Source organism: Burkholderia sp. MSh2 (assembly GCF_000731655.1).
Classification (GTDB): Bacteria; Pseudomonadota; Gammaproteobacteria; order Burkholderiales; family Burkholderiaceae; genus Burkholderia; species Burkholderia paludis.
Map to the genome: position 1 here is coordinate 1 of NZ_JPGM01000013.1, position 113,968 is coordinate 113,968.

103 protein-coding genes and 3 pseudogenes (1 of these 106 cut by a window edge) are annotated in these 113,968 nt (G+C 67.0%); 53 read left to right on the plus strand and 53 right to left on the minus strand.

Translation table 11 applies throughout. From position 1 onward, the window contains the following. Positions 1 to 216: 216 nt before the first annotated feature. Complete coding sequence (locus GQ57_RS41505) at positions 217 to 2,571, minus strand: tetratricopeptide repeat protein (protein WP_152603227.1); 2,355 nt, start codon at positions 2,569 to 2,571, stop codon at positions 217 to 219. A 373-nt stretch (positions 2,572 to 2,944) separates the two neighbouring features. On the opposite strand from GQ57_RS41505, the gene GQ57_RS09850 reads away from it, so the two are divergent. Continuing rightward, entirely contained in the window at positions 2,945 to 3,643 is a 699-nt protein-coding gene (locus GQ57_RS09850; protein ID WP_200880656.1) for a nucleotidyltransferase domain-containing protein, read from the plus strand. 189 nt (positions 3,644 to 3,832) lie between these two features. Here the strand turns inward: GQ57_RS09850 and GQ57_RS09855 are convergent, their stop codons facing one another. Beyond that, positions 3,833 to 4,537, minus strand: coding sequence for a glutathione S-transferase N-terminal domain-containing protein (locus tag GQ57_RS09855; protein WP_031400825.1), 705 nt, complete (start codon positions 4,535 to 4,537; stop codon positions 3,833 to 3,835). 384 nt (positions 4,538 to 4,921) lie between these two features. Between GQ57_RS09855 and GQ57_RS09860 the strand changes: the two genes are divergently transcribed. The 6 genes from GQ57_RS09860 to GQ57_RS09885 all read left to right on the plus strand — a co-directional run bounded on the left by GQ57_RS09860 (position 4,922) and on the right by GQ57_RS09885 (position 10,149). Further along, positions 4,922 to 6,088, plus strand: a complete 1,167-nt coding sequence (locus tag GQ57_RS09860; RefSeq protein WP_034197757.1) for an extracellular solute-binding protein — start codon at positions 4,922 to 4,924, stop codon at positions 6,086 to 6,088. A 49-nt stretch (positions 6,089 to 6,137) separates the two neighbouring features. After that, complete coding sequence (locus GQ57_RS09865) at positions 6,138 to 7,217, plus strand: ABC transporter ATP-binding protein (RefSeq protein WP_034197758.1); 1,080 nt, start codon at positions 6,138 to 6,140, stop codon at positions 7,215 to 7,217. Positions 7,218 to 7,257: 40 nt separating this feature from the next. Next, positions 7,258 to 8,127: an ABC transporter permease gene (locus GQ57_RS09870; RefSeq protein ID WP_031400822.1), complete on the plus strand. Its 870-nt coding sequence runs from the start codon at positions 7,258 to 7,260 to the stop codon at positions 8,125 to 8,127. Further along, entirely contained in the window at positions 8,127 to 9,050 is a 924-nt protein-coding gene (locus GQ57_RS09875) for an ABC transporter permease (protein WP_034197759.1), read from the plus strand. The genes GQ57_RS09870 and GQ57_RS09875 overlap by 1 nt, the downstream gene beginning before the upstream one ends. A 165-nt stretch (positions 9,051 to 9,215) precedes the next feature. Continuing rightward, entirely contained in the window at positions 9,216 to 9,653 is a 438-nt protein-coding gene (locus tag GQ57_RS09880; protein WP_031400820.1) for a hypothetical protein, read from the plus strand. 283 nt (positions 9,654 to 9,936) lie between these two features. After that, entirely contained in the window at positions 9,937 to 10,149 is a 213-nt protein-coding gene (locus GQ57_RS09885) for a hypothetical protein (RefSeq protein ID WP_031400819.1), read from the plus strand. 174 nt (positions 10,150 to 10,323) lie between these two features. On the opposite strand, the gene prfH is transcribed toward GQ57_RS09885, so the two are convergent. Continuing rightward, on the minus strand, positions 10,324 to 10,938 hold the full coding sequence (prfH, locus tag GQ57_RS09890; RefSeq protein WP_034197760.1) for a peptide chain release factor H: 615 nt from the start codon (positions 10,936 to 10,938) through the stop codon (positions 10,324 to 10,326). Beyond that, on the minus strand, positions 10,932 to 12,080 hold the full coding sequence (locus tag GQ57_RS09895; RefSeq protein WP_034197761.1) for an RNA ligase RtcB family protein: 1,149 nt from the start codon (positions 12,078 to 12,080) through the stop codon (positions 10,932 to 10,934). The genes prfH and GQ57_RS09895 overlap by 7 nt, the downstream gene beginning before the upstream one ends. A 733-nt stretch (positions 12,081 to 12,813) precedes the next feature. On the opposite strand from GQ57_RS09895, the gene GQ57_RS09900 reads away from it, so the two are divergent. Together GQ57_RS09900 and GQ57_RS09905 are read left to right on the plus strand one after the other, a co-directional pair. Then, on the plus strand, positions 12,814 to 13,683 hold the full coding sequence (locus GQ57_RS09900; RefSeq protein WP_034197762.1) for an RNA ligase family protein: 870 nt from the start codon (positions 12,814 to 12,816) through the stop codon (positions 13,681 to 13,683). A 40-nt stretch (positions 13,684 to 13,723) separates the two neighbouring features. After that, positions 13,724 to 14,857, plus strand: a complete 1,134-nt coding sequence (locus tag GQ57_RS09905) for an AAA family ATPase (protein WP_034197763.1) — start codon at positions 13,724 to 13,726, stop codon at positions 14,855 to 14,857. 152 nt (positions 14,858 to 15,009) lie between these two features. Here GQ57_RS09905 and GQ57_RS09910 read toward each other — a convergent pair whose 3' ends face one another. Then, entirely contained in the window at positions 15,010 to 17,079 is a 2,070-nt protein-coding gene (locus GQ57_RS09910; protein WP_031400814.1) for a putative bifunctional diguanylate cyclase/phosphodiesterase, read from the minus strand. A gap of 411 nt (positions 17,080 to 17,490) precedes the next feature. On the opposite strand from GQ57_RS09910, the gene GQ57_RS09915 reads away from it, so the two are divergent. The 6 genes from GQ57_RS09915 (at position 17,491) to GQ57_RS09935 (ending at position 22,327) form a co-directional block, all read left to right on the plus strand. Next, positions 17,491 to 18,417, plus strand: a complete 927-nt coding sequence (locus GQ57_RS09915; protein WP_031400813.1) for a LysR family transcriptional regulator — start codon at positions 17,491 to 17,493, stop codon at positions 18,415 to 18,417. A 278-nt stretch (positions 18,418 to 18,695) separates the two neighbouring features. Continuing rightward, positions 18,696 to 19,952 (plus strand): MFS transporter, encoded by a 1,257-nt coding sequence (locus GQ57_RS09920; protein ID WP_034197764.1) that lies wholly within the window; start codon positions 18,696 to 18,698, stop codon positions 19,950 to 19,952. A gap of 22 nt (positions 19,953 to 19,974) precedes the next feature. Further along, positions 19,975 to 21,075, plus strand: a complete 1,101-nt coding sequence (locus tag GQ57_RS09925) for an NAD(P)H-dependent flavin oxidoreductase (protein WP_031400811.1) — start codon at positions 19,975 to 19,977, stop codon at positions 21,073 to 21,075. 176 nt (positions 21,076 to 21,251) lie between these two features. Further along, positions 21,252 to 21,623, plus strand: coding sequence for a GFA family protein (locus GQ57_RS09930; RefSeq protein ID WP_034197765.1), 372 nt, complete (start codon positions 21,252 to 21,254; stop codon positions 21,621 to 21,623). After that, positions 21,620 to 21,748: a hypothetical protein gene (locus tag GQ57_RS44140; protein WP_268810870.1), complete on the plus strand. Its 129-nt coding sequence runs from the start codon at positions 21,620 to 21,622 to the stop codon at positions 21,746 to 21,748. The genes GQ57_RS09930 and GQ57_RS44140 overlap by 4 nt, the downstream gene beginning before the upstream one ends. Before the next feature lie 126 nt (positions 21,749 to 21,874). Further along, positions 21,875 to 22,327 (plus strand): MarR family winged helix-turn-helix transcriptional regulator, encoded by a 453-nt coding sequence (locus GQ57_RS09935; RefSeq protein WP_034197818.1) that lies wholly within the window; start codon positions 21,875 to 21,877, stop codon positions 22,325 to 22,327. Positions 22,328 to 22,375: 48 nt separating this feature from the next. On the opposite strand, the gene GQ57_RS09940 is transcribed toward GQ57_RS09935, so the two are convergent. The 7 genes from GQ57_RS09940 to GQ57_RS09965 all read right to left on the minus strand — a co-directional run bounded on the left by GQ57_RS09940 (position 22,376) and on the right by GQ57_RS09965 (position 26,880). Beyond that, the gene (locus GQ57_RS09940) at positions 22,376 to 23,092 is read right to left on the minus strand and encodes a GNAT family N-acetyltransferase (protein ID WP_034197766.1); all 717 of its coding nucleotides are present in this window, start codon (positions 23,090 to 23,092) and stop codon (positions 22,376 to 22,378) included. Between the two features lie 126 nt (positions 23,093 to 23,218). Continuing rightward, the gene (locus GQ57_RS09945) at positions 23,219 to 24,625 is read right to left on the minus strand and encodes a hypothetical protein (protein ID WP_235215044.1); all 1,407 of its coding nucleotides are present in this window, start codon (positions 24,623 to 24,625) and stop codon (positions 23,219 to 23,221) included. A gap of 27 nt (positions 24,626 to 24,652) precedes the next feature. Next, entirely contained in the window at positions 24,653 to 24,937 is a 285-nt protein-coding gene (locus GQ57_RS41510) for a Tn3 family transposase (protein ID WP_152601832.1), read from the minus strand. A gap of 56 nt (positions 24,938 to 24,993) precedes the next feature. After that, on the minus strand, positions 24,994 to 25,320 hold the full coding sequence (locus tag GQ57_RS09950; protein ID WP_034197819.1) for a DUF4148 domain-containing protein: 327 nt from the start codon (positions 25,318 to 25,320) through the stop codon (positions 24,994 to 24,996). A 68-nt stretch (positions 25,321 to 25,388) separates the two neighbouring features. Continuing rightward, a complete protein-coding gene (locus GQ57_RS09955; RefSeq protein WP_031400805.1) occupies positions 25,389 to 25,721 on the minus strand; it encodes a DUF4148 domain-containing protein in 333 nt (110 codons plus the stop codon). 58 nt (positions 25,722 to 25,779) lie between these two features. Next, complete coding sequence (locus GQ57_RS09960; protein WP_031400804.1) at positions 25,780 to 26,199, minus strand: organic hydroperoxide resistance protein; 420 nt, start codon at positions 26,197 to 26,199, stop codon at positions 25,780 to 25,782. 216 nt (positions 26,200 to 26,415) lie between these two features. After that, entirely contained in the window at positions 26,416 to 26,880 is a 465-nt protein-coding gene (locus GQ57_RS09965; protein WP_034197768.1) for a RidA family protein, read from the minus strand. Between the two features lie 213 nt (positions 26,881 to 27,093). Here GQ57_RS09965 and GQ57_RS09970 point away from each other — a divergent pair, with 213 nt between their 5' ends. Further along, positions 27,094 to 28,059 carry a LysR family transcriptional regulator gene (locus tag GQ57_RS09970; RefSeq protein WP_031400802.1) on the plus strand — a complete coding sequence of 322 codons (966 nt, stop codon included), beginning with the start codon at positions 27,094 to 27,096 and terminating at the stop codon, positions 28,057 to 28,059. A gap of 30 nt (positions 28,060 to 28,089) precedes the next feature. Here GQ57_RS09970 and GQ57_RS09975 read toward each other — a convergent pair whose 3' ends face one another. Then, positions 28,090 to 28,797, minus strand: coding sequence for an SDR family NAD(P)-dependent oxidoreductase (locus GQ57_RS09975; protein WP_031400801.1), 708 nt, complete (start codon positions 28,795 to 28,797; stop codon positions 28,090 to 28,092). Positions 28,798 to 29,164: 367 nt separating this feature from the next. Here GQ57_RS09975 and GQ57_RS09980 point away from each other — a divergent pair, with 367 nt between their 5' ends. Further along, a complete protein-coding gene (locus GQ57_RS09980) occupies positions 29,165 to 29,854 on the plus strand; it encodes a response regulator transcription factor (RefSeq protein WP_031400800.1) in 690 nt (229 codons plus the stop codon). 15 nt (positions 29,855 to 29,869) lie between these two features. On the opposite strand, the gene GQ57_RS44245 is transcribed toward GQ57_RS09980, so the two are convergent. The 11 genes and pseudogenes from GQ57_RS44245 to GQ57_RS43030 all read right to left on the minus strand — a co-directional run bounded on the left by GQ57_RS44245 (position 29,870) and on the right by GQ57_RS43030 (position 41,449). Further along, a complete protein-coding gene (locus GQ57_RS44245) occupies positions 29,870 to 30,409 on the minus strand; it encodes a serine O-acetyltransferase (protein ID WP_031400799.1) in 540 nt (179 codons plus the stop codon). 10 nt (positions 30,410 to 30,419) lie between these two features. Then, a complete protein-coding gene (locus tag GQ57_RS09990) occupies positions 30,420 to 31,484 on the minus strand; it encodes a glycosyltransferase family 2 protein (RefSeq protein WP_200880657.1) in 1,065 nt (354 codons plus the stop codon). Continuing rightward, positions 31,481 to 32,671: a glycosyltransferase family 2 protein gene (locus GQ57_RS09995; RefSeq protein ID WP_034197769.1), complete on the minus strand. Its 1,191-nt coding sequence runs from the start codon at positions 32,669 to 32,671 to the stop codon at positions 31,481 to 31,483. The genes GQ57_RS09990 and GQ57_RS09995 overlap by 4 nt, the downstream gene beginning before the upstream one ends. Next, positions 32,661 to 33,299 (minus strand): acyltransferase, encoded by a 639-nt coding sequence (locus GQ57_RS10000; RefSeq protein WP_052001202.1) that lies wholly within the window; start codon positions 33,297 to 33,299, stop codon positions 32,661 to 32,663. Before GQ57_RS10000 ends, GQ57_RS09995 begins: the two co-directional genes overlap by 11 nt. After that, positions 33,299 to 34,573 (minus strand): glycosyltransferase, encoded by a 1,275-nt coding sequence (locus GQ57_RS10005; RefSeq protein WP_052001204.1) that lies wholly within the window; start codon positions 34,571 to 34,573, stop codon positions 33,299 to 33,301. The genes GQ57_RS10000 and GQ57_RS10005 overlap by 1 nt, the downstream gene beginning before the upstream one ends. Positions 34,574 to 34,665: 92 nt before the next feature. Beyond that, entirely contained in the window at positions 34,666 to 35,979 is a 1,314-nt protein-coding gene (locus GQ57_RS10010) for a glycosyltransferase family 4 protein (protein ID WP_063934564.1), read from the minus strand. Between the two features lie 38 nt (positions 35,980 to 36,017). Continuing rightward, a pseudogene (locus GQ57_RS44340) lies at positions 36,018 to 36,152 on the minus strand (DapH/DapD/GlmU-related protein); the annotation flags it as partial. Between the two features lie 413 nt (positions 36,153 to 36,565). After that, the gene (locus tag GQ57_RS10020) at positions 36,566 to 37,606 is read right to left on the minus strand and encodes a glycosyltransferase (RefSeq protein WP_052001208.1); all 1,041 of its coding nucleotides are present in this window, start codon (positions 37,604 to 37,606) and stop codon (positions 36,566 to 36,568) included. Continuing rightward, positions 37,603 to 38,646, minus strand: a complete 1,044-nt coding sequence (locus GQ57_RS10025) for a glycosyltransferase family 4 protein (RefSeq protein ID WP_052001210.1) — start codon at positions 38,644 to 38,646, stop codon at positions 37,603 to 37,605. The genes GQ57_RS10020 and GQ57_RS10025 overlap by 4 nt, the downstream gene beginning before the upstream one ends. A 174-nt stretch (positions 38,647 to 38,820) precedes the next feature. Continuing rightward, a complete protein-coding gene (locus GQ57_RS10030) occupies positions 38,821 to 39,837 on the minus strand; it encodes a polysaccharide biosynthesis/export family protein (RefSeq protein ID WP_052001212.1) in 1,017 nt (338 codons plus the stop codon). Beyond that, entirely contained in the window at positions 39,830 to 41,449 is a 1,620-nt protein-coding gene (locus GQ57_RS43030) for a lipopolysaccharide biosynthesis protein (protein ID WP_034197770.1), read from the minus strand. Before GQ57_RS43030 ends, GQ57_RS10030 begins: the two co-directional genes overlap by 8 nt. A gap of 153 nt (positions 41,450 to 41,602) precedes the next feature. Between GQ57_RS43030 and GQ57_RS43035 the strand changes: the two genes are divergently transcribed. Then, positions 41,603 to 43,006, plus strand: a complete 1,404-nt coding sequence (locus tag GQ57_RS43035; protein WP_052001214.1) for an O-antigen ligase family protein — start codon at positions 41,603 to 41,605, stop codon at positions 43,004 to 43,006. A gap of 89 nt (positions 43,007 to 43,095) precedes the next feature. Here GQ57_RS43035 and GQ57_RS10045 read toward each other — a convergent pair whose 3' ends face one another. The 7 genes from GQ57_RS10045 to GQ57_RS10075 form a co-directional block, all read right to left on the minus strand. Beyond that, on the minus strand, positions 43,096 to 45,270 hold the full coding sequence (locus GQ57_RS10045; protein WP_034197771.1) for a hypothetical protein: 2,175 nt from the start codon (positions 45,268 to 45,270) through the stop codon (positions 43,096 to 43,098). After that, positions 45,243 to 45,968 carry a glycosyltransferase family 25 protein gene (locus GQ57_RS10050; protein ID WP_031400787.1) on the minus strand — a complete coding sequence of 242 codons (726 nt, stop codon included), beginning with the start codon at positions 45,966 to 45,968 and terminating at the stop codon, positions 45,243 to 45,245. The genes GQ57_RS10045 and GQ57_RS10050 overlap by 28 nt, the downstream gene beginning before the upstream one ends. 51 nt (positions 45,969 to 46,019) lie before the next feature. Then, entirely contained in the window at positions 46,020 to 48,167 is a 2,148-nt protein-coding gene (locus GQ57_RS10055) for a GumC family protein (RefSeq protein ID WP_034197772.1), read from the minus strand. Between the two features lie 16 nt (positions 48,168 to 48,183). Then, positions 48,184 to 48,522, minus strand: coding sequence for an STAS domain-containing protein (locus GQ57_RS10060; RefSeq protein WP_031400785.1), 339 nt, complete (start codon positions 48,520 to 48,522; stop codon positions 48,184 to 48,186). 115 nt (positions 48,523 to 48,637) lie between these two features. After that, positions 48,638 to 48,976: an Hpt domain-containing protein gene (locus GQ57_RS10065; RefSeq protein WP_034197773.1), complete on the minus strand. Its 339-nt coding sequence runs from the start codon at positions 48,974 to 48,976 to the stop codon at positions 48,638 to 48,640. After that, on the minus strand, positions 48,951 to 49,358 hold the full coding sequence (locus GQ57_RS10070; RefSeq protein ID WP_034197774.1) for a response regulator: 408 nt from the start codon (positions 49,356 to 49,358) through the stop codon (positions 48,951 to 48,953). The genes GQ57_RS10065 and GQ57_RS10070 overlap by 26 nt, the downstream gene beginning before the upstream one ends. Then, positions 49,355 to 51,202 (minus strand): response regulator, encoded by a 1,848-nt coding sequence (locus tag GQ57_RS10075; RefSeq protein ID WP_034197775.1) that lies wholly within the window; start codon positions 51,200 to 51,202, stop codon positions 49,355 to 49,357. Before GQ57_RS10075 ends, GQ57_RS10070 begins: the two co-directional genes overlap by 4 nt. Before the next feature lie 216 nt (positions 51,203 to 51,418). Here GQ57_RS10075 and GQ57_RS10080 point away from each other — a divergent pair, with 216 nt between their 5' ends. The 7 genes and pseudogenes from GQ57_RS10080 to GQ57_RS10110 all read left to right on the plus strand — a co-directional run bounded on the left by GQ57_RS10080 (position 51,419) and on the right by GQ57_RS10110 (position 58,960). Beyond that, positions 51,419 to 52,117, plus strand: coding sequence for a sugar transferase (locus GQ57_RS10080; protein ID WP_052001216.1), 699 nt, complete (start codon positions 51,419 to 51,421; stop codon positions 52,115 to 52,117). Between the two features lie 77 nt (positions 52,118 to 52,194). Then, positions 52,195 to 55,017: a WecB/TagA/CpsF family glycosyltransferase gene (locus tag GQ57_RS38145; RefSeq protein WP_052001217.1), complete on the plus strand. Its 2,823-nt coding sequence runs from the start codon at positions 52,195 to 52,197 to the stop codon at positions 55,015 to 55,017. 42 nt (positions 55,018 to 55,059) lie between these two features. Continuing rightward, a pseudogene (galU, locus tag GQ57_RS10090) lies at positions 55,060 to 55,911 on the plus strand (UTP--glucose-1-phosphate uridylyltransferase GalU); the annotation flags it as partial. Positions 55,912 to 56,385: 474 nt separating this feature from the next. Continuing rightward, a complete protein-coding gene (locus tag GQ57_RS10095) occupies positions 56,386 to 57,567 on the plus strand; it encodes a PP2C family protein-serine/threonine phosphatase (RefSeq protein WP_034197776.1) in 1,182 nt (393 codons plus the stop codon). 40 nt (positions 57,568 to 57,607) lie between these two features. Then, positions 57,608 to 57,943 (plus strand): STAS domain-containing protein, encoded by a 336-nt coding sequence (locus tag GQ57_RS10100; protein ID WP_034197777.1) that lies wholly within the window; start codon positions 57,608 to 57,610, stop codon positions 57,941 to 57,943. Between the two features lie 31 nt (positions 57,944 to 57,974). Beyond that, positions 57,975 to 58,487, plus strand: coding sequence for an ATP-binding protein (locus GQ57_RS10105; RefSeq protein WP_160257516.1), 513 nt, complete (start codon positions 57,975 to 57,977; stop codon positions 58,485 to 58,487). After that, positions 58,484 to 58,960: a globin gene (locus GQ57_RS10110; protein WP_052001219.1), complete on the plus strand. Its 477-nt coding sequence runs from the start codon at positions 58,484 to 58,486 to the stop codon at positions 58,958 to 58,960. Before GQ57_RS10105 ends, GQ57_RS10110 begins: the two co-directional genes overlap by 4 nt. A gap of 21 nt (positions 58,961 to 58,981) precedes the next feature. Here the strand turns inward: GQ57_RS10110 and GQ57_RS38150 are convergent, their stop codons facing one another. The 4 genes from GQ57_RS38150 to GQ57_RS10130 form a co-directional block, all read right to left on the minus strand. After that, on the minus strand, positions 58,982 to 62,848 hold the full coding sequence (locus GQ57_RS38150; RefSeq protein WP_081896636.1) for a CHASE domain-containing protein: 3,867 nt from the start codon (positions 62,846 to 62,848) through the stop codon (positions 58,982 to 58,984). 719 nt (positions 62,849 to 63,567) lie between these two features. Beyond that, positions 63,568 to 64,131, minus strand: coding sequence for a shikimate kinase (locus tag GQ57_RS10120; protein ID WP_052001222.1), 564 nt, complete (start codon positions 64,129 to 64,131; stop codon positions 63,568 to 63,570). Next, positions 64,128 to 64,775, minus strand: coding sequence for a hypothetical protein (locus GQ57_RS10125; RefSeq protein WP_031400772.1), 648 nt, complete (start codon positions 64,773 to 64,775; stop codon positions 64,128 to 64,130). Before GQ57_RS10125 ends, GQ57_RS10120 begins: the two co-directional genes overlap by 4 nt. A gap of 28 nt (positions 64,776 to 64,803) precedes the next feature. After that, a complete protein-coding gene (locus GQ57_RS10130) occupies positions 64,804 to 65,214 on the minus strand; it encodes an acyl-CoA thioesterase (RefSeq protein WP_031400771.1) in 411 nt (136 codons plus the stop codon). Between the two features lie 399 nt (positions 65,215 to 65,613). Here GQ57_RS10130 and GQ57_RS10135 point away from each other — a divergent pair, with 399 nt between their 5' ends. Beyond that, the gene (locus GQ57_RS10135) at positions 65,614 to 66,708 is read left to right on the plus strand and encodes a 3-deoxy-7-phosphoheptulonate synthase (RefSeq protein ID WP_063934565.1); all 1,095 of its coding nucleotides are present in this window, start codon (positions 65,614 to 65,616) and stop codon (positions 66,706 to 66,708) included. 19 nt (positions 66,709 to 66,727) lie between these two features. On the opposite strand, the gene GQ57_RS10140 is transcribed toward GQ57_RS10135, so the two are convergent. Both GQ57_RS10140 and GQ57_RS10145 read right to left on the minus strand, forming a co-directional pair. Further along, positions 66,728 to 68,095: a glutamate--cysteine ligase gene (locus GQ57_RS10140; protein WP_031400769.1), complete on the minus strand. Its 1,368-nt coding sequence runs from the start codon at positions 68,093 to 68,095 to the stop codon at positions 66,728 to 66,730. A 125-nt stretch (positions 68,096 to 68,220) separates the two neighbouring features. Next, complete coding sequence (locus GQ57_RS10145; protein WP_031400768.1) at positions 68,221 to 69,057, minus strand: AraC family transcriptional regulator; 837 nt, start codon at positions 69,055 to 69,057, stop codon at positions 68,221 to 68,223. 154 nt (positions 69,058 to 69,211) lie between these two features. Here GQ57_RS10145 and GQ57_RS10150 point away from each other — a divergent pair, with 154 nt between their 5' ends. The 5 genes from GQ57_RS10150 to GQ57_RS10170 all read left to right on the plus strand — a co-directional run bounded on the left by GQ57_RS10150 (position 69,212) and on the right by GQ57_RS10170 (position 74,900). Further along, positions 69,212 to 70,660 (plus strand): efflux transporter outer membrane subunit, encoded by a 1,449-nt coding sequence (locus GQ57_RS10150; protein WP_034197779.1) that lies wholly within the window; start codon positions 69,212 to 69,214, stop codon positions 70,658 to 70,660. Between the two features lie 8 nt (positions 70,661 to 70,668). Beyond that, positions 70,669 to 72,054 (plus strand): HlyD family efflux transporter periplasmic adaptor subunit, encoded by a 1,386-nt coding sequence (locus GQ57_RS10155; protein WP_034197780.1) that lies wholly within the window; start codon positions 70,669 to 70,671, stop codon positions 72,052 to 72,054. Further along, complete coding sequence (locus GQ57_RS10160) at positions 72,051 to 73,589, plus strand: DHA2 family efflux MFS transporter permease subunit (protein WP_031400765.1); 1,539 nt, start codon at positions 72,051 to 72,053, stop codon at positions 73,587 to 73,589. The genes GQ57_RS10155 and GQ57_RS10160 overlap by 4 nt, the downstream gene beginning before the upstream one ends. A gap of 59 nt (positions 73,590 to 73,648) precedes the next feature. Continuing rightward, positions 73,649 to 74,080, plus strand: coding sequence for a hypothetical protein (locus GQ57_RS10165; RefSeq protein ID WP_031400764.1), 432 nt, complete (start codon positions 73,649 to 73,651; stop codon positions 74,078 to 74,080). 85 nt (positions 74,081 to 74,165) lie between these two features. Then, positions 74,166 to 74,900 carry a helix-turn-helix transcriptional regulator gene (locus tag GQ57_RS10170; RefSeq protein WP_160257517.1) on the plus strand — a complete coding sequence of 245 codons (735 nt, stop codon included), beginning with the start codon at positions 74,166 to 74,168 and terminating at the stop codon, positions 74,898 to 74,900. Here the strand turns inward: GQ57_RS10170 and GQ57_RS10175 are convergent. The 8 genes from GQ57_RS10175 to GQ57_RS10210 form a co-directional block, all read right to left on the minus strand. Further along, positions 74,823 to 75,605: a glutamine amidotransferase gene (locus GQ57_RS10175; RefSeq protein ID WP_052001228.1), complete on the minus strand. Its 783-nt coding sequence runs from the start codon at positions 75,603 to 75,605 to the stop codon at positions 74,823 to 74,825. The two genes, GQ57_RS10170 and GQ57_RS10175, sit on opposite strands and share 78 nt — an antisense overlap. Positions 75,606 to 75,644: 39 nt before the next feature. Next, a complete protein-coding gene (locus tag GQ57_RS10180; RefSeq protein WP_031400761.1) occupies positions 75,645 to 76,289 on the minus strand; it encodes a glutathione S-transferase family protein in 645 nt (214 codons plus the stop codon). After that, entirely contained in the window at positions 76,283 to 77,464 is a 1,182-nt protein-coding gene (metC, locus tag GQ57_RS10185; RefSeq protein WP_052001229.1) for a cystathionine beta-lyase, read from the minus strand. Before metC ends, GQ57_RS10180 begins: the two co-directional genes overlap by 7 nt. Positions 77,465 to 77,511: 47 nt before the next feature. After that, complete coding sequence (locus tag GQ57_RS10190; protein WP_031400759.1) at positions 77,512 to 78,165, minus strand: pyridoxine/pyridoxamine 5'-phosphate oxidase; 654 nt, start codon at positions 78,163 to 78,165, stop codon at positions 77,512 to 77,514. Between the two features lie 8 nt (positions 78,166 to 78,173). Then, positions 78,174 to 79,076: an HpcH/HpaI aldolase/citrate lyase family protein gene (locus GQ57_RS10195; protein ID WP_031400758.1), complete on the minus strand. Its 903-nt coding sequence runs from the start codon at positions 79,074 to 79,076 to the stop codon at positions 78,174 to 78,176. A 49-nt stretch (positions 79,077 to 79,125) separates the two neighbouring features. After that, a complete protein-coding gene (locus GQ57_RS10200; protein WP_034197781.1) occupies positions 79,126 to 80,265 on the minus strand; it encodes an acyl-CoA dehydrogenase family protein in 1,140 nt (379 codons plus the stop codon). A 293-nt stretch (positions 80,266 to 80,558) separates the two neighbouring features. Continuing rightward, complete coding sequence (locus GQ57_RS10205) at positions 80,559 to 81,035, minus strand: AAA family ATPase (RefSeq protein WP_034197782.1); 477 nt, start codon at positions 81,033 to 81,035, stop codon at positions 80,559 to 80,561. A 33-nt stretch (positions 81,036 to 81,068) separates the two neighbouring features. Beyond that, complete coding sequence (locus GQ57_RS10210) at positions 81,069 to 81,989, minus strand: LysR family transcriptional regulator (protein ID WP_034197835.1); 921 nt, start codon at positions 81,987 to 81,989, stop codon at positions 81,069 to 81,071. Positions 81,990 to 82,138: 149 nt separating this feature from the next. Between GQ57_RS10210 and GQ57_RS10215 the strand changes: the two genes are divergently transcribed. Beyond that, positions 82,139 to 83,707 (plus strand): MFS transporter, encoded by a 1,569-nt coding sequence (locus GQ57_RS10215; protein WP_052001231.1) that lies wholly within the window; start codon positions 82,139 to 82,141, stop codon positions 83,705 to 83,707. Positions 83,708 to 83,796: 89 nt separating this feature from the next. On the opposite strand, the gene GQ57_RS10220 is transcribed toward GQ57_RS10215, so the two are convergent. Next, entirely contained in the window at positions 83,797 to 84,258 is a 462-nt protein-coding gene (locus GQ57_RS10220; protein WP_235212738.1) for a RidA family protein, read from the minus strand. A 216-nt stretch (positions 84,259 to 84,474) separates the two neighbouring features. On the opposite strand from GQ57_RS10220, the gene GQ57_RS10225 reads away from it, so the two are divergent. Continuing rightward, positions 84,475 to 85,398, plus strand: coding sequence for a LysR substrate-binding domain-containing protein (locus GQ57_RS10225; protein ID WP_152603230.1), 924 nt, complete (start codon positions 84,475 to 84,477; stop codon positions 85,396 to 85,398). Positions 85,399 to 85,447: 49 nt separating this feature from the next. On the opposite strand, the gene GQ57_RS10230 is transcribed toward GQ57_RS10225, so the two are convergent. After that, on the minus strand, positions 85,448 to 86,605 hold the full coding sequence (locus GQ57_RS10230; protein WP_034197784.1) for a pyridoxal phosphate-dependent aminotransferase: 1,158 nt from the start codon (positions 86,603 to 86,605) through the stop codon (positions 85,448 to 85,450). A gap of 32 nt (positions 86,606 to 86,637) precedes the next feature. On the opposite strand from GQ57_RS10230, the gene GQ57_RS10235 reads away from it, so the two are divergent. The 3 genes from GQ57_RS10235 (at position 86,638) to GQ57_RS10240 (ending at position 89,420) form a co-directional block, all read left to right on the plus strand. Continuing rightward, a complete protein-coding gene (locus tag GQ57_RS10235; RefSeq protein WP_052007304.1) occupies positions 86,638 to 87,306 on the plus strand; it encodes a GntR family transcriptional regulator in 669 nt (222 codons plus the stop codon). Positions 87,307 to 87,597: 291 nt separating this feature from the next. Next, complete coding sequence (locus tag GQ57_RS44345) at positions 87,598 to 87,744, plus strand: hypothetical protein (RefSeq protein WP_174923065.1); 147 nt, start codon at positions 87,598 to 87,600, stop codon at positions 87,742 to 87,744. A gap of 509 nt (positions 87,745 to 88,253) precedes the next feature. Beyond that, positions 88,254 to 89,420, plus strand: a complete 1,167-nt coding sequence (locus tag GQ57_RS10240; RefSeq protein ID WP_031400749.1) for a porin — start codon at positions 88,254 to 88,256, stop codon at positions 89,418 to 89,420. 181 nt (positions 89,421 to 89,601) lie between these two features. Here the strand turns inward: GQ57_RS10240 and GQ57_RS10245 are convergent. Both GQ57_RS10245 and GQ57_RS10250 read right to left on the minus strand, forming a co-directional pair. After that, a pseudogene (locus GQ57_RS10245) lies at positions 89,602 to 90,290 on the minus strand (helix-turn-helix domain-containing protein); the annotation flags it as partial. 204 nt (positions 90,291 to 90,494) lie between these two features. Next, entirely contained in the window at positions 90,495 to 91,985 is a 1,491-nt protein-coding gene (locus tag GQ57_RS10250; protein ID WP_034197785.1) for an ISNCY family transposase, read from the minus strand. On the opposite strand from GQ57_RS10250, the gene GQ57_RS43660 reads away from it, so the two are divergent. The 8 genes from GQ57_RS43660 (at position 91,963) to GQ57_RS10280 (ending at position 101,111) form a co-directional block, all read left to right on the plus strand. Next, positions 91,963 to 92,460, plus strand: a complete 498-nt coding sequence (locus tag GQ57_RS43660; protein ID WP_235215046.1) for an H-NS histone family protein — start codon at positions 91,963 to 91,965, stop codon at positions 92,458 to 92,460. The two genes, GQ57_RS10250 and GQ57_RS43660, sit on opposite strands and share 23 nt — an antisense overlap. A 492-nt stretch (positions 92,461 to 92,952) precedes the next feature. Beyond that, positions 92,953 to 93,213 (plus strand): hypothetical protein, encoded by a 261-nt coding sequence (locus GQ57_RS41530; RefSeq protein ID WP_152603231.1) that lies wholly within the window; start codon positions 92,953 to 92,955, stop codon positions 93,211 to 93,213. Between the two features lie 66 nt (positions 93,214 to 93,279). Then, positions 93,280 to 96,066, plus strand: coding sequence for a type VI secretion system Vgr family protein (locus GQ57_RS10260; protein ID WP_034197787.1), 2,787 nt, complete (start codon positions 93,280 to 93,282; stop codon positions 96,064 to 96,066). Between the two features lie 21 nt (positions 96,067 to 96,087). Beyond that, on the plus strand, positions 96,088 to 98,289 hold the full coding sequence (locus GQ57_RS10265) for a T6SS effector phospholipase Tle3 domain-containing protein (RefSeq protein WP_052001237.1): 2,202 nt from the start codon (positions 96,088 to 96,090) through the stop codon (positions 98,287 to 98,289). Further along, positions 98,286 to 99,776, plus strand: a complete 1,491-nt coding sequence (locus GQ57_RS10270; RefSeq protein WP_034197788.1) for a hypothetical protein — start codon at positions 98,286 to 98,288, stop codon at positions 99,774 to 99,776. Before GQ57_RS10265 ends, GQ57_RS10270 begins: the two co-directional genes overlap by 4 nt. Before the next feature lie 138 nt (positions 99,777 to 99,914). Continuing rightward, positions 99,915 to 100,127, plus strand: coding sequence for a hypothetical protein (locus GQ57_RS10275; protein ID WP_031401719.1), 213 nt, complete (start codon positions 99,915 to 99,917; stop codon positions 100,125 to 100,127). Between the two features lie 72 nt (positions 100,128 to 100,199). Then, positions 100,200 to 100,457, plus strand: coding sequence for a PAAR domain-containing protein (locus GQ57_RS39110; protein ID WP_075123041.1), 258 nt, complete (start codon positions 100,200 to 100,202; stop codon positions 100,455 to 100,457). A 108-nt stretch (positions 100,458 to 100,565) separates the two neighbouring features. Next, positions 100,566 to 101,111 (plus strand): DUF4303 domain-containing protein, encoded by a 546-nt coding sequence (locus GQ57_RS10280; RefSeq protein WP_034197789.1) that lies wholly within the window; start codon positions 100,566 to 100,568, stop codon positions 101,109 to 101,111. 68 nt (positions 101,112 to 101,179) lie between these two features. Here the strand turns inward: GQ57_RS10280 and GQ57_RS39115 are convergent, their stop codons facing one another. After that, on the minus strand, positions 101,180 to 101,464 hold the full coding sequence (locus GQ57_RS39115) for a hypothetical protein (RefSeq protein WP_081896639.1): 285 nt from the start codon (positions 101,462 to 101,464) through the stop codon (positions 101,180 to 101,182). Between the two features lie 720 nt (positions 101,465 to 102,184). After that, positions 102,185 to 103,054, minus strand: a complete 870-nt coding sequence (locus tag GQ57_RS10285) for a S66 peptidase family protein (protein ID WP_031401721.1) — start codon at positions 103,052 to 103,054, stop codon at positions 102,185 to 102,187. 320 nt (positions 103,055 to 103,374) lie between these two features. Between GQ57_RS10285 and GQ57_RS10290 the strand changes: the two genes are divergently transcribed. Beyond that, on the plus strand, positions 103,375 to 103,902 hold the full coding sequence (locus tag GQ57_RS10290) for a hypothetical protein (RefSeq protein WP_063934566.1): 528 nt from the start codon (positions 103,375 to 103,377) through the stop codon (positions 103,900 to 103,902). 138 nt (positions 103,903 to 104,040) lie between these two features. Here GQ57_RS10290 and GQ57_RS10295 read toward each other — a convergent pair whose 3' ends face one another. Further along, on the minus strand, positions 104,041 to 104,823 hold the full coding sequence (locus GQ57_RS10295) for an AraC family transcriptional regulator (RefSeq protein WP_052001239.1): 783 nt from the start codon (positions 104,821 to 104,823) through the stop codon (positions 104,041 to 104,043). A gap of 105 nt (positions 104,824 to 104,928) precedes the next feature. Between GQ57_RS10295 and GQ57_RS10300 the strand changes: the two genes are divergently transcribed. The 7 genes from GQ57_RS10300 (at position 104,929) to GQ57_RS10330 (ending at position 112,461) form a co-directional block, all read left to right on the plus strand. Then, positions 104,929 to 105,705 (plus strand): cyclase family protein, encoded by a 777-nt coding sequence (locus tag GQ57_RS10300; RefSeq protein ID WP_034197790.1) that lies wholly within the window; start codon positions 104,929 to 104,931, stop codon positions 105,703 to 105,705. A gap of 54 nt (positions 105,706 to 105,759) precedes the next feature. Beyond that, a complete protein-coding gene (locus GQ57_RS10305; protein ID WP_031401725.1) occupies positions 105,760 to 106,278 on the plus strand; it encodes a carboxymuconolactone decarboxylase family protein in 519 nt (172 codons plus the stop codon). Between the two features lie 16 nt (positions 106,279 to 106,294). After that, entirely contained in the window at positions 106,295 to 107,332 is a 1,038-nt protein-coding gene (locus tag GQ57_RS10310) for an SMP-30/gluconolactonase/LRE family protein (RefSeq protein WP_034197791.1), read from the plus strand. Between the two features lie 373 nt (positions 107,333 to 107,705). After that, the gene (locus tag GQ57_RS10315) at positions 107,706 to 108,218 is read left to right on the plus strand and encodes a GlcG/HbpS family heme-binding protein (RefSeq protein WP_031401727.1); all 513 of its coding nucleotides are present in this window, start codon (positions 107,706 to 107,708) and stop codon (positions 108,216 to 108,218) included. 484 nt (positions 108,219 to 108,702) lie between these two features. Next, positions 108,703 to 109,293, plus strand: a complete 591-nt coding sequence (locus GQ57_RS10320; protein ID WP_052001241.1) for a sugar dehydrogenase complex small subunit — start codon at positions 108,703 to 108,705, stop codon at positions 109,291 to 109,293. A gap of 5 nt (positions 109,294 to 109,298) precedes the next feature. Then, entirely contained in the window at positions 109,299 to 110,951 is a 1,653-nt protein-coding gene (locus GQ57_RS10325) for a GMC family oxidoreductase (RefSeq protein ID WP_031401729.1), read from the plus strand. A 4-nt stretch (positions 110,952 to 110,955) separates the two neighbouring features. Beyond that, the gene (locus GQ57_RS10330; RefSeq protein WP_034197792.1) at positions 110,956 to 112,461 is read left to right on the plus strand and encodes a cytochrome c; all 1,506 of its coding nucleotides are present in this window, start codon (positions 110,956 to 110,958) and stop codon (positions 112,459 to 112,461) included. 218 nt (positions 112,462 to 112,679) lie between these two features. Here GQ57_RS10330 and GQ57_RS10335 read toward each other — a convergent pair whose 3' ends face one another. Next, a complete protein-coding gene (locus GQ57_RS10335) occupies positions 112,680 to 113,345 on the minus strand; it encodes a glutathione S-transferase family protein (RefSeq protein ID WP_321029206.1) in 666 nt (221 codons plus the stop codon). 88 nt (positions 113,346 to 113,433) lie between these two features. Between GQ57_RS10335 and ftrA the strand changes: the two genes are divergently transcribed. After that, a protein-coding gene (gene ftrA / locus GQ57_RS10340; protein WP_425321988.1) for a transcriptional regulator FtrA crosses the window boundary here: on the plus strand, positions 113,434 to 113,968 show its 5' portion. Its footprint extends 443 nt past the window's final position; 535 of the gene's 978 nt are visible here — the first part of the coding sequence; its start codon is at positions 113,434 to 113,436; the stop codon falls past the right edge of the window.

Consider the following 113,968-nt stretch of genomic DNA (forward strand, 5'->3'; position numbering starts at 1 on the left):
GGACGGGGGGACGGAAGGGGCGGACGGGAAGTAACGTCGCCGAATGCGTCACGCAAACGCACGCTGTGGGCAAAAACCAGGTTCTTCGTGGATTTTCGTGGACGTCGCTTGCGGACCCTCTCCGGACGCCGAACGATGCCTCACCTCTTCGGCAGCTTTTAAGCTCAAGCGGCCGTTCGGCTGGGAAGGTAGCCGAACGCGCCCAAGGCCGTCCCTTTATTCTTTAAAGCGATCGCGTAGATAGCGCAAACGCCCTTCAAGTAGTCGAATTTCCTCTTGAAGCCGGACATCCTTCACATTGGATTGCAGATAATTCTTCAGTGTGTTGATCTCTTTTTCAGCCAATCCTAACTGCCTCGGACGAGCTTTCAGGTATGCCCACGCACGTTGCATAGAGCATCGAACTGACGCGATACCGAACTGTTGAGCTTTTGCAAGAGACGTTTCACATTCCCGCACCAGTCCTAGCCTAGCCTCGATGAGGCCCCGCGTATACCAGACTTCCCCCTCGCTAGGCAACAATTCAACAGCCTTCTGCGCCTGATGGAGAGCCGCCTCGTTATCGCGAGCATCATGAGACAAGAAGAAGGCGAACCGATTAAGCAACCATCCATTGGTACTATCGGTCATCACTGCTGCATCGTATAAGCGTCTGGCTTCCACGAGGTCGCCTTCTTGTCGTGCCCTATGAGCTGCTTTCGCTTGTGGAGTTCGGAATGCCTGAGGAAAGCGGTCACCGGAGAATCGCTGCGCCTTTTGTACAAAAGCAGAATAGTCAGCGCGCGCCTTTGCAATTTCTTCCGTGTTGGGACTCTTCGCTCCAGCTGAGGTCATTACTTGCTTGTCGCGGGCATATTCGAGAAAATTCTTTGAGAAAGCAATCTGCAAGGAACCCTGTACGTTAATCATGGAGGCGATACCCCCAGATTCTTGTAGCGCCGCCTCGGCAATCTGCGCAGATACACCGGCTACGTCCGCGCAGATTTTCAACGACTGATCGTCGTGCACGTCTCCAACCCGAGTCATAAGCAACAAAAGGCGGCGGACGTCCTGACTAAGACGGGCCCACGCGTCGGAAAATAGGAACTCCCCAAGATCTTTGCGGAGCATCGTCGCTACCTGCGAAGCGGCTTGATCTATCTTCTTTAATGCTGGATCGACCAATGCATTTGCAAACGCGGCGAGAACAATAGGCCGCCGCTCAAGCTTTTTTACGGACTCGAGGATGTCGGTATCGCTGGCTTTCTTGACAATTTTAATATTTAACTTTTCAGCGCGATCGCGCAAAAAGGCAAGGGCCTCGCGCTCCGTGAGAATATCCACGGCGACAGGATATGCCTCAATTTGCTCCCAACGCCGAGACGTGAGCATGACTCGGCCGACGCGCCTGGATATTTCCTGCAATTCTTTGCGCAGAACGGCACGTTCCTCCTCGCTTTCGATAAGTGTTTCTGCATTGTCAATTACAATTAAAATCTCTTTTCTTTCTAATTTTAATTCTGATTTAATCTTTGACTGTAAGTTTATCGCCGCCTGCGGAACATTGAATCGATAGAAATCCGTCGACGGATATTTTCCGAAAAATAGAATATGCAAGTGCGCCAAGAGCTCTAAAAGATGTGGCTGACCAGCTGCAATGGGCTCAAGGCCATTCAGCCCCCATTGCCAGCGCTTTGCCGTGTAGAACAAGATCATTTGCGGCCGCCAGTCTACGTCCACTTCTTCGTCCAGAACCCGATGTAGGAATTCAAGAGCCAATGTGGTTTTCCCGTAGCCCCCATCACCATGAATCAGGCACGCACGTGAATCGATGTCATTTATCCAATCCTTAAGTTCAATTAACTGAGGATCGCGGCCAGTGAATGAGTCTGTTGTGCGATCGGGAAGATAGACAAACGGTTCCCACGAATTATTCCAAATTATCGGTGCAGGCAGAGAGCGACCGGTCACATTACTGAATGGGTTGGCCGCCTCATAATTGAACTCTGCTCTCGAATCCCCATCCTTGGCGATTTGACAGAAGGCTCTCACGCGCTCTGTACCTAGAAGTTTAATGCGGCGAATCAGGGCGGGTTGGCCAGCCCACCCCCTGATGAAGTCCAAGCGAAGTCGAAGTCGATCTGGTCCAATCGCCGCCTGCACCCCGTCATCGGCGAGAATCGGCGTGACATCCGCAAGACCATCAATTACAAACCGCAATGCATCGAGTTCGACATCTCGCGCATAGCCACCAACGAGTCCATGTCCTTCTGCGCCGTTGTTTCGGATCGAGACGATCCCGCGCATCAGTCCCAATAGTGTCCGAGGTTGATCGCCGCAGATTTGCTCCGCAGGCCTGCCGTGCGCGGAAGTAGCCAGGATACGCGCAACACCGACCCAGCCTAGCTGTTCAGCGGAAATCAGAAGGGCTTCTAAGGCGTCAACTAACGAACCATCCGCAGGCGCTCGCAGCGCATCAAGGATAACTTGATCGGGTTGAAATTCGATGGCAGGTTGTTGCTGGGAAATCCATTCAAGCAATCCGTAGTCAATTTGTTGCAGAAGCAGGCGAATGCAAGAAATTATTCGCACCCTACATTCCACGTCTGACTTACATTGCTCAATCTCCAAAAACATACTATCAAAGTGATTTTTCATAGCCAGAAATATTAAAATATACCGATTTAATCCATTAAATTCTAAGGACGATAATTCGGCATTTCCTATAGTAGTTTAGGGTTGATCTTCAAGCAGACTGCTTAGATGCCGGTAAATGTTAAGATTTCTCGTGTGAAAACGCAACCAAGCATAGCGGTAACTATATGTTTTGGAGAAGGGCTTTGCGAGCAGCAACCCGTCGGCGTCGTCAAGCGAATGTCCGTTGTCCGGACGAGGCAGCCGCACGAATGTCCAGACGACGACCGAGACGATTGGCTCTTCCTGGCCGCTCACGGCCTCATGCCACATGCATAAGCCGCCTGCATTTCTGAACCATGCGCGCCGATTGCCTTGTGAGAAAATCCGAAGCTCCGAAGCAAAAGGTCGCTCCAAAACGATGAACACTCAAGCGGACATACCGGACCAGGAAGCATGGAATGCGTGGCAACCGGCTGAACTGGCTCAACGGTTGAGCGGTATAGGTTTGCCTTGGTGCGTCGCAGGTGGATGGGCCCTCGATCTTTGGCACGGCGCACAGACTCGCGAACATAGCGATCTGGAATTCACAATATTGCGAGAGAATTTCAGCAGCTTTCGTCGGGCGTTCAGTGACTTGGAGTTCTACACTGCCCACGCTGGCGTGGTCGCAAGTCTGCCGGCAGACCAGCATCCGCCAGCAGAGGTTATGCAATTCTGGGGTTTTGACCGCGCTTTGGAATGTTGGCGAATCGATATGATGATCGAGCCGGGAACCAACGAATTCTGGGCCTACAAGAGAGATCCATCGTTCAAGCGACCTCGCGCCGAAATGGTGATGAGAACCGCTGACGACATCCCTTATCTGAACCCTTCCGCCGTACTTCTTTTCAAGGCTAGGGATCCGCGCCCCAAAGACCAGCAAGATTTCCAGAGAGCGTTGCACAAACTGCCGGTTATCGAACGCGCCTGGCTGAAAGATTGCCTCGATGTCCTCCACCCCGGGAATGAATGGGCGCGAGCGCTGTAACGCGCTACCTACCGTCTTGCCGTGAGGATTGTCGACGATCCGGCCATGTGCTTCGACTGTCCGAACACCGACGGTCTTCCCAGTCTTCCCTGAAAAATCGCAATTCCCCCCAAAAAACCCGCCGCACAATGCGGCGGGCGGTTCAAGTCCACAGACCGCGGGCCGCACAGCGTGCGCCCACGTAACCAGTCAGCCCCGCGCCGGAATGTTGAGCCCACGCGCAACAGCCGGGCGTGCAACGAACGCGTCGAGCACGCGCGCGACGTTGCGGAATTCGCTGAAACCGACCAGGTCGCCCGCTTCATAAAAGCCGACGAGGTTGCGCACCCACGGGAAGATCGCGATATCGGCGATCGTGTAGGTATCGCCCATCATCCACTGGCGGTTCGCGAGATGCGCATCGAGCACGCCGAGCAGGCGCTTCGACTCGTCGACGTAGCGGTCGCGCGGGCGCTTGTCCTCGTAGTCGCGGCCGGCGAACTTGTGGAAGAAGCCGACCTGGCCGAACATCGGCCCGATGCCGCCCATCTGGAACATCACCCACTGGATCGTCTCGTAGCGGCCTGCTAGATCCTTCGGGATCAGTTGGCCCGTCTTGTCCGCGAGATAGATCAGGATCGCGCCCGATTCGAACAGCGGCAGCGGCTTGCCGCCGGGGCCGTCCGGATCGACGATCGCCGGGATCTTGTTGTTCGGGTTCAGCGACAGGAATTCGGGCGACAGCTGGTCGTTCGTGTCGAAGCGCACGAGGTGCGGCTCGTACGGCAGGCCGGTTTCCTCGAGCATGATCGACACCTTGACGCCGTTCGGCGTCGGCAGCGAGTAGAGCTGGAGACGGTCAGGGTGCTGGGCCGGCCACTTTTGCGTGATCGGGAAGGCGGACAGGTCGGGCATGAAGGTTCGCTCGTCGAAGAGGATGATCCGCGCAGCGCCGGGCCGGCGCGCGCCAAGACGCCCACTGTAGCCGATCGCCGCGATGGGTGCAGGCGGCGCCCGCATCCGGACGTCGTGCCGCGGCCCGTCCGGGGCGGCCGGCGCGCCCGCGCCAAGCGCGGCCGGCGGCCCGCTCGCCGACATACGATGTCCTAACACGCGTGGCGCGACGGCGCGCGCCTGCTTCCGGAATGCGTTCTGCGCGCCGAGTCGCGAAATCCTGGAAGGTTTTTGTCAGGGAAAGTCCTGCCCCGCGCGCCACGGTTTTTTGTTGACCGACATCGTATAACGCCGTCATGATTTCCTGAAAAGAACGGTCCCGTCCACCGACCGAAGTGAGGAGACATGAACGCCACCCCGATCGCTCGCCATGTCCGCCGGATCGCACTCGCACTGGGTTTCGCGCTGTCGGCCGCGACAGCCGCCGCCGCGCCCGTATCGCTGAACATCGTGGATGTCGCGGGCAACCTGCAGCTCACGCAGAAGGCGATCGAAGCCTTCCGGGACAAAAATCCGAACCTCGTGTCGAACGTCACGTTCACGAACGCGCCCGCGCCGCAACTGCCGGGCAAGATCAAGGCGATGCAGGCGGCGGGGCGCGCCGACATCGACCTCGTGCTGACGGGCACCGACGCACTGGCCGCCGGCATCGAGCAGAACCTGTGGCTGAAGCTCCTGCCCGACAACGCGGCCGCGTTGCCCGGCGTGCTCGACCGATACGCGCCGGGCCCGCGCAAGATGCAGGAACTCGCCCAGGGTTTCGGCCTTGAAGTCGCCTACATGCCCGCCGGCCCGCTGCTCGAATACAACCCCGCGAAGGTCGGCAACCCGCCGAGGACGCCCGAGCAGCTGCTCGCGTGGTGCAAGGCGCACCCGGACAAGCTGATCTACGCGCGCCCGGCCAATTCGGGCCCCGGCCGCACGTTCCTGATGGGGCTGCCGTACGTGCTTGGCGACCGGAATCCTCAGGATCCGATCAACGGCTGGGACAAGACCTGGGCGTTCCTCAAGGCGCTGAACGACTGCATTCCTTACTACCCGGGCGGCACGTCGGCGGTGATGAAGGAGCTCGGCGAGGGCACCCGCGACATGACCGTGACCGTCACGGGCTGGGATCTCAATCCGCGCGCGCTCGGCATCGTGCCGGCCGAGTTCCGGGTCCAGGCATTCGACAACATGACGTGGGTCAACGATGCGCACTACATGGTGATCCCGAAGGGCGTGTCGAAGGAAAAGCTCGACGTGCTGTTCAAGCTGATGAACTTCCTGCTGGAACCGGCGCAGCAGGCGATGACCTACGACGACGGCTACTTCTATCCGGGCCCGGCCGTGAAGGGCGTGACGCTCGAGATGGCGCCCGCGCACAGCCAGGAAGTGATCCGCAAGTTCGGCCGCCCCGAATACGCGAAGCTGCTCGCCGAGCGCCCGCACGTGCAGCCGCTCGGCGCGCAGGCGATGGTCGCCGCGTTCCAGAAATGGGATCGCGAGATCGGTTCGCAGAAGTCGAAGTAACGCATGGACCGGCGGGCGCCGTCGCGCCCGCGCCGACGGAGTTCGTGGAATGAAGCACGGTTTCGAACGGCTGCGGCTCGACGACGTGTGCCGCAGTTTCACCAATGCGCAGGGCGTGCCGGTCGCCGCGCTGAGCGGGCTCGATCTCGAGATCCGGCGCGGCGAGTTCATCGCGCTGCTCGGCCCGTCGGGCTGCGGCAAGTCGACCGCGCTGAACTGCATCGCGGGGCTGCAACCGCTGACGCACGGCGGCATCTGGCTCGACGACACGCGCATCGACGTGCTGCCGCCCGAGCGTCGCGGCTTCGGGATGGTGTTCCAGAACTATGCGCTGTTTCCGCACATGTCGGTGCTCGACAACGTCGGCTTCGGCCTCAGGATGCGCGGCGTGTCGAAGCAGGAAACGCGGCGGCGCGCGCAGCAGGCGCTCGAACGCGTGCAGCTCGTCGGGCACGAGGGCAAGCTGCCGGCGCAGTTGTCGGGCGGCCAGCAGCAGCGCGTCGCGATTGCACGCGCGATCGTGATCGAGCCGCCGCTCGTGCTGATGGACGAGCCGCTGTCGAACCTCGACACGAAGCTGCGCATCGAGATGCGCGCCGAGATCCGCCGCATTCACACGCAGCTCGAACGCGCGACGATCTACGTGACGCACGACCAGGACGAGGCGCTGTCGATGGCCGATCGCATCGTCGTGATGAAGGCGGGCGTCGTGCAGCAGGTCGCGACGCCGAAGGACGTCTACACGCGCCCGCGCAACCTCCATGTCGCGCGTTTCATGGGGTATCGCAACGTGTTGCCGTTCACGCTCGAAGGGACGGCCGGCGACCGCGTGAGCGTCGCTGCGGGCGGCGTGCGCCTCGCGGGGGTGCCGATGGCCGGCTTCGACACGAAGGACGTCATGGTGGCGCTGCGCCCCGACGACATCGAGCGCGCCGGCGATGCGGGCGACAACGCGTTCGACGCGACGATCGAGACGATCGAGTACGGCGGCCGCGATTCGCTGATCCACGCGGCGACGCCGTTCGGGCCGATCTGGGCGCGGGTCGCCGGCGAATGCGCGGCAGGCGAGCGGCTGCGGCTGCGCGTCGCGCCGTCGCGCACGCTCGTCTATGCGGGAGAGCCCGAATGAACGGCCCGATCGCCGCGCCGTCACGCCGGGCGACGGCCGCATGAGCACGCTCGCCCGCGGCACGCCGCGCGACGCGAAGGCCTGGCTCGTCATGCCGGCGCTCGCGTTCATCGTCGCGCTGTTCGTCTATCCGTTCGCGTACGGGCTCGTGCTGTCGTTCCGGCCGACGAACGGCGGCGGCGCGCTTGCGAACTACGTGCAGTTCTTCACCGACACCGCGATGTGGCCGACCGTGCTGGTCACGCTGAAGCTCGCCGTGCCGGCGACGCTGCTCAACGTCGGCGTCGCGCTGCCCGTCGCGTTCGCGCTGCGTCGCCATTCGCCGTACCAGAAGCTCGTCACGACGCTGCTGGTGATTCCGGTCACGCTCGGCACGGTGCTCGTCGCCGACGGGATGCTCACGTACTTCGGGCCGAACGGCTGGTTCCCGCAGGCGTTGCAGGGGCTGCACCTGTACACCGGCGAAGTGCGCCTGACGCACAACTACTGGGGCGTGCTGCTGTCGCTGATCGTGTCGGGCTTTCCGTTCGCGTTCCTGCTGATGCTGTCGTACATCAGCGGCATCGACCCGACGCTCGCGCGCGCGGCGGCGACGCTCGGCGCGAGCCCGTGGCAGCAGTTCCGCCGGATCTACCTGCCGCTGCTCGTGCCGGGGCTCACGATGGCCGCCTGCCTGTCGTTCGTGCAGGCGTTCTCGGTATTCCCGTCGGCCGTGCTGCTCGGCGCGCCGGCCGGCCCCACGCGCGTGATCTCGATCGCGGCGGCGGAAGCCGCGTTCGAAAGCTACGACTATTCGCTCGCATCGGCGATCGCGATCGTGATGGGTTTCGTGCAGTTGCTGGCGGTCGCGTCGATGCTCGGCGCGCGCCGCTTCTTCTATACCGGCGCGGTGACGGGAGGCAAGGGCTGATGGCGACCGACCGTCGCGCCGCGCGCGCATGGCCGCCGAAGCACGACGCGCCCGATGCGCACCCCGTCGACGCCACGCGACCGCGTCGCGCGGGAGGCCGTCTCGCCGGCCGCGCGTGGCAGGCGCTGGTCTGGGGGCTGATGGCGTTGTTCCTGCTGAACGTGATGCTGCTGATCGCGACCGTCGCGGTGAACTCGATCGCGACGCGCTGGTTCGGCACGCCGCTGCCGCAGGGCTTCACGCTGCATTGGTATGCCAAGGCGTGGGAGGACTTCCAGCTCGCGAGCGTGCTGTGGGTGACCGTCGAGGTCGTCGGCGCGGTCGTGCTGCTGTCGATCGCGCTCGGCGTGCCGGCCGCGTACGCGCTGGCGCGGGTGCGGTTCCGCGGCAAGCGCGTCGCGCTGCTGGTGTTCCTGCTGCCGCTGATGGTGCCGCCCGTCACGTACGGAATTCCGATGGCGACCGTGATGTACAAGGTCGGGCTCGCGGGCACGCTGCCCGGCGTGATCCTCGCGAATCTCGTGCCGGCGCTGCCGTTCGTGATCCTCGTGATGACGCCGTTCATCGAGCAGATCGATCCGGATCTCGAGGCCGCCGCGCGCGTCTTCGGCGCGAACACGTGGCGCTATTTCTTCCACGTGCTGCTGCCGCTGCTGGTGCCCGGCATGCTCGCGGCGGGGCTGCTCGTGCTGGTGCGCACGATCGGGATGTTCGAGCTGACGTTCTTCACGGCGGGCCCGAGCACGCAGACGCTCGTCGTCGCGCTGTATTACGCGGTGTTCTCCACCGGCGTGCGCGCGCCGCAGTCGATCGACGCGATGGCGATGATCTACATGGCCATCACGCTTGCGTGGGTCGTGATCGCGCTGCGGTTCGTGAGCCCGACGCAGCTCGTGAGCCGCGTGAAGCAGGACCGTCAATAGGCGCCGACGCCACGGCAGGGCGCGGGGCGCCGTGCAATAGCCGGTTACAAATGGATACCGCGAACGGCCCGCGGACGTTGCAGACTACGCGGCGTAGCGGCCCGGCGAACGCGTTCACGCGGATCGCCGCGCGCCACCCGACGTTCACCCGATCGACGAATCTCCATGAAGTTTCAAACGCTGCTGACACTCGGCTGTGCCTCGACGCTGCTGGCCGCCTGCAACCTGTTCCACGACGGCCCCGGCTCGAGCGACGTCGACGCCGCCGTGCGCCGCGCGCTCGAAGCGGAAAACCACGGCGGCCTGAACGCGCTGTTCGGCCAGCCGTTGCCGGTATCGGCCGACGTCGTGTCGGCGAAGCCCGACGGCGACTGCAGGAAGCTCGGCGAGCGCACGTACGCGTGCGATGTCGTGGTGACGTGGCGCAATGCCGACTACGCGCCGTCGCGCGCGAACCTGACGTTCGTGCAGGCCGCCGACGGCTCGTGGCAGACGTCGGGCGTCGACGCGGCGATCGTGACGGGCACCGCGAAGTCGCTGATCGACCGGATCGGCAAGGCCTGGCCCGGCAACGCGGCGAGCAGCGCGTCGGCGCCGCAGTGACGCACGGGCGGCGAGGTCCGCGCCGTTTCCCCCGGATCTGCGGTCCGCGCTTCTCGGCGCATGGCCGCCACGCCGGTTCCAGCCCTCGATGTTTGACGGCATACCGAGCAGGTGCGACGCCGCAGGGCAGGTGGCGGGCGGCGCACGGTCGGACAGGGATGTACATAAAAGGGCGCGAGCACCAGGCCCGGCCCGAATCGAAGACATGCTCGGTATGCGGGCCGCGTTATAGGGAAAACCCTTATTTCACGCTATAATCACGGCCTGAGTGATAGGTCGAACCATGCCTGAACGTTTCCAAACCCTTGAAAAATTTGTGTTTTCCCTCGTCGTGATGTCCGCTGTCGTGTGCTCGGCATTCCTCGCGTACGAGCGTCACCCCGAGATCAAGATCGCCCTGCACGAAGGCGAAGCGTTGATGCGCGAGAGCGCCCGGTATTCGGTCATCTGCTCGCCGTCCAAGGTCGATCCTTGCGTCGAGATGTCCGCTTACTGAGATTCACGCACCGAGATTCACGCCGGGTCGCCGGCACAGCAGTCCCGAATTCGATCGGCCCCGCTTCGAGCAATCGAGCGGGGCCTTTCCGTTGATGCGGGTGAAACGCCGTCCGTCGGCATGCGTGCGGCCTGAGCGCCGGTTCAACCTCTACCGGCGCTCAGGCCCGCACGCTCAATCGGCCGGCACGAACGCCGGCCCGTGAAACACGCGCACCGGGTTGCCGCGCTCCAGCTCGAAATGCTGCATGCGCCGCTGCCGGCGCGCATCCGATGCGTGGCGGTCGGCTTCCTCCTGCAGCCGCACCTGCAGCAACTGCAACGCCAGACGCCGGTTCGCGTGCTGGCTGCGCTCGCTTTCCACGCGCACCGACAGGCCGGTCGCAACGTGGGTCGCGCGAATCGCGGAGCTCGTCTTGTTCACGTGCTGGCCGCCCGGCCCGCGGGCGCGCATCGCCTCGAACCGCACGTCGCCGTACGGCAGCGGCTGCGCGTCGGCGCAGCGCGTGACGCCGACGAACCAGTTCTTGCGCGGATGACGCAGCCGGTACGGGCTCGCGCAAACCCATTGCAGCGTCCCGGCCCAGCGGTCCGCGAGCGACGGCGCATCGGCGCCGTCGAGATCGAGCAGCACCGAGCGCAGCGTGCCGGGCCGTTCGCCCGGCTGCATGTCGAGCACCGTGACGACGATGCGCCGCGCGTCGGCTTCCGCCTGCAGGCGCCGCAACGCGTGGGCCGCGGCAAGCTGGCACTCCAGCGGGCCGTGCGCGGACGAAATCTGCATCAGCATCGGCCGCCCTCCCCGGAAGTCTTGTAGGTCAGCACCGGCGCGAGCCGCGCCAGCCGGTGCAGCAGGCCGGCGTCCTCGAGCGCGTCGACGACGCTGTCGATCGGCTTGTAGGCCTGCGGCGCTTCCTCGTACAGCAGTTCGCGGTCTTCGCAGACGACGTGGCTGCCGAGCGGCGTGCGCGTGAGCTGCGCCGGCGTGAAGCGCCGTTCGAGGCGGCCCCTGCAGTCGCCGCGCGCCCACTTGCGGCCCGCGCCGTGGGCGAGCGATGCGAGGCTGGCCGCATCGTCGGGTCGCACCGGCGCGACGAGGTAGCTGTAGTCGCCGCGCGAACCCGGAATGACGACCGGCCCCGCGTCGGCCGGCGTCGCACCTTTGCGATGCAGCCAGCCGGGCTCGCCGTCGACGCTCGCGCGGCTCACCAGGTTGTGGTTCACGTCGAGCACGCAGCGGCCGTCGCTGCGCCAGCGCGCCAGCATCCGCCGCGCGATCAGGTCGCGATTCGCGACCGCGTAGCGCAACGCCGCATCGTGACGCGCGAGGTACGCCGCGCACGCGGCATCCGTGTCGTCGAGCCCGTTGTAACCGTGCTCGTGCATGTGCTGCTCGAGGATCGACTGGCCGAAGCCGCGCGACCCGCTGTGCACGAGCAGCAGCAGGCGGTCGCGATCGAGGCCGAGCGCCGCGACGGCGTCGTCGTCGTACACCGCGTCGATCCGCTGCGCCTCGGCGAAATGGTTGCCGCTGCCGATCGTTCCGAGCGACGCCGCGAACGCGTGATCCGCGAAACCGGCCGCCGCGATGCACGGCTGCCAGCTGGCGTCGGGCGTGGCGTCGATCGAGCCGAGCCGGCTCGCGAGCTTCGACGCGCTGACGCGCCGCGCATCGAGCGCGGTTTGCCACAGCGCCATCCCGCAGCCGATGTCGCCGCCGATCAGCGCCGGGTACAGCCGGCCCGTCGAGAAGAATGCGGCGCCGACCGGGAAGCCGCGTCCGGGATGAAGATCGGGCATGCCGGCGACGCGCCGCATGCCGGGGAGGGTGGCAGCGTGTTCGAGCTGCCGGACTGCTTCACCTTCGATCCAGGTGGTGGCGCAAGCGCACAGTGTGATGCGCTCGGCCAGGTATTGCATGGAATTGCCCATGGAGGTTTCCGTTCGATGAAAAGGAAGAACGGCGGGCCATGGCGCGGGCAACGCCTGCTGGCGCTGCCCGACATCGGAAGTCGGGAGGAGGGCGGCACGACCGGATCGGAACGACCCGGCTCATCGCCGTGACGGCGATGCGTGGTGCTGCTTGGCGTGAACGCTGAAACGAACGCGAAAGACCCGAACTACGACCCGCGACGGGAGGAGTGCTGGCGTGACGTCATGTTTTTTTCTCCTTGCGAGTGAGGGGTTGATCGGAATGGCGGCGACTCTAGCATGCCCGCAACGGGCGCCGCAAGCCGGCAGCGCGGCATTGCCGATCGAATCGTCGTGCGATGTGGCAAAAAACATACAAACAGGAGTCCATATCATTTCCGTATCGACGGCGTGCGTGGCGCACCGCGACAGGCGTTCGGCCCGCACGGACTGCCGCCATGGCGAGGTCCGGCCGCGCTTGACAGCGCACAGGCCGTTTCGTAGCATCCGCCTGCTTCATCCCTGAACCCTCATCGAACCGGTGATCCAAGTGCCCGCAACGATTCGTCCCTTCGCCTGATACGCCGACGACTGCCGTCCCGGCCGCGTGCCGTCCTGCCCGTTCCCGTTCCCGTTGCCTCGCGGCGCCGGAGCGTCGAGCGCGGGGCCGCGCCCGGACACGCACTGACACCGCAACGCACCCCTGACCGTTCGTTCACGTCGTCGGCTTTTTCCCTGTTTCCGGAGAAAGACCATGACGCTGGATTTCCGCGCCTACACGCAATCGCTCGACCTCGCCCGCTATCCGCGCACGCCGCACCTCGAAGGCTCGCGCCTGCAGGACGGCGACGCAGGTCACGGCCACGTTCCCTATCGCACCCTGGCGGGCGCGCATGTCGTCGTCGAGGAAAAGCTCGACGGCGCGAACACGGGCATCAGCTTCAGCCCGGCGGGCGAGCTGCTGCTGCAGTCGCGCGGCCACTATCTGGCCGGCGGCGGCCGCGAGCGGCAGTTCGGCTTCGTGAAGACCTGGGCGGCCGCCCATGCCGGCTGGCTGCTCGACCGCCTCGGCGATCGCTACGTGATGTACGGCGAGACGATGACCAAGAAGCACGCGGTGTTCTACGACGCGCTGCCGCATCACTTCTTCGAATTCGACGTGTTCGACCGCGCGACCGGCCGTTTCCTGTCGACACCCGCGCGGCGGGCGCTGCTCGCCGACGGGCCGGTGCTGTCGGTGCCCGTGCTGCATGAAGGCATCGCGCCGGCGCGGCTGGCCGACCTGAAGGCGCTGCTTGGCCCGTCGCTCGCGAGAACGCCGGACTGGCGCCGCGCATTCGAGGCCACCGTGCGCCGGCAGGGATTCGACCTCGCGCGCGCCTGGCAGCAGTGCGACAAATCGGAGCGTGCCGAAGGGCTCTACGTGAAGGTCGAGACCGGCGACACGACAACCGCGCGCCTGAAATGGGTACGCCGCGATTTCGTGCAGGCCATCCTCGACGCCGAGCGCCACCACTCGGAGCAGCCGTTCATCCCGAACCTGCTCGCACCGGGCGTCGACCTGTATGCGCCGCGCCCGACGCTCACATGGGCGACGCTCGCCGCGGCGCGCCCGACGCAATGAACGCGAAACGGTTAAATCCATTTCGGCAGGAGTCCAGATCATGAGATACGAACATCTGCAGGCGCTGGTGCCTGCACCCGGCGGGCAGCCGGACTATCGCGCGTGCCTCGCGGCATTTCCCGCGCTCGAACACGCGAAAACGACACCGCAGGAGCCCGCGCATCATCGCGAAGGCGACGTGTGGACGCATACGACGATGGTGATCGAAGCGCTGCTGGCGCTGCCGGCTTACCAGGCCGCGCCGCGTGCCGACCGGGAAATCGTGTTTCTCGCCGCGCTGCTGCACGACATCGCCAAGGCCGGCACGACGCGCGTCGATCCCGTGACCGGCGCGATCGGTCATCCCGGCCACTCGCGCCAGGGCGCGATCGATGCGCGCATCGCGCTGTGGGACGCCGGCGTGCCGTTCGCGGTGCGCGAGGCGGTCTGCCGGATGATCGCCGTGCATCAGGTGCCGTTCTTCGCGATCGGCGGGTCGCGCCGCGGCACGCCCGAGTTCATCGCCCGCGAACTGTCGTGGCAGGTCGACATTCCGCTGCTGTGCCTGCTCGCCGAAGCGGACATGCGCGGCCGCATCTGCGACGACGCGCAGCGCGTGCTCGACGACATCGAGCTGTTCCGCGAACTGGCGCGCGAGGAGGGCTGTTACGGCCGCCCGCGCGCGTTTGCCGACGCGCACACCGCGCTCAGCTACTTCCGCGGCGCGGACGTGCATCCCGACTATCCGCTGTTCCGCACGCCGGGCTCGCAGGTGATCGTGATGTCGGGGCTGCCGGCATCGGGCAAGAACACGTGGGTCGCGCGGCATCACCCGGATCTGCCGGTCGTGTCGTTCGACGATGCGCGCGATGCGCTCGGGCTGCGCCACGGGCAGAACGAGGGCGCGGTCGCGCACCGGGCGGTCGACGCCGCGAAGGCGCTGCTGCGCGACCGGCGGCCGTTCGTGTGGAATGCGACGAACCTGTCGCCGCTGATGCGCAAGAAGACGCTCGACCTGCTGTATGCGTACGGCGCCGACGTGACGCTCGTCTACCTCGAACAGCCGCGCGCGGAACTGTTGCGGCGCAACGCGCGGCGCGACACGTCGCTGACGAACCGCGCACTCGAGGCGATGCTGCTGCGCTGGGATCTGCCGTTGCCGACCGAGGCGCATGCGGTGCGGTACGAAGTCTGATCCGGCATCGCGCCCGCCCGCGCCGGTGAGCCGCGGCGTACCGGCTCGCCGCATGTCGGCCGGCAACGGGCCATTGCAAACCGGGCCGTCGAAGCACGGCCCCGCGCCGGTGCGGCCGGGAATCGCCCGGAACCGGAACGGGTTCCGCTCGCCTAGGCCGCCGGTCGCGCCGCCGCCGCGGTGAAGTGCTCCGCCGGCATCGGGCGGCCGAGCAGGTAGCCCTGCAGCGAATCGCAACCGAGCTGCGTCAGGAACTGCTGCTGGGCGACGGTCTCGACACCCTCGGCGACGATCTTCAGATTGAGCGTCTGGCCGAGCGCGATGATCGCGGAAACGATCGCGGCGTCTTCCGTATCCTGCGCGAGTTCGCTGACGAAGCCGCGATCGATCTTCAGTTCGCTGGCCGGCAGCCGCTTGAGATACAGCAGGCTCGAATAACCCGTGCCGAAGTCGTCGATCGAAATCCGCACGCCCATGGCGTGAATCTGCTCCAGGATGCGCAGGCTCGTGTCGGCGTTGCGCATCGCGGTCGATTCCGTGATCTCCAGCGTCAGGCAGCCCGGCTCCAGCGCATGGCGCTCGAGCGCCTCGCGCACGCTTTGCACGAGACGCTCGTGGTTGAACTGCAGCGCGGACAGGTTGACCGCGACATTCCAGCCCACGTGCCCGGCATCGCGCCACACGCGCATCTGGCGGCACGCCTCGTTGAGCACCCACGAGCCGATCGGCACGATCAAGCCGGTCTTTTCCGCCAGCGGGATGAACTGCGCCGGCGAGATCATCCCGCGAGCCGGATGCATCCAGCGCACGAGCGCCTCGACGCCGACGATCGGGCCATCCGGCGCCTCGAACTTGGGCTGGTAATGGAGCATCAGTTCGCCGCGCTCGATCGCGAAACGCAAGTCCTGGACGAGTTGCAACTGCTCGTGCACGTTCGCGTTCATCGACGCCTCGAAGAAGCAGTAGGCGTTGCGGCCGCTTGCCTTCGCGTGATACATCGCGGCGTCGGCATTGGTCAGGAGATCCTGTTGCCGCGTGCCGTTGAACGGGTAGAGCGCAATGCCGATGCTGGTCGACACGCGCAACGTGTGATTGGCCACGTCGAACGGCTGCTGGATCGCCCCGATGAGCTTCTCCGCGATCGCCGCGGCATCGGCCGGATCGCCGACGTTCGCAACCAGGACGAACTCGTCGCCGCCGACCCGCGCGACCGTGTCCTGCGCGCGGACGGTCTCCTCGATACGACGCGACACCTGCACCAGCAACTGGTCGCCGATGTGGTGGCCGTATGCGTCGTTGACGGCCTTGAAGCCGTCGAGATCCATGAACATCAGCGCGAAGCTTGCCTCCGCGCGGCTGGCCGTCTGGATCGCCTGATCGATGCGGTCCGCCAGCAGCAGGCGATTGGGAAGCCGGGTGAGGTTGTCGTGCAGCGCCAGGTAGGTCAGGTCCCGGTTGGCGTCGGCGAGCGAATTGGCCAGCACGGAGGTCCGCGCCTCGAGGCGCAGGTCCAGCACCGACACCAGCAGCGCGATGGCCAGCACCGCCAGCGTCACGATGATGATCAGGAGTGCCAGCCAGCCGTTGTCGACGCCGGTGCGGGCCGCCCCGCACACGCTGCCCACCGGAAATTGCGCGGCCGCCATCGCGGTGTAGTGCAGGCCGACGATCGCGATCGCCATCACGACCGCCGCGCCCATGCGGACGATCCAGGCCGTCGACGTGTGGCGACGCAGCATGAACGCCATCCACAGCGCGGCCCCCGCCGCGACGATCGCGATCAGGATCGACAGGCCGAAGATGGCCGGGATGTATCGAATGCCGGGCGACATGTCCATTGCGGCCATGCCCGTGTAGTGCATGCCCGCGACGCCGGCCCCCATCAGCAACGCGCCGCCGAAGAGGCGCGGCCAGGGCAGCGTGTCCTGGGCGATCAGCCATAGCGCGAACGCGGACGACGCGATGGCGATCAGCAGCGACAGCACCGTAATGACCGGGTCGTAGCCGAGCGGGATCGGGAGCGTGAAGGCCAGCATGCCGATGAAGTGCGTCGACCAGATCCCGGTGCCCATCGCGAATGCGCCGCCGGCGAGCCACCAGTGCGCCGCGCGCCCGCGTGCGGTCGCGACCCGGCCGGCGATGTCCAGCGCGGTATACGACGCGAGGACCGCGACCAGGACCGATAACAGAACCAGTAGGGGATTGTGGCTGCTGGTGAGCATCAATGGATTTCGTTCATTTTTGAGGCGGCGGTTCCGCCCGGCGGCAACCGGGTGAGCGGTGCGGCGTCAGCCTGCGAGAAGGATCGGGATGCCGCTATATCGGCGGCCCGCCCGGACGACTTTAACCGGGCGCGGCCGTGATCTTACTGGCGAAACCGGAGGGTACGCGAAAAATCCGGCCGCGGCGCATGACGCCGGCGTCGATGCCGCGCGCAACGTTTGCGGACGGGCAATCCGCGGCCCGGCTGTCGCGCTGCCGCGACAGGCGCCGCCGTGCGCGATGCCGGCGGGGAGCGGGTGCCGCCGCGGCGAGCCCGGCCTGCCTCGGCCCGGCAGCCCGTTCGCGTACGGTAGACTGCACGCTCGCCAGCCTGCCGCTCCGTATATAACTACCCGCCCCGTACACACGCCATGGATCGAATCGATGCGATGAAGGTGTTCGTCGCCACGCTGGACGAGGGCAGCCTTGCCGGCGCGAGCCGGCGGCTTGGCCGGTCGCCGGCGGCAGTCAGTCGCGCGATCGCGTTTCTCGAGGAGCACACCGGCACCGCGCTGCTGTACCGGACCACCCGGACGATCCGGCTGAGCGAGGCCGGCGAACGCTACGCGGCCGCGTGCCGCCGCATCCTGTCCGATCTCGAGGAAGCCGACATGCTGGTCGCCGACGAACGCTCGGCGCCGCGCGGCATGCTGACGGTCACCGCGCCGGTCGCCGCGGGCGAGGACGTGCTGCGCGCGCTGCTCGACGCATTCATCGAACGCCATCCGGCCGTATCGATCCGCCTGCAGTTGCTCGACCGCCCCGTCAGCCTGATCGACGAAGGAATGGACGTCGCGCTGCGGATCGCACACCTGACCGATTCGACGCTGGTCGCGATTCCGGTCGGCGCGGTGCGGCGGGTCGTCGTGGCGTCGCCCGACTACCTGGCGAAGCATCCGGCGATCGTCGCGCCGGCCGATCTCGCGCAGCACCAGATCATCTCGATGACGCACTTCGGGCTCGATTCGTGGAGCTTCCCGCCGTCCGGGCCAGCCGCGTTGCCGCAGGTCGTCCAGTTCGCGCCGCGCTTCATCGTCAACACGATCCGTGGCGCGGTCGCGTCGGCCGTCGCCGGACACGGCGTCACGCGGCTCTTTTCATATCACGTCGCGGAGCCGGTGCGGGACGGCACGCTGCGAATCGTGCTGCGCGACAGCGAGCATGCGCCGCTGCCGATCCATCTTGTCACGCCCTACGGTCGCCTTTCTGTTCCGAAGGTGCGCGCCTTCGTCGATTTCGCGGCGCCGCGCCTGCGCGAGCACTTCGCGCGGCTGGCGGCCATCACCGACGCCGATTGAATCGACTTGCGGAAGAATGGCTTTCGTACGATGGCAATTCTCCCGGGAATCGATTCAATCTAGACTTCCTTCAACCCTCGGATGCGCGTCGCGTCCGTTCAACGAATGGAGGTCGACATGCAACAAGCGCTTCCCGGCCAGCCCCGCGCACACGCGTTCGACGTAACGTATCGCGCGATATCCGGCCCCGGCTTCGCCCGTCTCGTATCCATGCCGCAGCCCGCGATCGTTGTCGCGCGCGCGGTTTCCGCGTCGATGGCCGCGGCGGAGGGCGCATGATGAGCACGATCTCGCCCGCCACGCCCGCGGCACTGGCCGCGCGGCCCGTCGCCAGCTACGCCGAACGCAACACCCGCTACTGGCGGCGCAACCTCGCCGTGTGCGTGTTCGGTTCGTTCACGACCCTCGTCAGCCTGAGCATGCTGCTGCCGTTCCTGCCGCTGTACGTGCGCCAACTCGGCGTCGACGCGCAGTCGGCCGTGATCCAGTGGTCGGGCATCGCGTTCGGCGCGACCTTTCTCGGCACGGCCGTCACCGCGCCGCTGTGGGGCCGCCTCGCGGACCGCTTCGGACGCAAGCCGATGCTCGTGCGCGCGGCGATCGGGATGGCGATCGTGATGTCGTTGATCGGCCTCGCGCACAACGTGGTCGAACTCGTCGCGCTGCGGTTGATCGCGGGGCTCGTCGGCGGGTACGCGTCGGCGTCGACCGTGATGGTCGGCACGCAGGCGCCGCGCGAACGCGCGGGCTGGGCGCTCGGCATCCTGTCGACCGGCGCGCTCGCCGGCAATCTGGTCGGGCCGCTCGTCGGCGGATTGCTGCCGGGCTGGGTCGGCATACGCGGCACGTTCTTCGCCGGCGGCGCGATGATCGCCGTCGCCGCGCTGCTGACGATCTTCGTCGTGAAGGAAGACTTCCACCCGGACACCGACGCGAAGACGCGCACCCCGGGCGCCGCGGCCGGGACGCCGCACCGCACGGATCGCGCCGCGGTCGCCGCGCTGCTGGTGACGGCGATGATGGTGCTGCTCGCGAACATGTCGATCGAGCCGATCATCACCGTCTATATCGGCGGCCTCGGGGTCGGCGGCGACCATCTGGCGCGCGTCGCCGGTGTCGTGATGGCGTGTTCGGCGCTCGGCAGCATGCTGACCGCCGCGCGGCTCGGCGCGCTGGCCGACCGGATCGGCAGCTGGAACGTGATCGTCGGTTGCCTGTTGCTGACCGCGCTCGCGATGGTGCCGCAGGCGTTCGTCACGCACTGGTGGCAGCTTGCCGCGCTGCGCGTGTTGATGGGCATGACGCTGGCGGGGTTGCTGCCGTCGATCGGCAAGCTCGTGCGGCAATCGGTCGACGAGCGCGCGACCGGGCAGATGCTGGGCTACCTGCAGTCCGCGCAGTTCAGCGGGCAGGTGATCGGCCCGGTGATCGGCGGGCAGATCGGCGTCGCGCTCGGGCTGCATTCGGTGTTCTTCGTGACGGGCGCGCTGCTGGCGGCCTGCGCGGGGCTCGCGCACTGGGTGCACCGCCGCTAGACTCTTTCAGGAGATCCGCACCATGAAACCCTCGACCGACAACCGGACGCTGCTGCGCACCCTCGGCCTGCGCGCCCCGATCGTCCAGGCGCCGATGGCCGGCGTCAGCACGCCGGCGCTGGCCGCCGCCGTGTCGAATGCCGGCGGGCTCGGCTCGCTCGGCGTCGGCGCGACGAACGCCGACGGCGCGCGCAAGTTGATCCGCGACACGCGCGCGCTCACCGGCCGGCCGTTCAACATCAACGTGTTCTGCCACCGGCCGGCGCGCGCCGACCCGGCCGTCGAACGCGCGTGGCTCGACTGGCTCGCGCCCGCGTTCCGTGCATACGGCGCGACGCCGCCCGCGGCGCTGTCGGAGATCTATACGAGTTTCGTCGCGGACGACGCGATGCAGGCGATGCTCGTCGAAGAACAGCCGGCCGTCGTCAGCTTCCATTTCGGACTGCCGTCCGCGAACGTGATCGCCGCGCTGAAGCAGGCGGGCGTCACGCTGTTCGCGACCGCGACGAATCTCGACGAGGCGCGGCAGATCGCGGCCGCCGGCGTCGACGCGATCGTCGCGCAGGGCATCGAGGCCGGCGGCCATCGCGGCGTGTTCGACTCGACCGCGCACGACGATCGTCTCGGCACGTTCGCGTTGACGCGCCTGATCGTGCGCGAATGCGCGCTGCCCGTGATCGCCGCCGGCGGCATCATGGACGGCGCGGGGATCGCCGCCGCGCTCGCGCTCGGCGCGCAGGCCGCCCAGCTCGGCACCGCGTTCGTCGCGTGCACGGAAGCATCGATCGACGACGGCTATCGCCGCGCGCTCCTTGGCGACGCGGCAGGCCGCACGACGTTCACCGCCGCGATCTCGGGCAGGGTCGCGCGCGGCATCGCCAACCGGCTGACCGCACTCGGCGACGACCCGCATGCGCCGGCCACGCCCGCCTATCCGATCGCGTACGACGCGGGCAAGGCGCTGCATGCGGCCGCGAAGGCGCACGGCGAATTCGGCTACGGCGCGCAATGGGCCGGGCAGGCGGCGCCGCTCGTTCGCGCGCTGCCGGCCGCCGAGCTGTTCGCCACGCTCGAACGTGAAACGCGCGCGGCTATCGGGCAGATGCAGTACGGGCCGGACTGATTGCGCGGGCGGCAGGAACGCGCGAAGGGGCTCGCCGGCGGCGAGACGGACGTGCGCCGCCCGTCGCCGATCTTGTCTCGTACCGTATCTGCACGGGCGGCGGATACGGGGCGATACAACAGCCCTGCGCGAGTTCGCTATAAAGCAGAGGTAGCTGCTTCCGGAGCGAGCCCGTCATGTCCACCACCTGGTTCAAAAAGTCCTGTCACGGCGGGGCCGTCAGATTCGAAGTCCGAACGGCCGGCGCACCGGCGGTGCGCTGCAATGGCGGCCCGTACCGCCGGCGCGACGCGCCGATGAACCCGACGTTCACCGCCGCCGGCCTGACAATCGCCGAAGGAGAGGGCGCACTCACGTGCTACCGCTTCAGCACGCGTACCGTGCGTCACCCCTTCAGCGGCCGTTGCGGCAGCCATCCGTTCCACCGGATACGCAAGAATGGGGCATGCCGGCGCGTCAACCTCGGCTGCGTCGGCGGCCTCGATCCGCAGGCGCTCGACGCGACGGTCGCCGACGGCGCAAGCCTTTCGATCGTGGAGGGCGCATGAAACGCTGGCTGATGATCCTGCTCTTTGCCGCGGGCGGCCTCGCGACCGAAATCGCGCATCCGGTGCAGTGCTCGCTGCTGTCGGTGAGCCGCGCGCAGACCGGCAAGCGTCGCACAAGGGACTGACGGCACGCGGGCTGCCTCGCGCCATCCCGGGTGGTTCACCACCGTCGATTACCATGCTTCCGATAAGATCGCATGCGATCTATAATGCGCAGATGGGCGACCGATCTGCGTCGCCGGAGGACGTTCATGAAACCGACCGAAACCCCATCCGCCGCGCCGAAGCTGTCCGAGTTCCTGTGCTTCGCGATCTACTCGACGAACCTCGCGTTCGGGAAGGCCTACAAGCCGATCCTCGACGAGCTCGGCCTCACGTACACGCAGTACATCACGATCATCGCGCTGTGGGAGCAGGACAACCAGACGGTCGGCCAGCTCGGCGAAAAGCTGTTCCTCGAGTCCAATACGCTGACGCCGATCCTGAAGAAGCTCGAGGCAATGGGCTACCTGGAACGGCACCGCGATCCGTCGGACGAGCGTCAGGTGCTCGTCAGCCTGACCAGGAGCGGCCGCCGCGTGCGCGAGAAGGGGCTCGACATGAACCTGGTCGAAGCCACCGGGTTGAAGCCGGACGAATTCGCGAAGATGCAGAAGGCGATCGTCACGCTGCGCGGCAACCTGATCGAATCGACCGAAACGTAAACACCCGGACGGACGGCGGCCGGCCCGGGCATCGCGCCGGCCGCGCCGTCATGCGTGCCCGTCGTCCAGCACCAGCAGCTGCATCTCGCGGCGGACCGTGAAACCGAGCGCGAGATACCGGTCGATCGCCACCTGATTCGACGTGAGGACGTGCAGGAAGGGCGTTTCCGCGCGTTCGGCGAGCGTCGCGATCAACGACCGGATCAGCCGCGCCGCGAGCCCCTGGCGCCGGAACGCGGCATCCACGCACACGGCGCTGATTTCCGTATATCCGTCGACCTGCATCCGCTCGCCGGCCATCGCGGCCAGCCGGCCTTCGTGACGCACGCCGATATAACGGCCCAGTTCGAACGTGCGCGGGCCGAACGGGCCCGGCTGCGCGGCGGCGGTCAGCGCGAGCATGTCGGGCACATCGGTTTCGCCGAGCGTGACGTGCGCCGACGCATCAGCCGGCTCGGGCGTCCCTTGCCAGATCATTTGAAACAATGCCGCGCGCCGGACGACCGACCAGCCCGCCGGCGGCTCGATTGCGTCCGGCGTGACCAGCGCCGCCGGGCCGTGCGCGGCGATCAGCTCACGTAGCGCGGCAAACGATGCCGGGCTCGTGTCCTCGATGGCGGCAAACGGCGCGACGTCTGTCGGAAACCGCAACGCGCGGTCGTCGCCGAGCGCAAAACGGCGCTGCCTGCCCGAGAGGGCGTGCCAGACCACGCGGTCGAGCACGTGCGCACCGTCTGCGGCGTTTGCGGTCGTGGCGTCCGACATCGATTGCTCCTCGATTGAAAAATGGAGTGTCGCACATCATAAAGGCGACTTCAGGATACGGAAAACAAGGCATGTCACGCCGTCGAGGCCCGACAGAAACTCGGGTGAGCGAGCCATGCCGTGCGGTCAGGGGCGCTGCAGCAACCACGCCGCGATGTTCGGGACGACGGAGTTCCAATCACCTTCTCGGGTTTGCCTGAGCACGGTCACGTCGCTTATCCACGGGCTGGTGGTTCCCGTGCTGCCCCAACGCCAATCGCCGGAAGTATTGACGGGTACGCAAGTCGGGATACCGATCATCGCTGCGAGGTTGGCCACTGACGAATCCACGGCAATCACTGCGTCGAGCTGTGCAATACAGGCCGCCGTATCGTCAAAATGCCAAATGCCGGGCAGATAGCGACTCATGTTGCCTACTGGCGTGCCGGCCGCTGCTTCCACAATGGGGTGATGCAGGTTGACGAAATGCACGCGATTGGCCACGTCAGGATTCGTCACGAGCCAGTTCACCGCATCGAGTGGCAGGCTGCGGCGCGCGGCCCAATACCGTTGGCTGCTGTTCAGTTCAGGTTGATGCCGTTGATAGCAGTCCCAGAACAGACCCACCAGCATTTTCCCTGGATGCTGCGTGCGGACTTGCAGTGCCCATGCCTCGGCGTCTCGCTGTTTCAAGGCCGGCGCGTGGATGTAGGGCTGGAAACGGTATTCGGATCGCGCCATCTGCCCGGCTTTCAACAACGGCAGGTGTAGCAGCGTGGCGTACAGATGCGGCGCGAACGCTTCCACATGCGCCTGAATGTCGTCGGGTAAAGCATCGCACAACCCTAATGGACGCGGTGCGCTGACGACCTCGCAATCCGGCAGGGTCGCCTGCATGAGGGCAAGAATCTGCGGGTCACACGTCATCATCACGCTCGCGCCCGCTTCGAGCCAGTCGGTCACGCATGCGGCGAGGAGGAAGTTGTCGCCGAAGCCCAACTGATGCGTGATCAGCACGCGCTTGCCGCTCAGGTCCGTTTCCCCGCTCCACACGGGAATGCCGGTTGGGCAATAGCTACCCGCCGAGCCGGGATCTCCATTGCGCATCAACCAGTGACTGAAACCGCGCGGCTCTCCTGCCTTGAGCATCGCCTCGCCCATCAGGTGTTCGGCGTGCGCGGCGAGCGCGGAATTGTCGGGGGCGGCCTCTCGGCGGGCCTGTTCCAGCAGCGGGACCGCCCGCACGAGATCGCCGGCCATCATCAGGCTGTAGCCGCAACGCAACGGGTGAAGTGCCGGTTCGCTCGCACACAGCGGGTCGGACTCCCATGCTTCGGCAGCCTCGACGTGCCGTCCCAGCAAATTCAGCGTAAATGCGCGTATCGCGATAAACCCGGAGTTGCATGGATCGAGCGCAAGCGCACGATCGGCCCAAAAGAGCAGTTCGTTTTCGCGTTTGAGCGCAAGCAGTGTCTCGCAGATGTCGCGTACGACAGCGACATCTTCCGGATTATTCGCATATCGGGTTTCCAAAGCGAGCAGTTGCTGATTCATGTCAACGGTCATCGTAAGGCCTCGACTTCAGAAAAGCGGGGCAATTGCGCACTGTCCCTGTCGCGCTTCGGGCAGCGGGCGTAGCGATCGAAACTTGCCGGAATGAAGCTTCTGGCCGTGCTTCCATATGTAGTTTCCGGCCAGGTTGATGTGCTCCCGGCCGAGCGGTGACAGGTATGGTAACAGTGCAATATCTGGCGCCGTGCCCCGTGCGCGCATCGGCTGAATTGCCCGCTCGAAATCGACCGTGTTCCACGGCGCGATTGCGTGCGGTACACCTCGGGCGATCCTGAATAGAAAAGCGCATACGATTTCATCGCATGCGCTTTATTTGACGAATGTACGCAACTGGCTCCGTTGCGTCATCCTCAATGACCGAAGTAGATCGAGCGTTCAGCCACGCGCGTCGCCGGCCGGCCGCCCGACTGCGTGGCAGGCGCGGCCTCGCGGCCGTAACCGGACGCCGACGCATCGGCGGCCACCGCGTCGTTCGCATGAATGCGCGTCAATGCGGCCTGCAGGTCGTCCGGGTAGTGCGGATCGTTTGCACGGCCCGGCCGGTAGCCGGCCTGTTCGAGCTGCACGAGTTCGGCGCGCACTTGCGCGCGGGACACGACGGCCGCATCGGCAAACGCCGGGGCGGCAGCGGAAGCGGAAACGGCCACGAGAAGGGCGGCGATCAATCGGGTTTTCATCATTTGCCTCGACAGAATGGAAACGGGAATAAAAAAGGAATCGGTGCACACCTACCGGCACGCGGCGTTCAGTGACCGAAGTACACCGAGCGCTCGGCCACGCTGACCATGTGCCGGCGGCCGGATTGCGACGCGCCGTTGCCGGTGCCGCCGTAGCCGGAATCCGGCACGCCGGCCACGAGCGGGCCGCCGGCCTGGGCCTGGGCCTGGGCCAGCGCGGCCCGCAGATCGTCCGGATAGGTCGCATCCGTGGCGCGATTCAGCGGGTATCCGGCCTGTTGAAGCCGGGCCAGTTCGGCGCGCACCTGCGCACGCGTCACGGTGGTCTCGCCGGCGAACGCCGGTGCGACAGCGGAAGCCGAGACGGCGACGAGCAGGGCAGCGATCAGTTGAGCTTTCATGATTCACCTCGACAGGAAAGAAACCGGGCAGGCGGCGCTGGGCCGCCCGACACCCCGTTCAGACAATACGGATTTCGACGTCGATGTTGCCGCGCGTCGCCTTCGAATACGGGCAGGTCTGGTGCGCGGCATCGACGATGCGTTGTGCGACGTCGCGCTCGAGCCCCGGCACGCTCACGTTCAGCCGGGCCTGCAGGAAGTACGCGTTGCCGCCGGTGCCGAGATCGACTTCGGCGTCGACCGCGAGATCGGCCGGCAACGTCACCTTCGCGGCACGCGCCGCAAGCTGCATCGCGCCGATGAAGCAGGCCGACCAGCCGGCCGCGAACAGCTGTTCGGGGTTGGTGCCGTTGCCGGCGCTGCCCGGCGACGACAGCTGGATGTCCAGGCGGCCGTCGGAACTGCGCGCCGAGCCGTCGCGGCCGCCGGAAGTCGTATGCGTCTTGCCCGTGTACAGCACTTTTTCGATCTTGCTCATCATTTGCTCCTTGGGTTGGCAGGTTTGAATCCTATGCGATTAGATCGCATGCGATGGAGTTTCGTCGACGGAAGCGCCTGAGTCAATCGCATTCGATTAAATCGCACACGAATTTTGTATTTCAATGTATCTGAAACAGTCGTCGCCTTGCGGGACAAGGCCGTCCGGCACTCGTCCGCCGGCAGCGGGGGGCCGCCCGTCCGGGCGGCCGATCGGTCACGCCGCGTCGATCTCCGCGATCACGACGAGGATCACGGCCGCGTCGGCGGGCAACTGGCGCTGCGAGAACGCCGAGCGCGCATGTCCCGCCTTGTCGCCGAGCACGGCCGCGAACAGATCGGACGCGCCGTCGAGCACGGCCGGTTGGCCGTAGAAGCCGTCGGCCGAGCTCACGTGCCCCTCGACGCGCACGATCTTGCGCAGGCGTCCGAATCCGCCCAGGTGCCTGCGGATCTGCGCGAGCACGTTCAGCGCCGCGAGCCGGGCGGCCTCGCGGCCTTCGTCGACGCTCAACTGTTCGCCGACGCGGCCGGTATGGGCGACCTTGCCGTCGACGAGCGGGAGTTGTCCGGACACGAACAGCAGGTTGCCGGCCTCGCTCACGGCCGTATAGCTGCCGAGCGGGTTCGGCGGTTCGGGTAACGCGAGGCCGAGTTCGGCCAGCTTCTGTTCGATGCTCATGTCGTTCTCCTGGCGGGAAAGGGAATCGGATAATCGGTGCTGCCTGTCGGTCACTGTAGTCATGCGGGCAGGGCCGGTAAATGTCGGCCGTGCAATTGATTCTCGACACCGTGTAACGAATCGCGCGACGCGCCCGCTGGTTTCCCGCGCGAGATTCATGCACACTCGTTGCTTCATCGCGCGCGCCACATCCGAGCCGGCAGGAGCCGCCCCATGCAACGACAATTCGACGATCTGCTGCTGGGCAGCATCGAGCTGTTCTGTCTCGCCGCCGAACTCGGCAGCTTCACGCTGGCGGCCAATGCGGCAGGCGTCACGCCGGCCGCGGTCAGCCGGTCGGTGGCGCGGCTCGAGGAGCGCCTCGGCGTGCGGCTGTTCGTGCGCACGACCCGGCAGATCCGGCTGACCGATTCCGGCCGGCGCTATTTCGAACAGTGCCGCGACGCGCTGTCGCAACTCGTCGACGCGGAACGCGAGGCGACCGGCCAGCAGGCGACGCCCGCCGGCCTGCTGCGGATCAGCATGCCGACGCCCTACGGGCACTATCGCGTGCTGCCGCTGCTGCCGGCGTTTCGCGAGCGGTATCCGGACGTGCGCATCGAAACCCACCTGAGCAACCGCAACATCGACTTCGCCGAGGAAGGCTACGATCTCGCGATCCGCGGCCGTGCGCCGGCCGATTCGAACCTGGTCGCGCGCAGCCTGGAGGACGCCGAACTCGTGGTCGTCGCGACGCCCGGCTACCTGAAGCGCGCGGGCACGCCGACCGCCATCGACGATCTGCATGCGCACGAGTGCATCCAGTTCGAGCTGCCGAGCAGCGGGCGGCCGATTCCGTGGCTGTTCGCCGACGGCACGCACGACATCGACGTCGCGACGACCGGCAGCTACGGCACGTCGGGCGACGTGCTCGCCGGCGTGACGCTCGCGCGAAGCGGCGCGGGCCTGTTCCAGACCTACCGCTTCATCGTCGAGCAGGATCTGCGCGCCGGCACGCTCGTGGAAGTGCTGCCCGGCCTGGGGGGCCGGTCGCGACCGTTCATGCTGCTGTACCCGCATGCGCGCTTCCTGTCGTCGCGCGTGCGCGTGTTCGTCGACTTTCTCGTCGAACACCTGGCGCACCCGCCGGCCGCGCCCGCGGGCCGGGCACGGCCCCGGCGAGCGGGCGCATCGCGCTAGGTGCGGCGCGCGCCCGTCCGGCGCCGAGGCTCAATGCCCGGCGCTCTGGCCGCCGTCGACATGCAGGATCTCGCCGGTGACGAACGGCGCCGAATCCAGATAGAGAATCGCATCGACGATGTCGCTCATCTCGCCCATGCGGCCGACCGGGTGCAGCGACGCGAGCGTCGCATGCGTCTCGGGCGCATGCATCGGCGACTTGATGACGCCGGGCGACACCGCGTTCACGCGAATGCCGGCCTTCGCATACTCGATCGCGAGCGACTTCGTCGCCGCATTCAGGCCGCCCTTCGTCAGCGATGCGAGCACCGACGGCACGTTGCTGTTCGCGTGATCGGTCAGGCTCGTCGTGATGCTGACCACGTGACCGCCGCCGTGTTTCTGCATGGCCTCGATCGCATGCTGCGTGACGTGAAAGAAGCCGCTCAGGTTGACGCCGGTGACCTGTGCGTAGTCGTCCGCGGTGTACTGCGTGAACGGCTTCGCGACGAAGATGCCGGCGTTGTTGACGAGCGTGTCGACGCGGCCGAAATGTTCGATCGCCGCATCGACCACGCGGCGCGCGACGGCCGGATCGCCGATATCGCCCGCGACGGTGACGAGATCGGGATCGTTCGACGGGCCGATCGAACGGGACGTCGCGACGACGCGATGGCCGCGGGCCCGGAAGGCCTTGACCGTTTCCGCGCCGATGCCTTGCGATGCGCCGGTGACGATGATGACTTTGGATGCACTCATGACATGCCTCGATAGGTGAATGGTTTTCGGCTTCGGTGCCGACCGGATCGATGAATCCGATGGGCTCACTGTAGGCGTGCCGGGCGCAATCTCGAACACCCGCCGTGGAGCAACAGTCTTGCGTCGCGGGAACAAATGCGGGGAGGGGCGGCGGCCTGCGGGACGACATGCGGGACGCCGGCCGCGGGGCTGGTTTGCGTAGCGCTCGAAGGGCGTGCGCACGGCAAGAGGATCTTTATTGTTTGAGGTTCGTATGCTAGCGTGATTGAGCCGGTTCGAATTTCATCGAAGAACGATACGGAATCGGCAACGATCTTCAGCGGCACGTCGCCGAATCGTCGGCTCCGTGAATTCCGGGGACTCCGTCATGCTCATTGCCGTCTTGGAAGATGATCAGGATCAACGCGACCTGCTGATGCTCTGGCTCGAGCAAGGCGGGCATCGCGCGCTGGGCTTCGGCACGGCGCAGGACTTGTTCGAAGGCATCAGGCGCGATCCCTTCAGCCTGTTCGTCGTCGACTGGGAACTGCCGGACGCATCCGGCGGCGACGTCATCCAGTGGGTGCGCAACCACCTGGGATGGGAAGTGCCGCTGATCGTCCTGACGGTGCGTGACGACGAGCAAACCGTGCTCGCCGCGCTGAAGGCGGGCGCCGACGACTACGTGGTCAAGCCCGCGCGATCCGCCGAGCTGCTGGCCCGCATCGGCACGGTTGCCCGCAGGTACGGCGTGGGCAGCATCGCGCCGCTGCAACTGGGCGTCTATACGATCGACATTCAGCGGGTGTCGCTCTCCGTTGCCGGCAATCCGGTCGACCTCACGCAGAAGGAATTCGACCTGGCCGCCTACATGTTCCAGAACCCGGGGAAGCTGCTGTCGCGCGACCACCTGCTCAATCGCATCTGGGGCGTGAATGCCGACGTCGATACGCGCACCATCGACACGCACGTGAGCCGCCTGCGCAAGAAGCTGCTGCTCGACGGCACGCACGGCTGGAAGGTCGTCCCGGTCTACGGCTTCGGCTATCGCTGCGTGCATCTCGACGATCCGGCCTGACGTACCGCGCGATCGTCAGCCCTCGTCGACGGCCATGAGGGGCGCGTCCGCCCGCATGCGCCGCTGCCGGATGGTGGCCGGCACGCCCGCGGCGAGCGCATTCGGCGGCACGTCGTCGAGCACCACGGCGTTCGCCCCGATCACCGCGCCGTCGCCGATCCGCACCGGGCCGAGGATCTTCGCGCCCGCGCCGATGTCCACGCCGTTCCCGACGACCGGTGCGCCGCGCGTGCCGCGATGGCGCAGGCCGAGCGTCACGCCGTGGCGGATCACGACGTCGTCGCCGATCACCGTGTCGCCGCTGATCACGATGCCCCCGAAATGCTCGATCAGCAGACGCCTGCCGACGACCGTTTCGCAAGGCAGGTCGATGCCGGTCAGGATCTGGCTCGCGATCTTGCCGAACTTGTAGAGCAGCGACAGCGGGCGTCGCAGCAGGCGCGGCCGCACGCGGTAGCGCCAGCGCCCGAAACGGTACACCGCCATCACCCAGAGCCCCTGCCGCCAGATGTCGCGCTCGTAGGTGCGCCAGTCCTCGCGCAGATTGTCGAACATGGCCGCCTCCTTACCACGGGGTCGGCGGCGAGACGCGGCCGCCCATCGTTTCGCGCCACGCGCGCTGGAGCAGGTCGGCCTGCCGGCGCGCGTCCAGCACCTTGTTCCGCCGCCCGGGGCCGTCCGCGCCCCGCGCATGACGCCACGCGCGCAATGCGTGCCAGCCCAGTTCCGCCCGATTGGCCAGCCAGGCGGCAGACAGGCCGTGATGCTTGCGGTAGTAGAGCATGGCGCTGCGCATGCGCCAGAGCGTCAGTTGCGCGCCGGCGCCGGAAAACGCTTCGCCGGTCGACCGGGTGACGCTGCGGGCCGATACGCCGCCGACATGCCGCACGACGAGGTCGGGCCAGTAGCACACCTCGAAGCCGCGCTGCTTGACGCGCCGGCACAGATCGACCTCCTCGTAATACAGGAAGAACCGTTCGTCGAAGCCGCCGAGCCGGCAGAACAGGTCGCGACGAATCAGCGCGAAGGCGCCGGGCACCCAGTCGACGCAGGCCGGCGCGGCGGGATCGCACCAGGTCCGGTCCGCGCGGCCGAAGAATCGCGAGCGCGGGTATCGGGCCGACAGGCCGCTGACGGCCAGCGCGTCGTTCAGGACCGACGGGAACATGCGGGCCGACGGCTGATCGCCGCCGTCGCCGCCGGTCAGGCGTGCGCCGGCCACGCCGACGTCCGGGCGCGCCTGCATGCGCGCGACGCCGGCCCGCACCGCGCCGGGGGCCGGCTCCGCGTCGGGATTGAGCAGCAGCAGCAGCGCGCCGTCGGCGTGGCGGGCCGCCAGGTTGTTGCCGGCGGCGAACCCGAGATTGCGCGGGCTGCGCACGAGCGTCACCCACGGATGCCGCTGTTCGACCAGGTCGGCCGTGCCATCGGCGGAGGCGTTGTCCAGCACGATCACCTGCCAGTCGTCCCGGTCGGCGTCGGCGCGCAACGCATCCAGCTGCGCGCCGATCTCGCCGGCCGAGTTATAGGTGACGATCAGGATCGACAGCGCGCGGCGGCTCGGCGGGCACGCGAATCCGGAAGCGGTGTCGGCACAGCCCGTGCCGCGGGTCGAGATGGCAGTCATCATTGCGGGTCTCCTGCTTGGGGGCCGCGCGGCGTGCGAACCCACGCGGCGGTTCCGCGTGCGCACCGGAGCGCATGCGGCAATCCGGTCAACGACCAGGCGAGATGGAGCGGCAGCCGCAGCAGCGCGAGCCAGTGGCGCCGCGACGCGCGGCCGGCGCGCATCGCGACGGCGACATGCAGCGCGACGATGCCGAGCATCGCGAAGCCGCTCGCCGACACCGCCGCCACGGGCCACGCGGCCGCGACCGCAACGACCGCGACGAACCACGTCAGCGGCGGCAGCAGCAAGTCGCCCAGCGCATCGATGCAGCGCCACCGGCCGGCGGCGACGGCCCGCAGGCACGGCAGCCACTGCGCGCGCAACAAGGCCAGCCGGCCGCCCGTCCAGCGCGCGCGCTGCGTCGACGCGGCGCGCCGGTCCGGCGCGACCGGCGCGCGCACGGTGGCCTCGTCGACCCATTCGACCCGCCGGCCGGCCTTCAGCAGGCGGACGTGGTAATCGACGTCCTCGACGATCGACGTCGAGTCGTACGGCACATGCGCGAGCGTCTCGCGGCTCAACGCAAAGCCGTTGCCGAGCACGCCGGCCGAGCATCCCAGCCGGGCGCGGCCGCGCGGGCGCACGAGGTTCCAGCCGAACCACGCGACCTCGGCCAGCGCGCCATGCGTGCGCATCGGAGCGCCGCCGGCCCGCACCGCGAGGTAACGGCACTGCAGCGCCTGCGCACCGCGCCGGATCGCCGCGCGCACGGCATCGAGCGAAGCGCGATCGAAGCGGCTGTCGGCGTCGATCACGAGAAACCAGTCGAACGCCGGCAGGTTCGCAAACGCGAAGCGCAGCGCGTAGCCTTTGCCGCGCCGCTGCGAATCGCGGCGTTCGAGGACGTCGACGCCCGCCCGTGCGGCGACGAGCGCGGTGTCGTCGGTGCAGTTGTCGGCGACGACGACGATCGTGCAGGCGGCGTCGCCGGCCGCCGCCTCGCGCAGGCTCGCCAGCGTCGCGCCGAGCCCGGCCGCTTCGTCGTGCGCCGGCACGACGATCGCCAGACGCGCGGCCGGTGCGTGCGTTCGGGCATCCGGCGTACGCCGGCGCGCGGGCAGCATCGCCGCGACGGTCAGCACGAGCAGGTAGAGCGCGCCGGGCGCCAGCAGCGCGACCAGCCCGAATCCCGCGATGTCAATGAGCATGGCCGTCTCCCGTTGCGCTTGCGCCGGAGAAGAAATGCGCGATGCGCATCGCGTCGATCACGGGCGTCGTATGCGGTCCGCATGCAGGGAGGCCGCCCCACAGGGCGTGCCACGGCAACGCCGCCGTTTCGCGCTGCAAGCGCTCGACGAGGGCGTCGACCGTACCGATCTGGCGCGCGGGAATGCCGCCGACGATGACGCCGGACGGAACGTCGCGCGTGACCAGCGAGCCGGCCGCGACGATCGTGTCGGCGCCGATCCGCACACCGGGCATCACGATCGCCTGATGCCCGACGAACACGTTGTCGCCGATGTCGATGCCGCCGACCTTGTCGAGCTTCACGCCGTAGGCCGTCGCGAGCATCGTGACCACGCCGTCGTGGCCGAACAGCGTGCAGCCGGACAGGTGCACGTTGCGGCCGAGCCGGACGTAAGGCGGATCGGTCACGACGACGTTGGTCTGGACGACGCATGCGTCGCCCATCGCGTACAGCCCGCCGTGGCGCCGCAGGTAGCGCGCCCACGCGATGCCGTCGGGCCGCGCCATGCGTTTCCACCACGCGACGCCGATGCCGTGCTCGATCGCGAGATGGCCGAGCAGGCGGTCAAGCCAGGTGCGCAGGTTCATCATTGCTCTCCTTTCGATGCCGATGCGCCGCGCGCTTGCGGCAAGGTTGCGAACAGCGACGCGAGCCGCGCCACGTTCCGCTCGAGGTCGAACGCGTCGACCAGGCGTTGCCGGCCGGCCGCGGCAAAGCGCCGCCGGGCGTCCGGGTCGTCGAGCAGCGCGCCGATGCACGCGGCCAGCGCGTCGACGTCGCCGGGCGCTGCAAGCAGGCCGTTCGTGCCGTCCTCGATCAGTTCGGGAATCCCGTTGACGGGGCAGGAGATGCACGGCACGCCGGCCGACATCGCTTCCATCAGCACGACCGGAATGCCTTCGGCGAGGCTTGGCAGCACGAACGCATCGGCTGCGGCGAATGCCGCGCGCACTTCGGTTTCGTTCAGCGCGCCCGCGAAGCGGACGCAGCCGTCGAGACCGAGCCGCCGCGCGTGCTCGCGCAGGCTGGCTTCGTCGCCGCCCTGGCCCACGAGCGTCAGGTGGATGTCGCGGCCTTGCGCACGCACGCGGGCGCAGGCTTCCAGCAGCACGTGCTGGCCTTTCGCCGCCGTCAGCCGGCCGACGCACAGCAGCCGCGTCGCCGTGCCGCGGGCCGGCGCGCCGGCGTCGGCGTGCAACGCGACGCCCAGCCGGCACACCTGCAGCTTGCGCCATTGCGCGGGGTCCGACAGCCGCATGAGCTGGCTCCGCGCGAACTGGCTGATGCAGACCACCAGATCGGCGGTGCGGACCTTGGTGCGCAGATGCTGGCCTTCGACGTCGTCGAATTCGTCCGGGCCGTGCACGGTCAGCGACAGGCCCACGGGCGCGATCGCGCGGGCCAGCACGCCGACGCTGGCGCCCGCCGTCGCGAAGTGCACGTGCAGGTGACGCAGGCCGGCGCCGTCCATCCAGCGCACGACCATCATCGCCTCGGCGAGATAGGCCAGCGCATACAGGCGGCGCACGCCGCGCCCGAGCGTCAGGCTCCGGGCGAACGCGCGCAGGCAGCCGGCGGGATGCCGGCGCAGGCAGTGGAGCAGGGCGCGCCCGGCGCCGGCCACGCCGTCGCGCTTCACGTAGTAGGTCGCGTCCGCTTCCGCGCGCTCGCTGTCGGTCATGCGCGCGTCCGGGCGGTCCGGCGCATTGACGGACGCCACCGCGACCGTTGCGCCGAGCCGGCGCAGCGCGAGCACCTCGCGCAGGATGAACGTATGCGAGACGGCCGGATAGCGGCTCACGAGGTAGGCGAGCCGCAGGGCGGACGCTTCCGGACAATCAGGGACGGGCAAGGGTTGCATGATCGGTCACGGTTCGGGCTGGCGATGACTGCATTACAGACGAGAACGCCCGCGCATCTGTGACGGGAGTGCAAACTGTGGCGGCACGCCCGTCAGACCGCGAGCGGCGCCGGCCGCGTGCCGCGCGCGGCCGCTTCGGGCGCGTGGGACAGCCGGTCGTACACCTGCTCGGCGGCGGCGATCCGGGCGTCCCACGTATGCCGGTCGACGATGCGCTGCCGCGCGAAAATGCCGCGCCAGCGCCATGCGTCGGCACGCTGCGCGCAGTCCCGCAACGCATCGGCCAGCCCGTCGATCGCGCTGTTCGGGCCGTCGAACGGGATGCAGCGGCCGACTTCGTCGTCGACGATCTCCGCCGGCCCGCCGAAATCCAGCCCGATCACCGGGCGCTCGCAGGCCATCGCCTCAAACAGGACGGCGCCGCCCGATTCCCGCACCGACGGCAGGCAGAACACGTGGCAATCGTGCATCGCGCGCGCCACGTCCTCGTGGCCGAGGTTGCCGGCGAACCGAACCTGGGCGGCCAGCCCGAGCCGCCGCGCCAGCGCTTCCCACGGCCCGCGCATCGGCCCGTCGCCGGCGACCGTGAGGCGCGTGCGTATGCCGTCGGCGTTCAGCCGGTGCATCGCGTGCAGCAGCAGGTCCAGCGCCTTGACCGGGACGAGCCGGCCCGCGAACGTGATCGCGAGCGGTTCGTCCGGCCCCGGCCGGGGCAACGGCGCGCCGGGCGTGAAGCACGCGAGATCGACCGCGTTTTCCAGCATCGGGATGCAGCGATGGCGATGCTGCGCCGGCACGGCCGCCGCGGTCGCGCGGGTGGCCACGAGCAGCGCGTCGGTGTGCGCGATCGAGCCGAGCATGCGGTCGAGCCCCTTCAGCAGGTCGCGCACCCGCCAGAGCCAGCGGGACTCCTGCCGCAGCACGTGGCCGAAGCCGGGCGGATCGCCCAGGCCGCAATTGAGCGGACCGCGCACCAGCGGCAGCCCCAGCCGATGCAGCACGGTCGGCGCGGAGAGCGTCACCGGGGTGACGACGTGGGCAACCGCCCACGGCAGCCGGCCGTCGTGGCGTCGGGCGATCCGGCGCGCGGTGCGCAACGCGGCGCGGTCGAACGCGAAGTAGTCGCATTGCGACACCAGGAACACGCTGTGCTCGCTGCGCGGGAACAGGCGCCGCGCGATGCCGTAGAGCGGCCGGGCCAGCCATTCGGTGTCGATGTAGTGAACCTCGGCACCGTCGGGCAGCGGTCCCGCCGCGTCGATCGCGGGCCGGTTGCGCACGTGCGTGAGCAGCGTGACGGGCCGCACCCGCGCGAGACCGGTCAGCCATTCCCAGCCGATCCGGGACACCGAGCCCATGCCGGGGCCGCATTGATACGCAACGAGAAGAATCGGAGCCTGCTTCATGATGCCTCCGCGAGGACAGTGGAATGGAGCCGGCGTGCCGGCACGCCGGCGACGACCGTGCCGGCCGCGACGTCGCGGGTCACGACCGCGTTCGCGCCGACGACCGCGCCGTCGCCGATCGACACGCCCGGCAGGATCGTCACGCCGCGCCCGATCCATACCTCGCGTCCGATCCGTATCGGCGACGCGACGTGCGACGCGTCGCGCAGGCAGTGCGTGCCCCGGCCGTGATTGGCGTCGCGGATGCTGGTGTATTCGCCCACCATCGTCCCGGCGCCGATTTCGATTGCCGCGCGCGCCGCGAGGTGCACGCCGCGCGACAGGACGACCCTGTCGCCGAGCGCGATGCGCCCGGCATCGCGGGTTTCCCAGTACTGGCCCGGGTACAGGTAGAGCGAGCGGCCGAGCGCGATGCTGCGGGTGCCGTGCAGCTCGGGGCAGCCTTCGACGACGACCGATGCGTCGATCCCGCCGGGCAGCGCCGCATGCAGCCGGGCGAACGACCACAGGCGGCGCAGCCGCCCGCCCGGGCCGGCGATGAAGGTGGCGATCGGCGCGAGCAGCCGCGCGGCCAGCAATTTGAGGTTCACGATGCCTCCCGGTTGACGTGTCCGGCATCGGCGCCCTTGTACTGCGGAGCGGCGGCCGACCGACCGGCCCGCGCGGCGCGCCGGTAGCGCCACTGGCCGACGAGAATCGGAACCTGCTGGAAATGGGCGTGCAGCGCGTACAGCAGCGCGAGCTTCCAGTCGCGCGCCTTCCAGTACGCGCGCGACGCCGAGCGCAGCCAGATCGCGGCGCCCAGCGCGGCCAGCACGAGCGCGGCGGGCGGCGCGACGGCCAGCACGGCGGCCCACGCGAAGGGCGCGGCCAGCACGAGTGCGCCATGCACGCGGTTGCGCCGGGCCTCGCGACGCCACAGCGGGTCGCTGCTGCCCGCATAGCGCGCCGACACCTGCGCATAGGCCAGCCCCGCGCGCAGCGCCCGCTGCCAGTACTGGCCGAATCGCGTGATCGCGAGATCGTGCCGCGTCATCGGCGCATCGACATGCAGGATGCGCCACCCGCCGGCGCGGACGCGGCGGCACAGTTCCGGCTCCTCGCCCGCGTCGAACGTCTCGTCGAACCCGCCGGTTTCCGCCAGCGCCGCGCGCCGGAACAGCACGTCGCCGCCGCAGTAGTCCGTTTCGCCCGGCGCGTAGATCCAGTCGAGATCGAGCACGGCCGTGTAGAGCGACTGCCGGGGCGCGATTTCCCGGCGGTGCCCCCAGACCGCGGCATACGGGCCCGAATCCAGCTGCGCCAGCGCGTGAAGCGGAAACGCCGGGTCGAGCACCGTATCGCCGTCGAGAAACAGCACGGTATCCGCGACCGCCGCTCGCCAGCCGGCGTTGCGTCCGGCCGCCGCGTTGCGATGCGCGCCGCCTGCCTGCAGGACGCGCGCGCCGGCGCGCCGTGCGAGTGCGTCGCTGTCGTCGGTCGATGCGGAATCGACGTAGATCAGTTCGTACGACACGTGGCGCCAGTCCGCCGCATGCACGCTGTCGAGGCAGCGGCGCAGACGCTCGCCCTCGTTGCGGCCGATCACGACGACCGATACGTCGTATGAGGTCGGGGCGCGGTTCATGCCCAGGCTCCCAGCAGGGACAGGTAGCGCCGCGTCTGGCGCGCCGGGGCGAAGCGCCCGGCGAGCGTGGCGCGCGCGGCGTCCGCGACGCCGTTGAGCAGGGCGGCGGGCGCGTCATGCAGGCGCTGCAGCGCGCGGGCCAGCGCCGCCGCATCGTTCGCGGCGAAGTGAAAACCTGTTTCGCAGTCCTGCACGAGTGCGCCGGCGCCGCCCGCGTTGGGCACCAGCACCGGCACGCCGGCCGCGAACGCCTCGAGTATCGCGAGGCCGAACGGCTCTTCCGCGCAGGTATGCACGAGCAGGTCGGCTTCGCGCAGACGTGCGCTCGCATCGGGCGCGAAGCCGTGGAAACGGACGTTCGGCAGGTCGGCCACCGATTCGCGCAGCAGCGTGTGCTCTTCGCCACTGCCGTAGATGTCGAAGTGCATGTCGGCGAGCGCGGGCGTCCGGCGCACGGCGTTCACGAGCAGCCCGACGCGCTTGATGCGGTCGAGCCGGCTCAGCACGACGACGCGCCGCACCCCGGCCTGCGCGAAGGCCGGGCGGCCGCCATCCGGCTGCGCGTCGATGAAATTCTCGATCACGGTCACGCGGCCGGGCGGGACGCCGTGCGCGGCGAGACGCTCGCGCACGAACCCGGACACGGCGACGAACCGGACGTCGAACGGCAGCAGCAGGCGCTTGCGGCCGTAGCTCAGGCGCTCGTCGGTGCCGCCGTGGACGACATGGACATGGGTCGTCGGGCAGCCGCTCAGCCATTGCATCGCGATGGCGACGAGCGTATGCGACAGGCCGGTGGCCGCCACCACGCACGCCCGGTGCGTCCGGCCGGTGCGCCACAGGAACCGCGCGAGTTCGGCCGGCGTTCCGGCGCGGACGGTGCGCAGCCCGTGCGCCCGCGCATGATCGTGCACCGGCCCGGCCGGCGCCACGATCGTCCGGTCGAAGCAGCCCTCGAGCGCGGCCAGCGTGCGCACGGCCATGCGCTCGGTGCCGAACAGCTGCCCGCTGTGCAGGATGTAGACAAGCGGCGTTGCCATGACGGGTCTCCTTTGCTGGAACGTGAGACCCATTTGACTGCAGCGTGCACGGCAGATCGTGACGCGACTGTAAAACCGTCCGCCGCGATGCGGCCCGGCCGCATCCATGCGGGCGAGCGCCTGCGCGACGGACATGCCGGCGCGCAGGCGCTCGTCGAATCCGGCGCGACGCGCCTACTTGAGCAGCGCGCCGACCGTGATCATCGTCAAGCCGGATGCGAGCTGCCGCATCACGTAGCCGAAATCGGCGATCCCGCTCTTGGGCACGTAGATCACGTCGCCTTCCTCGAGCGCGAAGTTGACGCTGTGGTCCGCCGTGAGCAGGCTGCGCAGCGGCACGCGTTGCACCGCATGCGTGCCGGGCCGGTAGATGCCGATCTCGTCGGGCGCCGCGTCCTCGCCGGGGCCGCCCGCCTGCGCGAGCGCGTCGAGCAGCGACATGTTCGGCGTGAGCCGGTACGCGCCCGGCTTGCCCACTTCGCCCATCACGTAGACGAGCGTGTCGAACGAATCCGGGATGTAGACGAGGTCGCCCGGATGCAGCCGGAGGTTCTGCGCCATGTCGCCCTGGGTCAGCAGGCGCTTCAGGTCGATCCAGATCAGTCGCTCGCGGCCGCGGAAGATCGCGCAGCGCGTGAGCGTCGCCTGCTTGTCGATGACCGGCAGCGCGCCGGCGCGCGCCAGCGCTTCCAGCACGGTCGGCGCGTGCTCGAACTGCAGCGTCCCCGGGTTCTGGACGCGGCCGAGCACCGTGATCCGGTTCGACGTGTATTGTTCGATGCCCACGGTCACCGACGGCGCGCTGTAGTACTTCAGCAGCGCGTCGCGAATCCGCGCCGCGGCGCCTTCGCGCGTGTCGTCGGCGACCTTCAGGCTGCCGGCGAGCGGCAGCGTGACGCGGCCGTCGGGGCCGACCGTGTAGCGCGCCGTCAGCTCAGCGCGACCCCATACGTTCACGCTGAGGACGTCGCCTTCGCCGATGCGCTGCACGGCATCGGCCGGCGCGTCGAGGCGCGCCAGCTCGTCGTCGCTCGGGAACTCGATATGGTCGGCCTTGCTGGCGGGCTTGAAGACGGCGTCGGCGCCGGCGGTGGGCACGGTCGGCATCACGGACTGGCACGCGACCAGCGCGACGGACGCGGCGGCGGCCAGGAACCATGCGGCAACGCGACGGGTATGCGATTCAGTCATGAGCGGTCTCCGAAAGCGGGCGGGTCGGGCGCCACCGGCCGCCCATGCGGGCGAGCAACGGACGCAGGCGGGCCGTGCAGGCCGCGCGTTGCGCGGGACAGAGGATCCAGCGCCACGCGATCGCGCAGGCGGCCGGCAGGTAGAGCAGCCCGGCCGGCACGAGGTGCGCGAGCGCGGCGAACCGGCCCGGCTGCGCCGCCAGCGGCCAGAGCCGCGCGAGTGCCGCGATGCCGCCGGCCGCAACGTAGGGCAGGGCGTACGGCAACGCATACAGGCGGATCATGCCGCGGACTTCGCCGGTGAGCCGCCGGTGGCTGACGAACAGGTAGATCGCGGCCGCGGACATGCCGGATACCGCCAGCGCGCGGGCGAGCAGCACCGGCGAGACCGGCACGGTGAGCGCCAGCGCCACCGGCCCGAGCGCGAGGCCGGTCAGCCGCAGCGCGTGATAGACATACTCGTTGGACAGCTTGCCCAGGCCGCGATACACCGACGACGCGGGGCCGGTCAGCACGTGCAGGTGCGTGTACAGCGCGACGCAGGTGAGGATCGCGGCCAGCGCCGGCGCATCGGCGCGCGGCCCGAGCCACGCGGCGACGACGAGCGGCGACAGGCACGCCAGCGGCGGCAGCACCAGGGCCGACAGCCATGCGGTCATCCGGACGGAGCGCTCGTACACGCCGAGCAGCGACCGGTCCGCGCCGAGCGCGCCCTGCCGCGCGGCGGCCGGCAACGCCACCATGCTGACGGACGACGCGAGCGACGCGCCGGTCGCCGGCAGCTTGCCCGCGAGATCCATGATCGCCGCCGCCGCGGGCCCCATCGCCAGCCCCGCGATCACGCGGTCGGCCGACTGCAGGAACGTGCTGATCAGCCCGCCGATCTGCACGCCCGTGCCGAACCCGAAAAAGATGCGCAGGCAACGGCGATCGAACGCACGCGGTCCGATCCGCAGGCCGGGCAGCTCGATTCGCACGACGATCGCCGCGGCCGCGATCGAAAAGACATAGCGCACGCCGAACGCGGCCAGCAGGCCGTAGACGCCCATGCCGGCCCGCAGGAACAGCGCGATGCACACGGTCTCGAGCACATAGGCCGCGATCCAGATCTGCTGTTCGCGGCGAATGCGCTGCAGGCCGTGCAGGACGTAGCTGAACGCGCCGACGCTCGCGTCGAGCAGGAAGACCGCGCATGCGCCGAGCCACAGCCACGCCGCCGTCGGCCGTGCGTCCGGCGCGACCTTGAAGAGCGCCAGCAGATGCGGCATGCCGAGCCACAGCGCGCCGAGCAGCACGGCCGCGGCCGCGCCCATCGTGAGGATGCCGGTCGACAGCAGGCGCGAGATCGCCGGTACGTCGCCCTGCGCGTGATACTGGGCGACGAAGCGGACGTAGACGACGGCGAAGCCCGACGCCGACATGCCGATGTAGCTGACCAGGATGAAGCAGGTCGTCCACAAGCCGTACTCCGCGAGTCCGACGTGCGCGAGCACGAGCGGCGGAATCGCGAGCCGCACGGCGAGGTAGAGCAGCTTGCCGAACACGACGAACAGCATGTCGTGGGTCAGCGCCGGGTCGCGGGCGTCGGCGGGGCTGGAGTGGGAGGCGCTCATGACGTGGGATCTCGCGGTTCGATGTGCGTATTGAACCGCCGGCCCGGCGCGAGACTGTGGCCGCATTGTGAATTCTCGGCGCGACGATGCGCCGGCGCGCGACGATTTGGCGATACTGGTGCCCGTGTCGCCGATCCTGCCGTGCGCCGTTCCATGACCCTGATCGTCTTTACCGCCCTGATTGCCGCATTCGTCGTGGCCGTGCGCCGCACGCCGGGGGCGGCGCTCGTCGGCGTCTATCTGCCGGTGCTGCTGCTGATCCCGAGCACGTTCCACGCGACCGTGTCGACGACGCCGAATTTCAACCAGCTCGCGATCGTCGCGATCGCCTGCGTCGCGCTGCCCCGGTCGCTGCGCAACTGGCGACCGAGCGTGGCCGACCTGGCGATCGCGGCGCTCGTGGCCGCCGTCGCCTGCTCCGAATACCAGAACGCCGGCTACAAGGAGGCCCAGAACCTCACGTTCGTCATGCTGACGTCGGCCGCGCTGCCTTACTTCGTCGCCCGCCGGGTGATTCCGGGCGAGCGCCTGCACGTCGCCGTCGCGCGCCGCATCGTCGGCCTGCTGGCTTGCGTCACGATCGTGAACGTCTGGGAATTCCGTTTCGGCGTGAACCTGTTTCATGCGATTCCCGGCCTGTTCTTTCCCGGGCAGGGGCTCGGCTGGGTCACGACGTTCCGCTACGGCGTCGCGCGCACGGCGGGACCGTTCAGCCATGCGATCCTCGCCGGCGTCGGCCTGGTGATCGGCTTCCGGCTCCAGCGCTGGCTCGAGCTGGGCGGGCACTGGGAGCCGCGGTTCAGGCGCTGGCCGGGCCTGCGGATCGGCAAGGCGCGCCTGATCACGCTGATCCTCGCGGCGGGCGTGCTGATGACGCTGGCGCGCGGCCCCTGGCTCGGCGCGGCGGCGGGTGCGCTGCTCGCCGCGATCGGGCGCGCGAAGCAGCCGAAACAGGTGCTCGCATGGGTCGGCATGCTGCTCGTCGCGGGCGGCGCGGCCGTCTGGATCGGGCTGAACGCCTATCTCGACGTCAAGCCGGGGCAGGCGATGACCCTGTCGCAGGAATCGGCGATGTACCGCAAGGAGCTGTTCGACCGCTACCTGTCGATCGCGATGGACCACGCCGCGCTCGGCTGGGGGCGCAACACGTGGCCGAAAGTGCCCGGCATGCCGTCGATCGACAACTACTACCTGCTGCTGTCGCTGATGCACGGTCTCGTCGGAACCGGGCTGCTGGCGTTCGTGATCGTGTGGATGTCAGCCCGCCTGCTGCGCTTCGGCCTGGCCGACGTGAGCCGCGCGGCGCACGGCGCCGGCGCCGGCGCGCGGGTGCCGCCGAATTCCCTGGCGTTCACGTTCCTCGGCATCCTGATCGCGGTGGCCATCTCGCTCGGCACGGTCTATCTCGGCGAGGCCGCGATGCCGCTGTTCTTCTTCATCGTCGGCTGGGCGGAAGGCTATCTGCAGGCGCCGGACACCGTCGCCGTCCGGCCGTCTCAGCCGGCCGCCGGGCCGACCCCGCCGCGCGCGATGCCGTTCAGGGACGTCATCGCCTAGGGCGGGTCGGCACGGGTAGCGGGCGGGCAAGCGCTGCCCACGGTCGGAAGGCATTCCATCGCAGCGCCGGCGCCGGGCCGGCGGCGCGTTCAACGATCGGCGGGAACGGCCGGAACGCTGTCGCCCGGCCGGGCCGTCAGGAGGCTCCAGGGCGGCAGCATCGCGATCGCGCTGCCGGCGTGGCACGCCAGCGCGGCCTCGCGGGCCACGACCGGCGGCGGTGCGGTATCGTCCAGCACGCGGATCGCGAGCGTGGCGCTGCCGTGACACGGCAACGCCACGCGCAGCGGCTGCGCGCCGCGCGACACGATCGCGGCCCGCGCATCGTCGAACCATGCCGCCAGAATCGCGTGGCAGCCGGGGCCCGCGCACGTCGTTGCGCGCACGGCGCCGCCCGCGACATCGTTGAGCATCGCGAGTGCGGCGCCGGTCGGCCGCCAGTGCGCGGCGCCCGCCAGATCGCGCGTGATGCCCCACAGCGGAATCAGCCCGTCGGCGCCCGGCTGCGCGAGCCGCGTGTCGAAACCCGCGAGGCTGTAGACGGCCTGCCGGCGGCTGCCGGCCAGCGTCGCCGCGACGAGGCGGGCCGCGAGCGCCGTGCCGGCGGCGCCGCGCTCGAGCAGCGCGGCGCGCGCCGCGGCGGGCGCGTCGCCGAGCGTCGTGTGGAAATTGACCTCGTAGACGTCCATCTGCCGGCCGGACCGCCGCAAGCGCGCGGCGAGCTCCGCAAGCGCGTCGTCGTCGCCGTCGAACAGGCGGTCGAGCACGGCGTCGGGTTGCTCCGCCGCCGACATCCGATGGAGGAAGTACGGCGCCACGGCCACGCCGTCGGCGTCGTGCAAGCGTGTCCCGAGCCGCTCGACCGCCCGCGGGTTCGCATATTGCGCGCCCACGACCCGATGCAGCCGGGCCGGCCACGCCGCGTCGCGCATCAGCGCGAACACGCGGTCGGCGCGCTCGGCGAGGCGGTCCGGATTCATGATGCCGGCCGGCCGGAACATCGCGTTCCAGTTCTCGTTGCCGAATTCGACGACCGTCTCGTCGACGGCATACCGGTGCGCGAGCCGGCCGAGCTGCCGCCCGAATTCGACGGCCTCGGCATCGTCGAGCGTGGTGGGCAATACCAGCCACGGCCGCGCGCCCACTGCGGCGCCCAGTGCGAACAGCTCGGCCGCGCCGTATCCGTACTGCCATTCCGCGTCGCCGGGCCGGTATCGCGTCGGTCGCCGGTCGAACGGCGCGGCGAAACGGTTCGCCGCCGTGTCGCCGAGCTGCCCTTGCCAGTCGCGCAGATAGCCGGGGTGAAGCGCCTTCAGCGTATCGACGACCGCGCGGCGAAAGCCGCCCGCCCCGGGGTCGCGCGCCTCGACGTCGACCTGGGCCAGTTCGAGCGCGCCGCCGGCGGCTTCGAGCGACAGCGTCACGGGGCCCGCCGGCCCCGCGTCGCGCCCGTCAAAATCCACCTGAACGAATTGCCACGCCTGGCCGGGAGCGACGGTGCGGTCGACCAGCGGCGGCGCGCGGTCGCGACCGAAGCGCGCGTGCAGCGTCGGCGTGCCGTGCAGCGCGCGAATCCGGAAGCGCATCCGCCAGCGGCCGTCGAGCGGCAGCAGCTTGCCGGCGCGCGGCCCGAGCATGTCGAAATACTGGCGCAGCGCGGCGACGCCGCGCGTGCCGTCGAGCACGGCGGCCGGGCCGTGTTCCGGCCCGTCGTCGGCAACCGCGCGCACGCTCCCGGCCGACCACCAGAGCGGAATCGGGCCGGCGGCGTCGCGCGTGAGTGCGATCACGTCGCCACGCGCCAGCCCGGGCGGCCGGGGCTCGAGGCGCAGCGGGCGCCGCCCGCCGCCGTCGGGAAGCGGATCGGTCACGGTCCCCGACGCACCCCGGCTCGACCCCGTCAGCACCGCGAAGTGCGCGCCGTTCCACGCGCCCGGCGGCCGGGCCGCCCACGGCGCATCGTCGACGATGCCGTCGCCGTCCGCGTCGCCGACGACCAGAAGGCCGCGGTCGATGCCGGGCTGCAGCCCGGGATTCTTGACGAGGTGCGCGCTCAGTTGCTCGGCGCCCCAGGTGGTCCAGCTGCCGAGGTTGACGCCGTAGCGCGGCACCGCGGTATCCACCGTCGCCCCCGCGGCCAGCCACGCGTCCGCCTGGACGGACGGCGGCGCCGCGGCCGACGAGACGACGAGCGCCGCGACCGCGACACCGGCGGCCGGGCCGCCGAAGAACCGCCTCAGAACGAGGCGCGCCGGCCGTGCCACAGCCACTCCTTGAGGCTGCGCGCGTACGCGGCCAGCGTGCGCAGCGGCCCGGCCCGGTCGAACCAGCGGCCGGTCGCGATGTCGCTGCGCGAGCTGCGCTGCCGCGCGAGCGACGGCACCGCGAGCAGGGTGCGGCCCGGGTGGCGGGTCGCGCGGAACATCGACAGCGCGCCGTCCACGTGCATGGGCCCGCCGAGCGGATCGCCGGGCGCGCGCGCCAGACAGGCTTCGAGGAAGGCCACGAGCGGTTCGAGCGCCGGCCCGTTGACCGCATAGCAATGCGCGCAGACGAGCGGCCGGTCGGTGCGGTGCCAGCCCGGCGTATCGGCGTCGCCCGGCTCGACGTGGCCGACATAGGCGAAATCCCACGCGCGGTGCCGCAGCGTATCGGCCATCGCGGCGCCGCACCGCGCCAGCGCCGGCTCGAACACGGCGTCGTCCTCGAGCACGAGCACGTTGTGCAGCCCCGCGTCGCGCGCCTCGCGCAACACGCCCAGGTGGCTCAGGTAGCAGCCCCGCGCGCCGATGCTCGGGAAGCCGCCCGGGTCGTCCGGGCCGACGGCCTCGAAGAAGCGCACGCGCGCGTCGTCGCGCGCCATCCCGACCCGCTCGAGCTCGCGGAGGATCTGCCGGCGGCGATCGGTGCGCGCGCGCAGGTTGATGACGTAGATTCGGTCGAAGTTCGCCAGCAGGTTCATGTCGTCCGCGTCCCGTGGAACGCCCGTGGAAAATGGGGTGCGCCGCGCGCATCAGCGGGCCTGAAGTTTCCTGCGCAACAGCAGCTGCATCCGGCCGAGCCACAGCCGCCACGCGCGGCCCGTCATCACGTCGCCGTGCTTGCGGCGCGTCAGGAACTCGACGAGGTTTTCCCGCAGGTAACCGCCGCCGTCGAACGGGCGCACGCGGTTCAGTACGAAGCCGACCGCATTCGGGTCGATCGTCTGCAGCATGCGCCGCGCGCGCCCGACCTCGCCGCGCGTGGTCGCCCCCGCTTCGAGCACCACCAGCACGTGCCCGATGCGCGACAGCAGCAGCTCGGTATCGGCCGATACCAGCAGGGGCGGCATGTCGACCAGCACGAAGTCGTACTCGGCCGACCACGCCGCCAGGCATTCGGCCAGACGATCGAGGCGCGTGAGCCCCTCGGACGACGTGCCGTCGGCCGCCGTCGCGGCCGGATTGCAGAACCGGACGTGGGCCGGAACGGCCCCGTCGGCAGCCACCGCGGCGTCGCGCGGCGCCCGTCCGGCCAGCACGTCGGCCAGGCTGGCCGGCCCGCCGCCGAAGCGGGCGTCGGGCCGGAACGCGTTCGCCTCGACCATCAGCACGCGAAAGCCGAGCTGGCGCAGCGCATCGGCCGCCCCGAGCAGCACGGTCGTCGTCCCGGCGGACGGCTTGACGCCCGAAAAACCGAATACCGCTTGCCCGCTGCGCGCCTTGAACCGGAGCAGGGCGCTCGCGAGGCGGCGATCCTGGTCGACGGCGAACAGGCGGCTGGCCAGATCGCGGCGGTCGATTTGCCAGCCTGCCGGCGGAATGCCCATCAGCACCTGGGCGACGTTGACCGTGCGCACCCGGCGATCGGCCAGGTCGACCGCGAGCGGGGCGACGAACCCCAGCGCGGCGGCCGCGAGGAGCACCATCATCAGCATCTTCCGGCGGCCCGGGCCGTACGGCTCGACGGCCGGCAACGCCTTGCTGACGCCGCGCACGAAGCCGGGCGCGCCGGACTCCATGCGCAGGAAGTCGGTGCGGTCGCGGATCTGGTCGAGTTCCTTGCGGGCCCGTTCGAGGTCGCCGGTCAACGTATGCGCCTGCTGGAACAGGCGGGCGTAATCGGCCGAGCGGGCCTCGAGCGACGCGAGGTCGCGCGCCAGGCCGTTTTCCACCTGGTGCGCCTGGTCGGCGGTGCCCGCGAGACGCGCCTCGACGTTTGTCCGCACCCGCGCCTCGACGTGCGCATCCTGCGTATCGACGGTCTGCGCGATCTCCGCCAGCTCCTGCCGCGCGGCCGCGTACGCGGGGTGGTCGGGCCGCAGGCCGGACATCTGCGTCGTCAGGTCGCCTTCGCGCTTGTACAGGTTCGATTTCAGGCTGTTCAGTCCCGGATCGTTCAGCACGTTTTCCAGCACCGAGCGCACGCTGATTCCGGTGTCGCCGCGCTTGCGGAACGCTTCGAGCGCGGCGTCCGCGGCGAGGCGTTGCTGCATCGCGTCCTCGAGCGCATGACGCTGGTCGGCGATCAGCTTGTCGAACGGATTGGTCACGTTGTCCGCGAAGCTCGTCAGGTTCAGGTCGCGGGCGATCGCGTCGCGGCTTGCCGCCAGCGCGGCGATCTGCGCGACGAGTTCGTCCTCGCGGCGCTTGAGCGCCGCCGTGCGCTCGTCCGTCGCATACAGCTGTTCGTCGTGCGCGGTGTCGAGGTACGCCTGCGTGACCGCGTTGACGATGTCGGCGAGGCCCGCGGGCTTCGCGCCGTCGAGCGCGATGCGGATCAGGTAGGTGTCCGGAACCGGCTGGACGACGAGGGCGGTCTGCAGCCGTTCGATCGCGCGCCGGTCCGGCTCGCCGGGGCGGCTCCACAACCTGCGCACGGCCGGCGCGGCAAGCGCGCGCTGCACGATGTCGTAGCGGCGCACCGTCTGCACCTGCTGCTGAACGAACTGGCGGTACTGCGAATTCGATTCGAAGACGAGTTCCTGGTCCTCGCTCAGGTTTTTCATGAAGCGGGGCGCGACCTGCACGGTCGATTCCGCGTGATAGCGGGGCGTCCCCTTGACCCACGCCAGCGGGATGCCGAGCAGCACGACAACGAGCGCGATGCCCGCGGCGATGCGCGGATGCGCGCGCAGGCTGACGAGCGGCTTGATGCCGGGGCCGGGAAGCACGTCGGACATGATGGCACCCACGGGATCAGGCGAACGCGCGCACGGCTTCTTCACGCGTTTCGTGGATGCTGAACACGCGATGCATGCGCATCAGCTCGAACAGCGCGCGAACCGGCCGCGACATCGCGCACAGCTTGAAATCGCCGCGCTGCCGATGCGCCTGGCGCTGGCACGCGATCAGCGCGCCGAGCCCGGAGCTGTCGACGAAGCGCAGCGTCGACATGTCGAACACGATGCGATCGTGGCGCTCCAGCCAGGGGCCGATCGCCTCGCGGAAATCCTTGACGTTGCCCGCGTCGAGGTGCGCCTCGTGCAGGCGGACGAGCAGCGTGCCGGACGGGTCGTGGGTTGCGATCAGTTCCATGGAGCCTCCCTGGTTCGACGAAGCGTCGGTCGGATTGGATGCCCCCATTGGACGCCATCGCGGCGTTCGCAGTGTCACCGGAATGTGAACTGTGCGGGAAACAGGCCCGGCAGGATCAGCGTTCGCCGGCAGCCGCTTCGGCCACGGCCGACAGCGTGTGCAGCAACGCGGCAAACGGGGCCGCAAGCGGCGCGGCGCCGGCGCCCGGCGAGCGGACCTGGCCCTCCAGATCGCGGGCGGCCCGGCCCAGCGCGTCGAAGCCGTAGGCGCCGGCCGCGCCGGCCAGGCGGTGCAGGCCGCCGGCCAGCGCGTCGCGCGCACGATCCGGATCGGCCGCCCAGTCGTCCCAGGCTGCCGACAGTTCGTCGCGCCGGCCGGCCAGGCCGAGCGCGAAGCGGCGCTTCAGCGCCGCGAACCGTTCGTCCTGTTCAGGCGTCGCCGGCCTGCCGGTCATGGGCGTAGTTCCAGTAGATTTTCAGATTGTCCGGCAGCGCGACCGGATCGAACGGCTTCACGATCACGCCGGTGGCGCCATGCGCGAGCAGGGCCTCGATCTCGTCCGGCAGCGCGCGGGCCGACATCAGCACGATCGGCGTGTCGCGCAACGCGGGGCGCGCGCGCAGGGCGCGCATCGTTTCCGGCCCGCCGAGCGTCGGCATCATCACGTCGAGCAGCACCAGGTCGGGCGCAAACGCGTCGGCCTGGTCGAGCGCGTCGGTGCCGTCGGCGCACAGGCACAGCTCGTAGCCGCCGAGCGTCGCCAGGCTGAAATCGAGGATGGTGCGGATGTCCGGATCGTCTTCCGCGCACAGGATCCGTCTGAGCGTATCGTTCATCGATGCGGGCCTCCCTCCGGGCCGATCGCTCGGCCGATTGCCGTCAACAGCATGTCGTTGTCCGCCTCGCGCTTGGCGAGATGCGCGAACGTCAGCGCGTGCGCCTGGGGCGCCGGCACCGCGTCGGTATACAGCAGCACCGGGGCCGGCCCCGCGATGGCCGCCAGGCGCGCGGCCACCGTATCGAGCGCCGTGCCCGCCCCCTGCGGATCGCAGATCACCAGCGCCGGCGCGGGCCCGTCCGGGCGGGGCAGGACGGCGTCGTCCAGCGTGCGGGCGAGGCAGACGTCGTAGCGCATCGACAGCAGGGCGCCGAGTCGCGAGCGGGCCGCCGCGTCGCGATCGATCACGACGACGCGCGGCGCGACGCGGCGCATCGGGACGATCCGTCCTTCGGCGTCGCAGCACGGCAGGTCGATGTGGAATTCGGCGCCGCGCCCGGTGGCGGACGTCAGTCCGACCCGCCCCTGCATCCGCTCGATCAGCACCCGCGTGATGTGCAAGCCGAGGCCGGTGCCGGTGCCGACGCGGCGGTCGGTGTCGTCCGCTTGCGAGAACTTCTCGAAGATGCGCGCGCGAAACGCGTCCGGCACGCCTGGCCCGCGATCGCGAACGGCGATGCGCACGCGATCGCCCGACCGGTCGGTCCTCAGGTCGACCTGCGCGCCGGCCGGGGAATGCTTGACGGCATTCGACAGCAGGTTCGCCATCACCTGCAGGAACCGGTCGGCATCGACGCGCACGATGGCGCCCGACGCGGGCCCGACGCGCCCGATCGCGACACCGAAGCGGCGCGCGTAGTCGGCGTTGGCGGCAGCGGTTTCGTCGAGCAGGGTGTCGAGCGCATGCGTGCTCAGTTGCAGCGTGACGCGGTCGGCCTCGAGTTTCGCGACGTCCAGCACGTCGTCGATCAGGCGGCCGAGACGCTCGCCGTTGCGCTTCGCGACGTCCAGCAGCTTCTGCGCGGCAGCCGGCAGTTCGCCGGCCGCGCCCGCCACGAGCAGGTCGACCGCGCCCGACACGGACGTCAGCGGCGTGCGCAGCTCGTGGCTCACGGTGCTCAGGAAATCGTCCTTCAGGCGTTCGAGCCGGCGCTGTTCGGTGAGATCGCGCACCAGCACCGAGACCCGGCCGGCCGGATCGTTGCGCCAGCGGCTCATGCGCACTTCGGCCGGAAAGATCGTGCCGTCGGGGCGCTTCGCATCGATCTCGCAGGTGGCGCGCCGCGCGTCCGGCCGCCACGGTTCGCCGTGGATCGAGGCCCCCAGCGTGGCGAGCGGCAAGCCGTCCGGCGGCAGCGCGTCGATGCCGAGGAGGCCGCATGCCGCCGCGTTGGCGTCACGGATGCGCTCGTCGCGGTCGACCGTCAGCACGGCGTCCTCGACATGATCGAACAGCTCCCGGTTGTGCGCGGCGAGTTCGGCGATACGGGTTTGCAGGAACAGCACGCGGCCCAGGTTGCGGATCTTGGCGTCGAGCAGCGCGGGATCGACGGGCTTGACGAGGTAGTCGTCGGCGCCGCACTGGATCGCGCGGACGAAATGGTCGTCGCCCTGCATCGACGACATCACGATGATCGGCAGCCACGCGCCCTGATGCGACTCCCGCAGCGCACGGGTGACTTCGAAGCCGTCCATGTCCGGCATCAGCAGATCGAGCAGCACGAGATCGACGGGCTCGACGCGGCTCAGCTCCAGCGCCTGCATGCCGCTCGCTGCCTCGAGCGCCGCGTGGCCGGCCCGGCGCACGAGCGCCGCGAGGGCGGCGCGGCTCGCGTCGATGTCGTCGACGACCAGCACGCGCAGCGGCGTGCCGGAGAGACGGCTGACCGGATCTGGCGTCATCGGGTGGTCTTCCATGATGCGGCCCTGTCTTGGGAGCGGGTCGGGCAACGCGGCGGACTGCGACGGCGAAAGCTCGGACGATTATGCCACCGCGGGTGCCGGTTGTCCGGCCCGGTTCTCCCCGGGGGGCGGGGCGCGGCACTGTTTGCAAATCCGTCACGATTCGGGCGATACGGCGCGTTTCAATGGCATCGAACCCGATACAGGAGACCCGCCATGACCCTCGACCCACACCTCGCAGTCGTTTCGCCGCGCCGCGCGGCGCTCGCCCTTCGCGTCGCGCGGCTGGCCTGGCGCTGGCACGCGTGCCGCTACGCGTGCGTCAAGCGCGTGATCGACATCGCGGTCGCGTCGTCCGCGCTCGTGATGCTCGGCCCGCTGTTCGCCGTCGTCGCGATCTGCGTGCGGCTGGAGGATCGCGGGCCGGTCCTGTTCTGGCAGCGCCGGGTCGGGCGGCACGGGCGCGAGTTCGCGTTTCCGAAGTTCCGGTCGATGGTCGTCGACGCCGAGCGGCGCCGCACGGAAATCGGCCACCTCAATCAGCACGGCGCGGCGGGCGTCACCTTCAAGCGCGCCGACGATCCCCGCATCACGCGCATCGGCCGCTTCATCCGCCGCACCAGCATCGACGAGCTGCCGCAGCTCTGGTGCGTGCTGACCGGCGACATGACGCTGGTCGGGCCGCGGCCGCCGCTGCCCCGGGAAGTGGCGCGCTACACGCCGTCCGACCGTGGCCGCCTGCTGGTGACGCCCGGCCTGACCTGCATCTGGCAGGTCAGCGGCCGCGCGAACATCGCCTTTCCGGAGCAGGTGACGATGGATCTCGCCTACATCCGCGAACGGTCGCTCGCGCTCGACCTGAAGCTGCTCTGCAAGACCGTGCCGGCCGTCCTGCGCGGCCACGGTGCGTACTGACCGGCTCCGTCGGCGGAACGGGCGGGCGGCAACCTGACCCGGCCGCGACCGCCGCAACCTTGCTCTGGGGAAACACCATGACTCGTTCACAGGAAGCGGCGCGCGAGCGCGCCGCCGCTCGCTGCGCCGGCGCCGTGACGGCCGGCCTCGCGCTGCTGCTGCTCGCCGTGCCGCTCGTGCTGCTGGCCCCGTTCTCGCGTGTCGAACGGATCGCGCGCATCGGCCGGGCCGGGCGCCCGTTCAGGATGTGGCGGCTGGCGCCCCGCGGCGCGGGCCCGCATCCGGTGCGCGCCCGCTTCGGCGTCGACGCGTGGCCGGCGCTGCTGAATGTCGTGTGCGGACAGATGGCGTGGGTCGGGCCGAGGGCGCTCGCAGGCGTCGACGCGGAGCCCGCCGGGCTCGGCGAGCAGCGGCTCGCGGTGCGGCCGGGGCTGATGAGCCTGTGGTCGCTGCGGCGTCGCACGCTGATCGACTACGGGACCGAATGGCAGGCCGACCTTGAATACCTGCGCGATCGCGGCGCGCGCCGCGACCTCGGCATCGCCGTCCGTCACGTGCTCCTCGCGTTGATGACCGGCGTCGCCGGCCGGCACGCCGCACCGGACGACGTGACGATCGTCGACGTGCGCTTCGACAACCTGTCGATGCAGGACGCGATCGCGCGCATCCAAGACCGGCTCGACGCCGACGCGCCGCCGGCCCAGGTCTGCTTCGTCAACCCGGCGTGCGTCAACGTCGCGGCGCGGCATCGGCGCTATCGCGCCATCCTGCGACGGGCCGCGCTGGTGCTGCCGGACGGGATCGGCATCAAGATCGCCGGCGACCTGCTGTCGACGCCGCTGCGCCAGAACGTGAACGGCACCGACCTGTTTCCCCGCCTGTGCGCGGCGCTGGAAGGCAGCGGCCACGGCATCTTTCTGCTGGGCGGCAAGCCCGGCGTTGCTCAAACGATGGCCGGGCGCATCGCGCAGCAGTACCCGGGCCTGTCGATCGCCGGCTGCCGGCACGGCTATTTCGATCCGCACGACGCGACGGCCGCGCGCGAGGTCGTCGACGCGGTCCGTGCCAGCGGCGCGCGCCTGCTGCTCGTCGCGATGGGCGTGCCGGTGCAGGAACAGTTCATCGCGCGGCATCTCGACGCCTTCGGCGTCAAGGTCGCGATGGGCGTCGGCGGGCTGTTCGACTTCATGTCGGGCGCGACGCCGCGCGCGCCGGCATGGCTGCGCGAACTCGGCGGCGAGTGGCTGTTTCGGCTGGCCATCGAACCGGGCCGCATGTGGAAGCGTTACCTGATCGGCAACGCAAGCTTCCTGGCGCGCATCGCATTGCAACAGCTCGGCTGGCGCCGCCGCATCGTCTGCCGCATCGTCGGCGCCGACGAATTCGCCGCGCCGCCGCCGACGGTGCGCGCCGGCCGGCGCTGCATCCTGTTCGCGACGCGTCCCGCGCCGGACGATTTCCCGGTGCCGGCCGGCACCCCCGCCGCGCTGCTGCCGGTCGGGGCGACGACCGCGCTGGAGCAGGTGCTGCAGAACCTGGCGGTGGCAGGCTGCTCGCACGTCGACCTCGTCGTCAGCGACGCGCCGGACACCTTCCGGGCGCTCGTCGGCGACGGCCAGCGCTGGGGGCTGGACCTGCACCTGCATCTGAGCGCCAGCGCCAGCCATCCGTACGATTGGCTGTATCGCATCGGGGCCGGCGCGACCGACCACACCGTGCTCGTCGGGCATGCCGAGATCGTGCCCGGCGCGCCCACGCTGGCGCGCCTGTACGACGACCCGGCGCTCCTGGTCGAACCGCGCGACGCGGGCGGCACGCACTGGCTCGGCTGGGGCGGCGCGAGCCGCGACGCGGCGGGCCGAACGAACGTCGCACTGGATGCCGACGCGCTGCATCGTCTGCTCGAGCGCGCGCTGCCGTCGCGTATGGCGGATGGCGGCGAGTTCGTGCGGGTCGATTCGATGGCCGGCTGGATGCGGGCGCAAGCCGCCGGGCTGACGGCCGTCGCCGCGGGCGGCATGCCGTCGCATTACCGGGCCGAGGCGTGGGGCGGGCGGGGCGCGCAATGCCGGATCGCGCCCGATGCGGTGATCCGCGGCCCCGTGCTCATCGGCGAACGATGCCTGATCGGTTCGGGCGCGGAGATCGGCCCGAACGTCGTGATCGGCGACGACGTGATTCTCGGAACCGGCACGTCGCTGCGCGACACGACCGTGCTGCCCGGCGTCTACGTCGGGCCGGGCCTCAGCCTCGACGGCGCCGTCGTCGGGCCGGCGAGCCTCTACAGTGCGCGCTGGCGCGCGAAGCTCGCGTTCCGCAGCGGCGACGCCGTGATCGCGCCGCTGCTCGCACCGACCGGGCAGCAGGGGGCCGGGCTGCCCGGTCGGCTGGCGGCGCTCGCCCTCGCCACGCTGCTCGCGCCGTTCGCCGCTGCCGTCGCCGCGACGCGCTTCGGGCGCGAGGGCGGCCACGTGTGGACGCACGAAAGCGTCGTGACCGGCTGGGATGCCGCGTCCGCCGCGTGGATCGAGCGCCCGATACGCGTGCCGAGAAAGGGCTACGGGAAATGCCGCGGCCGGGTCCTGTCGATGTTCGGCAACGCGCTCGATGTCGCGGCCGGCGTGCGCAACTGGATCGGGCCGCGGCCCCGTTCCGCCGCCCAGCTGGCGATGTTGCCGCGCGACTGGCAGATGTTGCTGGGCGCTCGTCCGCCCGGCTGGCTGAACACGCCGGTACTGGCCGCCGGAATCGGGCCGGACGCGCCGGACGACGCGTTGCCGCCGGACGATCCGCTCGTGAGCGAAATCCAGGCGGCCGCCGATCTCTACGGCATCGCGACGCGCCGGCCGTTCCAGTTGCTCCGCATGCTGATCGCGGCGCTGAGACTGAAATTCGCGTAAGCGGATCACATCGACATCGTTGCAACGACACAAGGGGGAATCATGTTCAAGGTAACGAAAGCCGTCTTTCCGGTCGCGGGGCTGGGCACGCGTTTCCTGCCCGCGACGAAGGCAAGCCCGAAGGAAATGCTGCCGGTCGTGGACAAGCCGTTGATCCAGTATGCGGTCGAGGAGGCGATGGCGGCCGGCATCAAGGAAATGATCTTCGTGACGGGCCGCGGCAAGCGGGCGATCGAAGATCACTTCGACAAGTCCTACGAGCTGGAAAACGAACTCGAGAGCCGGGGCAAGACCGCGCTGCTCGACGCGGTGCGCAGCATCAAGCCGCGCGACGTCGATTGCTTCTTCGTGCGCCAGCCGGAAGCGCTCGGTCTCGGCCATGCCGTGCTGTGCGCGCAAAAGCTGGTGGGCGACCATCCGTTCGCCGTCATCCTGGCCGACGACCTGCTCGACGGCACGCCGCCCGTGATGCGGCAAATGATGACGGTGTTCAATCACTACCACAGCTCGATCATCGGCATCGAGGCCATTCCGCCCGCCGATACGCGCGCGTACGGCGTCGTCGCCGGCAAGGCCTGCGGCGATTCGATCGTCAAGCTGTCGGGGATCGTCGAGAAGCCGGCGCCGGAAGCCGCGCCGTCGAATCTCGGCGTCGTCGGCCGCTACATCCTGATGCCGCGCATCTTCGACCACTTGCGCGCGTTGCGGCCGGGCGCGGGCGGCGAGTTGCAGCTGACCGACGCGATCCAGTCGCTGCTCGCCGACGAGCAGGTGCTGGCCTACCAGTACCAGGGCCAGCGATTCGATTGCGGCAGCAAGCTCGGGTACCTGAAGGCCACGGTCGAGTTCGCGTTGCGGCACCCGGAAGTGGCCGCGCAATTCGGCGCGTACCTGGATGCGTACCTCGGCGCGCCCGCCCGCGCCCCGGCCGGCCGGACACGCCGCGCCTGCGGGCCCGTGCAGGCCGACGGCCGGGACGATCGCGGCACGGTGGCGGTTGCCGGCGAACGGTCCGCATCCCCGGCCGAAGCCGCCTGTCCCGAGGTCGTGTGACGGCGCACGGCACGCGGCCGGCCGCTTCGTGCCGTCCGGCGCGCGGCGGGCGGTCGACGTTCGGCCGGTTGCGCGGCGAACGGCATCTTGATGGTCCGGGACAATTGCTATAAAAATACGGGCGTGTCCGCCATCGCGGGGCACGCGGCGGGGCGCGCGGTACATCGCGCGGGCACCCGCGACCGGTACGGCCGGGCGGCGCGTCGACCACGCGTGCCGTTGCCGGCCCGCGGCATGCAGCATGGCGTCAGCGGCAGAAGGCCGGCCCATGCCCGATCACGGGCATGCCGTCACCATTCCCAACGAACGGGCTCCATGAATCCCCCTCTCGTTCTCATCGTCGACGATTCCCCGAACTACCGGCTGCTGCTCTCGCGCACGCTCGGCAAGCTCGGCTTCGGCATCATCGAAGCGGAGGACGGCGCGCAGGCGCTGGCGCTGCTGCGCGAGCGGCCGGAGATCGCGATGGTCGTGAGCGACTGGGAAATGCCGGAACTGGACGGCCCGGCGCTGTGCCGCTCGATACGGGAGGAGTCGCTCGGACGGTACATCTACGTCATCCTCCTGACCGCGCGGGACGGTTCCGAATCGCTCGTGGACGGGATGGAGGCGGGCGCGGACGATTTCCTGACCAAGCCCGTCGACGTCAACGAACTGCGCGTGCGCCTGCGCGCCGGGCAGCGCGTCATCGCGCTGGAGGCGGCGCTGGCCGAACGCAACCGGCATCTCGCCACCGCGTACCAGCAGATCCGCAACGACCTGCAGGCGGCCGCCACCGTTCAGCAGTCGATGCTGCCCCCGGCCGATCTGGCGTTCGACGGGCTCGACTGCGAATGGCTGTTCATCCCGTCGGCCTACCTTTCCGGCGACATGCTGAACGTGAAGGCCGCCGGCGGCAGGCACGTGATCTTCTACGATATCGACGTCGCGGGCCACGGCGTGCCCGCCGCGATGCTGTCGGTGATCGTCAACCGCCTGCTGAGCCGGGAATCGGAGCGCAGCGACGAAAGCGCGCCGCGCGAGCCGTCCGCGGTCGTCAGCCGGATGAACGCGCAACTGGCCCGCGAACTGTCCGACGGCACCTACTTCACGATGGCGTACGGCGTGATCGATACGCGCACCGGCGAGGGCAGGCTCACGCAGGCCGGGCACACGCACCCGTTGCTGGTGAACGCCGACGGACACGTGACGCGGCTCGGCGACGGCGGGTTTCCCGTCGGGCTGATCGAGGCGTGCGACTACGACACCGTTCCGTTCTCGCTGCAGCCGTCCGACCGGCTCTATCTGTATTCGGACGGCGTGACGGAATGCATGGACCCGACCGGCGAGCAGTTCGGCGACGCGCGCCTGGAACGGTTCCTGTCCGAACACGCCGGTGCGCCGCTGCGCGACACGCTGGACGCGTTGCGGCAAAGGCTGCACGAATGGCGCGGCGCGGAATCCGCCGAGTTCGACGACGACATTTCGGTACTCGCCCTGCAGAAACGCGTCCACTGACGCCGACTGCCGGGGCGGCAACTGACTGGGGGGAATCGTGTTGACGGAAACGACGGCGCTGGACGACATCACGTTGATGAAGATACGGGTCACGCGATTCGATACGTTCGTGGCGCCGCGCATTCGCGACGAACTCCTCGACCTCGTGCGACAGGGCGCACGCAAGATCGTGCTCGACCTGCAGCAGGTCGCGTTCGTCGACAGCAGCGGGCTGGGCGCGATGGTGTCCGGGGTCAAGGCGCTGGACGGGCAGGGCGATATCGTCCTGTGCGGCGCGTCCGACGCGGTCCGCACGCTGCTCCGGCTCACGCGCATGGATCGCGTGTTCCGCATCGTTGCCGATTTCGATGCCGCCTGCGCGTGTTGGCGCACGTGACACCGGCCACCCGACCGAACGCGAATTCCGCATGACTACCCGACAGGCCTCCTCCGGTCGCTCCGCGCCCCCCAGCCGGGCCCGCTTTCCCGCGCGGCTCGATGCGTTGCGCGGCATCGCGCAGTGGGTGCGTGCCGAATGCGGTCGCGACGCGGCGGCGCCCGCCTGGGTCGATCAACTGGAACTCGCGATCGTGGAAGCCGCATCCAATGCGATACGGCATGGCGGAACCGCGACCGTGCAGCCATGCGCCCGCGGCGCATATCCCGATTTCGGCATCGTGCTGGCGCTGCGCATTCAGCCGCACCGCATCGTCGTCGATCTTTTCGACGCGGGGCAGGCCGCGCCGGACGGGCTGTTCGACCGGCATCACCCGACTCCCGCGTTCGACCCCGCCGATATCGAACGCCTGCCCGAGCGGGGCATGGGGCTCGGCATTCTTTACGCATGCGTCGACGCGGTCTCGTACCGGCGGCGTCTCGGAATCAACCGGTTGCGGCTCGTCAAGCACGATCCGGCGACCGGCGGCGCGGAGGGAGCGTGACGAACTACGAAGAGATCTTTCAGGAAAGCTATCGCCGCGTCACCGGCGACGATAACGGTGCGCGTTTTTTCGAACGCTTCTACGACAACTTTCTCGCGTCCTCGGACGACATTCGCGAGAAGTTTGCCCAAACCGAAATGACGCGCCACCAGCAACTGGCCCGCAAGTCGTTCTTTCATCTGCTGACCCTGTACCACACCAAGGTCACGTCGGACTACCTCGAACGCATCGCGATCGAGCACGGGCCTGCCAGGCTGTGCATCCCCGAAGCGATGTTCAATGCGTGGCGATCCGCGATCCTCGCGACGGTTCGCGAACTGGACGCGCACCATTACGACGCCAAGGTCGAGATTGCATGGGCGATGACCATCGCCCCCGGGCTCGAGTTCATGCGGCAGATGGCCACGCACGGTGCGGCGGCCGGCGTTGCGGCCGGGCTCGACGCGTCGGGGCGCGCTCCGGGCCGGCCCTGAGCGCCCCCGCGCCGCGCGCGCTCAGGGCGCCGCCGCGAGAAGGGTCCGGCTGATCTCGTCGACCAGCCGCACGAACCCGTCCCGGACGGCCGCGGTCGCGGCCACCGCCGCATCGGCGTGCGCCTGTCGCGCGGACTGTTCGAGGTGCAGCGCAAGGGCCGTGAGTTCCGCACTGGCGAAGGTCCCGGCATCGCCTTTCAGCTTGTGCGCGAGGCGCGCGAGTTTCGGCAGGTCGCCCAGCCGGGCGGCGGCGTCGATTTCGTCCAGTTGCGCGGCCGCGCCGTCGACCAGCATCCGGGCCAGTTCCTGCAGCAGCGCCGCATCGTTGCCCAGTTGCGACAACGCGATCCGCCGATCGAACAGCGCGGGACGGGGCGCGGCGTCGAGCGTCGGCGCCGTATCCGGCAACGATGCCGTCACCCTGTCGATCTCGCGCACCAGGGCTTCGACCGACACCGGCTTCGACACGTAGCCGTCCATTCCGGCCGCGAGGCAGCGCTCCCGGTCGCCCTCCATCGCGTGGGCCGTCATGGCCACCACGGGAACACGCGGCAGCCCGTCGCGCTGCTCGCGGGCACGCCACGCGCGCGTCGCGGCGAGCCCGTCCATCTCCGGCATCTGGACATCCATCAGCACGACATCGAAACCGCCCCGTGCCAGTTTCTCGAGCGCTTCGCGGCCGTTGGACGCCAGCTCCGCCCGATGGCCGAGATTCTCGAGCATGCGCAGCGCCAGCCGCTGATTGATCGGATTGTCCTCGACGAGCAGCACCGCGTGGCGATGTTTCACCGCCGCCGCCGTCGCCGCGGCGGGAACGCGCGACGCCTGGCCCGGTTGCGGCGACGCGAAGATCGCGTCGCCGAGAATCCTGACGAGCGTGTTGAACATTTCCGACTGGTCGACGGGCTTGGTCATGCACGCCGCGATGCCCGCTTGCCGAAGCGTCGCGGAATCGAGCTTGCTGGCCAGCGACGTCAGCACGATCACCGAGGTCCGCCGCAGCGACGGGTCGCTCGCGACTTCGAGCGCCAGCGAATAATCGTCGCAGTCCGGCAACTGGCCGTCCACGAGCGCGATCGCAAACGGCTCGTCCGACTTCGCTTGCCGGTACAGCGCGTCCAGCGCGTCGTCGGCGTTGTCCACGCAGGCCGGATTCATCCCGAAATTGCGCAGCATGTCGTTCATCAGACGCAGGTTCGTCGCGTTGTCGTCGACCACCAGGACGCGCACGCCGCGCAGGGACGGCGGCAGCGGCGGGTGCGGGAGCGCCGGCCCCGTCCCCAATGCGAAGGGCAGCGTGAAGCCGAACGTGCTGCCGGCGCCCGGCGCGCTCTTCACCGACAGATGGCCGCCCATCATCGCGACCAGGTGCGACGAGATGGTCAATCCCAGCCCCGTGCCGCCGTAGCGCCTCGTGGTCGAACTGTCGCCCTGGGAGAACGAATCGAAAATATGCGCGAGATGCTCGGGAGCGATGCCGATCCCGGTGTCGGCCACGGCGAAACGCAGCAAGACCTTCGAATCCAGCGCGCGCTCGAGGTGGACGGAGAGCCGCACTTCGCCGCGCTCCGTGAATTTCAGCGCGTTTCCGACCAGGTTCGTCAGCACCTGCCGCAGGCGGCCGGCGTCGCCGACCAGCGAATCGGGCACGTCGTGACCGATCTCGCTCAGCATCTCGACCTCCCGGTCGCTGCCGCGGAAGGCGGTCGTCCGCAGCGTCTCCGTGATCGTCGCTCGGACGCTGAAGTCGATCGAGTCGAGCAGCAGCTTGCCCGCCTCGATCTTCGAGAAGTCGAGCACGTCGTTGATGACCGTCAGCAACGACTGCGCGGACGACAGCACCATCGTCAGGTACTCGCGCTGCTCCTCGTTCAGCTCGGTTTCGAGACAGAGCCGCGCCATGCCGATGATGCCGTTCATCGGCGTCCGGATCTCGTGGCTCATGTTGGCGAGGAAGGCCGACTTCGCGTCGTTGGCCGCGTCGGCTTGCTCCTTGGCGTTGCGCAGGTCGCGTTCCTGCTGGTATTGAGCGGAAATATCGCGGTGCGTGCCCGTCATGTGCGTGGCCGCGCCGCCGTCGTCGCGGTCCGCCAGCGCATTGGCCTGGACATGGCGAACGTCCCCGTTCGGGCGGACGATGCGAAACGGCGCGATGTCGGTCTCGCGTTCCTGGATGATCGCGTCGAGCGCGCGAAACAGCAGCGCACGATCGTCGGGATGCAGCAGCGACCGCCAGCGTTCGACCGTCATCGTTTCGCCCGCCGAGGACGGCGGCAAACCGTAGATCTCGAACATGCGGGCATTCCATGTGACCGTGCCCGCATGCACATCCCAGGTCCAGATGCCGAGTTCCGCCGCCTTCACCGCGAGCAGCAACTGGTCGCGGGCGGCCGCCAGCTCGTGACGTTGCGCCTGCAACAGGGTATTGAGCTCGTTCAGTTGCGCGGTTCGCCGGGCGACCTGCTCCTCGAGACCGGAGTTGAGCTCGATGATGCGGGCTTCCGCGGCTTTCTGCGCGGTGATGTCGCGCACGGTTTTCGATACGCCGACGACCTGGCCGGCCACGCCGAGAATCGGCGAAATGCTGGCGGACACGTCGAGCAGATGGCCGTCCTTGTGACGGCGGCGCGTGTGGCGCTCCGGTATGCGTTGCCCGCGCGCGATCGCCGACAGCCACTCGCGTTCTTCGTCGATCAGTTCGGCCGGAACGATCAGCGCCGTGAGAGAACGGCCGATGGCCTCGCCCGCGCCGTAGCCGAAGATCGCTTGCGCGCCGCTGTTCCAGCTCGTCACGATGCCGTCGAGCGTCAAGCCGACGATGCAGTCCGCGGAACTCTCGACGATCGCGGCGAGCCGCGAGCGTTCCTCCTGCACCTGCCGCCGCCGCTCGGCGCCCAGCCCGAGCGCGAATGCAATCAGCGCGGTCAGGACGCTGACGACGCTCCCCGCGACGACAACGGTGGCGGGGGAGGTCTGGTGCAGCGCCGCGACGAACCCGGGCGTCGGGCGGAACGCGAACGACCAGATGCGACCGTACACATGGCGTTGCGTGACGACGGTAAAGGGTGCATCGGCATCGGCCGCCGCGGAGGCGCCGGACGCGTAGAACGGCACCGGGCGACCGGGCGCGGTGACGTCGCTGGCGGACAAGCGGATGCCGTTGCGCTGAAAATCGAGATCGGCAAGCACCTCGTCCATGACGAGCGGCGCGTAACTCCAGCCGATCGCGGCGGCCTCGCGCTCGGAGACGGTCTGAAGCGCGGCGCCCGGACGATAGATCGGCAGCAGGAACAGGAAGGACTGACGCGCCTTGCCGGTGGCCTGGACCAGCGTGACGGGGCTTGTCAAAGTCGCGGCGCCGGTGCGCATCGCCGCGAGCGCCGCACCGTGCCGATTGGGCTCCGAAGCGATGTCGAGGCCGACCGCAGCGCGGTTCGGCGCTTCCGGTTCGACGTAGGCGACCACCTCCAGCTCGCCCTGGTGCGGCGCCAGCTGGCGAATCGCGAAGCTTCCCGCGCCGTCCGCACGTTGACGCTCGACGAACCGCGCGGCATCCGGCGGCTGCACCCGGACGATGAACCCGAAACCCATCGCGCCCGGGAATTCATGCGCGACGTCGCGGGTCTGGCTGTAACGGAGGAAGATCTCCCGGGAGATGCGGTCTTCGCCCGCGGCGACAATCGCGCCCCGCGCGCCCCTCAACCCGTATTCGTATCGCCCGATGCGCGTGACGATCGTGTCGGCCGCGTCATTCGCGGCCTGGCCGAACGCGGCACGGGCCTCGCGCTCGTTTCCGACGCTGACGATGCGGCCAGCCAGGAGGCTGCACACCAGTCCCGCGATCACGATCGCCGCGACCGTCGCCGACACCCGCGATACACGAACCATTCGCTTCAATTTCCCCCCTTCGAACGGGCGAATACCAATGCGGCAGCGGGAATCGGCGTGCAGGGCCGCGCAATGATCCTGGTTCGGAAGCTATCACTGTCCGCAGGACGAATCAACCGCCTGCCGGACGGCGTCCGCCATGGGGCCCGGAGGTGGCGCTTGGGTGCGAGGTCGTCGCGTGTCACGACGCGGCGTCTGCCGGCGTCACGATGGACGCGGCGCGGAAATCGCATCGGCTTCGTATGGCGGGCGGATCGTTGCAACGATCGAAACAGTCGGGTCGTTTGCATGCCGTCCTGCACTCGCAGGGCATCGCCGCTTCGCCGGCCGGGCAGGCGGATCCATACACGACGTCTGGCGCGTCGCATCGACCGGTCCCGCCAAAAAGGCGGCGTCGTCACCCGGCCCGCCTTCCGGGCGGCGACGCCTGCAATCACTGATCCCGATCAGTCCATCGACCGTGCGCACCCGGTTCGCGGGCCGTCAGTCACGCGGAATGCGTCGTATCGGCATCGACCGGGCAGTTGTCATCTGCCGGATATTGCGCAGCATATCGATCCATCAAGATAACTTTTCTTATCACAATAGCTTTATCGTGAATCCAAACTCGCCGTTTCCAAAACGCGCCTTGATGCGCGACGTCCGCCCCGTACCTGCGTAGCTCGCCGCCGATTCGCGGGCAGGGACGCGGCCGCCCGATCCGCGCGCCGTTCGCACCGTTACGCCGGCGCATTCATCCGCGCATGCAGCACCGTCAACACGTCGGCCGTCACGCGCGCGACGCCATGCGCGGTCGTGTCGACGAACGCATGCGCGCATTCGCGATACAGCGGATCGCGCATCCGGTACAACGCGGCGAGCGTGTGCCGCGGCTCGGCCACCTGCAGCAGCGGCCGCCGCGTGTCGTCGCGCGTGCGGCGCCACAGCGCATCCGGGTCCGCATGCAGATAGATCACGCAGCCGCGTTCGCTCAGGCGCGCACGGCTGCGGGGATTCAGGACCGCACCGCCGCCGGTCGCCACGACGACGTTCGGGCGTTGCGTCAGTTCGTCGACGATATGCGTCTCCAGCAGACGAAAGCCGCCTTCGCCGACCATGTCGAACAGCACGGGGACCGAACGGCCCGTGCGCCGCTCGATCTCGTCGTCGCAGTCGGCGAACGCCCAGCCGAGCGATACCGCGAGCGCCCGGCCGAGCGTCGACTTGCCGGCCCCCATCATGCCGACCAGGAAGACGCGCTCGGGCAGGGCGCACGAGCCGGCCGCCGCGACGACCGCGCTCATAGCCGGCGGGCGAGCGGCCAGCGGGCCCGCGTCGCCATGCAGATGCGCCTGGCCCGCACCGCGTCCGACAGCGTGTCGAGGGCCGCGCCGGTCGACGCGTCGTCGGCGTCGAGCAGCGCGCCGAGCACCGGCTCGTCCGGATCGCCGGTCGCGATGTGCTCGGCCGCATCCGCCACGATGGCCGGCGACGTAGGCCCGACCGTTTCGCTGCGCCCGGGCAGCCGCCACCCGTTGCACAGGTCGCGCCAGCGCACCACCAGGCCGCAGAACGACCCGCCGCTCGGCACGGCCGCATCGTCGCGCGGCGCCGCCGTGTCGCCGGACGCCGCACGCCGCATGATCCAGCTCGCGAATTCGAGCAGCGACGCATCGTGATCGAGCGTCGCCGCATCGAGCGCGACGCTCACGCCGGCTTCCCGCAGCCGCCCGAGCAGCGGCCGCACGCCGTCGTGTGCGCCGCCGACCGGCTGCAGCAGCACCTCCAGCTCGTCCTCGTGGCGGCTGACGAGTGCATGGTGCCGCGCGAGCGCGGCCGGCTCGAGCAGCGTCTGTGCGGCATGCCGGACGATCACGATCGCGCGATCGTCGCGGCGCTCGACGATCGCGCCGATCCGGCGCCGCGCACGCGCCACCGCGGCGCTCATGTGTCGCTCCCGAAATGGCGCGCGCGCATCACAGCGAACCCTGGAACTCGAGCACCCGCGTCTTGAATTCGTCCGGCACGGCCAGCGTCGTGTTGCTCTCGTAATCGAACATCACGTGGGTCGACATGCCGCGCGCGACGATGGTCTGGTCGTCGCGCTCCATCAGGTGCTCGAGATCGAAGCTCTTGCTGCCGAAGCGCACGATGCTCGACCGGATCGTCAGGTTGTCGCCGAACTGCGCCGGTGCGAGGTATTCGCACTGCGTCTTCACCATGATGTGCGGCAGCTTCTCGCTGCGCGGCAAGCCGAGCAGGTCGAACATGTAGCAGAGGTACGAATGCTGCAGATAGTCGTAATAAACAGGGCTGCTCACATGCCCCATCGAATCCGTATCGCGATACTTGACGTGAATGGGCGTTTCGTAATGACGCTTCGACATGGTGACTCTCCGCAATGACTTGGTTGATTTATATATTCGTACCTGATTGGCCTATCAGGCATCCGAAAATTAATCGAACACCTATCGTGCCGCCACTATCAGAACGAATAGCGACCGGCTCAGAATGCCCGTAGCATCTGGGCTCCAGCGCAGCCCTTGACGTCTGGTTATTACCGATTGAAAAGTACGCGATCTCGATTATCACAATGCGAAAAAAGGCATCTGAAATACCGCAATTGTCTTATTCCGCCTTATATTCGTCATTCATAAGGTTATGAATTAGAAACTGGTAAATATGTCAGTTGCGCCTGGAAAGCGGCATTCAATAAAGTCGCGCTGTAGTAAAAAATCCCGCGAATTATCGACAGGAGGGCAGTCCCCATGCATGCAAACGCCAGGATGACGAACCGTGACGCCGTGCTGCACTTGCCGTCCCCCGTGGATCTGGCCGGTGCGCTGCAGCCGACGCTGCGCGCGGCGCGTACGGTTCATGCGACCCGCCGTGCGATCGTCGACGTGCTCGGCGGCGCGGACGATCGTCTCGTGGTCATCGTCGGCCCGTGCTCGGTGCACGATCCGGACGCCGCACGCGACTATGCGGCGCGGCTCGCGCTGCAGCGCGCGCGATTCGAGGACGAGCTGGAAATCGTGATGCGCGTGTACTTCGAGAAGCCGCGCACGACGGTCGGCTGGAAGGGGCTCATCAACGATCCGCTGCTGGACGGCAGCGAGCGGATCGATGCAGGGCTGCACACGGCCCGCGCGCTGCTGTGCGACATCAACGGTGCGGAAATGCCGGCGGCGACCGAGTTTCTCGATCCGCTGTCGCCGCGCTATCTGGCCGACCTGGTTGCGTGGGGGGCGATCGGCGCGCGCACCGTGGAATCGCAGGTGCATCGCGAGCTGGCGTCGTCGCTGCCGATCCCGATCGGCTTCAAGAACGGCACCGACGGGAACGTGCAGGTGGCCGTCGATGCGATGTGCGCGGCCGCGCGCGCGCATCGCTTCCTGTCGGTCGATGCGGGCGGCCGGCTATGCGCGGCAGCCTCGCCCGGCAATCCGCATACGCACGTCGTGCTGCGCGGCGGGCGCGAGCCGAATTTCGACGCGGCCGCCGTGGCGGCCGCATGCGATCGCATGGCGGCCGCGCGCATCGCGCCGCGCGTGATGATCGACGTCAGTCACGGCAACAGCCGCCGCCAGTTCCGGAATCAGCTCGGTGTGGGCGCGGATGTCGCCGAGCAGGTCGCGGCCGGCGATACGCGCATCGTCGGCGTGCTGATCGAGTCGAACCTGATCGAAGGGCGCCAGGACCTGGTGCCCGGCATCCCGTTGCGCTACGGGCAGAGCATTACCGACGCGTGCCTGTCGTTCGCCGATACCGCACGGCTGCTCGAGACGCTCGCGCACGCGGTGCGCGCGCGGCGGCGAGGGCATGCGCCGGTGTCCGGCATCGAGTTCGCGCAGGAGCCGCTGCTCGCGTGCTGCGCATGAGCGGCCCCGCACGGCGCGGTCAGATTTCGGCTTCGTCGTAGATCCGCGTCACGTCGCCGGCCCACGCGCCGGAAAAACGGGCGAGCCAGTGCTCGGCCTGGGTCGGCGCGCCCGCGACGATCTCGTCGAGCGGCGCGAGATACATCGATTCGTCGCGGCCGGCTGCATCCCTGCGCGCCCGCGCGCGCAGGCCGCGATGCGCGATCGCGAGCGCATCGGCCGCGAACGCGCGCAGCGGACGGCCGTCGACCGATGCATCGAGCCCGTCGCGCGGCACGTCGCGACGCAAGGTCAGCAGCGCGCCGCGGTCGATCGCGGCGCTCAGCGTCTCGGCCTCCGACAGCGCGGCCGGGTCGTACAGCAGGCCGGTCCAGAATGCGGACAGCGCGACCATCATCGCGGGCGAGCCCACGTCGGCGCCGCGCATCTCGAGATAGCGTTTCAGCCGCACCTCGGTAAAAACCGTCGTCAGATGGTCCGCGAAATCGCCGAGCGTCGGCGTCTCGCCCTCGAGGTGCGGCACGCGGCGCCGCATGAAGTCGCGGAACGTCCAGCCGGTCGCGTCCATGTAGCGGTCGCCGCGCCGCACGAAATACATCGGCACGTTGTCGAGCAGCCAGCTCACGTAGCGCTCGAAACCGAAGCTGCGCGACAGGAACAGCGCCGGCGCGCCGCAGCGATCCTCGTCGGTGTCGAGCCACGTATGCGCGCGCGTCGACAGCAGGCCGGTCGGCCGGCCTTCGCGGAACGGCGAATTCGCGAACAGCGCGGTCGCGACCGGCTGCAGCGCGAGCGACACGCGCATCTTGCGCGCCATGTCGCTTTCCGACGCGAAATCGAGGTTGACCTGCACGGTGCAGGTGCGCTGCATCATGTCGAGCCCGCGCGACCCGACGCGCGGCATGTAGCGCCGCATGATCCCGTAGCGCTGCTTCGGCATCCACGGCAGCGCGGCCCGCGACAGGTGCGGGTGAAACCCCAGCGGCGCGCAGCGCAGGCCGAGCGGATCGCACGCGTCGCGCACCGCCGCGAGATGCGCGTGCAGTTCGGCATGCGTATCGTGCAGCGTCTCGAGCGGGGCGCCCGACAGTTCGAGCTGACCGGCCGGCTCGAGCGAGATCGCCGCGCCGTCGCGCCCGGTCACGCCGACGATCCGCCCGGCGTCGACGATCGGCGTCCCGTCGCCGCGCAGTCGCTCCAGCACCGCGGCGATGCCGGCCGGCCCGTCGTAGGGGGCGGGCGCATGCGTCGCGCGCGCGACGACGAACTTCTCGTGCTCGGTGCCGATCCGGAATTGCGCCGGCGGCTTGCAGCCGGCGGCCAGATGATCGGCGAGCTGCTGCTCGGAAACGATCGGCGTATTGTCCGATCCGACGGCATTCGACATCGACACCCTCCACAAGGCATATTGAGCGACCGACCGGTCGGTCGCACGGCGACTATAGCGACGTCGATGCGCGCGGAATACTGGCAGGGGTGATAGGGCGCGGCACGACGCCGCGCCGGAGCGCGCTACGGCTGCTTGCGTTTTGCGAAGTAATGCGCGGGCGAATCGCCGAACGCGCGGCGGAACATCGCGATGAAATTGCTCGGCGTCGCATAGCCGAGCGCGTCCGCGACGTTGGCGACGCTGTCGCCGTTCGCCAGGCATTCGAGCGCGTGCGTCAGGCGCGCCTGCTGGCGCCATTGCGCGAAGCTCGTGCCGGTTTCCGCGACGAACAGCCGGCTCAGCGTGCGCGCGGACAACCCGGCCCATTCGGCCCACGCCTCGAGCGTGCGGCTGTCGTGCGGCTGCCCGAGGATCGCGTTGGCGATGCGCAGCAGCCGGCGGTCGCGCGGCATCGGCAAGTGCAGCGGCTCGTGCGGCGCGCGGCGCATCTCGTCGAGCAGCACGACGCTCATGCGCGCCTGCTCGATGTCGAGCCGGTCCTGGTCGGCCCACGACACCGCGCGCCGCACCAGCGCGCGCATCAACTCGGTAATCGCGATCACGCACGGCTGGTCCGGCATCCGCCGGCTCGCCGCCGGCGCGATCACGACGCTCCAGCCGCTCAACGCGCCGCTGATGCTGACCTTGTGCTGTTCGCCGGGCGGGATCCAGCCGGCGCGATGCGGCGGCAGCATCCACGAACCGTGCGGCGTGCGCACATGCGCGAAACCGCTTTCCACGCAGAACACCTGGCCGCGCAGATGGCTGTGCCAGTCGACCTCGCGGGTGCCGAGCTGGTAGGCGTTGGTGCCGTCGTCCTCGCCCCAGAGGGCGATCAGCGACGGGCCGTCCGCCCGTTCGCTCGGATCGGCGTCGGCGCGCTGCACGGGGCGCGGTGGAACAACGTCTCGGATGGGCATGGCCGGATTTCATTATTTATTGTCCAAACAACATTATCAGCTTTGTCCGGGAGCGTCCAACAATGCATGTCGTGTTCAAACCAATACGAAGCAGAGGAATGCGATGCATGCAGCACTTGCTCCCTGGACACGCGATGCCGGCGCGATTCGCGTCATGTCGCGAATCGCCGCCGCCGCGGCGCTCGTCGTGCTCGGCGCGTGCGCGAGCCGCGACGGGCTCACGCCGGCCGGCACGCTGCGCGGCCCCGATACGCTCGCCGCGTCGCGCAGCCTCGCACACGTGCAGGCTGCCGACTGGCCGGCCGCCGACTGGTGGCGCACGCTGAACGATGCGCAACTGAGCGCGCTGATCGACGAAGCGCTCGCCGGCAATCCCGATCTCGCGACCGCCGATGCGCGCGCACGTGAAGCGCAGGCGCTGGTGATCGAAGCGCAGGCGGCCCGTTTGCCGCACGTCGACGGCAACGCGAGCGCGAAGGCCGAACGGCTGTCCGGCACGCAGTTCTCGACGGACGAGGGCGGCGGCTTCTTCAGCCACACGCGCCAGGTCAATCTCGGCCTCAGCTGGGACATCGATCTGTGGGGCGGCCGCCGGGCCACGTGGGAAGCCGCGCTCGGCGAGGCGCGCGCCGCGCGGATCGACCTGCAGGCCGCGCGCGTGCTGCTGTCCGTCAACGTCGCGCGCGCCTACGTGAATCTCGCCTATGCATTCGACCAGCAGGACGTCGCGCGCGCCGAATACGACCGCGCCGACGAGGCGTTGACGCTGACGCGCCAGCGCGTCACCAGGGGCATCGACAACGTCGCGCAACAGCGCCAGGCCGAAAGCGAGGTCGCGGCCGCGACGCGCGAACAGGCGCGCACGGCGCAGACGATCGACAGCGCGCGCATCGCGCTCGCGATCCTGCTCGGCGCGGGCCCCGATCGCGGCCTTGCGCTCGTGCGTCCCGCGCCGCTGCCGGTCGCCGCGCTCGCGGTGCCGGCCGACCTGCCGGCCGCGCTGCTCGGCCGGCGCGCCGATATCGTCGCCGCGCGCTGGCGGGTCGAGGCCGCCAGCCACAAGGTCGAGGCCGCCCGCGCGGATTTCCTGCCCAACGTGAGCCTCACCGCGTTGATCGGGCTCGCGACGCGCGGCGGCGCCTCCTTGTTCCAGGCCGCCTCGCGCACCTACAACGTCAGCCCGGCCGTTAGCCTGCCGATCTTCGACGGCGGCGAACGGCGCGGCGTGCTGCGCAAACGTGACGCGCAATACGACCTCGCCGTCGCCGGCTACAACAAGACGCTGATCGGTGCGATCGGCGAGGTCGCCGACGATCTGCACCGGCTGCATTCGCTCGCCGTGCAGACCGACGCGCAGCAGCGCGCGTTCGATTCCGCCACCGATGCATGGCGGCTCGCCGACGAACGCTACCGGGCCGGCGTCGGCAGCTATCTCGACGCGCTCGTCGTACGTCAGCAACTGCTGGTCGCGAGCCGCGAGGTCGCCGCGCTGCGTGCGCAGCGCGCGGACCAGTCGCTGCAGCTCGTCGCCGCGCTCGGCGGCGGCTTCCACGCCGAGCCGGACGACGTCGCGCTCGCCGCCACTCCTTCCCAACGTCCTTGACATCGATCATGAGCAGCGACAACTCCCTGCAGACTCCCGCGCGGCCGGCAGCCGCCGATTCCGCCAGCACCCGCCAGCAGCCGGCGGCCGACCACACCGGCGCGCCGCGCGCACCGGGCAGCCCGGGCGGCCCCGACGCCCGCGCGCAGGCGGCGCCTGGCGGCGCCGCGCCCGCGACACCGCCGCCCCCGGCGCCTCCGGCGCGACGCAAGCACCTCGTGCGCGCGCTCGTCGGCGCGTTCGCGCTCGGCATCGTCGGCTGGGGCGTCTGGTACGTGAGCGTCGGACGCTGGTACGAATCCACCGACAACGCGTATGCGCAAGGCAACGTCGTCGAGCTGACGCCGCAGGTGACCGGCACCGTCGTGTCGATCGACGCGGACGACGGCAACCTCGTGCGCGCCGGCACGCCGCTCGTGCGTCTCGACCCGAGCGACGCGCAGATCGCGCTCACGACCGCCCAGGCCGATCTCGCGGCGACGGTCCGCAAGGTGCGCGGCCTGTACAGCAACGAACGCGGACTCGCGAGCAGCATCGATGGCGCGCGCGCCGACCTCGACGCGCGGCGCACCGCGCTCGACAAGGCCAGGGCCGACTACCAGCGCCGCGAGGATCTCGGCCGCTCCGGCGCGATCTCGCGCGAGGAGCTCGCCCATGCCCGCGATACGCTGACGTCCGCGCAAAGCGCGTATGCATCCGCGCAAAGCGCGCTCGCGACCTTGAGCGAGCAGCATCAGACCAGCAAGGCGCTCGTCGACGACACCGCGGTCGCCTCGCACCCGGACGTGCAGGCCGCGGCCGAGCGCCTGCGCGCCGCGTACCTCGCGCGGGCGCGCACCGACATCGTCGCGCCCGTCACCGGCTACGTCGCGAAGCGCACGGTGCAGGTCGGCCAACGCGTATCGCCCGGCGTGCCGCTGCTCGCGGTCGTGCCGCTGCGCGAGCTGTGGGTCGACGCGAACTTCACCGAGAAGCAGCTCGAGAACATGCGCATCGGACAACCGGTCGAACTGAGCGCCGACCTGTACGGCGACGGCGTGCGCTACACCGGCCGCGTGCAGAGCCTCGGCGTGGGCACCGGCAGCGCGTTCTCGCTGCTGCCCGCGCAGAACGCCACCGGCAACTGGATCAAGATCGTGCAGCGGCTGCCGGTCCGCATCGAGCTGACCGATCCGGCCCAGCTCGACGCGCATCCGTTGCGCATCGGCCTGTCGATGCACGCGCGGGTCGACCAGCACGACCGCAGCGGCGCGATGCTGTCGTACCGCGAGCAGCGCGCGCCGCTGTTCCGCACCGACGTGTATCGCGACGTGCTCGCACGCGCCGACAGCCTGATCGCCGACGTCATCCACGCGAACCTGCCGGCGACGGCACGCACGGAGACCGTCCGATGAGCGGCCCGATGGCGGCCGCCGACAGCGGCTTTCGTCCGTCGAGCGTCGCGCTGACGACCTTCGGCCTCGCGCTCGCGGTCTTCATGCAGGTGCTCGACGGCACCGTCGCGAACGTGTCGCTGCCGACCATCGCCGGCAACTTCGGCGTGAGCACGACGCAGAGCGCATGGGTCGTCACCACGTTCTCGGTCAGCAACGCGATCGCGTTGCCGCTGACCGGGTTTCTCGTCAAGCGCGTCGGGCAGGTGCGGCTGTTCGTGTGGGCGACGCTCGCGTTCACGTTCGCGTCGCTGCTGTGCGGCCTCGCGCAGAACCTGCCGCAACTCATCGCGTTCCGTGCGCTGCAGGGCCTGGTGGCCGGGCCGATGATCCCGACCACGCAGGCGCTGATGCTGTCGATCTACCCGCCGCAGCGGCGCGGCTTCGCGTTGTCGATGATCGCGATGGTCACCGTGGTCGCGCCGATCGCGGGGCCCGTGTTCGGCGGCTGGGTCACCGAGCATTACTCGTGGCGCTGGGCGTTCCTGATCAACCTGCCGATCGGCGTGTTCGCCGCGATGTGCGTGTTCGCGCAAATGCGCGCGCGGGTCGAGACCACCGTTGCCGCGCGCGTCGACTATGTCGGCCTCGCCGCGCTCATCGTCGGCGTCGGCGCGCTGCAGATCGTGCTCGACAAAGGCAACGAGGCCGACTGGTTCAACTCCACGTTCATCGTGGTGATGTCGGTGGTCGCCGCGTTCGGCATCGCGCTGTTCCTGATCTGGGAGCTCAACGAGCCGAATCCGATCGTCAACCTGAGGCTGTTCGCGCATCGCAACTTCGCGGCCGGCACGCTGACGCTCGTGCTCGCGTACTCGGCGTTCTTCGCGGTCAACGTGATCGTGCCGCAATGGCTGCAGCGCACGCTCGGCTACACGGCGTTCTGGGCCGGGCTCGCGGTTGCGCCGATGGGCGTGATCCCCGTGCTGATGACGCCGTTCATGGGCAAGTACGCGCCGCGCTTCAACATGCGCGTGCTGGTGTGCTGCGCGTTCGCGATCCTCGGCGTGTCGTCGTTCCTGCGCGCGGGCTTCGTGCCCGACATCGACTTCACGCACATCGCGCTGATCCAGTTGCTGCAGGGCCTCGGTCTCGCGCTGTTCATCATGCCGATCAACAGCATCCTGCTGTCCGACCTGAAGCCGGACGAGATCGCCGCCGGCTCCGGCCTGTCGACGTTCCTGCGCACGCTCGGCGCGAGCTTCGCGGTGTCGATCACGTCGTTCCTGTGGGACCGGCGCGCGATCCTGCACCACGCGCAGCTCAGCGAACACGTGAGCGCGTTCGATCCGGCCGTGCGCGCCGAAGTCGCGCGGCTCGGCGGCGGCGATCCGCAGCGCGCGGCGACGCTGCTGAGCAACCTGGTCGACGCACAGGCTTACCAGATCTCGTTCAACGACGTTTCGTTCGCGCTCGGCTGCGTGTATCTGGTCGTGATCGCGGTGGTGTGGCTCGCCCGTCCGCCGTTCGGTCCGGGTGCGGCCGCGAAACGATGAAGCGGGCGCTGCGCGGCCCGTTCCGACCCATGCTGTTCAATTCGATGGAGATTGACCCGATGCCTACCCACCACACAGGCGATACGCCGTCCGGACTGGCGACGCTCGCCGTGTTCGACGTCACGGAATTTCCGCTCGTCGTCGTGCGCAACGACGCGATCGCGTCCGCCGGCTACGCGCAGCGCTGGCTCGACGACATGCACACGCTGATGCAGCACGGCGAGCCGTTTGTCATGATCTTTCCGCCGGCCCGCCCGGACGAGACGCACGACGACCGCAAGGAGCGCGGCATGTGGCTCAAGCAGAACCGGGCCGCGCTCGCCACGGTCTGCCGCGCGCTCGTCTCGATCGAACCGGATCCGGCCGAGCGTGAAGCGGCCGTCGCGAACGCGTCAGGCATCGAGAAGGCGTTCGGCATTCCGTTCGACGTGACGGCGTCGCTCGACGACGCGAAGCAGGCGGGCCGGCGACGTCTGCTAGAGGCGGTCTAGCGCGGCCCGTTCACGCGCAACGCCTCCAACCGGTTGCGCAAGTCCGCCTGAATGCAGATTCCAACTAATGAACGGGGTGGCTTGTATGAATGGACTGGATTGTCTGAAATGGTTGGTACCCGGCGATACGGACGCGTCATGGCAGCGGATGACCGACGCGGCCGCCGGAATGGGATTCGACAAGGTGGTGCTGATCGTGCTGCCGTTTACCGGCGCGTCGTTCGACCTCGCGCGCAAGTGGAGCAGCGGCGTGCCCGGCTGGACGGCGCTGTACCGGCAGCGTGAGTTCGACCGCATCGATCCGATGCTGCGGCATTGCTTCCGTTCCGCGCTGCCGCTCGTCTGGGACGACGCGCTGTTCGTGCTGCCCGGGCAACGGCAGTGTTACGAGGCGGCCGCCGCGTACGGCATGCGCAGCGGCGTCGTGCTGCCGGTGCGCGGCGCGAAGGGGGAGGTCGGCATGCTGTTGTGCGCGAGCGCGGACGACCTCGCCGACACGCGCGAGCGCTGCGACCGTCATCTCGCGAAACTGACGTTGCTGCGCGACGTCGCGTGCGAAGCGATCGCCGGCTCGCGCTGCCACGCACCGCCCGACAGCGTGCCGCGTCTGAGCCGGCGCGAAGTCGAATGCCTGCGCTGGCACGCGGCCGGCAAGACGTCGTGGGAAATCGGCCACATCCTGAACGTGACCGAGTCGTGCATCAATTTCCACTTCATGAACATCCGCCGCAAGTTCAACGTGTCACGTCGGCATGAAGCCGTGCTGCGTGCGGTCGAGTGGGGGCTGATCAGCATCTCCGACGTGACGGTGCCCACCTGATGCGGGTGCATCCGCGAGCCAGCGGTCGAGAAACGCGCTGAGCCACGCCGCGGTCGCACGGTCGTGCCGCCAGCCTTCGCGAGCCTGCGTCGCGAGATCCTGCGCGCCGGGCGCCGCCAGCTTGTGCGCGGCGGCCGTGCTCCAGCGCCGCATCATCGGAAAGCTCACTTCCGGATGGAACTGGACGCCGTACGCGCGCGGCCCGTAGCGGACGGCCTGGTTCTCGAAGTGCTCGCCGGTCGCGAGGAGCTCGAGCCCGTCCACGCGCTCGAAGCCCTCGCGATGCCACTGGTAGACGTGCGACGGCCAGGACCCGACCCGCCTGCCGGCGGGCGTCGCGGCGATCGGCCAGTAGCCGATTTCCGCGCGCCCGTCCCGGTGCGCGCTCACGCGGCCGCCCAGGTGGCGGATCATCATCTGCGCGCCCAGGCACACGCCGAGAAAGGGCGCCGCCTCGCGCAGCGGCACGCCGATCCAGTCGATCTCGTCGCGAATCCAGCGATCGCCGTCATTGGCGCTCATCGGGCCGCCGAACACCACGGCGCCGGCATGGCCGGCCAGCGTCGCCGGCAGCGGATCGCCGAGCGGCGGGCGGCGAATATCGAGCGGATGGCCGCGCTCGGCGAGCAGGCGCCCGATCCGGCCGGGGCTCGACTGCTCGCGATGCAGGACGATCAGGATCGGACGAAGTGCGAGGGGCGTCATGTCGTGTCGTGAGTGTCGTGAAGGTCATCTGGCAGGAAGTCAGCCCGGCTGGCCGCGCAGCGCGTCGAACGACACCATCACCTGTTCGCGATAGGCGGGCCGTCGGCACAGGCGAGCGTACCAGGCTTCGACGTGCGGCAGCGGCGGCCGCTCGACGTCGAGCGAGAAATAACGGAACAGCGTCGCGCCGGCCGGAATGTCGGCCAGGCCCGGCGTCGCCCCGCCGAGAAAAGGCTGCGTCGACAGCAGCCGGTCGAGCAGCTGGTATTGCATGGCGCTGCGCGCGGCCTTGTCGCGCACGAGCGCATCGTCGCGCCGCTCGGGCGGCGTTCGCACCAGCGCCCAGAACAGCCCGGTCATCACGTCGGGCTCGAGCGCCGTCTGCGACCAGTCCATCCAGCGCTCCGCGCGCGAACGGGCGAACGCGTCGCGGCACCAGAACGGGCTGTTCGGCACGCGCGCGGCGAGATAGCGCAGGATCGTGTGCGACTCCCAGACCACGTCGCCGTCCCAGTCGATCACCGGAATCCGGCAGGTCGGATTCAGCGCCGTGAACGCGGGCGTCTGCAGCGAGCCGTGCTCCCCGCCCGCCGGGATATGGCGGTACGGCACGCCCAGCTCTCCGATGAGCCATAGCACTTTCTGCACGTTGAACGACGTGCGGCGCCCCCAGACGGTCAGCATCGCGCGGCGTCCTCGCAGGCGGCGGCAGGCGCGTACGCCGCATAGCGGTCGAGGCCCGCGGCGAGATCGGCGATCAGGTCGTCCGGATCCTCGAGCCCGATGTGCAGGCGCACGCCGCGGCTGCCGGCCGGCCAGCGCGCCGCGAGGCCGTGCGCGTCCAGCTCGAACGGCAGCGCGAGGCTTTCGTAGCCGCCCCACGAATAGCCGAGCCCGAACAGCGCCAGGTGGTCCAGAAACGCTTCGACCGCCTGCTGCGGCGCAGGGCGCAGCACGACCGAGAACAGCCCGGACGCGCCACCGAAATCGCGGCGCCACAGCGCATGCCCGTCGTCGCCGGGGAGCGCGGGATACAGCACGCGCTGCACTTCCGCGCGCGTCGCGAGCCAGGCCGCGACCGCGAGCGCATTGCGCTGATGCTGGCGCAGCCGCACGCCGAGCGTGCGCAGCCCGCGCAGCGCGAGGAATACGTCGTCGGGGCCCGCGCACAGGCCGAGATCGCCGTGCAGCTGCTTCAACGCGGGCCACGCGCGTTCGCTGGCCGATACCGTGCCGAGCATCGCGTCGGAATGCCCGACCAGGTACTTGGTGCCGGCCTGGATCGACAGGTCGATGCCGAACGCATGCGGCCGGAAGAAGAGGGGCGTGGCCCAGCTGTTGTCCGCGATGACCAGCGCGCCGTGCGCCTGCGCGAGCCGGACCAGCGCCGGAATGTCGTGCATGTCGAACGTGTAGGAGCCGGGCACTTCGACGTACAGCGCACGCGTGTTGGGACGGAACGCTGCGGCGACGGGCGTGCTGCCGTCGTACCAGGTCGTCTCGACGCCGAGCCGTGCAAGCACGCCTTCGCATGCGTGGCGCACCGGGCCGTAGACCGAGGCGGTCATCAGCAGGTGATCGCCAGGTTTCAGGCAGGACAGCAGCGCGAGCGTGCACGCGGACAGGCCCGACGGACACAGCACCGCGCCGGCGCCGCCCTCGAGGCTCGTCACCGCGCGCTCGAGCGCCTCGGACGTCGGCGTGCCGCGGCGGCCGTAGATATACGGCTGCGTGCGGTTCAGCAGATCGGACACCGTCGGGCTCAGCACGGTCGACGCATGGTAGACGGGCGGATTGACGAAGCCGTGCCAGGCCGCGCTGTCGCGGCCCGCGTGCATGAGCCGTGTGTCGTCGTGCATCCGGTCAGGCCGGTGACCGCCCGGCCGCGGCGGATGTTCGGCGGACTTCAAGGCCATAGCGCGCACCGTTCCCAGCGCTGGCCGGCCCGGCGGTACGCCTGCCGCGCGAAGCGGCGTGCGCTGTCCGCGCGCCAGAATTCGGCTTCGTCCGGGGCCAGCGTGTACAGGTGCCAGTCGTCCGACACGAGCCCCGGATCGGCGGCCAGCCGCTCGAGCTGCGCGTCGATCGCGCGCGTCAGGTCGGCGGGATCGTCGAGCCGCTCGCTTTGGCGTCCGGCGAGGATGCTCGCGCGCGACCGCTCGGGGCGGCCCGCGAAATCGGCGCGGCCCTCGGCGTCCGGCAGCCGCTCGACCGGGCCGCTCAGGCGCACCTGGCTTGCGATCGCCGGCCAGTAGAACGTGAGCGCGGCGAACGGCAGGTGTTCGAGCTGACGCCCCTTCGGGCTGCGCGTGCTCGCCGCGAAATGCCAGCCGCGCGCGTCGACGTTCAGCAGCACCACGGAGCGTGCGTCGGGCCGCCCGTCCGGGCGCACCGTCGACAGCGTCATCACCTGCGGTTCGACGGCGCCCGCGGTGACGGCCTCGTCGAGCCAGCGCTCGAACTGCGCCTGCGGCGTTGCGGGCCAGTCCTGCGCGGGCACGTGCGGCGCCGCGTGGGCGAGGGTTTTCAGCGCCTTCAGGCGCGTTGCGATCGTATCCATGGCGTCACTCAGGCAATGCCGAATTGCGTCGCGCGGGCGATCAGCCGATGCGCGGCGAGATAGTCGGGGACTTCCGCGAGGAAACCGTCGACGACGGCCGCGGCAACGCGGCGGCCGCCGGATTCGCGCCGCGCGGTGTCGAACGCGTCGATCACGCGGCGGGCGAGGGCGACCTCGTCGGCCGTCGGCGTCAGCACGCGATTGACGACCGGCACGAACTGCCCGTTGACGATCGCCTTGGCCTGATATCCGAGGCCGCGCGACACGCGCATGTCGAGTTCCGCGCCTTCGTTGTCGGCATAGCTGTACGGGCAGTCGATCGCCGTGACGCCGACCGCCGCGCACTCGACGCGAAAGCGCGAGCGCACGTAGTCGAGTTCGCGGCCGGCGCGGGTGCGCTCGGCGCACATGTCCGCCACCATGTCCTCGGTCGCGACGAGCACGGCCGACACGCGCGGGCTCGAGCGCGCGATCGCCATCGTGTTCACGAGACCGAGCGTCGTCTCGATGTTCGGCACCAGTTCGGTCGAGCCGGGCGTAATGTCGTATTCGCGCTCGAACCGCGTGACGGCTTCGTCGAGTGCGACGACCTGCTCGGGCGTCGCGACATACGACATCATCACGATGTCCGGCCGGCCGCGCATCGCGGCGCGCAGGTCGTCGATGCCGCCCGTGTCGAGCGGATTCACGCGCACCGACGCGAGGATGCCGGCTTCGCGCCAGCCCGCGAGCACCCGCTCGCTCAGCTCGCGCGCGGCCGGCCGCCGGTCGGGCGGCGTAAAGGTTTCGAGTTCCTGGATCAATACGTCCGCGCCGCTCGCGGCGCCGGCGACGAGCGCATCGTGATCGGCGCCGGCGAGAAACAGCCAGGAGCGGCGCAGGCGGGAAGGACGTCGGTGGGTCGTTGCCATGTGAGGTTTCCTGTAGTGCGCGTGATAGGCGGATCGATGGCGCGGGCGCTCAGCCGGCGCGCATCATCTGGTTGAAGATGTTCTTGCGGTGCATTTCCTCGGTTCCGCCGACGCTCATGAAGCCCAGCGCATCCGACGCGAACGCGGCCACCGGCCCGGCCTGGTAGCCGAGGCTGCCGTACAGCCGCACGAGGCCGAGCGCGCCGTCGACGAGATCCTGCGCGCCGACCAGCTTCGCGATCGAGCAGGTCATCAGCGCCTGCGGGTGATCCGTCAGCAACTGCGCGAGCGCGCCGCGCGCGAGCCACGTGCCGCGCTCGATGCCGATCTGCAGGTCGACGAGACGGCGCTGCACGTACTGGTGCTCGTCGATCGTGCTGTCGAAGCTGCGCCGCTCGCGGCAATAGCCGATCGCATCGCGCAGATACGGCGCCGTGACCTGCGCGGCGACGAGGCCGTAGTAGAGGCGGCCGAGCGAGATGATGTCGATCAGGTTGCCGAGCCCCGCGCCCGGCTCGCCGAGCAGCTGGCCGCGCGTGATCGGGCAGTCGTCGAAGTGCAGCGCGCCGGTGGGCAGGTCGTCGAGGCCGAGCTTGCGGTCGGGCGCGGCAACCGTCATGCCCGGCTGGTCGCGGTCGACGATCACGAGCGCCGTATTGCGCCGGCCCGGCGTTTCGATGCGCGTGACGACGAGGATGAAGCGCGCGAGCGGCGCGTGCGCGATATTGAATTTGCTGCCGGTCAGCCGATAGCCGTCGCCATGCTCGACCAGTTTCGTCGCGATGCTGCGCACGTCGGTGCCGGTGCCCGGTTCGGCGATCGCCGTCGCGCTCAGTTCGCCGCGCAGGATCGCGCCGAAATAGCGGTCCTGCTGGGTCGCGGTGCCGTACCGTTCGAGCGCGCGCACCATGCCGGCCTGCGCGATCACCGACAGCAGCAGCGCCGGACGGCGGATCGACGAGGCGAGCCCCTCGAGCGCCGCGGAAAAATGCCACCAGCCGTGACCGTCGCCGCCGTACGTCTCCGGCACGATCATGTCCCACAGTCCTTCCTGCCCGAGGCGTTTCCAGCCGGCTTCATCGAAGGCGGCCGGCGCGCGGCCGTCCCGCTCCGCGGCGGCGATCTCCGCGCCGATGTCGCGAAAACGCACGAGCGTCGCATGCTGTTCCTGCGTCCAGTCAAATGGCATCTGTCCTGTCTCCGGTCGAAGCGGCGCGGCCTCCGACGGCGCGCCCGCGATGCCGACAAGGTTAAGGGGACGTGGATGGCGCAGGTACTGGCAGTAGTGGTAGTTGCCGCGCAGGGTGGGGCGGCGGACCGGGGCGGGGGCGTCCGGTGGCAGGCATTGCAATGCGCGGGCGCCCGTTGCTGATCGACCGGAGCGTTCAGCGCCCGCGCGCCGGGAAAGTCCGGCGATTCACCGGGCCGATTCGCGGGATCGATTTGCGGGCACCGTCGTACCGAACCCGCGGCGTGCAGGTGTCAGTCGCCCTCGACCCGGGTAACGGATGCAAAGCCTTCCTCGAGCGTCGGCGGCTCGAAAAGCGAAGCGACGCTGTCGATACTCGCATCGGGAACGCGCTGGTCCTCGGGGCGCCGGGCATTGCGCGCCTTTGCGACGTGCAGTGGAGCGTCGATCCAGATCGCATGCACTTGCGCGCCGTATCGACGGGCGATATCCATGATCGGCTTGCGGTGTCGTGCCCCGGGCAACGCGGCATCGAAGCAGATGCACGGCGCATGCGCGTGCGCGTGCCTGTCGATCCAGTACGATTTCCCCGCGCCTTGCACGCCGCACACGACGAGCAGCCGCGCGGGCGCGTCCCCGTGACCGGCCAATGCTGCTTCGAGCGCCGTGAAGCTGCTCGACCATGCCGCCTTGCTTCGTTCCGGCGTCCATACCCGCCCGGCGGGCGTCTCGAGAAACGTGTCCGGATTGATGATGTGTATGTCCGTCATGCCAACCTGAGCCGGAAGATGCGTCGGCTGGAACTATAGAGCGTTCGGCGCAAACGCGGGCGAACGCGAATGAAACGCGACCGCTTCCGTCATGCAGTCGACGAACGCTCGCACCTTCGGCGAGTGTTGCCGGCTCGGCGGCCAGAGAATCCGGTAGGTCACGGAAGGGGGCGCGTCCCCGTCCAGGACGGAACGCAAGGATCCGTCACGGAGCGGGCCGTCGACCTCGTGGTCGAGCAGGCATGCGATGCCGGCGCCGGCGCACGCCATCGCGAGTAGCGACGGGCTCATGTTCGAGACGGCGGCCGCGCTCAGCTTGAGCGCGTCCATCGACGTGCCGTCCGCGAACGGCCACGGCTGGATTTTCCCGGTGCTCGGGTATCGATACAGCAGCACCGCATGCTGTTCGAGATCGCGCGGATGCCCGGGCACGCCGTACCGGTCGAAATAATCCGGCGACCCGACGATGACGCGGCGGCACGACCCCAGCACGCGTGCAATCAGGCGCGAATCCCGCGGCTGCCCCGTCCGCACGACCACATCGAAACCATCTTCGATCACGTCGACCAGCCGATCCGAGTAATCCACCTCCAGTTCGATCTCCGGGTAGCGTCGATGAAATCCCGCCAGGAGTAGCGGCGTCACCACGCTGGTCAGCGGCAGGCTGACCCGCAACCTGCCGCGCGGCGCGTCGGCGCGCTGCTGAAGCTCGACTTCCGCCAGATCCAGCTCGTCGAGGATGCGGCGACACCGCTCCAGAAAGACGCTGCCCTCGGGCGTGAGCGCCACGCTGCGCGTACTGCGGTGAAACAGCCTGACGCGCAGGTGCGCTTCCAGCCGGGCCACGTTCTTGCCGACTGCGGAAGCAGAAATGCCCAGATGCCGTGCGGCGGCGACGAAGCTGCGGGTATCGGCAACCTGCACGAACGATTGCACCCAGTTCAGGTTATTCATCATCGGCGTATGAAGGATTCCGGACCGGCCGGTTCATTCTGTATGGAGTCGTGTCCCGTTTATCCGCGCAGACCCGGCTTGTAGGATGGCCCGGCGAACTTGAGTTGTGTTCCGACAGCTCAGCATCTTCCCTCCGAAACGAGCGAGCCATGTCCCTCTCCGATATCCGCAAACGCGCCATCGTATTGACGGCCGTCAGTCTGGCCGGCGTCATGTTTCACCTGGAAATATCCAGCGTGCCCGTCATCCTCTCCACGCTGGAGACCGTCCTGCACGGCGACTTCAAGTCCATGCAGTGGGTCATGAATGCTTACACCATCGCCTGCACGACCGTCCTGATGGTAACGGGCACGCTGGCGGATCGCTACGGACGCAAGCGCATCTTCATCCTGAGTCTGGCGTTGTTTGCGGTGACGTCCCTGATGTGCGGCCTCGCGCAAGACATGTCCTTCCTGATCGTCAGCCGGTTCCTTCAGGGCCTGGGCGGCGGAGCGATGATCATTTCCCAGATTGCCGTGCTGTCGCATCAGTTCCAGACGGGAAGGGCGCGCAGCCGCGCGTTTGCCGTCTGGGGGCTGGTGTTCGGCATCGGCCTCGGCCTGGGGCCGCTCATCGGCGGCCTGATCGTCGCGCTGTCGAGCTGGCGATGGATCTTCCTGATACACGTACCGCTCGCCGCGCTGACCGCCGTGCTCGTCTTCCAACACGTGGACGAGTCGAGGAATCGCGAGGAAACGACGCTCGATCTCGCGGGGCTGTTCACGCTGGCGTTCGCCGTGCTCGGCGCGACCTATTTCATCACGCAAGGCTCGTCTGCCGGCTTCGCCGGCGGCATCGGCGTACTGCTTGCCGCGACGATCAGCCTCGCCGCGTTCATCGTCATCGAATCCAGGCATCCGCGGCCGATGTTCGATTTTTCCGTCTTCAGGATCCGTCCGCTTTCCGGCGCGCTCGTCGGCTCCGTCGCGATGAACGTCAGCTTCTGGCCGTTCAACATCTACCTGCCGATCTATTTTCAGGGCGCACTCGGCTATACGCCTGTCGCCGCCGGCGCCTGCCTGCTGGCCTATACGCTTCCCACTCTGGTCATGCCGCCGCTCGCCGAACGCCTGATGCTGCGCTACAACCCGCGCGTGATCATCCCGTTCGGGCTGTTCACCATCGGCCTGGGCCTCTTCCTGATCAGGATCGGCAGCGGCCTGGCGAATGCCGGCTGGCTGACCGTGATTCCCGGTTGCCTGGTGGCAGGGTGCGGGCTCGGCTTCACCAACACGACCGTCACGAATACGGCCACGGGCGCGATCTCGACCGACCGCGCGGGCATGGCAGCGGGTATCGACATGAGCGCCCGGCTGATCACGTTCGCGATCAATATCGCATTGATGGGATCGATCCTGTCTCAAGGCATTCTGGCGTATCTGAACGGCATCTGGTCGAACGTCCTCGACGAATCCCGGCTACGCGCGCTGGCGGGAATCATCGCCACCGGCAATCTCGCCGACCTTGCGCGGCGGGCTCCCGCGGTAACGACGCTCGATCCGTCCGGACGCATCGCCCACGCCGCGCTCGTGCATGGTTTCGGCTCGGTCATGCTTTACGGCAGCCTGGCCGCATGGGTGCTGGCAGCCGTCAGTTTCGCGATCTTCGGCCCCGCCGGTTCGTCGTCGAACGCCAGGGATGTGTTATGGCATCCTGAAGAAGAACGGGAATTGAACTGACATACCGCGCCAAGATCGCACTTCGATGCAGCGATACAGGCTGCGTCGGAGCGCCACGTTTCAGGCATCGCGGGCCTGCGCCGGAAACTTCACGCGTTCACGACCCTTGCGGCGGTCACGGTCACTTCGACCAGCCAGCCGGGCTCGACCAGCCGCACCACCTGCGCACGCGTGCGAGTGGGCAATGCCGGTTGCGCCGGCGACCCGAAATAGTCGCGATAGACCGTGGAAAAAGCGTCGAAGTCGGGCATGCCGTCATTCGCCGGATCCGCAACGAACAGCGCCTGTACCGCGACGACATCGCCAAGCGCGTACCCCCTGGATTCCAGGATCTGCCGAATCTGGTCGAGTACGCTTCTCGTCTGCGTCTGCATGTCGCCGAAATACGCGACCGTACGCGGCCCGGCTTCGCGGTTGCATGGCAATGCGCCCACACCGCTCAACGTGATGGTTTTCGCGCCGGCGGGAATTTCGATTGCCTGCGAGAATTCTCGCGCCCAGGATTCCTGGATCGACAAGGGAGTCGGGTGTCGCAGGATGGCATCGCTCATGTCAGGCTCCGGATTGAATTGCACGGTGTCAGGCGCCGTCGGCCGCTTCGTTCGTGTACTACCTGCGCCAACGACCGGTAACAGGCCGGATGATAAGTGGCCGTCGACGATCCATAAAATGAATTAATTAGATGAAACCGTTCGACACGGTCGATCGATGTTGCTACGCTGGCGCAACCGACTGGCACGCGTGCGCGGCCATGTCCGGACGGCCCCGTGAAGACACCCTGGCAGGCACCCATGGAACTGCGGCACCTTCGCTATTTTCTGGCCATCGCTGAACTGAACAATCTGTCGCGGGCCGCCGAAACGATGTGCGTCGCGCAATCGACGCTGTCGCACGCGCTGCATCAGCTCGAGGAGGAACTGGGCGCCGCGCTGTTCGACAGGGTGGGGCGCAGCATCCGGCTCACGCAGGCGGGTCGCGTGTTTCGCGACTATGCCGCGCGTGCCTGCAACGAAGCGACGCACGCCAGGCGAGCCGTTCAGGAACTCAACGCACTCGAGGCCGGGACGTTCACGCTGGGCGCCATCCCGGTGTTTCCGCTTTCGTTTCTGCCGGACGCGATCGCCGCCTTCAATCGGCGTTACCCGAAAGTGCGCATCGCGGTTCGGGATCTCCTGGCCGCCGAGCTGGAGGAAAACCTCGCCCTCGGCACGCTCGATCTCGGCATCGCATTTCATCCAGCGTCGCGGGACGATGTCGAATCCGAATATCTGTTCACGGAACGACTCGTGTTGGCGGTCGGCCGGCAGCATCCTCTCGCGAAGAAACGCCGGATCCAGTGGAAGACGCTTGATTCGATCCCGCTGGCGCTGCTGACGTCGCGGTTCTCGACGCGCGTCCTGATCGAGCAGACGTTCAGCGACGTCGGCGCGCGTCTGCAGGTCGCGGTGGAAATGGATACGGCCGAGTCGCTGCTCGCCGTCGCGGCCCAAGGACAGCTTGCAACCATCGTCCCCGAAAGCGCCGCGGCGCGCGCCGAACACGTCGACCTGCTGCGCATCACGGGCCCCGAGCTGTCGCGCGATCTGGGCCTGCTGTGGCCAAAAAGAACAGGCCGAACCCGCGCGGCGAGCCTGTTTGCAGAGATGTTGAAGGCGCTGTCCGCCGTGCCGGGACAGCGCGCCCGCGCCTGACTTGCGTTCGTGGTGGCGCCGGCGCCGGATTGCCGGCCGTGAGGGTGCGTCACGTGCCCCACGCACGGCGAATGCGCTCGCGAATGTCCGTCAAGCGAGAAACGGACTCGTTTGCGAAGACGAAGCGCAGGTAGCGATCCGCCCCGGGGCCCCAGCCGCTCATCGGTGTTGCAGCGACTTTGCCGTGCTCCAGCAGTCGCTTCGAGGCATCGGCGGGTTCGATGCCCAACCTTCGGGTGTCGAGCAGCATCGACCAGCCGCCGTGAGGACGGATCACCGGCAGGTCGGCAAGCGCATCCATCAGGAAGTCGCGACGCGCTTCCCACTCCGCCACGGCCTGAGCCACGCCGTCGTCGGTTGCGGTCAGTGCGGCCGTCGCCCCCGCCATCGCAATCCCGACCTGGCAGACCACGTTCGACAGACTGACGAGGCGCACGTCGTTCATGATCGATGCCGGACCGACGATCCATCCGACGCGCCACCCGATCATCCGATACTCCTTCGAAACGGCGCCGACCGTGATCGTCAGCGCTCGCATGCCGGGAAAACTCGCCGGATGTACGACGCGTCGGCCGTCGAACAAGATGCGCTCCATGGCGGCGTCATAGACGAGCCATATGCCGCGCTCCACGCAATGTGCGGTTATTGCCGACCATTCGTCCCGCGACGGGACGTAACCGCTCGGCATCGACGGCGCCATGATCAACAGGGCTTTCGTCCGCGGCCCGATTGCCGCCGCGAGACTGTCGAGATCAAGGCGCCAGCCGTCCGCCGCAGGGACGAGGCGCCCGAACTTCGGGATGCCGCCGGCCAGATGCACGCGGTTGATCAAGCCTGCGTAAGTCGGATCCGTCAGCACCACCTCGTCGCCGGGCTCGACGATTGCCAGCAGCACGTTCAGTATTCCCGCCAGCCCGCCAGCGGACACGATGCACTCGCTTGCGGCGTCATAAGTGACGCCCGCAGCCTGTCCCACGCGGGCGGCGGCCGCTTCCCGCAGCGGCCGCTGGCCCGTAAATGGAAGGTAGCTATTGGCGGAATCGTCCTCTATCGCGTCGTGCGTCCGCGCCAGCGCCACTGCCGGCGGCCGCAGGTCGGTATCGAGATTTTCAAGCCTTAGAATGTCCGGGTCGCCCAGCAAGTCCGCCGCGTCGCCCACGCGATCGACCCCGATACCAGGAATATTTCTCAATCTCGATACTGTCATGTCAGCCTCCGAGGTCGGTTTAATATATTAAAATGAAAAAATCAGTCGATAGCAAGATTTCTTTGAGCGGTCTGGCCGATCGCCTGCGCGAACGCATCACGGACGGAACCTGGGTGCCCGGAACGCAGTTGCGCCAGGATCTGATCGCGAAGGAATTTGGAACAAGCCATATCCCGGTGCGGGAGGCGTTCGTGCAATTGCAGGCGAGCGGGTTCGTGACGATCGTGCCGAACCGAGGGGCGTTCGTTTCGGCGATGACGTCGGCCGAAGCATCGGAGCTGACGGAAATGCGGGTTGTGCTCGAGTTGCTCGCGCTCGATTCCGCCATCGATTCGTTCGGCGCCGCCGACGAGGCCACGGCACGCGCGATTCTCACGCGCGACGCGGACGCCCACGAGCTGGAAGACTGGTCGCTCGATAACTGGGCGTTTCATCGGGCCATCTACCAGGCAAGCGGCAAACGGCATTTGCTGGAGACCCTCGAAGCGATCTGGCGCAAGACCGATCGCTATCTCAGGCTCGTTTGGCAACTACAGCGGTACCAGCCCGTTTCCTCTGCGGAACATGTCGAAATCCTGGATGCCGTGCTTGCTCGCGACCGGCGTACCGCCAAGCGCCTGACGAGAGCGCATATCGAAGCGGCTGGCGTCGTCATGCAGGGCGCACTTCGCGAATCCCGGGCGGGCAGAGACAAAAGCTAGCGCCGCGTGCGAAATTTCAAGGATCGATTGACGATGAACTGTTCGAGCCCGTCGGCCGTCTCCCATTCGCCGAGGCCGGGTGAAAACGTCCGCGATCACCTGGGCTGAATCTGCCCGTGCCGATGCAAGGCGAGGGCGTTTTGTCGAAGGCGAGGGCTGGAATCGAGTCGGTTCGCACCGGATTTCGACACCATTGCCCGGTTCAGGCACAGCAACGGGGAGGGCATTCGCAATGCATGCCGACGCTTCGCGATGTCATGCCATGACCTGAAGCTGTCCACGCGAGCGATCGTGGTTATCGATAGCAGCGAGTTCAAATCGGCCAGACGAGAAGGCGCGCAGCGGCATGAAGTGCCCGGCGTTCTGTCGCGCCTTGCATTGATTTCGCGTGATGGCAACGCTATCAAAAAAGATAAACTTATATCTAACAAATTTTGACGAAAAATTATGTTCCTGATATGGTTTTTCTGCCTGCAAAGTGCAACCCGGCTGCATTGGCGTCTGGCGAAAAGCGCCGCGTACTTCGCCGGCGGCTGAACCGGACGCCCAACCAACCTCCAGTGGAGGCCGGTAATTCCGGCTATTCAATTGCAGTTGGCGCGTGCTCCGGTTTCGTCGTCACGAGCTTCGCGGGACTCGGTACTGTATCGATTCACGGCGCTGTATAGCTGGAACGGCAATGGCAGCAAGGGAGCGGTTGTCGCCCAGGCAGGGGCGCCGCGCCTGTTACAACCGGGGGAGTGCCGGATAGATCGAGACGTGTGGTCCCTCCCTTCGGGTCAATTTTAGGAGGACGAATTTATTGAATTTAAATATGCCGATTGAACGAATCTGACGCCGACTGCTGCGACCGAGACAACGCGCAGGCCGTGCGCCGTCATCTGCATTCGAATACAACAAAACCCGTTTCCATCAATCTCGAAACCACTCCTGACAGTGAAATACCGATGAAAAACAAAAAAATCAAAGTCAGCGTTATGGCTGTTTCCGCCTTTGCCGCATCGTCGGCTGCAATGGCACAGTCGTCGATCACCCTGTACGGGATGCTCGATGCAGGTATCGGCTACACGTCGAACATCAATGGCCACGATCGGTTCGGCCTCGATGGCGGCGCCTCGGGTTCGAACAAGTGGGGCCTCAAGGGACAGGAAGACCTTGGCGGCGGCCTCAAGGCTGTATTCAAGATCGAAAATGGTTTCAACATCGGGACAGGCGGCATAAACGGGCAGGGGCCCATTGGCTCCACGCGCTCGCTGTTCAACCGCCAGGCTTACGTAGGCCTCACGTCCGACCGGTACGGTACCCTGCGAATGGGGCGCCAGCTCGACGCCGTGACGGAGATGGTCCAGGGCCTGACGGGCGACGCCATTTCGGCGTCGGCATTCTCAACCCCGGGCGATGTGGACAACAACGACAACACGACGAACCAGAACAGCGCCGTGAAGTACATTTCGCCGATCATCAACGGCTTCCAGGCCGAAGGCGCGTACTCGTTCGGCGGTGTTGCCGGCGCGATGGGTTCGGGGCAATCGTGGTCGGTGGCGGCGAACTACGCCCAAGGTGGCCTGACGGTCGCCGGCGGCTACTTCCATGCTGCGAACCAGGGTGAGAACGGGTGGTTGAACGCAACGGCACAACCGGGCTTCGGCGGTGCGCTGGGCTATCCGAGTTCGGGCTACAACGGCGGCAATGCATTCAAGAGCGCGGGCATCGCTCAAGTCGCCGCTCAATACCAGGTTGGCCCCTATACGGCTGGCTTGCGCTACTCGAACGCTCAGTACCAAGGCAACAACGGCCAGCCGTCGATCCACTTCAACGTACTCGGTGCGCTCCTGCAGTACCAGGTAACGCCGGCGCTGTCGCTGGACACCGGGTACACGTATGTCTACGGTTCCGCCGCCACGCCCACGCAAGCAGCAGCAGGCCGCACGATGGCATCGATCAACCAGGTGTCACTGGGTGCGACGTACTCGCTATCGAAGAGGACCGCGGTTTACGCCATGGGGGCCTATGTCCATGCGTTGGGCGCTCAGGCGTCGGCCGCTGACTTTGGCAACACGGCATCGGGCGGCAACCAGGTTCAGGTCAACATTGGCATGCAACACAGCTTCTGATCGCCGGCCCGACGTCGCGATCCGACGAGATCCCGTGATTTGAGGCAGTTTGCAAGCGGGGACCGGACCGGCATGCATCATGCAGTAAATCATGTGCAGCTCTGCGGTGGCGTGGCGGTAGCGGGATGAAACGCGCTACGCCACCGGTTCAGCGCTGCGGTTTCGCGAAGCGCGCGTTTTACGTGGCGATGAAGGAGGGCGCGTAAGCGTTGGCCTCCACGACCGTGCTGATGGCATACAGCCTCAACGCCTTCACCAGCCGATCCTGCAAGGTCGTCGGCCGAACTGCTGTTCGCGCTGAATGCGTCGATGTTCAACGCGTGTATCGCTCGACCAAACGGCGTTACGCGATTGCCGGTCCACGTACACCAGCAGCGTGCAGGCCGGCGCGCGTTGCTCGAACCATCGATGGTCGCTGCCGTCGATCTGGATCAGTTCGCCCAGGCAGGCCCGGCGTGTTCTCGGCTGATAAACCTTTGGCGGTCGCTGCCGGCGTGGAATCCAGAGCCCAGCGTCCGTCATCAGCTTCCTGACCGTTTCCTTTGACACCTGCAGCCCGTGGCATTCCCACAGCTTCTCGCAGGCCAGCGTCGGGCCGAAGTCCGCGTAGCGATCCCGGATGATCGACAGCACGCGGTCAGCCGTCATGCTATCCAATCGATTGTTGCTGGGCTTCGCGCGCCGTTGCGACACGAGACCTTGCGGCCCGTGCTCACGCAATCGGCCGACCAGCCGCCGAATCTGCCGCGTCGTCAGCCCGAGTCGCTCGGCCGCACGCCACGGCTGAAGCTTGCCGTCCGCGACGGCCTGGATGACCTTGAATCTGTCCAGCTCGTGCATCGTCATCGTGATCCGTTCCGTTCCAGCCATCGAAGCCTCCGGCGCTGGATTCCCAGCGACCGATCAGCTTACGATGGATCGAAAAGCGGACATTTGAACTTGGCCAGAAGCGGACATTACAACTTAGCCGCTACAACCAATGTCATACCCGGATTCAGATGTCCACCTTCCAGCCATTTAGAGATGTCCGGTTTTAAGGTCGGTTTTGCTGCGTCTCTTTCCTCGCTTTAACCGTTACGCAGTGTCGAAGGTCGGCGCCTGAACGGGCAGGGCGCTTGCGTTTGTATCTTCAGCTTTTGCAGACCGACGGCCAGGTTTGTTTGGCGGCTTTGCGGTTTGCCGACGTTGCGCCAGATCCACGATCACATGCTCGACGTCGGCCTGTGTGATCTTGCGTTGCTTCTTCTTACCCGGCTCAGCCTCGTTTCGATTGGTTCGGGTCGTGTCGCCTCGGTGTGTTCTGGACGGGGCTTTACCGATTCGGCTGTTATCGCGTTGCGCCTGAAGCGCTTGCGCGACCTGCAGCACATGGCTCAAACGCTTGTGCTCGACGACGGCACCCTGATCGATTTTAGCCAAACGATCGTACTGCCGGCAACGCAGCACGCGATCGTCAGCACGGAGTTCAATCCGCCCATCCGGGTACTCCCACACCTCGATCTGACGGTCGATCAGCTTCCGGTTCTCCGGCGTGTCCTCCAGCAAGTACATCACCCGGTCGTACTGTACCGTCAGCGACTTCGTTACTTTCCGCGGCTCGCGCCACGTCAGCACCAGGTCCAGACTCTCGTCGGCCCGTAGCATCCGATGCGCATTGAAGTCACTCTTCGGCGGCTTCGCGAAGCGCGCGTTGTAGGCGGCCATGAAGGAGGGCGCGTAAGCGTTGGCGTCGGCCACCGTGTTGATCCCGCGCAATCGCATCTCCTTGACCAATCGGTCTTGCAACGTCAGGTGCGCTCGCTCGACACGCCCCTTGGCCGAGCTGCTGTTCGCGCAGAACGTGTCGATGTTCAGCTCGTACATCGCGCGGCCGAACGGTGTCACGCGATTGCCAGTCTTGCCCGGTGTCGAGACGCGGAACACGCTGGCCTTGTCGCTGTAAAACGCCCCCGGCTTGCCGTGACGTTCGATGTATGCGCGCGTCGCTTCGAAGTAGCTGAAGGTCGATTCGGTCTGCGTGAAGTGCAGCATCATCAGCCGGCTCGTCGCGTCGTCCACGTACACCAGCAGCGTGCAGGCCGGCGCGCGTTCCTCGAACCATCGATGGTCGCTGCCGTCGATCTGGATCAGCTCGCCCAGACACGCCCGGCGCGCTCTCGGCTGATAAACCTTCGGCGGTCGCTGCCGGCGCGGCACCCATAAACCAGCCTCCGTCATCAGCTTCCTGACCGTCTCCTTGGCCAGCCGAATGCCGTGGCACTCCCAGAGCTTCTCGCAAGCCAGCGTCGGCCCGAAATCGGCGTAGCGATCGCGGATGATCGACAGTGCCCGGTCGGCGGCTCCTGGGTCCAGGCGACGGTTGCCGGGCTTCGATCGGTGTCCCGATACCAAACCCGCCGCGCCGTGTTCCCGAAGCCGGGCGACCAACCGGCGAATCTGCCGGGTCGTCAATTCCAGCCGTTCCGCTGCACGCCACGGCTTGAGCTTGCCATCCGCCACATCCTGGATGACCTTGAATCGGTCCAGCTCGCGCATCGTCATCGTGATCCGCTCCGTTGCAGCCATCGCAGCCTCCGGCGCCGGACACCCGGCGGCCGAACAGCTTACGTGGCACGAAAGCGGACATTTCTATGTAGCCAAAAGCGGACATTTCAATCTAGCTGCTACAACCAAAATTGTCGATAACTATGATTATGTCAAATTAAGAATTCCGAACGAGTTTGATCACCGATATCAAGATCATGACTGGAGTCGGCAACGTCACGATTCGCAAGCTGATGCGCTCGCACGGGAAGCGGAAAACGCACGACCCGCCGAACTGGACGCCATCATTGGCTCGATCCGGGAGCAAATCGCAGCGTACGGCAATACTCCCGATCAGATTTTCGGTCGACGCCGCACCGCGGCATCGGGCGAACAGGACGACACGAGTGACGATACCCCGCCGTTTTATTTGGGGCCGCAAGAAAAAGCCATATCAGGCTTGAGGCGCCTAACCGAAAAAACGCAAGGGGATCAAAGGCCCCCCAGAGCGACGTAACAATGCTTGACGTTCTGACTTGAACAGGCCGCCTGGAATGATTTGACCAAATTATCATATGATCTAATAGCTAAATTCCGCACGTTTTCTTGAGCATTGCGGCACAACCGTTCAACGATATGAGGACGGCAAATACCGCGCACCTGGTCTACCGTTCTCGCGAAGGCTGCGGAGGTAGACGTCTCGTCCGTGCTAGCCGATTGTTCTCGGTTCGGACCGGCGGTGCGTTGCTTTCTTTCGCCGTTCGATGCGTTACTGGAGATGGTGTTCCTGCAGCGTCGGGCATCGGGGACCGTCGAAGCAGTACTGATGTCGAGCCGGCTACCGGCCAGCGTCTTCTACTCTGGGAGGTTTCGACAGCGGCCGCTCACCATTCACGTGGCGTGGCTTGCGCACGAGAATCGGCTCGTTGGAAACCAGGACGGGCTACTTATACGGGCCGCCCGCGACCAGGCTGCACGGTGGCGCCTGAACACACGATCCAGTCCAGCAATGGCAATTGAAGCGGAGACCTGGTCGGTGCTGGACCGTTTGTACGAGTCTGCAGGCCTGTTCGCCTGGGAATACGCGCTCGAAAACGCTCGACAGTGGATGGCGGCACCGGCCGTTGCTGAAGCGTCGCTCCGGCGAGCGGTCGCGGCACTCGACGCTGTCAAGCCGATAGTTGTACCAGTGGAAGACGCTGAACAGTTAGCGCTGTACGACCCCGAAGCCGGGTGCTGGCACTTCGTGCCGCGCGGTGATATCGCGTGACGCTTGACGATATAGCGGCTGGCGTAGTGGTTTGCCAGATTTAAACAAGAAATAGAGAGGGCTGAAGTGAGCATCGGCGACACACTCAGTAGCTTCGCGTCGGGCGCGGTTGACTGGAATCGGCGCCCGGTCGCATTGAATTTCGGGCGATTGCAAGGGACCTTGGGGCGCTTGCTAGCGCTCCAGCACGCAAACGTTCACGAGGGGCTGATGACCGGCATCAATGGGCATCTCACGTGCGTATCGACAAGACACGACCTACCGCCCAAGCTGTTCATCGGGGTGCCTATCTCATTGCGACTGGTGACCGACCGCGGCCAGCTGCAGACAATCAACGCGATTGTGCAGAACGTGCAGATCGGGCAAAGCGACGGCGAGCTGTGCGTCTACCAGCTGACCGTCTGCGACGCCTTATCTCTGATGGACAAACGGACAAACTCGCGCGTCTTCCGCAAGCAGAGTGTCGTTGACGTCCTCACGGTAATGTTCAACGAATGGCGCCAGCGTAGCCCTGCTCTCGCGCGTGCCTTCGAGTTCAATCTGTCATTTCTGAATCGCGAACGCTATCCGGCCCGAGAATTGACCCGCCAGGTCAACGAGTCGGACGCGGCGTTTGTGCGGCGCTTGTTACGTCGCGAAGGAATTTCGATCTTCGTCAAGGCCGGGCGAGCAAACGGCAGCACGAGCGCCGAAGGCGATACCCCTGTCCATACCCTGGTCTGTTGCGACAATCCCGATTCGTTGCAGGAGGCACCGGCGGGAACGGTGCGCCTTCACCCACGCGATGCTGGTACCGAAGAGCGCGATACGGTCACCCTGTTCGCGCTGCACGCGCGCCTGGTGCCGGGCGCGACCAGCCGCCCGTCATGGGACTACAAAAAGGCCCGTATCGATGAGTCGTCCGTGGCCAGCGACGTCGACCAGGGCGACGCCGGCAACGATCTGGCGAAACTCCTGACCGACGTCGCGATCGATGTGCCGCATGCAGGCGACTCGTGGGACGATCACGATCGCCTGACGCTCTCGCGCATGCTGGCTCACCAATTCGAAGCGGAACAGTACGACGGTGCGAGCGGCGTTCGAGATCTCACGGTCGGCACCTGGATCACGTTGACGGGTGACCTCGACCTGGACATGCAATCGGCCGACAAGCGCCAGTTCGTCATCACGTCGATTCGTCACGACGTCTCGAACAACCTGCCGAAGGGGCTAACCGAACGCGTGCAACAGCTCTTCGCGGCGAGCAAGAACCTTGTATCGCCTTCGCCGGCCCAGTTCGCGCCCTCCTCCACCGAATCGGATACGCGTTACGAGAACACATTCACGTGTGTGCGCCGCGGCGTCCCGATTACCCCCGCGTACGATCCGAAGATCGATCTCCCACCGGTCCATCTGCTCACGGGCGTCATCGTCACGCGCGACGGCGACGAGGTGGTGACCGACGAGCTCGGGCGAGTCTACGTGCGAATCCAAGGCCTGGACCCCGCCGACCACTCGCACGCACAAGGAGCCGGCACGAACGACAACGCCGGAGACAGCGCGCCGATCCGAGTGGCATCAAGCCTTGCGGGCACGCAGTTCGGGGCGTCGTTTCTACCGCGCATTGGCATGGAGGTGCTGCTCGGCGCGATCGGAGGGGATCCCGACCGGTTGGTGATCATCGCGGTCCTGGGTAACGGGTCGAATCCGCCGGCAGCGTTCACGCACACCGGTTCGCTGCCCGGCAACCGATATGTGTCGGGCATCAAGACGAAGGAAATCAAGGGGCAGCGCTATAACCAGCTGCGGCTCGACGACACGCCTGGCCAGATTTCCAGCCAGTTGGCGAGCGAGCATGCACATTCGCAGCTCAATCTGGGTTACCTGACGCAACCACGCCAAGACGGCCAAGGTACTGACCGCGGCGAAGGTGCCGAGCTGCGTACCGACGCGGCCGCCGCGCTGCGTGCAGCGCAAGGCATCTTGCTCACGACGTATGCCCGCTCACAGGCAAGTGGCGGCCAGCTTGATCGTGACGAGCTACTGCAGCTGCTCGGCGAGTGCACCGAGTTGTTCAAGTCCCTCGGAGACTATGCGGGCGAACACGGCGGGCAAGCAACCGACACCACCGGCCAGCAGGCTGTCGCCGCCGCGTTCAAGGGCTGGACGCCCGCCAGCGGAACATCGAGCACCGGAGCTGGGGCCGGGTCCGCGGGCGGCTCGCAAGCGCTGATGGCTTTCGGTGCGCAGGCCGGGTCCGTTGCGATCACCCCGAAGACCCACGTGACGTACGCGGGCGAAAACATCGACCAGGTCGCGCAGCAGCACGTCCAGTTGACCAGCGGCCAGCGCATCAACCTGCACGGCGGGCGCGGCGTTGCGATGTTCGCTCACAGCGATGGCGTATCGGCGATTGCGAACCAGGGGAAGGTTACGCTGCAAAGCCAGGCCGACGACACACAGATCGATTCCGCGAAGAACATTCAGTTCACGGCGGCCGACGGCAAGATCACCGGCATGGCGAACGACCAGGTGGTCTTCACGACGTCTGGCGGTGCCTACCTGAAGCTGCACGGCAGCGACATCGAGCTCGGGTGCCCGGGCAAGTTCACCGTGAAGTCCGCCGGGCACTCATGGCAAGGGCCGGCCAGCATGAGCACGGACATGCCGAAGTTCGATCATGCGCCGCTCGGGCGCGTGCCGAAACTGGTGCGAGCCTCCGATGGGAATCCGATCGAAGGATATGTCGGCGAGGTCCACAAGGCGTCGGGCGAGATCGTGAATGGCCAGACGGACAGCGCGGGCACGATGGCTCCGATCGACCACAATCAGTTCGAACAGGTCGTCGTGAAGTTCTTCAAGAAAGATGCATAACCGAGAGACAGGGTACGGGTCATGGCAACTACACAACGCACGCCAGCAGCCACTGCCAAGGGTACGGTGCTGCCGAACAAGAAGAAGGAACTCGTCGCGGTCAAACCAATGCCGCTGCCAGGCGTCGTGATTTTTGTGCACGGCGTCAACTCCGAAGGCGAGTGGTTTAACGCTGCGGAGGCTGGACTGTGCAAGGGCCTCAACCGTCGACTCGCTCGGCTCGACGATCAGATGGCGCACAAGGGTCCGGAAGCAGGACAGCTTACTCCAGTCAGCTATATCGACAGCCTGACGCCGGATGGCTACATTAATCCGAACATGGCTCCACAGACCTACATCAAACCCGATCCGTCCTACTCACCGGTAATTCACTTCCGATGGGGCTACAAAGCCGACAAGGAAGACCTGAAAAAGTACGGCGGGAACGTGTTTCTGAACGAGCAAAACTACTGGGGGGGTGGTCCGTTTGCGAACGGCTGCTCAAGCCTGCCTGATCTGTGGAACAAAGGCATCAATGATCGCCTGTTCCTGAGTTTGACAATCCAGGCGCTCAATCCCGTCGATGCACGACAAGTTTACGCGACTCCAGAGCGCCATTATGGCGTCATGGCTGCGTTGCGACTCGCCAAGCTGATCGAGTCGATTCGAAAGAAACAAGCTGACTGTCCAATCACGGTGGTGTGCCACAGCCAAGGCAACATTGTCGGGCTGGCAGCCGCATTTCTCGGTGACCGCATGCCTCCCGTCACCGATGGAAAGGGCAAACAGGGTGAATGCGTCGCCGATGCATACGTGCTTGCTAACCCGCCTTACAGCGTTGTCGGGAAGCTCGCGCCGGACAATTGGGCGCAGCGCGGCATTCAGAACGTCTACGGCGAGCACGGTCGAGAGACCTATTTCGCTCGCATGGCGACGTTGAAGGAGTTTTTCGACATCATCAGATGGCGCCCGAGATGCGAGATGTCCCCCGAGGAAATCGACAAGGAGATGGCAAACTCGCGCCCGTCGGCCAATGGCAAACCGTTCTCTGCCGAAGCGGATCGCGAAGCTCACGGGGTCACCGGCGGCGCCAAGAAATTCACATCGGGACGCGTGACGTTGTATTGCTGCCCACATGATCAAGTGATTTCGGCCACCACCGTTCAGGGCATAGGATGGCGCGGCATGTCGAGTGATGAGGTCGAGGCTGCAGGTGGGACCAACGTGCTCGTACAGCGGGTATTTGCGTCTGGCTTCACGATCGGCAAAGATGCGAAACAGGTTTATCGTTACTGGGAGGATGATTGGCGCTATCAGAAAGGAGCAACGCCTGGATTCTGGTTTCCCCCATCACCGCCTATCAAGCTCTCGTTGACACGAGCGCTCGGGAAGTACAAATCACTCGGCCGTTTTTTGGATTTCCAGTATCGCGACGGCATCAACATAATCAATATTTTTGGGAAAAAATTCCCGGTCAATGCCGTTCCCCCAAAAGGGTGGACCGTACCATGTGATGCACCGAAGCTCGACCAACCATTCGAGCCGGTGGCAATCAAGAACGGATACCCGATCCAGGCAGTGAAGGACGGCGACAAGGCGGTGAGTTTCTTCAACGAAGGCAACGACCCGCCTGCTTCGGACCGAGATATGAACAAGGCCGCGGTGAACAAGCGCGGAGGAGACGCGATTGACCAATATGATGGGTCTGCACCGGCAGAAGGCAATGCAGCAAGTGAAGCCGGGCTTCGATACGAGATGCACGCGATCGTGCGTCAAACCGCTCGCCGCGACCAAGACGCAGACGGTCCGATGTTCGATCCGAACGGCAGCGTGATCTCGGAAACACCGGGTTACAACGCAGCCGATGATCGCACGCGATATGCGAATAGCACGGTTACGGCCTACCTCAAGAGTACTGAGAAGAATAACCCGACGAATCACTCGATAACCATGACGAACCCGATGCACGCTGAAAAGGCACTCGCCTATGATGTGGCGATCGGCGTGTGTCGGCTGACGTCGCAAGATTGGGCGGAATTGCGCATTGAGGCTGATTGGCGCTTTGGAAATGGTCTCGACAGCAGCAATCCTCACAAGAAGTATTCGGAGTACTTCAATCGAGGAAAAATGAATGATCAATTCTTGACGCGTTGGATCACGAGCGACCCGGATGCCGCGATGCCAAAACGCATCTCGGACGAGCGGGATCCGTCGTGGATGCTCGATGTGGCCAAGTTCGTATGAGCACGCTGCTTTCGAAATGGCCACGCAGGATCGGCACGGTAGCGGCACTCCTGCTGATAGCCTTTGGCGTGGCAACGGTTTCGCTCTACTATTCGACTCATGTTGCCGGTCAAACCTTGACCCCTGGGGAATTAATGAAGCAATTGTTCGTGCTGCCGATCCTTTTCATCGTGGCAGTTGTGGCGCTCAGTGTCGCTTTCACGAAGTCGCGTACGCCCAAGGCGACGCCTCCGGAGGCGATTCCCGCTGCTGCCGTAGCACCGGCTCAGAGCAAGCCGTTTCGTGCACAGGTGGTCGGTCTCGCATGGCTAAACCCACTCCAGCGCCGGGACTACCCGACTGAATGGCAATTGCTATGGACCTTGGGACTCGTCAAGCCGAACGAGCATGACGATATGGTTAAGGCCGAGCCGCAAAAGTTCACCACGTTGCAACCGATCGTTGGTGTTGTCGATGGCAACAACGGGCGAGAAACGTTCAGTGGTTTTTATGAAAAATACGTCGATCAGCTCCTCAGCCTGTTCGGCGAGATCTACGTCATGAGCCCGGTGTATTTTTACACCGTCCATTCGAAGAATCCAAAGGAATGGCGCGAATTGGCTGGCACGCATATTGAGTTCGCCATTCCAGACAATCGTCTTGATCCAGAAGCGTCGAAGAAATTCCTGGTAAAAGACTTCGTTTCGATGTTCGAGATTGGAAATCCGGATGCACCTGATCTATGGAGTAAAGACGTCCCTCCGGATGTTCATATCACTTCCGGCGGTCCAAACGCTGGATTTACCTCGCTTAACCGCGCTCTCGACTTCTTGCAGGCCCATCCGGACCAAAGCGTTTGGGTGATGAACTGGGACGCGCCGAGCTTCCCGCCCAAAGATGGGCAGATGAACGAGAACATGGTGCTGTTGGTGCTCACGGGGCCCGATTTCAAGACCGACCGCGAACCACTCGCGTGGCTTGGTCGCGCTGCTGTTGGGAACGTGAACGACTTCGAGAAGAAAGCGGGTACGACACGCAGTGTCGAGGCGTGGAAATCGACCATTGACCAGGCGGCCCACAACGCCGGAGTGACGACTACGGACCTGCACTATGTCATTCATGACGCCGGCAAGGGCAGTGACGCCGCGTCCGCCCGTCTCAGCGCGCTGTCACAGACGTTGACGGAAGTTCTACCCGAGTACGATTACCAGAAGCAGACGTTCAACACGTCGGCGTTACTTGGCGAGATGGGCGCCGGCACCGCGCTGACCGACGTGGCACTAGCCATCGGTCGTGCGAATCATCTCGGCGGCAATACGTTAGTGGCCGGCACAACCGATGCCGATCACCCAACGGCAGTCGTCGTTGCGCCTCCGACAAAGCTTAATTCGGTTGATCCGAAAGCGCCGTGGTTCCGCGCACGTGGCGGCGGATCGGCCTTTCTACCTTGGTGGGGAAAACGCCATGACATCGACTACAGCCGCTACGAACAGGGCTATACCTTTTAGAGGCGCAGCCGAAGGCGCTTGTCCGATTCGGTGTCGCGTAGATCGGCACCGCCGGCTATTTCGGCTCGCGGGGAAAGTATGAATTCGGGGGTGTACAAACAGTCTCGCCCTCACCGTTTCTTGGCGTGGGGTGCCGGGATGCTTGTCGCGGGATTCGGCCTCTTCTCGGTCTTTTGCATATCCCTGGCCATCGGTGTGTTCGATCAGCTTGGGATCACGATGGACGACGTTTCATTTATTGTCATCGTCGCAGTCCTGATGGCGGCGATCGGACTGATCCTTATCGTTGTGGGGCTCGTGAATGCATTCCGAGCGCGCAGATCTGTCAATCAGGCCGAAGTCCGTAGATGATCGTGACGTTGATAGTTCGACGGGATTGTAGGCAGAATCCGCGCCGAGCTTGAACCAGGAGTAGGAGCTTTTATGCGCGGCGTGATTCGGGTAGGAGACGTGCACAGTCACGGCGGCCGTGTCGAGTCTGGTGCACCGAACAGCGAGGTCATGGGGCGACCGGTCGCGAGAATCGGCGATCGCTGCACCTGCCCGATCCATGGAGAGTGTGTGATCGTTGAGGGCGATACGGCGTTCGACGTCGAGGGAAGCTTCGCATCGTTCGACGGTCACAAGACTTCGTGCGGTGCAGTGCTGATCACATCCCTCCCTACGTCCGGGCGAACGTAGGCTCACCACACAGGTGCCGACCGCCTGTTCCGACCACAACGACCCGGTGTTCGCGCTATTGGTCTCGCGCGGCCACTACGGGCGAAAGTCGCACCTCAAGAGATCAATATGAGCGTGTTTCCTGACTTCGCGCGGGAGATTGCAGACGCGGCGCGAGTGACATATCGAGCCCTTCTGGCGGCACACCCGAACGAGCGCTTTTACGCGTTTGCACTCTTCACTGACGGTGGTGCGATGACCGTCGTGCCGGCCGCAAATTCTGATGAAGGGCTGAAGCGGGTCCGCGAACAGATGGAGGTCGGTGAAGATGAGGATGCGCCCGAGTTTACATGGGCGCCCGCCGAGTGGCCATATGAATCAGCCGAAGCAGATTCGTTCAATTCGCTTTGCAAGAGGCTGGCCGATACGGTACTGAGTCCGAAATTTCAAGAAGCCAAGTTCGGCGAGTTTTTCAAAGACCTTCAACACGACATGATCGAGGCACTCAGGCTGCTCGATCAGGAAGGGTTGTTCGGTACGGGGGCGGAGCGCGAGAAATTCACGCTGTTCGTCTCGATCAGTGATGACGACGGCGCCGTGCAACTGGAGAACGAATCCGCCAAGGTCCTGAATGCTCCTGCCGTATTCGATCGCTTTATCAAACGCTACGAATAGAGGCAGAAAGGCCGACACGAGATGTTGACGGGATTTTGCAAACGGCAAGGTGTGGTGCCGACGGTCATTTACTGATCAGCAGGATGCGTGAACTCGTCGGCTTCACAGAAGAAATCTCGTTGACCGGGTGCCGATGACGTCGGTCGGCGCGCAGCGCGTGGCCGCGCGTGCCCTGCCCGTTTCAGCATGCGCGCGATTGCCTGCAATTGCACCCAAAGATGGTCGGCATCCTCCACCGACAAAGTATCCACTGCAGCTTCGAGTGCAGCCACAATCGCTTCGAATTGCTGCGGGGCGCCGGCAAGAACCGGCATGGCTCGCGCACGGGCCTGATCTTCTCGATAGAGAAACATCCAGCATGCGAGCGTTCTGCGCTCATCGCGAGATAGCTCGTCGAGCAACTCCGCTGGTAATGGCTCGTCGATACGAAACGACCCGACGTACTCCGCGGCCGCCAGGCCGCGATCGCGCGACTGCGCCGGCCCCTTTCGACGGTTCGATGCGCACCAACTTGACTAGGCGTCCCTGTTTGCGAATCAGCATGGTGTGATGTCTGGGTTGATCCGCTTTAGGAATTCTGGACCAATCTGAGAGCGAGTTTTACGGCAAACTTGACCCTGAACCAGGAGGTGGTTTGCCATGAAACGGAAGCGCTTTTCGATCGAACAGATTGTGGCCGTACTGAAGCAAGCAGATCCGGCGAGAATAACGCAAGCTGTCATCAACACCGTCTGCTTCCATGGAAAATCCCCGACTGGGCGATTACCGAAGCTAGAGGGGCAGATAACTATTAAAGAATAGAACCGTTTGACGGGAAAGCAAGTCCGCCCCCTCCGCGATGTGTCAGGAGGGCGTGAAAGTTACAAAATTGCTTTTCTCGTACGGCGAAGGAACAATTTCTCCAAGAATTTTATAAAGAAAAATTATTCCCATAATAGGATAAAACGCCCGATCCATGCAAAAACGGCAGGAACCAAATTACTTAAACGGACGATATCCGTCTGTTCAAGTAATTTGGTTCCCGGCCACCTCACCGAAGTGCCGAACTGCACGATCGAGCAAGTAATCCGGCTCTATGCGTCGAACCGGATCGCACCGTTCTCGATGACAGCCTGGCTGCCGTATTGCCAAGTGATGTTTCGGTGTTCATGTCCGATCGGCAAGCCCGAATATATTGGCAGATCGAGGGCGCCCAGTACGTCGACCAGCATCTGCTCGAGCGTGAAATCTGCGCCGTCCGGAATCGGGCAACGCGTGAATTGCCCGAGCACGAACGCGCGAGCTCCGTCGAAAGCACCGCTCAGTCGCAGTTGCGTCAGGCTTCGGTCGAGCCGATAGCCGAATTCCGTCACGTCCTCGAGTAGCACAATCGCGTCGCGCGAGCGAAGCGGCCAGCGTGTACCCGCGATGCTCGCCAGCACCGTCAGGTTACCGCCACACAGATGCCCCTGCACCACCCCGGAGTCGCCGGACAGGTGCCGCAGGTTCTGTACGGCGCGTTCGTCGCCGCTAAGCACGGCGCGGATATCGGCGCGCGTCGCATCGTCGACCTTAGTCGCCAGACTGTGAAATGTCGGACCATGCAGCAAACGCACGCCGGGCCGATCTGCGAGTGCGCAGAACAGCGACGTTGCATCGGAAAAGCCGATGATCGTCTTTGGCGTCGCGATCTCGTCGGGTAAGTGCTCGAGCAGATGCGCGCACCCGAATCCCCCTCGTGCGAGCCACACGATCTCGATCGACGGATCCATCAGGGTACGCCGCAGGTCGTCTGCGCGCTCCTCGGCGGTACCGGCGAAATAACGGTACCGGCTGCCGAGATGCGCGCCCGCCCTGACTTCGAAGCCCCAGCTTTCAACTAGCGCGATGCCACACGCGATGCTTTCCGGATCGGGAACACCAGCAGGCGCGACCACGCCCACCGTCTTGCGTCGTGATTCCATTGAATGGCTACCTGGACGATGGAGAACTCGCTGAATATACCCGCACCGCCCGCTAACGACTCAGCCTTGCAACGCGGCGTCAAGCGCACGGGAATCACGATCGCCGGAGTCGTAGAGCACAATGAAGTCGTCGCCCTCTGCGAAGCAAAAATGTCAATTCGCCGACCGTTTTCGAGCGAGGATGCAAAACCCTCGTGAATTCACAACCATCCCTGATCAGCCAACCAGCTGGATGCGATCATATTGCACCGCGCGCACGCACTGCCATGCACTGCAAGACGCCAGGCGGCGCCGAACTCTTTTCCACTGGAGCCTGAACAATGTCGTCGATCGATACCCCGATGGATACCCGGATCGATACCGTTACGCGGCGGTCCATCGTCCGCGCGAGCGCCGATTCCGTCTGGAAGCGGGTCACCGATCCAGCCGGCATCAACGACGAGCTTTTTCCAATCCTGCGCATGACCGTGCCGGCATCCATCCGAGGCAAAGTCATCGAGGAGATCCCGCTCGGCGTACCGGTCTGCCGCAGCTGGTTCCTGCTGTTCGGGGTGCTGCCGATTGACTATGACGACATCACCATCGCGCGCTGCGAACCGGGCCGGCAGTTTCGCGAGGAATCGACGATGTTCAGCATGCGTTCGTGGACCCACGAGCGCGTATTGCGCGACGTGCCAGGAGGCTGCGAGGTCACCGATACGCTGACCTATCAGCTACGTTTTCCGTTGCGCTTCAAGCGATGGCTGATTCGCGGTGTCCTCGGCTATTTGTTTGCGCACCGTCATCGCCGGCTTGCCGAATGGTGCGAGAGACAGCCGCAGCAACCTCAAGCCGTCCGCGAGCGATAGCGGGCGCAGCGTCCGAGTAACGTCGCCGGCATAGCGTGCAGAATGGAATGCGCCGTGATCTGCGTGACGCAATGGCACCATGGAAAAGCCAGCCCGACACACCTACCCGCCCGATACTGGCCGCCACGCCCGGACGATTCATCGCCGGTTGCCTCCAGGGCTGACGCCCATCCGCTGCCGATACATCTCGATAAAAGCCGATGCATTTCGATAACCCAGCTGATATGCGACCGCCTTCACGGATACCCCTTCGTCGAGCAGCGTGACGGCCCTGACCAGCCGCAACCGCTGTCGCCACTCGTTGTACGACATGAACAGGCCGCTTCGCCAGCGCCGCGATAACGTGCGCTCGGTCGAGCCGATCTGGTCGGCCCACTGGGCAAGCGTACGCCGATCGCCGGGGTCGGCTTCGATCGCCCGGATGATCGGCAGCAGCAACGGATCGTCCGTCAACGGCAGATACGTCGAGTAGCGCTCCGCGGCAACCATCTGGTCGATGACAACCTCGACCATGCGTCGATCCGCCGGCGTACGGGGATGACCGACGCCACGCTTCGTCAAATCGAACACGAGCGTCTTGATGACCTCGCTCAGCTCGAGCGTACAAGGATTCCCCGGCAGATCGACACACCGGTGACTTGCGAGGTGAACGACCACAAACTCGGTCTCCGATGTCGTGACCGACTCATGTTCGACCTCAGGCGGAATCCAGATCGCATACGCGGGCAGCGACAGATAACGCGCCCCCGCAATGCTGAACTCTACGATTCCGGACACGGCAAACAGCAACCGCCCCCACGGCTGACGCTGCGCCGGCACCGACATCTCCGGCCCGAAACGCGCGCGACGCAGCCAGACCGGATCCGGAGCCTCGCCGAACAGATTGGTCACGGGAGTACCCGTCGCAATATCGATATTCATTGTCCGATTACCGGCATTTACACAGATAAAGACATCATCGATCATAACTGCGTGCGTGGTTGACGTAAATCACCCGCCCTCTCCCACTCATCACGAGCATCCAACATGTCCAAAAAAATCATCGACTTGTCCGTCGCCCTTCAGGAAGACATAGCCTCGGATCCCGAAGCATTTCTCCCGCGTATCGACCGCGTCCTTCATCGGCAAGGCGCTCGCCAGCTGGCCGATTGCTTTCCTGGCCTGGAGCCGGCGGCGCTCCGCGACGAGGAAGGCTGGGCCGTCGAGTTCGTGCAGATGAGCACGCACGCCGGAACGCACATGGACGCGCCGTTCCACTATCGATCGCATCAGGACGACGGCACCCCTGCGTTGACCATCGATCAGATCCCGCTCGACTGGTGCTTCGGACCTGGCGTGAAACTGGATTTCAGGCACTTTCCGGACGGATATGTCGTCACGCCGGCCGACATCGACGCCGAACTTGCCCGTATCGGCCACACACTCAAGGCCGGTGACATCGTTCTCGTGAACACCGCGGCCGGCGCACGCTACGGCCACGACGATTTCATCGACAAAGGGTGCGGGATGGGACGGGACGCGACCTTGCATCTGACCCGCCAAGGCGTGCGCATCGTCGGAACCGATGCCTGGAGTTGGGACGCCCCGTTCCGCTACACGAAGCAACGATTCGACGAGACCCGCGATCCATCCATCATCTGGGAAGGACACTTCGCCGGCAGCACCGTGCCGTACTGCCAGATCGAGAAGCTTGCCAATCTCGAACAACTCCCGGCCCACGGCTTCGATGTGATCTCCCTCCCGGTCAAGGTGGCCCGGGGATCCGCCGGATGGGCGCGCCCCGTCGCCGTCATCGACGCCTGAACGTCACGCCTCGAACTGGCTTCCCGCCTCTTGATTTTTAAACAGGACTCCATAATGTCACGCATCGAAATACCCTCCATTGACACACTTTCCGTCGAACAGAAGGCTCAGTACGAACGCTTTCCCGCCAACCTCACCCTGGCACTGCTGCGCACGACCAGCTTGACGTCAGGCTATCTGACGCTCGGCGGCGCTTTCCCGCGCGGTGCGATCCTCGACAAGGATCGGGAGATGGTGATCCTGCGCGTGGGCGCATTGAGTTCCAGCCGCTACGAAAAGATGCAGCACGTTCCGCTTGCGCTCAAGGCGGGATGGACCGAATCCGAGATCGAGGACATCGAGCACGGTCGCATGTCGGACCCGCGTTCACAGATCATTCTGCGGTTTGTCGACGAATGCGTCAGGGACATCAAGGTCACGTCACAAACGTTCCAGGCAATCCGCGGCTATTTCACCGAAACCCAGGTCGCGGAACTCACCTTGTTGGTCGGCCACTACATGATGACGGCCCGGTTCCTCGAAACACTTGAAGTACCGCTGGACGAAGCGGCAACATCCTGGGACAACATGTAATCCGGCGAGGCTCCACATGACCCATATCCAGACCGCCAGAGCGCCCAATCCATTGAAGGGCTGGCAAGTCGATCCCGATGCAGTCAAGACGATCGGGCATGATCTGCAACGCCCCGAATGCATTCTTGCCGAGCGCGACGGCACATTATGGGCAGCGGATGCCCGAGGCGGCGTCATGCGTATCGATGCCGACGGTGGGCAGACGCTCGTCACGTCGCGCGTCGACAGTCAGTTCGACCTGCAGGCCAACGCAATCGGCAGCCTCGTGTCCGGGACGTTGCCGAACGGTCTCGCGTTTGCGGACAACGGCGACATCCTGATCGCCAATTTCGGCACCGATCGACTCGAACGAATGACGCGTCGAGGCGAAACGAGCGTGCTCGCCGACAGCATCGACGGCCAGCCACTTGGCAAGGTCAACTTCGTGCTCCGCGATTCGAGGAATCGTATCTGGCTGACCGTCTCGACGCGCGTCAATCCATGGACAGATGCCGTCTGTCACGACCTGGCCGACGGCTATATCGCCGTGCTCGACCAGCATGGCTTGCGGGTCGTCGCGGACGGCTTGCACTTCGCCAACGAAATCCGCTTTGACGCACGCGAAGAGTGGCTGTATGTGGCGGAAACCACTGCCAAGCGGGTTACGCGATTCCGCGTACAGTCCGACGGAGCGCTGACCGAACGACAGGTATATGGTCCGCGCGATCTTGGTCCGGGCCTGATCGACGGCATCACCTTCGATAGCTACGGCAACCTGTGGGCGACGATGATTTTCGCCGACAGACTGATCGCCATCACGCCGGAGGGAGACGCGCTCACGCTGTTCGCCGATGGCGATGAGCAGGCGCAGGCCCGGTTCGAAGCCGAATTTGCGAGCGGCAAGGCCGTCACCGACGAGACGCTCTTCGCGACGGGCGGCACCCTCTGCACATGGATGGCCAGCATCACATTTGGCGGTCCGGATCTGACGACCGTGTTTCTCGGTGGATTGCGCGCCAGCGCGATTCCTTGCTTTGACGCACCTGTCAGCGGTTTGCCGCCAGTGCACTGGTAAGTGAAGCGGACGCGCCTCATGTGTCGTCACGGTGATCCGGGTGTTCGCTCCGATCATCGTGCGGATTTTCATGGGCAGCGTCGCCGCTCGCGGCTGCACCGAACCCTCGCTTCAACCGGCGGGCAACGGCGACGCATGCCCTCCCCGCTGCATTGACGCTTTGCGCCGGCAGTCCGCAAACAGGTTGCCGATATCGGTTGCCCTCGCAACCACCCTGCTTCACTGCACGTTCGCCCGGGATGCAATATATTTCCCCCGTGATCGCGACATGTCCCGGCAACCGAGCCAGGAAATTCATCGTTGCGGGAATACATCGTGTTCATTTTCATTGACCGGCGCCTGAAGCCATCAGGGGCATCCGTATCAGCAACCCATGTTCTCGACCAGATTCCGCATCCTCATCGCGGCCAGCGCAATTTTCGCGGCCCATGCATCAGCACAATCCACCGCGTCCGCGCCGGTTCCCGAACAACTGCCGTATGACATCCCTTACGGCCCGCCCATCACATTGACGCAGGCCCGCACCATCATCGCGGCAGCCGAAACGGAGGCGCGACGCCGACACTGGCAATACGCGATTGCTGTTGTCGACAGCGGCGGGAACCTGGTGTCGTGCGACAAAATGGACGACACCCAACTCGCGTCGCTTGAAATCGCGGAGGCCAAGGCGCGCGCGTCGGCTCGATTCCGCCGACAGACGCGGGATATGCAAAACGCCATCAACCACGGCGCGACCGGTAACCTGAGTATCCCGGGGATCCTCGCGGGCGAAGGCGGCATCCCGATCGTGATCGACGGGCGCCTGATAGGCGCGATCGGCGCCAGCGGTGGCGCGGGTGTGCAGGATAGCGTCATCGCTGCCGCAGGCGCCGCTGCAATCCGGTAAGTCGCGCCCGGCCATGGCTACTGTCGCAAACCCGAACCATTACCGATGCTCGCGTTGCCGACGCCCAGTTCATGCCATCGAAACAACAGTCTAATTCTGACGTTTTAATTACGATTTTCTTTCCATTTCGTTTTAAGCCGGTCTCGGTAAGCCGATAACGCGTCGAAAATACGCGATTCGACCGATATCGATACACTTCCCCCTGCAATGAACAATTTGAACGAGTTACTGGACGTCCGAATGGAACCGGTTCCATAATCTCGCACCGGCCGATACCGGGCAGGAACGGATAAAAACTGCTGCATGCGGCACGTGCAATACTTTGAGCCATCGGTGATGGTCGTTTGCCGGTGCGCTCGAACAGGTAACGCGGCGCCGCGAGGGAACGCATTCGGGTCGTTTCAGCCCGGTGCGGCGCTCGACGCAGACCATTCGGAAGAAAGAAAACAGGCGAGCAAGCGCTCGCGAAAAAGACGAAAACGACATGCCCCCAAACGATCATGAAAAGCGCGCCATTGCGCGCGGCGGCGTTACGCGGAGAACGGCGCTGAAAGTGATGGCGGCAGCACTGACGCAAGTCGGGCTGTTTACCGCCGCCCCCGGATCCGCATTCGAGCAGCAGCCGTCGCTCGACGGCAAGAGCTTCCTCGCGCTGTCGCAAGCACTGACAGGCCACGCGAACCTCGATCCGACGACGGCCTCGCGCCTCGTCGACGCATTCCACCGTACCGACCCGGGCTTCGCCGCGCGTGCGGCCGCGCTGGCGCAACGCGTGCGCGCCGGCCAGACACCCGCGCAACTGCTGGCCGATGCCGACGCCGCGGGCCTGCACGACACGGCGCTCGCGATTGTCGCGGCGTGGTACACGGGCACCGTCGGTCATGGCCAGAAGGCCGCGATGGTCACCTATGCCGATGCGCTGATGTACGACACGGTCCACGACGGAATGAGCGCGCCGACCTACTGTTCGAACGGCCCGCTGTGGTGGACCGCCGAACCGCCGCCGGCCGATGTCGCGCCACCCCGCAAAACGGTTGCGCCAGCAACTACCTCGCACCCGCAACAGCACGCGTGAACCTCATGAGAACTCCTGTTTTTGAATCGAACGGCGACGTATCGGCCGATGTCGTGATCGTGGGCTCCGGGGTGGTGGGCGGCCTGATCGCCGACCAACTGGTCAGCCAGGGCCATTCGGTGCTGATCATCGAATCGGGCTTGCGCATCGAACGTGGGCAGGCGGTCGAGAACTGGCGCAACATGCCCTTCGACAATCGCGTGGGCTCCGACTTCCAGGGGCTCTACCCGCAGGCGCCGAATGCCCCTGCCCCGCTGTATTTTCCGAAGAACAACTACGTCGGCCTGAGCGGCCGGGACGGCCAGAGTTTCCAGCAGGGCTACCTGCGCACTGTCGGCGGCACGACGTGGCACTGGGCCGCCTCGAGCTGGCGGCACCTGCCGGTCGATTTCCGGATGAAATCGATGTACGGCGTCGGCCGCGACTGGCCGATCTCCTATGACGATCTCGAGCCGTACTACTGCCGCGCGGAAGACGAGATGGGCGTCGCCGGACCCAGCGACCCGGCGATGCAGTCGCCGTCGCAACGCAGCCGCCCGTATCCGATGGACATGGTGCCGTGGGGCCACGGCGACCGGCGCTTCGCCGAAATCGTCAACGCGCACGGCTACCGGTCGATCCCGATTCCGCAGGCGCGCAGCACGCGGCCGTGGCAAGGCCGCCCGGTCTGCTGCGGCAACAACAACTGCCAGCCGATCTGCCCGATCGGCGCGATGTACAACGGCATCCACCACATCGAGCGCGCGGAGCGCAAGGGTGCGAAGGTGCTCGCGGAATCGGTCGTCTACAAGATCGACACCGACGCGAACAACCGCGTGACGGCCGTGCACTGGTACGACGCGTCGCACCAGTCGCACAAGGCGAGCGGTCGGATGTTCGTACTCGCGTGCAACGGCATCGAGACGCCGCGCCTGCTGCTGCTCGCCGCGAACGAGCGCAATCCGCACGGCATCGCGAACGGCTCGGACCAGGTCGGCCGCAACATGATGGATCACTCGGGTTTCCACTGCACGTTCCTCGCGAACGAGCCGATGTGGCTCGGCCGCGGCCCCGCGCAGAGCAGTTGCATCGTCGGCCCGCGCGACGGCGATTTCCGCGGGCAGTACTCGGCGAACAAGATGATCCTGAACAACATCTCGCGCGTCGGGCCCGCCACCCAGCAGGCCCTGAAGCTCGGTCTGGTCGGCAATGCGCTCGACGAGGAAATCCGGCGCCGCGCGATCTACGGCGTCGACCTGTCGATCAGCCTCGAGCCGCTGCCGGATCCGGACAACCGCCTGACGCTCAGCAAGACGCGCTTCGATCCGCACGGCCTCGCCTGCCCGGACATCCACTACGACGTCGGTGACTACGTGCGGCGCGGCTACGACGCGGCCTGCAAGCAGCTCACGCACATCGGCAGCCTGTTCGACGCGGTCGAATTCAACATCACGACGACGCTGAACGCGAACAATCACATCATGGGCGGCACCATCATGGGCTCGGATCCGAAGAACTCGGTCGTCGACGGCGACTGCCGCGCGCACGACCATGCGAACCTGTGGCTGCCGGGCGGCGGTGCAATGCCGTCGGCGTCGGTCGTCAACACGACGCTGTCGATGGCGGCCCTTGGCCTGAAAGCCGCGGATTCGATTTCCGCGAGCCTGGCAAAGGGTTGACGCGATGACACACACGATTCAGCAAGACCGTCGCGCACGGCGCGGCGCCGGGTATCGCGCGGCCATTGCAGCGGGCCTTCTCGCGCTCGTCGGCGGCACCTCCGCGTACGCGCAGGATGCGGCTGCCGGCGCGGCCCCGACATCGGCCGACGCAGCGGTGATCGAAAAGGGGCATCAGCTCGCGATCGCGGCGGACTGCATGGCTTGCCACACGGCGCTCGACGGCGGCAAGCCGTTCGCGGGCGGGTACGGCATTGCGTCGCCGATGGGGCAGATCTATTCGAGCAACATCACGCCTTCGAAAACGGCCGGCATCGGAAACTACACCGAGATGCAGTTTGCGCGGGCGCTGCGCGAAGGCGTGCGCGCGGACGGCGCGCACCTGTATCCCGCCATGCCGTATACGTCCTACAGCGGCCTCGGCGACGACGACGTGCACGCGCTTTACCGCTATTTCATGCAGGCCGTGAAGCCGGTCGACGAACCCGCGCCCGCGACGAACCTGCCGTTCCCGTTCGGCATGCGCAGCGCGATGGCGGGCTGGAACATGCTGTTCCTGTCGAACCGGCGTTTTGAAGCCGATCCGGCCCACGACGCACAGTGGAATCGCGGCGCGTACCTGACCAACGTGCTCGCGCACTGCAGTGCGTGCCACACGCCGCGCAACGCGCTGATGGCCGAAGACTTCGGCCGCAACCTGGGCGGTGCCCAGCTCGGTGCGTGGTATGCGCCGAACATCACGTCGGATCCGGTGAGCGGCATCGGCGCATGGACCGACGACGAGCTGGTGGCATACCTGAAGACCGGCCGCGCCCCCGGCAAGAACCAGGCGGCCGGCCCGATGGCGGAAGCCGTGCAGAACAGCCTGCAGTATCTGTCGGACGCGGACCTGAAATCGATCGTCACGTATCTGCGCAGCACGAAGCCGATCCGCGACGAGCAAGAGACCGCGCCGGCGTTCACGCACGGGCGCGTGGTCAGCAGCGAAGCGACGCTGCGCGGCGCGTCCGCGCTGAACGCGAACGGTACGCTGACGAGCGGCGCGGCGCTGTTCAGCGGGTACTGCGCGAGCTGTCACCAGGTCAACGGCAAGGGTAGCCCGAGCCAGGCGTATCCGTCGCTCTCGAACAACACCGCCACGGGCTCGCGCAATCCGTCGAACCTGATTGCGGCGATCCTGTACGGCGTCGATCGCGAAGCGGGCGGCCAGCACGTGCTGATGCCGTCCTTCGGCGAAGGCTCCTACGTCCAGCCGCTTAAGGACGATCAGATTGCCGCGATCGCGAACTATGTGCTCGCGCAATACGGCAATGCCGACGTTACCGTGACGCCCGACGATGTAGCCGTCGCACGCAACGGCGGCCCGGTTCCGCTGCTCGTGCGGGCACGGCCGCTGATGCTGGCAGCGCCGGTGGCGGTCGTGCTGCTGGTTGTCTTCGCCATCATGGTCCGGCGGCGACGAGCGCGTCGTACGGCACGTGCGGACCTGACGTCCGGCAAGGCCGGATGATCGACGGGGCGGGCACTGATCCGAGGCGCTTCTTGCAGCCCCTTGGCAAGCGGGTTCTCTTTTGTCCTGGAGGCAGGGAGAACCCGATGAAGACCGGAGCACTTGTGCCGACGACGTTCGCCCGCCCGATTCGAATATCGACGCGATACCTGCTGCCTGATTCGCCGCGACATTGCGCCTCGCGTCACCTGCGGTGATTGCCGGTTGGAGCAGACTGGCTAACGCAGATGAGGAAAGCGTGGCTTCACGACGGCGCCAGGCAGCATGTCGTAGGGGTGCCGCCATCCCGGTTGCCGCGCAATTCGGGCGCGCCATGCGGCGATGTTCGGGTGAGTCTCGTCCAGGTTGTAACCCGTCTCCTCGACGGGGAAGTACAGATAGCCGATCAGCGAAAAGTCCGCAATGCCGAGTCGGTCACCCACCATGAACGCATGACGATCAAGATGACGCTCCACCACATCGAACGCCGCGTCGATGCGCCCGCGGAGGAATGACAAAACCTCGGGATGCGGGGCCGTTTCGTCGAACGAACGCAGCCAGCGATACGTCACGAAATAGCTGGTGAACTTGTGATTGTCGAAGAGTATCCACCGCCAGATTTCGCGTTGTTCGTCGGCGGTTCGGCCACCGAATTGCCCCAGGCATTCGGCGAGGTACGTCAGGATCACGCCGGACTGCGCGAGGGTTTTGCCGCGATGTTCGAGGACGGGCACTTCCCCCATCTCGTTGACCGAGTCTCGCCATGCCCGGGTGAGCGTCACGCCACTGAAAAAATCGACGAACACGGGCTGCCAGTCGGCCCCGGCACAGGACAGCATGAGGGCGATCTTGTAGGCGTTTCCGGACTGGGCAAAGCAATGCAGTTTGAATTCGGACATGGTCATGGGCGGCTATCGTCGTTCGGGAGACGATACCGATTCTGGCCACGCGATCCGGATCCCGAAAGTGGGAGAATCGGTCAATTCCGTCAGGATGATGCCAATGATGAAATCCGACGCACCGTTGGTGATTGCACTGGCCTACGACGATCTGTGCCCGTTCGAGTTCGCCTGCGCAGTGGAAGTCTTTGGATTGCCCCGCCCCGAGCTGGGTGCGAACTGGTACCGCTTCGCCGTGGCGGCGGTCGGGCCCGGCGTCATTCGCGGCATTGGCGGCGTGCGTATCGATGCCGACGGCGGGCTGGAATTGCTGGATCATGCGGCGACGATCATCGTGCCCGGCTGGCCTGGTCCGGACAGGCCGGTTCCCGATTCCCTGGTTCGGGCCCTGCGCGCGGCACATGCCCGAGGATGCCGCCTGGCGTCGATTTGCGCCGGCGCATTCGTGCTGGCGGCAACCGGCCTGCTTTCGGGGCGTCGCGCAACGACCCACTGGCATCACGTCGATGATCTGGCGCGACGGTATCCGGACGTGACTGTGGTACCCGACGTTCTGTACGTGGACGAGGGTGCGCTGCTGACGTCGGCAGGCAGTGCCGCCGGGCTCGATCTGTGTCTGCATCTGGTAC

Coding starts and splice junctions, on each gene's coding strand:
- GQ57_RS09850 (WP_200880656.1), top strand. CDS start 2,945: ATGCATAAGCCGCCTGCATTTCTGAACCATGCGCGCCGATTGCCTTGT.
- GQ57_RS09855 (WP_031400825.1), bottom strand. CDS start 4,537: ATGCCCGACCTGTCCGCCTTCCCGATCACGCAAAAGTGGCCGGCCCAG.
- GQ57_RS09860 (WP_034197757.1), top strand. CDS start 4,922: ATGAACGCCACCCCGATCGCTCGCCATGTCCGCCGGATCGCACTCGCA.
- GQ57_RS09865 (WP_034197758.1), top strand. CDS start 6,138: ATGAAGCACGGTTTCGAACGGCTGCGGCTCGACGACGTGTGCCGCAGT.
- GQ57_RS09870 (WP_031400822.1), top strand. CDS start 7,258: ATGAGCACGCTCGCCCGCGGCACGCCGCGCGACGCGAAGGCCTGGCTC.
- GQ57_RS09875 (WP_034197759.1), top strand. CDS start 8,127: ATGGCGACCGACCGTCGCGCCGCGCGCGCATGGCCGCCGAAGCACGAC.
- GQ57_RS09880 (WP_031400820.1), top strand. CDS start 9,216: ATGAAGTTTCAAACGCTGCTGACACTCGGCTGTGCCTCGACGCTGCTG.
- GQ57_RS09885 (WP_031400819.1), top strand. CDS start 9,937: ATGCCTGAACGTTTCCAAACCCTTGAAAAATTTGTGTTTTCCCTCGTC.
- prfH (WP_034197760.1), bottom strand. CDS start 10,938: ATGCTGATGCAGATTTCGTCCGCGCACGGCCCGCTGGAGTGCCAGCTT.
- GQ57_RS09895 (WP_034197761.1), bottom strand. CDS start 12,080: ATGGGCAATTCCATGCAATACCTGGCCGAGCGCATCACACTGTGCGCT.
- GQ57_RS09900 (WP_034197762.1), top strand. CDS start 12,814: ATGACGCTGGATTTCCGCGCCTACACGCAATCGCTCGACCTCGCCCGC.
- GQ57_RS09905 (WP_034197763.1), top strand. CDS start 13,724: ATGAGATACGAACATCTGCAGGCGCTGGTGCCTGCACCCGGCGGGCAG.
- GQ57_RS09910 (WP_031400814.1), bottom strand. CDS start 17,079: ATGCTCACCAGCAGCCACAATCCCCTACTGGTTCTGTTATCGGTCCTG.
- GQ57_RS09915 (WP_031400813.1), top strand. CDS start 17,491: ATGGATCGAATCGATGCGATGAAGGTGTTCGTCGCCACGCTGGACGAG.
- GQ57_RS09920 (WP_034197764.1), top strand. CDS start 18,696: ATGAGCACGATCTCGCCCGCCACGCCCGCGGCACTGGCCGCGCGGCCC.
- GQ57_RS09925 (WP_031400811.1), top strand. CDS start 19,975: ATGAAACCCTCGACCGACAACCGGACGCTGCTGCGCACCCTCGGCCTG.
- GQ57_RS09930 (WP_034197765.1), top strand. CDS start 21,252: ATGTCCACCACCTGGTTCAAAAAGTCCTGTCACGGCGGGGCCGTCAGA.
- GQ57_RS44140 (WP_268810870.1), top strand. CDS start 21,620: ATGAAACGCTGGCTGATGATCCTGCTCTTTGCCGCGGGCGGCCTCGCG.
- GQ57_RS09935 (WP_034197818.1), top strand. CDS start 21,875: ATGAAACCGACCGAAACCCCATCCGCCGCGCCGAAGCTGTCCGAGTTC.
- GQ57_RS09940 (WP_034197766.1), bottom strand. CDS start 23,092: ATGTCGGACGCCACGACCGCAAACGCCGCAGACGGTGCGCACGTGCTC.
- GQ57_RS09945 (WP_235215044.1), bottom strand. CDS start 24,625: ATGAATCAGCAACTGCTCGCTTTGGAAACCCGATATGCGAATAATCCG.
- GQ57_RS09950 (WP_034197819.1), bottom strand. CDS start 25,320: ATGAAAACCCGATTGATCGCCGCCCTTCTCGTGGCCGTTTCCGCTTCC.
- GQ57_RS09955 (WP_031400805.1), bottom strand. CDS start 25,721: ATGAAAGCTCAACTGATCGCTGCCCTGCTCGTCGCCGTCTCGGCTTCC.
- GQ57_RS09960 (WP_031400804.1), bottom strand. CDS start 26,199: ATGAGCAAGATCGAAAAAGTGCTGTACACGGGCAAGACGCATACGACT.
- GQ57_RS09965 (WP_034197768.1), bottom strand. CDS start 26,880: ATGAGCATCGAACAGAAGCTGGCCGAACTCGGCCTCGCGTTACCCGAA.
- GQ57_RS09970 (WP_031400802.1), top strand. CDS start 27,094: ATGCAACGACAATTCGACGATCTGCTGCTGGGCAGCATCGAGCTGTTC.
- GQ57_RS09975 (WP_031400801.1), bottom strand. CDS start 28,797: ATGAGTGCATCCAAAGTCATCATCGTCACCGGCGCATCGCAAGGCATC.
- GQ57_RS09980 (WP_031400800.1), top strand. CDS start 29,165: ATGCTCATTGCCGTCTTGGAAGATGATCAGGATCAACGCGACCTGCTG.
- GQ57_RS44245 (WP_031400799.1), bottom strand. CDS start 30,409: ATGTTCGACAATCTGCGCGAGGACTGGCGCACCTACGAGCGCGACATC.
- GQ57_RS09990 (WP_200880657.1), bottom strand. CDS start 31,484: ATGATGACTGCCATCTCGACCCGCGGCACGGGCTGTGCCGACACCGCT.
- GQ57_RS09995 (WP_034197769.1), bottom strand. CDS start 32,671: ATGCTCATTGACATCGCGGGATTCGGGCTGGTCGCGCTGCTGGCGCCC.
- GQ57_RS10000 (WP_052001202.1), bottom strand. CDS start 33,299: ATGAACCTGCGCACCTGGCTTGACCGCCTGCTCGGCCATCTCGCGATC.
- GQ57_RS10005 (WP_052001204.1), bottom strand. CDS start 34,573: ATGCAACCCTTGCCCGTCCCTGATTGTCCGGAAGCGTCCGCCCTGCGG.
- GQ57_RS10010 (WP_063934564.1), bottom strand. CDS start 35,979: ATGAAGCAGGCTCCGATTCTTCTCGTTGCGTATCAATGCGGCCCCGGC.
- GQ57_RS10020 (WP_052001208.1), bottom strand. CDS start 37,606: ATGAACCGCGCCCCGACCTCATACGACGTATCGGTCGTCGTGATCGGC.
- GQ57_RS10025 (WP_052001210.1), bottom strand. CDS start 38,646: ATGGCAACGCCGCTTGTCTACATCCTGCACAGCGGGCAGCTGTTCGGC.
- GQ57_RS10030 (WP_052001212.1), bottom strand. CDS start 39,837: ATGACTGAATCGCATACCCGTCGCGTTGCCGCATGGTTCCTGGCCGCC.
- GQ57_RS43030 (WP_034197770.1), bottom strand. CDS start 41,449: ATGAGCGCCTCCCACTCCAGCCCCGCCGACGCCCGCGACCCGGCGCTG.
- GQ57_RS43035 (WP_052001214.1), top strand. CDS start 41,603: ATGACCCTGATCGTCTTTACCGCCCTGATTGCCGCATTCGTCGTGGCC.
- GQ57_RS10050 (WP_031400787.1), bottom strand. CDS start 45,968: ATGAACCTGCTGGCGAACTTCGACCGAATCTACGTCATCAACCTGCGC.
- GQ57_RS10055 (WP_034197772.1), bottom strand. CDS start 48,167: ATGTCCGACGTGCTTCCCGGCCCCGGCATCAAGCCGCTCGTCAGCCTG.
- GQ57_RS10060 (WP_031400785.1), bottom strand. CDS start 48,522: ATGGAACTGATCGCAACCCACGACCCGTCCGGCACGCTGCTCGTCCGC.
- GQ57_RS10065 (WP_034197773.1), bottom strand. CDS start 48,976: ATGACCGGCAGGCCGGCGACGCCTGAACAGGACGAACGGTTCGCGGCG.
- GQ57_RS10070 (WP_034197774.1), bottom strand. CDS start 49,358: ATGAACGATACGCTCAGACGGATCCTGTGCGCGGAAGACGATCCGGAC.
- GQ57_RS10075 (WP_034197775.1), bottom strand. CDS start 51,202: ATGACGCCAGATCCGGTCAGCCGTCTCTCCGGCACGCCGCTGCGCGTG.
- GQ57_RS10080 (WP_052001216.1), top strand. CDS start 51,419: ATGACCCTCGACCCACACCTCGCAGTCGTTTCGCCGCGCCGCGCGGCG.
- GQ57_RS38145 (WP_052001217.1), top strand. CDS start 52,195: ATGACTCGTTCACAGGAAGCGGCGCGCGAGCGCGCCGCCGCTCGCTGC.
- GQ57_RS10095 (WP_034197776.1), top strand. CDS start 56,386: ATGAATCCCCCTCTCGTTCTCATCGTCGACGATTCCCCGAACTACCGG.
- GQ57_RS10105 (WP_160257516.1), top strand. CDS start 57,975: ATGACTACCCGACAGGCCTCCTCCGGTCGCTCCGCGCCCCCCAGCCGG.
- GQ57_RS38150 (WP_081896636.1), bottom strand. CDS start 62,848: ATGGTTCGTGTATCGCGGGTGTCGGCGACGGTCGCGGCGATCGTGATC.
- GQ57_RS10120 (WP_052001222.1), bottom strand. CDS start 64,131: ATGAGCGCGGTCGTCGCGGCGGCCGGCTCGTGCGCCCTGCCCGAGCGC.
- GQ57_RS10125 (WP_031400772.1), bottom strand. CDS start 64,775: ATGAGCGCCGCGGTGGCGCGTGCGCGGCGCCGGATCGGCGCGATCGTC.
- GQ57_RS10130 (WP_031400771.1), bottom strand. CDS start 65,214: ATGTCGAAGCGTCATTACGAAACGCCCATTCACGTCAAGTATCGCGAT.
- GQ57_RS10135 (WP_063934565.1), top strand. CDS start 65,614: ATGACGAACCGTGACGCCGTGCTGCACTTGCCGTCCCCCGTGGATCTG.
- GQ57_RS10140 (WP_031400769.1), bottom strand. CDS start 68,095: ATGTCGAATGCCGTCGGATCGGACAATACGCCGATCGTTTCCGAGCAG.
- GQ57_RS10145 (WP_031400768.1), bottom strand. CDS start 69,057: ATGCCCATCCGAGACGTTGTTCCACCGCGCCCCGTGCAGCGCGCCGAC.
- GQ57_RS10150 (WP_034197779.1), top strand. CDS start 69,212: ATGTCGCGAATCGCCGCCGCCGCGGCGCTCGTCGTGCTCGGCGCGTGC.
- GQ57_RS10155 (WP_034197780.1), top strand. CDS start 70,669: ATGAGCAGCGACAACTCCCTGCAGACTCCCGCGCGGCCGGCAGCCGCC.
- GQ57_RS10160 (WP_031400765.1), top strand. CDS start 72,051: ATGAGCGGCCCGATGGCGGCCGCCGACAGCGGCTTTCGTCCGTCGAGC.
- GQ57_RS10165 (WP_031400764.1), top strand. CDS start 73,649: ATGCCTACCCACCACACAGGCGATACGCCGTCCGGACTGGCGACGCTC.
- GQ57_RS10170 (WP_160257517.1), top strand. CDS start 74,166: ATGAATGGACTGGATTGTCTGAAATGGTTGGTACCCGGCGATACGGAC.
- GQ57_RS10175 (WP_052001228.1), bottom strand. CDS start 75,605: ATGACGCCCCTCGCACTTCGTCCGATCCTGATCGTCCTGCATCGCGAG.
- GQ57_RS10180 (WP_031400761.1), bottom strand. CDS start 76,289: ATGCTGACCGTCTGGGGGCGCCGCACGTCGTTCAACGTGCAGAAAGTG.
- metC (WP_052001229.1), bottom strand. CDS start 77,464: ATGCACGACGACACACGGCTCATGCACGCGGGCCGCGACAGCGCGGCC.
- GQ57_RS10190 (WP_031400759.1), bottom strand. CDS start 78,165: ATGGATACGATCGCAACGCGCCTGAAGGCGCTGAAAACCCTCGCCCAC.
- GQ57_RS10195 (WP_031400758.1), bottom strand. CDS start 79,076: ATGGCAACGACCCACCGACGTCCTTCCCGCCTGCGCCGCTCCTGGCTG.
- GQ57_RS10200 (WP_034197781.1), bottom strand. CDS start 80,265: ATGCCATTTGACTGGACGCAGGAACAGCATGCGACGCTCGTGCGTTTT.
- GQ57_RS10205 (WP_034197782.1), bottom strand. CDS start 81,035: ATGACGGACATACACATCATCAATCCGGACACGTTTCTCGAGACGCCC.
- GQ57_RS10210 (WP_034197835.1), bottom strand. CDS start 81,989: ATGAATAACCTGAACTGGGTGCAATCGTTCGTGCAGGTTGCCGATACC.
- GQ57_RS10215 (WP_052001231.1), top strand. CDS start 82,139: ATGTCCCTCTCCGATATCCGCAAACGCGCCATCGTATTGACGGCCGTC.
- GQ57_RS10220 (WP_235212738.1), bottom strand. CDS start 84,258: ATGAGCGATGCCATCCTGCGACACCCGACTCCCTTGTCGATCCAGGAA.
- GQ57_RS10230 (WP_034197784.1), bottom strand. CDS start 86,605: ATGACAGTATCGAGATTGAGAAATATTCCTGGTATCGGGGTCGATCGC.
- GQ57_RS10235 (WP_052007304.1), top strand. CDS start 86,638: ATGAAAAAATCAGTCGATAGCAAGATTTCTTTGAGCGGTCTGGCCGAT.
- GQ57_RS10240 (WP_031400749.1), top strand. CDS start 88,254: ATGAAAAACAAAAAAATCAAAGTCAGCGTTATGGCTGTTTCCGCCTTT.
- GQ57_RS10250 (WP_034197785.1), bottom strand. CDS start 91,985: ATGGCTGCAACGGAGCGGATCACGATGACGATGCGCGAGCTGGACCGA.
- GQ57_RS41530 (WP_152603231.1), top strand. CDS start 92,953: ATGGCAATTGAAGCGGAGACCTGGTCGGTGCTGGACCGTTTGTACGAG.
- GQ57_RS10265 (WP_052001237.1), top strand. CDS start 96,088: ATGGCAACTACACAACGCACGCCAGCAGCCACTGCCAAGGGTACGGTG.
- GQ57_RS10270 (WP_034197788.1), top strand. CDS start 98,286: ATGAGCACGCTGCTTTCGAAATGGCCACGCAGGATCGGCACGGTAGCG.
- GQ57_RS10275 (WP_031401719.1), top strand. CDS start 99,915: ATGCTTGTCGCGGGATTCGGCCTCTTCTCGGTCTTTTGCATATCCCTG.
- GQ57_RS39110 (WP_075123041.1), top strand. CDS start 100,200: ATGCGCGGCGTGATTCGGGTAGGAGACGTGCACAGTCACGGCGGCCGT.
- GQ57_RS10280 (WP_034197789.1), top strand. CDS start 100,566: ATGAGCGTGTTTCCTGACTTCGCGCGGGAGATTGCAGACGCGGCGCGA.
- GQ57_RS39115 (WP_081896639.1), bottom strand. CDS start 101,464: ATGTTTCTCTATCGAGAAGATCAGGCCCGTGCGCGAGCCATGCCGGTT.
- GQ57_RS10285 (WP_031401721.1), bottom strand. CDS start 103,054: ATGGAATCACGACGCAAGACGGTGGGCGTGGTCGCGCCTGCTGGTGTT.
- GQ57_RS10290 (WP_063934566.1), top strand. CDS start 103,375: ATGTCGTCGATCGATACCCCGATGGATACCCGGATCGATACCGTTACG.
- GQ57_RS10295 (WP_052001239.1), bottom strand. CDS start 104,823: ATGAATATCGATATTGCGACGGGTACTCCCGTGACCAATCTGTTCGGC.
- GQ57_RS10300 (WP_034197790.1), top strand. CDS start 104,929: ATGTCCAAAAAAATCATCGACTTGTCCGTCGCCCTTCAGGAAGACATA.
- GQ57_RS10305 (WP_031401725.1), top strand. CDS start 105,760: ATGTCACGCATCGAAATACCCTCCATTGACACACTTTCCGTCGAACAG.
- GQ57_RS10310 (WP_034197791.1), top strand. CDS start 106,295: ATGACCCATATCCAGACCGCCAGAGCGCCCAATCCATTGAAGGGCTGG.
- GQ57_RS10315 (WP_031401727.1), top strand. CDS start 107,706: ATGTTCTCGACCAGATTCCGCATCCTCATCGCGGCCAGCGCAATTTTC.
- GQ57_RS10320 (WP_052001241.1), top strand. CDS start 108,703: ATGCCCCCAAACGATCATGAAAAGCGCGCCATTGCGCGCGGCGGCGTT.
- GQ57_RS10325 (WP_031401729.1), top strand. CDS start 109,299: ATGAGAACTCCTGTTTTTGAATCGAACGGCGACGTATCGGCCGATGTC.
- GQ57_RS10330 (WP_034197792.1), top strand. CDS start 110,956: ATGACACACACGATTCAGCAAGACCGTCGCGCACGGCGCGGCGCCGGG.
- GQ57_RS10335 (WP_321029206.1), bottom strand. CDS start 113,345: ATGACCATGTCCGAATTCAAACTGCATTGCTTTGCCCAGTCCGGAAAC.